This is a genomic window from Xanthomonas sp. DAR 34887, from assembly GCF_041245805.1.
Taxonomy (GTDB): domain Bacteria; phylum Pseudomonadota; class Gammaproteobacteria; order Xanthomonadales; family Xanthomonadaceae; genus Xanthomonas_A; species Xanthomonas_A tesorieronis.
Window position 1 is genome coordinate 3,689,377 of sequence record NZ_CP162490.1, and the last position, 115,343, is coordinate 3,804,719.

The window sequence follows — 115,343 nt, forward strand, 5'->3', positions numbered from 1 at the left end:
ATCTTGGCATCAGCATCCGGTACATCTTGCAATGCGATGAACTGGTCAACCGGCATCTGCTTGCCTAATGCAAGTAGCCGCCTACTTGCGTCGGTCATCGCACGTGTTTGGTCGGCAATCAGCGACGTCAGCTCGTGATGTTCCTTTTCGAGCTTTACTGACTCTGTGCCTAGGGCGAATTTCAAGAGGGATTGCCGTTGATCCGCTCGGACCTCCTGCCCCGAGAATACGTTATCCTCAACAAAAGTCGGATCGAATACAAAGATTTCGGGCGCTGTGCCCGACCATGCCCCGTCCTTGAGGACCACCGGCACATTGCCGCCCCCTACGTCGCAAAGCAGATTGACGTGTGGCGCATCGGGCGAGTCGATTGTCTTTCCGCCTACCACTGCTTGCACGTCGCCTTGCGCAACTGCGCGCAAGATATTGGCTAATGTTGATTTGCCGCGCCCGTTCTCGGCATATATCAAAGTAACAGCATCGAAGTTGGCCGGTGTGGTAGGCACACCGTCCCGTAGCAGACCGACATTGCTAATCTTGACGAACTTCCTAAGCATTGCGCGCCCCCTGCGCCTTCCATGAGGCATGATGTACCGCCGTAGCCGGGACGCCAAGGCTTGAAAGCAAAAAGGCCGCCCCTTTCGGAGCGGCCTTCTATTACAGCATGGTGCCGGAAATAGGAATCGAACCTACGACCTACGCATTACGAATGCGCCGCTCTACCAACTGAGCTATTCCGGCTGAACCGCCAATTCTAGGGGGGCGCCGGCCGCCGGTCAATTGACCAGGCGCAGGCGCAGTTCCTTGGGCAGGGCGAACACCATCGACTCCGGTTCGCCGGGCAGTTCGCCGACGCCGTCGGCGCCCAGTTCGCGCAGCCGCGCGATGACCCCGTCCACCAGCACCTGCGGCGCGGAGGCGCCGGCGGTCAGGCCGATGCGGCGCTTGCCGGCGACCCAGGCCGGGTCGATCTCGTCGGCGCCGTCGATCAGGTAGGACTCCACCCCGTCGCGCCGCGCCAGCTCGCTGAGCCGGTTGGAGTTGGAGCTGTTCGGCGAGCCGACCACCAGCACCAAGTCGCACTGTCTGGCCAGGTCGCGCACCGCGTCCTGGCGGTTCTGGGTGGCGTAGCAGATGTCGTCGTTCTTCGGCCCCTGCATCGCCGGGTAGCGCTCGCGCAGCGCGTCGATGATGCCGCGGGTGTCGTCCACCGACAGCGTGGTCTGGGTGGTGTAGGCCAGGTTCTGCGGCTGCTGGATCTCCAGCGTGGCGACCTGCTCGATGTCCTCGACCAGGTAGATGCGCCCGGCACCGCGTTCGCGGTTCCACTGGCCCATCGTGCCCTCCACTTCCGGGTGGCCGGCGTGGCCGATCAGCACCACGTCGCGGCCGGCGCGGCAGTGCCGAGCCACTTCGAAATGCACCTTGGTCACCAGCGGGCAGGTCGCGTCGAACACCTTCAGCCCGCGCCGCTCGGCCTCCTGGCGCACCGCCTGGGATACGCCGTGGGCGCTGAAGATGACCGTGTTGCCGTCGGGCACTTCGTCCAGTTCCTCGACGAAGATCGCGCCGCGCTGCTTCAGGTCGTCGACCACGAAGCGGTTGTGCACCACCTCGTGGCGCACGTAGATCGGCGCGCCCAGGGTCTCGATGGCGCGCTTGACGATCTCGATCGCACGGTCGACGCCGGCGCAGAAACCACGGGGATTGGCGAGCAGGACGTCCATGGCCCAATTATCCCGCTTTTCGCTTCGGCTTGCCGTCGAACACGCCGAACAGGGCGATGCCCACGGCGCCGGCGACGATCGCCGAGTCGGCGATGTTGAACGAGGGCCAGTAGTGGTCGCCCACGTACCACTGGATGAAATCGACCACGTGGCCGTGCATCAGCCGGTCGATCACGTTGCCGATCGCGCCGCCGATCACCAGGGCGTAGGGCATGGCGCTGCGCCAGTCGCCGCGCGGAGTGCGCGCCAGCCACCAGGCCAGCAGGCCGCTGATGCCCACCGCCAGCGCGGTGAACAGCCACAGCTGCCAACCGCCGGCCTGGCTCAGGAAGCTGAACGCGGCACCGGTGTTGTAGGTGCGGTACCAGTTCCAGAAGCCGTGGATCACCGGCACCGCGGTGAACTCGGGCAGGCTGGACAGCACCCAGGCCTTGCTCCACTGGTCCAGGCCGATCACCAGCGCCGACAGCAGCAGCCAGATCAGCGCGGAGGGTTTGGGTCGTACGGTCATGCGCGGGGTCCGCCTCGGGCGAAGGGTGGATGCAACGGAAATCTACGCGGGGACGCCGGCGGCGACGCCGAACGCGTCGCCGCCGCAGCCCGTGCCGCGCAGGGGCGGATCAGAACCAGTGGCGCTCCTCGCCCGGGCCATCGACGTTGCCGGCGCAGCGGCCGCACAGGTCCGGATGCGCCGGATTCACGCCCACGTCGGCGCGATGGTGCCAGCAGCGCACGCACTTCTGCTTGCTGGTGGCCTGCGCGCTGACGAAGATCTCGTCGGTGCTGGCCTCGCGCACCACCACGTCGCCGCTGATGAACAGGAAGCGCAGCTCCTCCTGCAGCGGCTGCAGCTTGGCGGCCGTGGCGGCGTCGGCGGCGACGGTGATCTCCGCCTCCAACGCCGCGCCGATCACGCCGTTGCCGCGCATCGGCTCCAGCACCTTGGCCACCTGCTCGCGCAGCGCCAGCAGCTGATCGAAATCGGCCGCGCTCAGCGGCGCATCCTCCGGCAGCGGCGCCAGGCCTTCGTACCAGGTCGCGAACAGCACGTTGCCGACGTGCGCGCCGGGCAGGTAACCCCACAGTTCGTCGGCGGTGAAGCTCAGGATCGGCGCGATCCAGCGCACGAACGCTTCGGCGACATGGAACATCGCGCTTTGCGCCGAACGCCGGCCATGCGAGTCCTCCGGCATCGTGTACAGCCGGTCCTTGGTCACGTCCAGGTACAGCGAGCCCAGGTCCACGCTGCAGAAGTTCAGCAGCGCCTGCACGATCGCGGCGAAGTCGTAGCGCGCGTAGGCGACCTTGATCTGCTCCTGCACCTCGTAGGCGCGGTGCACGATCCAACGGTCCAGCGCCACCAGTTCCGGCAGGGTGCGCAGATGCATGGCCGGATTGAAGCCGTGCAGGTTGCCGAGCAGGAAGCGCGCGGTGTTGCGCAGGCGCCGGTAGGCGTCGGAATTGCGCTTGAGGATCTCCTGCGACAGCGACATCTCGTTGCTGTAGTCGCTGGAGGCGATCCACAGGCGCAGGATGTCCGCGCCCAGGGTCTTCATGATGTCCTGCGGTTCGATGCCGTTGCCCAGCGACTTGGACATCTTGCGGCCGTGCTCGTCCACGGTGAAGCCGTGGGTCAGGCACTGCCGGTACGGCGCCGCCTGGTCCAGCGCCACGCCGGTCAGCAGCGAGGACTGGAACCAGCCGCGATGCTGGTCCGAACCTTCCAGGTACAGGTCGGCCGGCTTGGGAATGCCGCGCTCGGCCAGCACCGCCTCGTGGGTCACGCCCGAATCGAACCAAACGTCGAGGATGTCGGTGATCTTGTCGTAATCGCCCGCCTCGTCGCCGAGCAGGTCGGCGGCGTCGAGCGTGTACCACACGTCCACCCCGCCCTCCTCGACGCGGTCGGCCACCTGGCGCATCAGCTCGGTGCTGCGCGGATGCGGCTCGCCGGTCTCGCGATGCACGAACAGCGCGATCGGCACGCCCCAGGTGCGCTGCCGCGAGATGGTCCAGTCCGGACGCCCGGCGACCATGCCGGCGATGCGCGCCTGGCCCCAGGACGGATACCAGTGCACGCCCTCGATCGCCTTCAGCGCGTCGGCGCGCAGGTGGGCCTGCTCCATCGAGATGAACCACTGCGGCGTGGCGCGGAACGCGATCGGGGTCTTGTGCCGCCAGCAGTGCGGGTAGCTGTGGACCATGCTCGCGTGCGCCAGCAGCGCGCCGCGCGCGGCGAGCACCTCGGCGATGGTGTCGTTGGCCTTCCAGATGTGCAGCCCGGCCAGCGCCACGCCGTCGGCCGGCGGGGTCGAGGGCAGGTACACGCCGCGGCCGTCGATCGGGTTGATCTGCGCGGCGGTGTAGCGTTCGATCAGGCCGTACTGCCTGGCCGCCACATAGTCTTCCTGGCCGTGCCCGGGCGCGGTATGCACCGCACCGGTGCCGTCCTCGTCGGAGACGTGGTCGCCCAGGATCAGCGGGATGTCGCGCTCGTCGTAGAACGGATGCGCCAGCACCTGGTTCTCCAGGGCCGCGCCGGCGGCGCGGCCGTGCACCACCACCTCGGTCACGCCGTAGCGCTGCAGCGCGCGCTCGGCGAGCGCATCGGCCAGCACCAGCCAGCGCCGGCGGCCGGCGTGGTCCGGGCCTTCGACCAGGGCGTAGCGCAGGTCCGGCCCCAGCGACACCGCCAGCGACGCCGGCAGCGTCCACGGCGTGGTGGTCCAGATCGGCACCGCGACTTCGACACCGTCCGGCAGCGCGACGCCGAACGCGGCCGCCAGCGCCGCGCCGTCGCGCGCGGTGTAGGCCACGTCCACGGTCGGCGACTGCTTGTCGGCGTACTCGATCTCCGCCTCGGCCAGCGCCGAGCCGCAGTCGAAGCACCAGTGCACCGGCTTCACGCCGCGGGTCAGATGGCCGTTGTCGACGATCCGGGCCAGCGCGCGCATCTCGTTGGCCTCGAAATGGAAGTCCAGCGTGCGGTACGGGTTGTCCCAATCGCCGATCACGCCCAGGCGCTTGAAATCGCGGCGCTGGATGTCGATCTGCTCGTTGGCGTACTCGCGGCACTTCTGCCGGAACTGCGCCGCATCCAGCTTGACCCCGACCTTGCCGAACTTCTTCTCGATCGCGATCTCGATCGGCAGGCCATGGCAGTCCCAGCCCGGGATGTACGGCGCGTCGAAGCCGGCCAGGTACTTGGACTTGACGATGATGTCCTTGAGGATCTTGTTGACCGCGTGGCCGAGGTGGATCGCGCCGTTGGCGTACGGCGGGCCGTCGTGCAGCACGAACAGCGGCCGGCCCTGGGCGTTGTCGCGCAGGCGCGCGTACAGCCCCTCGCTCTCCCAGCGGGCCAGCGTGTCCGGCTCGCGCTTGGGCAGATCGCCGCGCATCGGGAAGTCCGTCGCCGGCAGATTGAGGGTGGCTTTGTAGTCCTGGGTCACGGGGATTTACCGGTCGGTGGTCTTCATGGGGGTGTCCGCGCGCGAAGGCGCGGGCGGGTGCGCGCGGTGCGCGCCATCGTCGTCAGCGCGCGACGTCGCAGGCGCCTGCGCGGAGGCGAGCAGGCGGCGCGCCAGGGCGGCGTCGCGGTGCATCTGTTCGGTCAGCGCCGTCAGATCGGAGAACTTTTCTTCGTCGCGCAACTTGGCGACGAATTCCACGGCGATGTGGCGCCCGTACAGGTCGCCGTGGAAATCGAACAGGTGCGCTTCCAGCAGCGGCTCCACGCCCTGCACCGTCGGCCGCGTGCCGAAGCTGGACACCGACGGCCACGGCCGCTCGGTCACCCCGTGCACCCAGGTCGCGTAGATGCCCGACAGCGCCGGCGTGCGCGGGAAGCGCAGGTTCGCGGTGGGATAGCCGAGGGTGCGTCCGAGCTGCTTGCCGCGCACCACGCGGCCGTCGATCGCGTACGGGCGGCCGAGCAGTTCGGCGGCGTGGGCGAATTCGCCGGCCACCAGCAGTTCGCGGATCCGGGTGCTGGAGATGCGCTCGTCGCGCAGGTGCACCGGCTCGATCTCGCCGGCGGAAAAGCCCAGTTGCGCGCCCATCTCGCGCAGCAGCGCGATGTCGCCGCCGCGCTTGTGGCCGAAGCGGAACGCCGGGCCGATCCACACCTCGCGCGCCTGCAGCCGATCCACCAGGGTGCGCTGCACGAAGTCCTGCGCGCTCATCGACGACAGGCGCCGGTCGAAGCGCAGCAGGCCCACGCTGTCCACGCCGAGCTGCTGCAGGCCTTCGACCTTGGCCCGCGCCAGGGTCAGCCGCGGCGGCGGCGCGGCGGGTGCGAAGAACTCGCGCGGCAGCGGCTCGAAGCTCAACGCCACCGCCGGCACGCCCAACGCGCGGGCACGCGCCAGCGCATGGCGCACCAGCGCACGGTGGCCCAGGTGCAGGCCATCGAAGGCGCCGATGCAGACCACGCTTCCCTGCGGGAACAGAGTCCCGCCCTCGACGTCTCTAAACAGCCTGCTCATTCCTCGGTCCGAAGCGCCGGCGCTGGAGTGCGCCGGCCGATGATGCGTAACCGTCGAGTATAACGGGGTGGCGCAAGACTCGGGACCCGGCGCCAAAGCCTGTAGGAGCGGCTTCAGCCGCGACGGCCTTACCGGTAACGCCCGTCGCGGCTGAAGCCGCTCCTATAAAAGCCAGGAAACCCGGGCGAAAAATCCGGCTCCAGGGTCCCCGACCTACTGCTCGCGCAAATCCCGCGGCCGGAACCCCAACGCCAGCAGCGCCAGCAGGTACACCACCCCGCCGCCACCGACCAGCGCCAACAGGCTGCCGATGCGGTGCCACTTGTCCATCGTGGTGAAGCCGGGCAGCCAGTGCAGGCCCAGCCCCAGCACCGCCACCATCGCCGCACAGGCCACGCCCAGCCGCAGCAGGTAGCCGGCCCAGCCCGGCCGCGGCCGGTAGACCTCGGCACGGCGCAGCCAGCGCCACAGCAGCGACAGGTTGATGTAGCTGGCCACCGCGCTGGCCAGACCCAGCGCCAGGTGCAGGCCCGGCACCGCTGCCAGCGCCGCGCGCACGCCCTGCGCGCGCAGCTCGGCCGGCACCCACAGCTGGTACAGGATCGCCAGGAACACCAGGTTCAGCGCCATGTTCGCGACCAGCGCGACCACGCCGGCGCGCACCGGGGTACGGGTGTCCTGGCGCGAATAGAACGCCGGCAGCAGCACCTTCAGCAGCGCGAACGCAGGCAGGCCGAAACTCAGCCCGAACACCGACATCGCCGCCATGCGCGTATCGAACGCGGTGAACTTGCCGTACTGGAACAGCGTGGCCACCAGCGGCTGGCTCAGCAGCATCAGCCCCAGCATCGCCGGCACCGCGATCAGCAGCGTGGTGCGCAGGCCCCAGTCCAGCGCGTTGGAAAAACCGGCATGGTCGGTCTTGACGTGGTGCCGCGACAGCGCCGGCAGGATCACCGTGCCCAGCGCCACGCCGAACACGCCCAGCGGCAGCTCCAGGAAGCGGTCGGCCTGCGACAGCCAGCTCTGCGAGCCGGCGTACAGGAACGAGGCGATCACCGTGTCCAGCAGCAGGTTGATCTGCGCGATCGAGGAGCCGAACAGGGTCGGCACCATCAGCGTCAGCACCCGGCGCACGTCCGGGTGGCTCCAGCCCCAGCGCGGCAGGGTCAGCAGGTCGATGCCGCGCAGCGCCGGCAGCTGGAACAGCAGCTGCAGCGCGCCGGCGACCAGCACCGCCCAGCCCAGCGCCAGGATCGGCACGTCCAGCTTGGGCGCCAGCCACAGCGCGCCGGCGATCATGCACAGGTTGAGGATCACCGGGGTCAGCGCCGGCAGGCCGAAGCGGTGGAAACTGTTCAAGGCGCCGCCGGCCAGCGCGGTCAGCGACACGAACAGCAGGAACGGGAAGGTCAGCCGCAGCAGGTCCACGATCAGCCCGAACTTGGCCGGGTCGTCGCTGGAGCCGGGATTGAACAGCAGCGCCACCTGCGGGGTGAAGATCAGCCCCAGCGCGGTGACCAGCAGCAGGATGCCGCCCAGCGTGCCGGACACCCGCGACATCAGCGCGCGCAGGTCGGCGTGCGGCCGGGTCTCCTTGACCTCGGTGAACACCGGCACGAAGGCGGTGGCGAACGAGCCTTCCGCGAACAGCCGGCGCAGGAAGTTGGGAATGCGGAACGCGACCCAGAATGCGTCGGTGGTCGCGTTGGCGCCGAACGAAATGGTGATAGCCTGATCGCGTACCAGCCCCAGCACGCGCGAGACCATGGTCATGCTGCTGAACGAGAGCAGCCCGCGGAGCATGCGCGGCGCGCTCATGCGGCGACCCTCTTGACAATTGGCTTGACGCAGTTGTTTAGAACCTTCATACTCTCCCGCTTGTTTTTATCCACCACACAGCTTTCCAGGAAACCACCACCGTGGCCAATATCAAGTCCGCCAAGAAGCGCGCCAAGCAGACCGTCGTGCGCAATGCGCGCAACACGGCTCAGCGTTCGATGCTGCGCACCGCCGTCAAGAAGGTCATCAAGGCCCTGGACGCCAACGACGCCGCCGGCGCCGAAGCCGCTTTCGCCGTTGCCCAGCCGATCCTCGACCGTTTCAGCTCGCGCGGTCTGATCCACAAGAACAAGGCTGCCCGCCACAAGAGCCGCCTGACCGCCCGCATCAAGGCGATCAAGAACGCCGCCTAATCGGCCGCGGTTGTTGCCGGAAGCGCCAGCGCTTCCGGCACTACGAAAAAGCCCGGCCTCGGCCGGGTTTTTCGTGTGCGTGCGATCCATCGGCGACAACCGCGACAATCGCGCGCCAGGCCGGCCGCCGCGCTCAGAGCGCATCGGCGGCAGGCGCATTGGCGGCCGCTTCCAGCGCATCCTCGCGCTGGCGGTCGAAGAACGCCATCACGTCCTTCATGATCGGCCAGGTGCCCTCGCGGCCCAGCGCCGAGACCAGATACCACGGCTGGGTCCAGCCGAGTTCGGCGACGACCTGTTCGGCCAGGGTGCGCGCCTCGTCCTCGAACAGCAGGTCGGCCTTGTTCAGCACCAGCCAGCGCGGCTTGGCCAGCAGCTCGGCGTCATGCTTTTCCAGCTCGCGCTCGATCGCACGCACCTGCTCGACCGGCGACACGCCGTCCACGCCACCTTCCATCGGCGCCAGGTCCACCAGGTGCAGCAGCAGACGCGTGCGCTGCAGATGGCGCAGGAACTGCGCGCCCAGGCCGGCACCGTCGGCCGCGCCCTCGATCAGGCCCGGAATGTCGGCGATCACGAAGCTGCGGTAGGCCTCGACGCTGACCACGCCCAGGTTCGGATACAGCGTGGTGAACGGATAGTCGGCGACCTTCGGCGTGGCCGCGGACACCGCACGGATGAAGGTGCTCTTGCCGGCATTCGGGAAGCCGAGCAGGCCGACGTCGGCGAGCAGCTTCAGCTCCAGCTTCAGCGTGCGCTCCTCGCCCTCTTCGCCCGGCGTCGCCTTGCGCGGCGCGCGCGTCACCGAACTCTTGAAATGCATGTTGCCCAGGCCGCCCTTGCCGCCCTGCGCGACCAGCAGCCTGTCCCCGTGCGCGACCAGGTCGCCGATGGTCTCGTCGGTATCGACGTTGATGACCACGGTGCCGACCGGCACGGTGATGACCAGGTCTTCGCCGGCCTTGCCGTACATTTGCCGGCCCATGCCGTTCTCGCCGCGCTGCGCGCGGAACGCGCGCTGGTGGCGGAAATCGACCAGGGTATTGAGGTTCTCGTCGGCGACCAGCCACACGCTGCCGCCGTTGCCGCCATCGCCACCGTCCGGCCCGCCCAGCGGAATGAACTTCTCGCGGCGGAAGCCGATGCAGCCGTTGCCGCCCTTGCCGGCACTGACCTGAATTTCTGCTTCGTCTACCAACTTCATGGGATTTGGGATTCGCGATTCGGGATTGGAAAAACCACCGGATGCCGCAGTTTAGCGGCCCCGGCAAAGAACGGAGGCAACGAATCGGGAACCCAGCGGAATCCGCCGTTGCGAATCCCCAATCCCCAATCCCGACATCCCGGCCACCAAACGAAAAACCCCGCCGAAGCGGGGCTTTCGTCAGCAAGCCCGCGCCGTGGCGCAGGCCCTGGAGGCGAAACGCTTACGCCTCGGCGGTAGCCGCTTCGGCCACCACGCTCACGGTGCGACGCTTCTTGGCGCCCTTCACCGAGAACTCGACCTTGCCGTCGACCAGCGCGAACAAGGTGTGATCGCGACCCAGGCCGACGCCCGAACCCGGGTGGAACTGGGTGCCGCGCTGACGCACGATGATGTTGCCGGCCTCGATGGCCTGGCCGCCGAAGATCTTCACGCCCAGGTATTTCGGGTTGGAGTCGCGGCCGTTGCGCGAGGAACCTACGCCCTTTTTATGTGCCATGACTGCTGCTCCTTACTTCTTGTCGCCACCGGCAATGCCGGTGATCTCGATTTCGGTGTAATGCTGCCGGTGACCCTGACGCTTCATGTGGTGCTTGCGGCGGCGGAACTTGATGATGCGCACCTTGTCGGCACGGCCATGGGCCACGACCTTCGCGGTGACGGTGGCGCCCTTCAGCGCATCACCGAGCTTGATGCCATCGCTGTCGCCCAGCATCAGGATGTTGTCGAACTTGATCTCGTTGCCGGCTTCGACTTCGAGCTTTTCCACGCGGAGCGTTTCGCCCTGCGCGACGCGGTATTGCTTACCGCCGGTTACCAGTACTGCGTACATGACCAGACTTCCTCTGTAGTTATTGTGGTCGCCCCTGCCGTGCCTCGTCGGGCAGACAGGAGCGGAATTGTAGTGGCTTCAGCGGGTTAGGGTCAAGCCCCGGCCCCGGCTCAAATGCAACCCCGGTAACGCGTCACGATTGGCTGAACCGGCAAGCCACGGCAGGCCCCGGATCCTGGCAAATCCGGCAATTGCCCCCACCTGACAAGCTGGGTACGCTGATCGATTGCCGTCCCCTCCCCGCCCCCACGCTGGCCCTGGCTGACGCCCGGCCGGCACAACACGGACTCCTCATGGCGATGGATTTCATCCGCATCCGCGGCGCGCGGACGCACAACCTCAAGAACCTCGACCTCGACCTGCCGCGCGACAAGCTGATCGTGATCACCGGCCTGTCCGGGTCCGGCAAGTCCTCACTGGCGTTCGACACCATCTACGCCGAAGGCCAGCGCCGCTACGTGGAGTCGCTGTCGGCGTATGCGCGGCAGTTCCTCAGCGTGATGGAAAAGCCCGACATCGACCACATCGAAGGCCTGTCGCCGGCGATCGCGATCGAGCAGAAGTCGACCTCGCACAACCCGCGCTCCACGGTCGGCACCATCACCGAAATCTACGACTACCTGCGCCTGCTGTACGCGCGCGTCGGCCAGCCGCGCTGCCCCGACCACGGCTATCCGCTGGAGGCGCAGACAGTCAGCCAGATGGTGGACCACATCCTGAGCCTGGATCCGGAACAGCGCTACATGCTGCTGGCGCCGGTGATCCGCGACCGCAAGGGCGAGCACGCGCAGGTGTTCGAGCAACTGCGCGCGCAGGGCTTCGTGCGCGTGCGGGTGGACGGCGAGCTGTACGAGATCGACGCAGTGCCGGCGCTGGCGCTGCGCCAGAAGCACACCATCGAGGCGGTGATCGACCGCTTCCGCCCGCGCGAGGACATCAAGCAGCGCCTGGCCGAGAGCTTCGAGACCGCGCTGAAGCTGGCCGACGGCATGGTCTCGGTGCAGTCGCTGGACGACACCGCGGCCGCGCCGCACCTGTTTTCCTCCAAGTACAGCTGCCCGGTCTGCGACTACTCGCTGCCGGAGCTGGAACCGCGGCTGTTCTCGTTCAACGCGCCGATGGGCGCCTGCCCGAGCTGCGACGGCCTGGGCGTGGCCGAGTTCTTCGATCCCGAGCGCGTAGTGGTGCATCCGGAGCTGTCGCTGTCGGCCGGCGCGGTGCGCGGCTGGGACCGGCGCAACGCCTATTACTTCCAGCTGATCGCCTCGCTGGCCAGGCACTACAAGTTCGACGTGGACGCGCCGTGGCAGTCGCTGCCGGCGAGCGTGCGCCAGGCGGTGCTGTACGGCAGCGGCGACGAGACCATCAACTTCACCTACTTCACCGATGCCGGCGGCCGCACCCAGCGCAAGCATCGCTTCGAAGGCATCATCCCCAACCTGGAACGCCGCTACCGCGAGACCGAATCGCCGGCGGTGCGCGAGGAACTGGCCAAGTACATCAGCCAGCGGCCGTGCCCGGACTGCAAGGGCGCGCGCCTGAACAAGGCCGCGCGCAACGTGTTCGTCGCCGACCGCCCGCTGCCGGACCTGGTGGTGCTGCCGATCGACGACGCGCTGACGTTCTTCCGCCAGCTCGACCTGCCCGGCTGGCGCGGCGAGATCGCCAGCAAGATCGTCAAGGAGATCGCCGAACGGCTGGGCTTCCTGGTCGACGTCGGCCTGGATTACCTCACCCTCGAGCGCAAGGCCGACACGCTGTCCGGTGGCGAGGCGCAGCGCATCCGCCTGGCCAGCCAGATCGGCGCCGGCCTGGTGGGCGTGATGTACGTGCTCGACGAGCCGTCGATCGGCCTGCACCAACGCGACAACGAGCGCCTGCTCGGCACGCTGACGCGGCTGCGCGACCTGGGCAACACGGTGATCGTGGTCGAACACGACGAGGACGCGATCCGCCTGGCCGACTACGTGCTGGACATCGGCCCGGGCGCCGGCGTGCACGGCGGCGAGATCGTCGGCCAGGGCACGGTGGCGGACCTGCTGAAGGCGCCGCGCTCGCTGACCGGCCAGTACCTGTCCGGCAAGCGCCGCATCGAGATCCCGGCCAAGCGGCACAAGGCCAACCCGAAGATGACCCTGCACCTGCGCGGGGCCACCGGCAACAACCTCAAGAACGTGAACCTGGACATCCCGGCCGGGCTGCTGACCTGCGTCACCGGCGTGTCCGGCTCGGGCAAGTCGACGCTGATCAACGACACCTTGTTCACCCTGGCCGCCAACGAGATCAACGGCGCCTCGCATGCGGTGGCGCCGTACCGCGAGATCGAACATCTGGACCTGTTCGACAAGGTGGTGGATATCGACCAGTCGCCGATCGGCCGCACCCCGCGCTCCAACCCGGCCACCTACACCGGCCTGTTCACGCCGCTGCGCGAACTGTTCGCGCAGGTGCCCGAGGCGCGCGCGCGCGGCTATTCGCCCGGCCGTTTCAGCTTCAACGTGCGCGGCGGCCGCTGCGAGGCGTGCCAGGGCGACGGCCTGATCAAGGTCGAGATGCACTTCCTGCCCGACGTGTACGTGCCCTGCGACGTGTGCCACGGCAAGCGCTACAACCGCGAGACGCTGGAGATTCTGTACAAGGGCTTCAACATCAACGACGTGCTGCAGATGACCGTGGAGGACGCGCTGCGGCTGTTCGAGCCGGTGCCGACCATCGCGCGCAAGCTGGAGACGCTGGTCGATGTCGGCCTGAGCTACATCAAGCTCGGGCAGAGCGCGACCACGCTGTCCGGCGGCGAAGCGCAGCGGGTGAAGCTGTCCAAGGAACTGTCGCGGCGCGATACCGGCCGCACCCTGTACATCCTCGACGAACCGACCACCGGCCTGCACTTCCACGACATCGAGGCGCTGCTCGGCGTGCTGCACAAGCTGCGCGACGAAGGCAACACCGTGGTCGTGATCGAGCACAACCTGGACGTGATCAAGACCGCCGACTGGGTGGTGGATCTTGGTCCGGAGGGCGGCCATCGCGGCGGCACCATCCTCGCCACCGGCACCCCGGAGGAGATCGCCGCGCACCCGGATTCCTACACCGGCCACTTCCTGGCCAAGCTGCTGCCCGCCGGCACGGTGGCCAAGCCGACCAAACCGGCGGCGATGGCCAACAAGCCCGACGCGCTGCCGCCGCGCAAGAGCAAACCCGAGAAGGTCGCCAAGAAGGCGGCCAAGAAGACCACGACCAAGAAGGCCGCACGATGAGCGCATCCCCCACCGAGTCCCCCTCCACCGCGCACAAGCCGCTGGCGCGCGTGCCGATCAGCGTGCGCTGGCGCGACATGGACAGCATGGGCCACGTCAACAACGCCAAGTACATCTCCTACCTGGAAGAGGCGCGCGTGCGCTGGCTGCTGCAGGTGGAAGGCTTCTCGATGCGCAACCGCATCGCTCCGGTGGTCGCCGCGACCAACGTCAACTACCGGCGCCCGATCGTGTGGCCGAACGACATCGTGGTGGAGCTGTTCGTCGAGCGCATGGGCAGCAGCAGCATCACCGTCGGCCACCGCATCGTCGACCAGAAGGACGACAGCGTGCTGCACTCGGACGGCAACGTGGTGGTGGTGTGGATCGACACCGAAACCGGCAAGAGCGCGCCGCTGCCGGACGAAATCCGCGCGGCGTGCAGTTGAGAGGCTGGGATTGGGGATTCGGGATTGGGGATTGGCAAAAGCGGGCCCTGCGCGGGATTGGGCTGGCTAATCCCCAATCCCGCCCCTTGTAGGAGCGGCTTCAGCCGCGACAGACACCGTCCGAAGGGCCAGGCATCGAAACCTGTCGCGGCTGAAATGGCGCCCACACGGATGGGCGTGCGCCGCGAAGCGCTGCAAAATGGGCTTCAGTTCAGGTGGTGCGGACTGTCGGACAGCGCCGGTCGCGGCTGAAGCCGCTCCTACAGAAAGCCGACGATGCAGCGCGCTCGCGACCTGGGGTCCGAGTTCTCTTATGGCTTGCTCGCGCTCACCTTCAATTCGCCCTGCACCTCGCGCCCATCCTCCAGCACGAAGGTGATCGGCAGACTCGCGCCCTCGCGCAGCGGCTGTGCCGGCTGCATCAGCATCAGGTGCAGGCCGCCGGGCTGCAGCACGGCATCGGCGCCGGCCGCCAGCGGCAGGCGCTCGATCTCGCGCATCTTGCTGACCCCGTCCACCTGCGTGGTCTGATGCAGGCTCACATCGGCGAACGCCGGGCTGCGCGCCGCCACCACCGCCAGCGCCTGCTTGCACGGGTTGTGCAGGCGGCCGAAACCGGCGGCCATCGGCATCGCCGCGTTCGGCGGCAGCCGGACCCAGCCCGCCTGCCACTGCGGCGAACAGTCGGCGGCCTTGCCCGCGGCCGGCGCCGCGAGCGCGGCCCCCGGCGCCAATCCGGCCAAACACGCCAGCCCGATGGCCAGCCCCCGTACGCATGCGGATGGTATGAGCTTCATGGCTCTATGATAGCCGTCCCGCACCGCGCCGCCTTCGGAAGCTTTCGCATGACCTCGCTGATCCAGGTTCTCGACCACGGCCCCATCCGCCAGCTGCGCCTGGCGCGCGCGCCGGTCAACGCGCTCGACACCGCCCTGTGCGCCGAGCTGGCCGCGGCGATCGCGCAGGCGCAGGCCGACGCGATGCACGCGCTGGTGCTGTCCGGCAACGAGCGCATCTTCTCCGCCGGCATGGACGTGCCGCACCTGCTCGGGCACGGCGACGACCGCGCCAAGCTGCTCGACAGCTGGCAGCAGTTCTTCGGCGCGGCGCGCGCGCTGGCCGACAGCGCGATCCCGGTGGTGGCGGCGCTGACCGGGCACGCGCCGGCTGGCGGCTGCGTGCTGGCGCTGTGCTGCGACTACCGGGTGATGGCGCGCAGTCCCGACCCGGCGCATCCGCTCACGATCGGGCTCAACGAGACCCAGGTCGGCCTGGTCGCGCCGGAAGGCATCCAGCGCCTGCTGCGGCGCGTGGTCGGCGCGCACCGCGCCGAGCGGCTGCTGGTCGGCGGCGAACTGGTCAGCGCCGAGCGTGCGCTGGACATCGGTCTGGTCGACGAACTGGTGGACGCCGAACTGGTCGTCGCACGTGCGGTGGCGTGGCTGCAGGAACTGCTGCAGCGGCCCCGGCAGCCGATGCTGCAGACCCGCGCGATCGCCCGCGCCGACCTGCGCGCCGCGCTGGCCGACGAGCACATCCAGCTCGAGCGCTTCGTCGACGGCTGGCAGGCGCCGGACACCCAGACCGCGCTGCACGCACTGGTGGCCAAGCTGGGCAAGCGCTGAGCGGTGCCGGCACGCAGGCCGGCGTGGGTGGCCCGGTATAATCGTGGGCACTCCTCGCCCAGGCCTCGCCTCTTGTCCGCCAAGCCGCCCGCCCCCGTCGTCTCCGAACTGATCGAACTGCTGTCGCTGGAACGGCTGGAGGACAACCTGTTCCGCGGCCAGAGCCGCGACATCGGCACCAAGTACGTGTTCGGCGGACAGGTGCTGGGACAGGCGCTGTCTGCGGCGCAGGCGACGGTGGAGAACGGCCGCCGCGCGCATTCGCTGCACGCCTATTTCCTGCGCGCCGGCGACATCGACCATCCCATCGTCTACGACGTGGACCGCACCCGCGACGGCGGCAGCTTCTCGGTGCGCCGGGTCACCGCGGTCCAGCACGGCAAGGTGATCTTCTTCTGCGCGGCCTCGTTCCAGGAGCGGGAAGACGGCGCCACCCACCAATTGAAGATGCCGGAAGTGCCGCAGCCTGAAGACATCGAGCCGACCCAGGCCGCGCGTCCGGACGTGCTGGCGACGCTGCCGATCAAGGTGCAGCGCTGGCTCTCGCGCGGCGGCCCGTTCGAGTTCCGCCACGTCTACCCGCGCGACGAACTCAACCCGCCCAAGCGCCCGCCGTTCCAGCAGATGTGGCTGCGCCTGAGCGAGCCGGTCGGCGACGCGCCGGAACTGCATCAGGCGCTGCTGGCCTACGCCTCGGATTTCCACCTGCTCGGCACCGCGACCTTCCCGCATGGCATCAGCTATTACACGCCGAACGTGCAGATGGCTTCGCTCGACCACGCGCTGTGGTTCCACCGCCCGTTCCGCGCCGACGACTGGCTGCTGTACTCGCTGGACAGCCCCAGCGCGCAGGGCTCGCGCGGCCTGGCGCGTGGCCAGTTCTTCACCCGCGACGGGGTGCTGGTCGCCAGCACCGCGCAGGAAGGCCTGATCCGCGTGGTGCCCGAGGACGGCGCCGCGGCGCAGGTTCCGGCCAAGGACTGAGGCGACGACGATGCGGCAGATCTTCAGCAGTCAACGCGTGGAAACCGCCGAAGGCGTGGCCAAGCTGTTGCGCGACCAGGGCATCGAGGTGCGGCTGAGCAATGGCCGTTCCTACCGCAGCCGTCGCAGCGGCCAGTTCAGCTACATCGATCCGGTGGCGACGCAGGCGCAGCCCACGGTGTGGGTGGTGCACGCCGATGACCAGCCGCGTGCGCGCGCCTTGCTGCGCGAGTCCGGCCTGATCGACAGCACCCGCCAGGACCCGGCGCAGACGCTGCCGTACCTGAGCGAATTCCGCTCGCAGGCCGCCCCGGACACCGGCAAGCGCTGGGCGTGGCGGATCCGCGTCGCGCTGCTGCTGGCGATCGGCGCGGTGGCGCTGGTGACGGTGCTGCGCCATCGCGGCAACCAGGCCGCCGCCCCCGCTCCGGCGGTGGCGCCGGCCGCCACTCCGGCCGCGCAGAAGCCGGCACAGGACAGCGACGAAGAAGTGCGCGTGCGGGTACAGCCGGCGCAACGCGGCAACTGAGCCGTCGTCGGCGGAGGTATCCCTGCTGTTTCTTGCACGGTTGGGATGACCGCTGACGATCGGCGGCCGCGACAGCCGACGAATTCGCACCGCACGTGTGGCGGTTCGCTGGCCGCACTGCTGTCTGGATGCACTGTAGGAGGGGCTTCAGCCCCGACAGGCCGCCAAAGATCGCCGCTTCGCCACAGGGCCTGTCGCGGTTTTGAAAGCGCTCCTACAGGAGCATGGCAACCAACCGTTGCGCCGCGGGAGCGCCGCGTGGACACATGAAAAGCGCCCCTGCGCATTCGCTGCGCAGGGGCGGTTGTCGATCGGCGCCTTGTTGCGTGTTGCGGGATGGAACGATCAGTTCGCGTCGGACGCGGCCGGCATCGGCTTCGCGCCCGGCTTCTGACCCGGCTTCGGGCCGGGCTTGTGCATCCACATCGACTGCGCCGCATCGAACTCGGCGCGGCTGAGCATGCCGTCCTTGTTGGTGTCGGCCTTGGCGAACCATTCGTCGCGATGCTGTTTGGCGCGCAGTTCGAAGTCGGCGCGATCGACGAAGCCGTCCTTGTTCACGTCCATCTGGTCGAAGCGCGCGGCGAACTTCGGATCGGCCTTGGCCTCTTCGCGGCTGATGCGGCCGTCCTTGTTGGTATCCAGCTTGGCCAGCATGGCGCCATGCTCGCCGCGTCCGCCGCGCTCGCCGTGACGGCCATGGCGCGGGAACTCGTCGGGGGTCAGCTTGCCGTCGTGGTTCTTGTCCAGCGCGTCGAAGTGCTCGGCCAGGCGCGGGTTGGCCGCGGCCTCGCTGCGGTCGATGACGCCGTCGCCGTTCTTGTCCAGCTTGGCGAAGCCGCCGGCATCGGCCGGCGCGGCCGGATCCGACGGCGGCGGGTTGGCGGCATAGGCGCCGCCGGACAGCACGGCGAGCACGGCCAGGGCGAGCAGCGGGTTGCGGTAATTCATGGAAAACTCCCTGTGGGAAAGAAGACACCTGCCGGCGCGGCAAGCGCATGCGGCAGTCACCAGCGCAGCGGCGACGGACCGCCAAGCGGGCCGGCGCAGCGGCGCCTTCACTGCAATCAACGCCCCGCGGCAGGCGCGGTTGACCCGCGCCGGGGCGCATTCATGCGGCGGACAGTCGCGGCCGCTGCGATCGCGAAGCGCTATGCTCGCTGCATGGCCATCCACACCGACGCCAGCGACGACCTGCGACTGTTCCAGACCGGCCAGCACGCGTGCGGCTATTGGCCCGAGCGGCAGGCGCGCGATCTGGTGCTGGACCCGCACGACCCGCGCCTGGGCGCGCTGTATCCGCTCGCTCTGAGTTGGGGGTTCCGCCGCTCCGGCGATCTGGTCTACCGGCCGCATTGCGACCACTGCCGCGCCTGTGTGGCGGTGCGCATCCCGGTCGCCGAGTTCGTGCCCGATCGCAGCCAGCGCCGCTGCCTGGCGCGCAATGCCGATATCGACACCCGCATCGTCGCAGCCGAACGCACCGAGGAACAGCTGGCGCTGTACCAGCGCTACCTGCGCATGCGCCACCCGGGCGGCGGCATGGACGAGCATGGCGCGCACGAGTTCGACCAGTTCCTGATCGGCCGCTGGTCGCACGGGCGCTTCCTGGAAATGCGCCAGAAGACTGCGGATGGACAGCGCGGGCCGCTGCTGGGGGTGGCGGTCACCGACATCGCCGAGCAGGCGCTGTCGGCGGTCTACACCTTCTACGATCCCGACGTCGCCGCGCGCGGGCTGGGCACGCTGGCGATCCTGCAACAGATCGCATGGGCCAGACGCGAAGGCCTGAGCCATCTGTACCTGGGCTACTGGATCCGCGGCCACCAGAAGATGGACTACAAGCGCCGCTTCCGGCCATTGCAGGCCTACGACGGGCGCACCTGGCGCGCGTTCGACGAAACCGCCGGCCGCCTCGGCGACTGAGCCTGCCGCTGATCGATCGCGTTGCGCGCGGCACGTGCGCCGCCCTCGCCGAGGCACTGCAGCATCAGCCGACCCGATGCCTTCCAAGGCCGCGAAAACCGCCGGTACCGCGCCCACCACAGCGCAATGCCGGCCGCACGCCGTCATGGCGCCACGGCGCCATCGTTCGGACATGCGCCGCATGCGAACATGCGCGCATGAACCCACGCGCCCTGTTGTTTGCCATGACTCTGCTGTGCGGCGCCTGCTCGCACACCGCCTCCGCCCCGACCGCGACCACACCCGCCGCGCCCGCCGCGGCCGCGTTGCGCCTGGCCACCTTCAACACCTCGCTGAATTCGGACGAGGAGGGCGGCCTGATCGCCGCGCTGCAGGGCGACAGCGCGCAGGCGCGCAAGATCGCTGCGGTGCTGCAGCAGGTGCGTCCGGACCTGGTGCTGCTCAACGAATTCGACTACGACGACGCGCACCGCGCCGCCGACCTGTTCCAGCAGCGCTACCTGGAAGTTCCCCAGCCTCTCGGCGGCGCCGCGCTGCACTACCCGTACCGCTACCTGGCGCCGGTCAACACCGGCGTGCCCAGCGGGCTGGACCTGGACAACGACGGCAGCGTCGGCGGCAACGGCCGCGCGCGCGGCAACGACGCCTGGGGCTACGGCCTGCATCCCGGCCAGTACGGCATGCTGCTGCTGTCAAAGTATCCGATCGATGCCGCGGCGGTGCGCAGCTTCCGCCTGTTCAAGTGGAGCGCGATGCCCGGCGCGTTGCGCCCGACCGTTCCGCCCGACGGGCGCGCGTTCTACAGCGATGCGGTGTGGGCGCAACTGCGGCTATCGTCGAAATCGCACTGGGACGTGCCGGTGCGCACGCCGCTGGGCCTGGTCCACGCCTTGGTCGCGCATCCCACGCCGCCGGTGTTCGATGGCGTCGAGAAGCGCAACGCCGCGCGCAACCACGACGAACTGCGCTTGTGGCGCGAGTATCTGGACAATCGCGCCAGCGCGACATGGCTGTGCGACGACGCCGGCCGTTGCGGCGGCCTGGCCGCCGATGCGCGCTTCGTGATCCTGGGCGATCTCAACAACGACGTCGTCGACGGCGAAGGCCGCCACGACGCGATCCGCGCGCTGGTCGAGCACCCGCGCGTGCTGCACTACCCGACCCCGCACAGCGCCGGCGGCGAAGAAGCCGCGCGCGCCTACGCCGCGCAGGGCATCGCCCACCGCGGCCCGCCGCAGCAGGTCACCGGCGATTTCGGGCCGAAGGCCGGGGCGATGCGACTGGACTACGTGCTGCCGTCCAACGGCTTCCGCTACCTGGACGGCGGCGTGTTCTGGCCGGCCTCCAGCGCCCCGGCCGCGGCGATCGCCGACGGCAGCGACCATCACCTGGTGTGGGTGGATGTGGCGGAGGAGCCGGGATTGGGGAGTCGGGATTAGGGATTGGTGGTGCTGGCGGACGCCGGCGCCTGAGGGATCTGCAGGGCCGCCCCGCCCGGCCTTGATCCAGATCAAGGGCAAGACCGCGCAAACGCTATCCAATGCATCCCGCACCCCGTCGGGATGCGTCACCGGATAGCGAGCATGCGAACGCAACAGCTGCAACAGGCGCTGGAGGGACTCAACGGCGCCACCGCCGACATCGAGGCCTCGGCGCTGATTTCCCTGGATGGACTGATGATCGCCTCGGCGATGCCGCAGGGCATGGACGAGGACCGCGTCGGCGCGATGTCCGCCGCGCTGCTGGCGCTGGGCGAGCGCAGCGCGCGCGAACTGGCGCGCGGCCCGCTGGAACGGGTGCTGATCCAGGGCGAACTCGGCTACGTGATCATGAGCGCGGCCGGGCGCGAGGCGGTGCTGACCGTGCTGGCCAAGCCCAGCGCCAAGCTCGGCCTGGTGTTCCTGGACATCAAGCGCGCCGCCCAGGCGCTGCAGCAGATCCTCTAGGAGCGCCGCCATGCCGCTGCCGCCGATGGATCCGCCGCACGAACCGCACCGCAGCGCCGAGCTGCGCTATCACGACGGCAACCGCCGCGTGGTGCACTGGAGCGACCGCGAAGTGGCCTACCCGGACGGGCGCCTGATCGTGTCGCGCACCGACCTGGACGGCATCATCACCCACGCCAACGATGCCTTCGTCGAACTCAGCGGCTGGCCGCGGGCGACATTGATCGGCGCGCCGCACTGCATCCTGCGCCACCCGGACATGCCCAGGCGCGCCTTCGCCGATCTGTGGAACACGGTGCTGGGCGGCGATAAGTGGCACGGCTACGTCAAGAACCTGCGCCGCGACGGCGCCTGCTACTGGGTCTACGCCACCGCGCTGCCGAACGTGCGCGACGGCCGGGTGGTCGGCTTCACCTCTGTGCGGCGCAAGCCGTCGCGGCGGCGCATCGACGCGCTGCAACCGCTGTACGCGCAATGGCTGCAGGACGAACGCGCGGAGAACCCGGCATGAGCCTCGATTTCCTGGTCGCGCCGGATTTCGCGCCGGAGAACTTCGGCGGCTGGTACCTGCTCAGCACCGTGCTGCAGCGCCGTGCCGGCATCGGCCTGCACCTGCTGATGCCGGCCGATGCCGCCGAACAGAAGCAGTTGCTCGACCGCAGCGTGGTCGATCTGGTGTACGCCAGTCCGTTCGATGCCAGCGCCTTGATCCGCACCCGCGGCTACCTGCCGGTCGCACGCCCGCGCGGGCATGCCGACGAAGTGGTGATCGCCGCCGCCGCGGACGCGCCGGCGCGCTGCGTCGAAGACCTGTCCTACGGCTGCCGCATCGCGCTGACCGACAACCACGACGTGCGCCTGATCGCGCTGCGCCTGCTGGAGCCGGCCGACCTCGATCCCGACCGCATCGCCTGGCGCCAGGCCAGCAGCTATGCCGCGGTGGCGCGACTGCTGCTGGAAGGCGAAGCCGATGCCGGCCTGTTCCTGGCCGACGCCTATCACCGCCTGTCGCGGCTGACCCGCGAGCGGTTGCGGCCGCTGGTGCAGAGCGCACTGTGCGACATCGGCCATGTGCTGCTGGCGCATCCGCGCATCGCCGCGCAATTGCCCGCGCTGCAGGCGCAACTGCTGGCGCTGGGCGACGCGGCGCACCGCGAGGACCAGGGCGTGCTCGACGCCCTCGGCCTGGAGCAGGGCTTCGAGGCGATGGCGATGGAAGACGCGGAATTCATGATCGACCTGATCGACACCTTGCTGGACTGAGCGCCATGGCCAACTGCCCCGTTCCAGACCCGGCCCGCCTGGTGATGCGCACCCATGCGCGCGCGCTGCTGCGCGATCCGCACGACGCCTGCGCGCACCTGGCGCGGCTGCATGCGGCGCTGCAACTGGCCGACGACGAACCGGTGCAAGGCGTGCTCGCCGACCTGTTCGTCGGCCTGCCGCGGCACGACACCGCGCTGCGCCACGCCGCGCTGCAGATGGCCGAGCAGCGCTTGCCGCCGCACGTCGCCGCGGCGTTCCTGCGCCACAGCCAGGGTCATGCGCTGCTGCCGATCACCGCGCTGGCCACGCGCTGGAGCGTGCTGGCGCGGCCATCGGCCGACGTGCCGGCGCGCATGCGCCGGGCCAATCCGGATCATTCGCGGCGGCTGGCCCGCGAAGTGGTGGAAGCGCTGTGCGAAGGCGAGCCGCTGGCCGCCGCGCGCAGCGAGCGCGAATTCCTAGACTACTGCGTCAGCTGCCAGGACAAGCTCGCCTTCATGCTCGCCAGCCGCGACCTGCGCCGCCACGCGCTGGCGCTGGACGACCGCTGGGACCGCGCCGCGCGCTGGTTGCAGCAACGCGACCTGCTCGGCGGCCGCAGCGTTTCCGCCGCACTCCCTCTTCCGACCGCAAGCCACTGGCCATGAACGATCACGATCCCACCTGGCTGATGCCGACGCCGCACGGCGTGCTGCACGCTTTCGCCAGTGCCGCGCCGGACCGCATGCAGCGCGCCTTGCAACTGCTGCTCAGCGCGCATGGCGCGCTGTCGCTGCAGGAATGGCGCATGCGCGTGGACGGCGACGTGCAGCGGCTGCTGCACGAGGCGCGCGAGCGGCAGTGGATCCAGCTATTGCGGCGCCCGGTGCCCGGCCCGGAAATCCGTCTGGACGATTTCGCCCAGCACGTGATCGCGCCGCTGTCGGCCGAACGCCGCGCGGTGCTCGCCTCCGACAGCGGCTTCCGCCTGGGCCATGCCGGGCTGAGCCAGGACGAGGCCGACACGCTGAGCGTAGCCGCGGCCGATTTCTCCGGCTTCGCGCAACGGCAGAGCGCACGCGGCTGGAACGGGGCGCAGGGCTATGTGTCGTTCTACAGCGAGCCGCAGCTGTTGCTGCCGGACTGGTCGTTCGTCCCGTTCTGGGTGGACGGCAGCGGCTACTGGCTGATCCTCGGCGGCGAAGCGCTGCTCAACAACCTGGCGATGGTGGAACTGGTGTGGAGCATCCGCCTGGCGGCGGCGCGGTTCGCGCCGCCGGTGTGAGGGGCCGGGATTGGGGAGTCGGAAAAGCGCTGCCTCAGGCCTTCAGTTCGATGGTCAATGCGGCGGCGGCGTCGCGGGCGGTCTGGCGCGCTTCGTCGATGCTGGCGCCGCGCGCCAGGGTCACGCCGACGCGGCGGTGGCCGTGCACGCTGGGCTTGCCGAACAGGCGCAGCGCGGTGTCCGGAGCCTGCAGCGCGGCGGCGACGTTGCCGAACATCGGCACGCCCTCGCCGTGCGCCAGCAGTGCGCACGAGGCCGACGGGCCGCTCTGGCGGATGACCGGGATCGGCAGGCCCAGGATCGCGCGCGCATGCAGCGCGAACTCGCTCAGTTCCTGCGAGACCAGGGTGACCAGGCCGGTGTCGTGCGGGCGCGGCGAGACTTCGCTGAACCAGACCTCGTCGCCCTTGACGAACAATTCCACGCCGAACAGGCCCCAGCCGCCGAGGTCGTCGGTGACCGCGCGCGCGATTTCCTGCGCCCGCTGCAGCGCCAGCGCCGACATTGGTTGCGGCTGCCAGCTCTCGCGGTAGTCGCCGTCCTTCTGCCAGTGCCCGATCGGATCGCAGAACGACGTGCCGGCGGCGTGGCGCACGGTCAGCAGGGTGATCTCGTAGTCGAAGTCGATGAAGCCCTCGACGATGCAGCGGCCGGCGCCGGCGCGGCCGCCGGTCTGCGCGTACTCCCAGGCCGCGTCGATTTCCGCTTCGCTGCGCAGCGTGCTCTGGCCCTTGCCCGAGGACGACATCACTGGCTTGACCACGCACGGCAGGCCGACCGCGGCGATCGCGGCGCGGTACTCCTCGGGCGTATCCACGAAGCGGTACGGCGAGGTCGGCAGGCCCAGCGTCTCGGCGGCCAGGCGGCGGATGCCCTCGCGGTCCATGGTCAGCCGCGCCGCGCGTGCGGTCGGGATCACCCGCTGGCCGTGCTCGCGCTCCAGCGCCACCAGCGTTTCGGTGTGGATCGCCTCGATCTCCGGCACGATCAGGTGCGGCTGTTCGCGCGCGATCAGTTCGCGCAGCGCCATCGCATCGAGCATGTCCAGCACGTGCGAGCGGTGCGCCACCTGCATCGCCGGCGCGTCGGCATAGCGATCGGCGGCAATCACCTCCACGCCGAAGCGCTGCAGCTCGATCGCCACTTCCTTGCCCAGTTCGCCCGAGCCCAGCAGCAGCACGCGGGTGGCGGAAGCGGACAGCGGGGTTCCCAGGGTGGTCATGGCGGCGGTGCCTGCGCGAAGGAGAGAGAACGCCATTCTACCGGCCGCGCGCCACCGCCGATGCCGCCGGCGCCCCGCTGGCAAGCGCATGACGGGACGCCATCGCTGATCTGCCGCGGCGCCACGGTCGCATCCAGCGCAAAGGTCGGCGAGAACTGCATGGTCGGCGCCGGGGCGATGGTCGGCGCGCACTGCGACATCGGCTACAACGCCTGGATCGGAACGGCGGCCGTGCTGGAGCACGGTGCGAAGATCGGCGCATCGGCATGGGTCGACGCCGGGGTGTTCGTCGGTGCGCAAGCCGTCATCGGCAGCCACGCGACGCTGGGACGGCGGGTGGATATCGCCGCAGGCGTGCGCGTCGGCAAGCGTTGCACCGTCGACGTCCCCGGTTGCTACCGCAGCGATATCGCCGTCGGCACCCATCATCTGGCCACGCTGCGCACGCCCGTGGTCATCGTCGGCGACTGAGTGGGCGCTTGCAGCGACGGGATTCGGGAATCGGGATTGGGGATTCGCAAAAGCGCCGAATCGTGCCGGGGTAGCAGTGCGCGCGGCTGATGCATGCACACCGGCCGACGCCGGCCAAGCCGGCATCCCGGCCGTGGCCGTAGCCGCCGCATGCCTCTCCAAGCCTCGCGACGTCGCCCCTCCGATCCTCGGCAGGTGCCGCGCGCAGCCGCAGGAATGGAGAGTGGCGATTCACCAGGCTCCCCCTGGACCAGCCGGCCCCATGGACCCGCTTCCACGATTCCCCATTCCCGATTCCCCATTCCCAGCCCCTTGCAAACCGATATCAAAGTGATATCTTTCCGCCACACACCTGGGGAGACCGCCATGAAAGAACGCACGCTTCGCTCGCTGCCCGGCATTCCGCTCCTGCTCGGCGTCCTGGCGCTGGCCGGACTGGCGCTGTGGCTGTTCGTGATGGGGATCATCAAGGACCCGGTCAACGGCGGGCCGAGCTCGCTGCCGCTGGTGCTGCTGTCGCTGCTGCTGGGCGCCATCGCGCTGTTCAGCCTGTGCGGCCTGTACACGGTGCAGCCGAACCAGGCCGCGGTGCTGAGCCTGTTCGGCAAGTACGTGGGCACGGTCAAGGACAACGGCCTGCGCTGGAACAACCCCTTCTATTCCAAGAAGAAGGTCAGCCAGCGCGTGCGCAACTTCGAGAGCGGCCGGCTCAAGGTCAACGAACTGGACGGCAGCCCGATCGAGATCGCCGCGGTGATCGTATGGCAGGTGATCGATGCGTCCGAGGCGGTGTACAACGTCGACGACTACGAGAGCTTCGTGCACATCCAATCCGAATCGGCGCTGCGCGCGATGGCCACCAGCTATCCCTACGACCAGCACGAGGACGGCCAGATCTCCCTGCGCAGCCACCCCGTGGAGATCAGCGAGCAGCTCAAGCGCCACCTCGACGAGCGCCTGACCCAGGCCGGCGTGGACGTGATCGAGGCGCGCATCAGCCACCTCGCCTACGCCCCGGAAATCGCCCAGGCGATGCTGCAGCGGCAGCAGGCCAACGCTGTCATCGCCGCACGCACGCGCATCGTCGCCGGTGCGGTGGGCATGGTCGAAATGGCGCTGGCCGAACTGGAGAAGAACGGCACCGTGCAGCTGGACGAGGAGCGCAAGGCGCACATGGTCAGCAACCTGCTGACTGTGCTGTGTTCGGACCGCGGCGCGCAACCCATCGTCAACGCCGGTTCGCTGTACTGATGCGCGAGCCCTGCCACTGCCGTGCGGCAGCCGCCGCACGGATGCAACCGAGCCGCCGCGCATGAGCGAGAAGAAGGCCTATCCGCTGCGCATCAACGCCGACGTGCTGGCGGCGGTGCAGCGCTGGGCCGACGACGAGCTGCGCAGCCTCAACGCGCAGATCGAATACGTGTTGCGCGACGCGCTGCGCAAGGCCGGCCGGCTGCCCAAGCCCGGCGACGACAAGGCACCCGAATCATGAGCAAACGCTGGGAATACCTCACCGTCGAAGCCAAGACCAATCTGATGCTGGGTCTGAAGCTGGAGGAACTGCAGGCCGATTTGAACAAGCACGGCAAGCTTGGCTGGGAACTGGTCAACGTGCTCACCCTGCCGGGCACCAAGCCGCTGCTGATGTTCAAGCGGGAGCTCTGACATGCGCCGGCGCCGCGTTCCCGCCTACGCCCTGGTGGCGCTGCTGGCCCCGCTCGCGGCATCGGCAGCGGCGCCGCAACAGACTGCCGGCGCGCTGTTGGATCGCCTGCAGGCCGGCGACCTCACCGCCGTCGAAGCCCGATTCACCCCGGCGATAGCGCAAGCGGTCCCGCCGGAAAAGCTTGCCGAGGCCTGGCGCAGGCTGTCCGCGCAACTGGGCGCGCTGCAGCAGCGCGGCCCGGCCAGCGAACGCCAGCAGCAAGGGCTCACCGTGATCGAGCAGCGCCTGCAGTTCGAGCGCGGCGCGTTGCTGGCGCATGTCTCGATCGACGCGGACGGCAAGATCGCCGGCCTGCTGTTCACCCCCGCGGCGCCACCGGCCGCGCCGCCGCCCGCGGCCGATGCCGGCTTCACCGAACAGGCGTTCGCGGTCGGTCCGTTGCCGGGCACGCTGGCGCTGCCCGCGGGCAAGGGACCATTCCCGGCGGTGGTGCTGGTGCACGGCTCCGGCCCGCAGGACCGCGACGAGACGATCGGCCCGAACCGGCCGTTCCTCGACGTCGCACGCGGACTCGCCGCGCAGGGCATCGCGGTCCTGCGCTGCGACAAGCGCACTTTCGCCATGCCGGAGCGCTTCGCCGGACGCATGGAGCAAGACTTCACCATGGACGACGAAACCACCGACGACGCGGTTGCCGCGATCGCGGCGCTGGCGCGCACGCCTGGCATCGATCCCAGGCGCATCTTCGTGATGGGCCACAGCCAGGGCGGCATGCTCGCCGCGCGCATCGCGCGCATGTCCGGCAAGACCGCCGGCATCGTTCTGTGGGCGGCGCCGGCGCGTTCGCTGCTGGATCTGTTGATCGACCAGAACCGCTACCTGCTGCAGCTGCAGGTCACGCCGTCGGCGCAGGACCAGGCGCGCCTGGCCGAGATCGAACGGCGCGTGGCCAAGGTCCGTGGCGACGGCGCGGTGGCGCGGACCGATTCGCCGCTGGACTTGCCGGCCGACTACTGGCGGGCGTTCGACAAGGTGGATCCGGTGGCCGACGTCCTGGCCCTGCGGCAGCCGGTGCTGTGGCTGCAGGGCGAACGCGACTTCCAGGTCACTGCGCCGGACTGGCAGCGTTGGCAGCAGGCGCTGGGCGGGGACGCGCGCGCGACCCTGCACCGCTATGCGCAGCTCAACCACCTCGGCATCGCCGGCAGCGGCGCGCCCGGGCCGGCCGAGTACGCGCAACCTGGCCACGTCGATCCGCAGCGGATCGCCGATACCGCGCAGTGGATCCGCGCACAACGATGACCGCCATGCCCAGCCGTTCCCGCGCCGCACCGACCTCCCGCGACTACCGCGTGGCCACGCCCGGACGCCTGCCGCTGCTGGGCCTGTGGCTGCCGCTGCTGCTCGCCGCCGGCCTCGTCGCCGCCGTGGGCCTGTCCAGTCCGGACCGCGGCCATCGCCTGCACTGGGCCACCCTGGCGCTGCTGCCGGCGACCGGCACGGCGCTGAGCCTGTTCTACCTGCGGCGCGGCATCCGCCTGGAGGGAAGCACGCTGCTGGTCCGCTCCAGCATGTTCGCCTCGCGCACCGATATCGCGCAGCTCGATCTGGCGCAGGCGCGCGTGATCGACCTGGCCGAGCGCGGCGAATTCGCGCCGAACCGCAAGACCATCGCCTACACGTTGCCCGGCTTCAAATCCGGCCATTTCCGCATGCGCAACGGCCAGCGCGCGTTCTGCCTGCTCACCGATGCCAGCCGCGTGCTGGTACTGCCGTTGCGCGACGGACGCTGGCTGCTGCTGAGCCCGGAGCAGCCGCGGCAGTTGCTGCAGGACCTGCAACGGCTGGCCGCGCACCGCGGTTAGCCCTACCCTGTGCGGATGCGCCCCGCTCCTGCCCTGCTGCTCAATACCGAATGCATCGAACTGCTGCCGGCCAGCTTGCTGCGCGCGCGCAGCAATGTCGATGCGCGCCTGCTCGCGCAGGCGACCTGGCTGTTGCGGCGCAAGCACGACGGCCGCTATCTGGCGGTCGCCTCCGCGCGCGGGCTGCATGCGCTGCTGCCGCGGCTGATGCACGAACCCGGCATCGACGCGGCGCTGGATCGCCTCGACGCGCTGCCCCTGCGCCGACACTCCGACGACGCCGGAGTGCTGCCGCTGAGCGCCTTGCACGAACGCCTGGCCGGCCTCGGCCTGGACGCCGAGGACTACGCGCGCAGCACCGGCCTGGCGCTGCAGGCCGAACCCGCTACCCTGCACGCCGCCGGCCGCGACCGCTACCGCCGCCCGCTGTGGCTGAGCGCCGGCGCCGCGCGCGCCTGGCCGGCGCTGCAGCGCGCCGCCGCGCGCGACGGCGTGGTGCTGGAGGCGATCTCCGGCTACCGCAGCCACGACTACCAACTGGGCATCTTCGCGCGCAAGTTCGCGCGCGGGCAGAGCCTGCAGCAGATCCTGCAGGTCAATGCCGCGCCCGGCTACAGCGAGCACCACAGCGGCGATGCGCTGGACATCGGTACGCCCGGCGAGCCGCCGGCCGAAGAGAGCTTCGAGCGCACCGCAGCCTTCGCCTGGCTGCGCGCGCACGCCGCCGACTTCGGCTACCGGATGAGCTATCCGCGCGACAATCCGCACGGCATCGTCTACGAACCCTGGCATTGGCGCTGGCATGCGGGAGCGTCGGCATGAAACCCGACATGAAGCATCGCGGTGAACGCAGGTTGCGCGGCAGCCTGGCGTGTTGCGCCCTGGGATTGCTGGCCCTGTCGTTCGCCGCCTCGGCGCAATGGCACGATCGCCAGGGCAAGCCGGTCGCCGACAGCGCCGAACGCGCGCACGACAAGAACTTCGCGGCCAGCATCCACGTCGCCGAGGAAGCCGAGTTCGCCCGCTTCGGGAAAGAGTGGAGCGAGAGCGGCAGCAGCCACGGCCCGCAGCTGCGCACGGCCGCACGCGTGCGCCGCGGCAAACCGCTGCGCGTGGTCATGCTGTATTCCGGCTGCGCGCCCAGTCCCAACAACGGCGGCGCCTGCGACGCGCGGATGAGCATGCGCATGCTCCGGCCGGATGGCCAGGTCGCGCTGCAGGAACCTGCGCGCCCGCTCACCACCGGCGGCAAACCGGCCGCGCCGGGCATGCTGGAACTGGCACCGCTGTCGCTGCAGCTGCGCTTCGAACCGGAAGATCCGCTCGGCACCTATACGCTGCACGCCACGCTCAACGATCCCAGCCAGGATGCCTGGGTGCGCGTGCAGACGCAGGTGGAACTGGTCGCCGACTGACGTACCCGCCCTGCCACTCCCATTGAGAACACCTTGCTTATGGACGAGCACATCGACAAGCAGCGCCGCGCGGCCACCGCCGCCCTGCTCGGTGCCGGCGCCGCCCTGGCCCTGCCCGGATGCGCGCGCGATACGGACGCCACCACGCAGGTCACCGACATCGCCGACATCGACCGCACCGCAGTCGCGCGCGTCGCACGGCCACGCACGACGGCCGACGTCGCCGCATTGTTGCGCGGCAGCAGCGGCGCGGTCTCGATCGGCGGCGCGCGCTACAGCATGGGCGGGCAGATCGCTGCCGCCGGCTCGCTGCACCTGGATCTGCGCGACCTGATCGGGCTGGTGCATCTGGATCCGGTCGCGCAGCGCATCCGCGTGCGCAGCGGCATGCGCTGGCGCGACGTGCAGGACCTGATCGATCCGCACGATCTGTCGGTCGCGGTGATGCAGAGCTACAGCAATTTCAGCGTCGGCGGCTCGGTCGCGGTCAACTGCCATGGCCGCTATCTGCATGCCGGGCCGATCGCGCATACGGTGCAGGCGTTGCAACTGGTGGATGCGCAGGGCGAGATTCATGAACTCGACCGCGTGCGCGACGCCGAGCTGTTTGCCGCGGCGATCGGCGGCTACGGCGGGCTCGGCGTGGTCACCGAAGTGGAATTGGCGCTGGCCCGCAACGACATGCTGGAGCGGCGCGTGCAGCGCGTGGCGCTGGCGGACTATCCGGCATTCTTCGCCGAACGCATCGCCGACCCGCGCGCGGTGATGCACAACGCCGACCTGATGCCGCCGCATTTCGATCGCCCGCTGGCGGTGACCTGGCTGCGCAGCGACGCGGCGCCCACCGACACGCGCCGGCTGGTGCCGCGCGGGCAGGACTACGCACGCGAACAGAACCTGATCTGGGCCGCCTCGGAGCTGCCGCTGGGCGAATCGTTGCGCGAGCGCTACCAGACCGAACCGCTGCTGCACACGCCGGCGGTGATGCGCCGCAACTGCCAGGCCAGCCTGGACGCGCGCTCGCTGGAACCGCGCACCCGGCGCATGTCCACCTACCTGCTGCAGGAATACTTCCTGCCGCTGCCGGCATTCGCCGCATTCGCGCGCGAGATGGGGACGATCCTGCGCAACCACGCGGTCAACGCGCTCAACGTTTCGATCCGCCACTCGCCCGCCGACACCGTGTCGTTGCTGCGCTGGGCGCCGCAGCCGGTGTTCTCCTTCGTGCTGTACTACAAGCAGCGCAGCGGCGCCGCGCCGGACCGGGCCGCGGCGGTGTGGACCCGGCAGCTGATCGACGCGGCGCTGGCGCACGGCGGCCGCTACTACCTGCCGTACCGGCTGCACGCCACACCGCAGCAGTTCGCCGCGGCCTATCCCGAAGCCGAGGCGTTCGCACGCATCAAGCGCCGCATCGATCCGCAGCACCGCTTCCGCAATCGGCTGTGGGACAAGTATTTGCCGGCATGAGGCCGGAGACGATGGCGCGCGCGGCGAGATCTGCGGCGGCCAGACGCCCAAGTCGCCGCGCACACGAACGGCGGCAACGCCCCTGTAGGAGCGGCTTCAGCCGCGACATTCGCCTTGCGGAGAGGAGCTGTCGCGGCTGAAGCCGCTCCTACAGAGGAGTATCGCAATGCCGCTGGACGCCCTGCTCCTGCGAATGCGGCGTGGGCAGCGTCACCGCGGCGCTGAAGTCGGCGATCCAAGTTTCCGCCGCGACGGCCGCTATCCACTCTCTAACAACTCGCTGCAAGGACGCCACGCCGATGCCGGACAATCCCTACGCCGCCCCACATGCGCAAACCCCCGCTCCCGCGCCGTCGATGGCCAAGGCGCCCGACACCATCGTGCGCAAGATCATGGCCGGCTGCATCGTTGCCGGCATTCTTGCGGCGATGGACCTAGTCGCTGCCGTACGCGGATTCGTCGCCGGCAACGCGACGAGCGGCATCACCAGCAGCATCGAAGCGGCGCTGGTCTTCGCGCTCGCCTACGGCCTCTACCGCAAGAGTCGGGTGGCCGCCATCCTGATTCTGGCGTACTACGTGCTGGTGCGCATAGCGTTCCTGGTCGCAGGCAGCCTCAACGGCCTGGGCATGGGCGTGCTGGTCGTCATGGTCTTTCTGAGCGCGGCGCGCGGCACCTTCCAGTACAACGGCTGGCTGCAGCAGGAACGGCGTTTCCCGTCCTCGCAGCGTCCGCGCCTGAGCGACGACCCGCTGTTCCGAACGCCAGCGCCCGCGCCAGCCGCCCAGCCCGCAGCGGAGCGCGCCGCGTCGCCTTCGCCCGCGCCCTGAACGGGTGCCGGCGTCCCCGGCAACATCGCGGCCAGGCGCCGCTCGACGCTACTCCTGCGAGCGCGGCGTGGACGTCGTCGCGGCATCGCTGAAATCGGCGATCTTCCACAGGTAGAACGCCACGTAGCTGCGATACGGGCTCCAGCGCTCGCCGCGGGCCAGCAACTCCGCCGGCGTCGGCGGTCGCTCCAGCCGGTCCACCCGCTGCACGCCCTTGCGCACGCCCAGGTCGTCCACCGGCAGCAGGTCGGGACGGCCCAGGCGGAACAGCAGCATCATTTCCACCGTCCAGCGGCCGATGCCGCGGACCGGCAGCAGCGCCTGCACGATCGCCTCGTCGTCCATGAAGGCGAGCTTGCGCAGCGACGGAATCTCGCCGGCCGCCTCGCGCCGCGCCAGATCGCGCAGCGCCAGCGCCTTGTTGCCGGACACCCCGCAGGCGCGCAGGCCGGGATCGTCGATCCGCGCCAGCGTGTCGGCATGCAGCCGGGTGCTGCCGATCGCCGCCTCGACGCGGCCGACGATGGTCGCCGCGGCCTTGCCGCTGAGCTGCTGGAACAGGATCGCGCGCGCCAGCGCATCGACCGGGTCGAACGGCCTGGACCAGCCCGGCTGCGGCGCGATCGGGCCGATCCGGCGCATCCACGCACCGAGCTTGCGGTCGCGCCGGCTCAAATGGTCGTAGGCGGCCTGGGTATCGAATCCACGCGCGTATCGGGGCATCTCAACGCCTCAGCGCATCCAGCGCGTACAGCGCCCAGCCCAGCATCAGCGTCGTGCCGCCGACCGGGGCCAGCCGCGTCGGCCACTGCGCCAGCGCATTGCCGGCCAGGCTGCCGCAAAACAGCAGCGTGCCGAGCAGCAGCAGCGCCAGGGCGATGCGCGCGAGCAGGCGTTCGCTGCTGCGGCCCAGCGCCGCCAGCGCCAGTCCGTGGCCGAAGGCATACAGCGCGGCGGTCTGCAGATGCGATTGCGCCAGCGGCTCGGCGACGCCGTGCGAGGCGTAGGCGGACAGGCCGATCGCGGCGGCCGCCAGCAGGGCGCCGGCACACACCAGCCAGGAGCGTTTGCGCGAACGCCGATCGAGATTCAGCATGACGATCTCCGTTGCGGCCGGTGTTCCGGCCCCACAAACGAAACGCGCCGCAAGAAGCGGCGCGTTTCGGGTCACTCATCCATCCAGGCGACGGCTTACTTGATCGCCCAGTAGATGTCGTACGTGCCTTCCGGCGTGAACGCCTTGTCCACGCCACCCTTCCAGGCTTCGTACGGACGGTCGGTCACGTCGTAGCCGCTGGTCGCGGCCCAGGCGCGGACCGCATTGCGCGCCGCATCCAGGCCCGCCATGTGGCCGGTGTAGCTGGCGAACGCGGAACGGTGCGCTTCGGTACGCAGGTAGGTGACCGGCGCGCCCTGCGGGATGGTCAGCTTCAGCGGATCGCCGCTGGCGGCGACCGGGGTCGCGTCGACCGGAGCCGCAGGAGCCGCCGCATCGTCCTTCTTGTCTTCCGGCTTGGCCGCCGCGTCCGGCTTCGGCGCGCCGCCGGCACGCTTGCGCACCGGCTGGGTGACGTCGAAGGCGTACTTGTCGGCACCGAAATCGGTGGTGACGATGCGCACCGGACCGGCCGCTTCCAGGCCGTTGGCGTCCATCACCCGCTTGATCCACTCCTGGTTGTCCTTGATGGACTTCTTGATGGTGTCGTTGTCGCGGTCGACGTTGCCGGCGTTGACCACCAGCAGATCCTCGGCCGGGACATCGACGACCTTCAGGTCGGTCAGCGGGGTTTCCTCGGCGCGGTAGTCGACGTTCGGCACGGTGGCCAGCACGTTGCTCAGCCGCGACAGGCCCAGCTTGATGTCGTCGCCGACATGGCGGCTCACGTACAGGCCGGCATAGCGACCGAACAGGTCCCAGCCGTACTTGACCGTGTAGTCCTGGGTGATCTTGACGTTGCGACCGCTCTTGCCGGTCGGCTCGAGCTTGAACGACGTGGTCTTGTCGCTGCCCTTGGTCTCGTCCTCGATGCCGATGACGACCTGCTTGTTCTTCTCGGTCGAGGTGATGGTCCAGCTGCCCTTGCCGATGTAGCCCTCGTTGGAGGCGTAATCGAGGCGGGCGCCGACGCCGGCTTCAGGACCGGAAAGCTTCAGCTGGATACGCGGGTCGCGCAGCACCAGAGGGTTCCAGTCCTTGAAACGACGCAGGCTGTTCACCGTGTCATAGACGATGGTCATGCGCCGATTGGTTTCGACGCTCTCGGACATGTGACGCTCCGAAGGCAGCACCAGGCCGACGATGACGAACAGGCCAGCCACGATCCCCAGTGCGATCAGGAATTCGATAATACGGGTCATTCAGGAGGTCTCCGGGGCCGATCCCACGGCCGGGTTAATGAAGCGAAGCGCCCATCCTAGCAGGCTTCGCGGCTCGTGGTCAGCAGATGGCGACGCGGAATTCGGCATAGTGGCGAAAACCCCGCGAAGGCGCCGTGCAAAGCGCCAGGGCGGCACCGTGCGGGCGACCAGACCATTGTCGCGCAGGCAGCAGTGGACAGGCCGGTGCCGGTGCCGGATCGCGGCGGGCGAGCCTGACGAGGCATGGCGTTCGCGCCTGGGCGCGGGCGATGGCGCCGGTCCAGGCGGCCAGACCAATGCAGGTGGCGGTCTTTAATGTCGGATCGTCGGCCGAGACCATCTCCGAGCCCGGCAGGCCGGCCGCTGCGTTCGTCGCGACTGAAGTCGCTCCCACAATGGGGCTGGCGCGGCGCCGGCACCCGCCAACGGCCGGCGCGCAGCGCCGGGCCGGGTCACACATCCTGTCCGTCAGACCAGCTGCAGTTCGAACGCCTTCAGCACCGCGCGGGTGCGGTCGCGCACGCCCAGCTTCGACAGGATGTTGGACACGTGGTTCTTGATCGTGCCCTCGGCCACGCCCAGCGAGTTGGCGATTTCCTTGTTGGAGAAGCCGCTGGCCATCAGCCGCAGGATCTCGGTCTCGCGGTCGGTCAGCGGGTCGGGCCGGTCCAGGCTGACGAAGTCGTTGCGCATGTGCTCCAGGCCCGACAGCAGGCGCTGGGTCACCGCCGGCTGCACCAGCGAGCCGCCGGCGGCCACCGCGCGGATCGCGCCGACCAGTTGCTCCAGCGACACATCCTTGAGCAGGTAGCCCTTGGCCCCGGCCTTGAGCCCGGCCAGTACCAGCTGGTCGTCGTCGAAGGTGGTCAGGATGATGGTCGGCGGCAGCGCGCCGTTGCGCGACAGCAGTTGCAGCGCCTCCAGCCCGGACATCGCCGGCATGCGCATGTCCATCAGCACCACGTCCGGCTTCACCTGCGGGATCAGCTCCACCGCCTGGCGGCCGTCGTTGGCCTCGGCGACCACCTCGATCCCGCCGTCCAACGCTAGCAGCGAGCGGATTCCCTGCCGCACCAGGGTTTGATCGTCGACCAGGCAGACACGGATCATCACAACACTCCTTGTGAAACGGCGGGCGGCAGCAGGGCGGCCGCGCTCGGGACCGAGGCGCGCAGGCGAAAGCCCGTGCCCTGCGGCGCATCGATTTCCAGGCTGCCACCATACTGGCTCAGCCGCTCGCGCATGCCGCGCAGGCCGTTGCCGGGCAGCAGGGCCTCGCAACCGCGGCCATCGTCGTGGGCGCGGATCACCACCTGCGGGCCTTCGCGGCGCACCTGGATCCACAGGTTGTCGGCCTGCGCGTGGCGCACCGTATTGGTGATGATTTCCTGGGTGCAGCGCAGCAAGACATGCGCACGCTCCGGATCCTCGACGGTCAACGGCTCGTCCACCTGCAGGTGGATGCGCAGCGACGGCACCCGCTCGACCAGCGGCCGCAGCGCCGCCGCCAGGTCGATCGCGCCGCTGTCGCGCAGATGGCTGACCGCCTCGCGCACGTCGGTCAGCAGCAGCTTGGCCAGGGTATGCGCCTGATGCACATGCTCCTGCGCGCGGCCCTCGGTGATATGGCCGGCCACTTCCAGGTTCAGGCTCAGCGCGGTCAGGTGGTGGCCGAGCAGGTCGTGCAGCTCGCGCGAGATGCGGGTGCGCTCGTTGACCCGTGCGCTTTCGGCCAGCAACGCGCGGGTGGCGCGCAGTTCGGCATTGAGCTGGCGCTGCTCCTCGCGGGCCTGGGCCTGCTGCCGCGCGACCAGGCTGGTGACGAAGATGAACATGGAGAAGCCGCCGTACAGCAGCGACTGCATCAGCGCGTCGAACAGCGGAAAGCCGACCAGCAGGTAGTAGACCGGCAGCACCGCCAACTGGCTCAGCACCAGCCACAGCACGCCGATCCGCACCGGCAGCAGCCACGGGATCACTCCCGCCGCCACCATCATCAGGATGCTGCCCAGCCCGCTTCCGGTCAGATAGCTGACCGCCAGCGCGCTGACGGTGAGCAGCAGCAGGATCAGGCGATCGTACCAATGCGCGTGGCCGCCGCTGCCCAGCCCGCGGGTCAGCCAGTAGTAGCTGCCGCCGAAGGCGATGAAGAAGCCGGACATCATCGCCGCCTCCCAGCCGCCACGCCGGTTCACCCCCTCCTCCGGGATCCAGTAGGTGTAGACCAGCGGCATGGCGATCATGGCCCAGGTGAACAGGCCGGCGAAGCGCAGGACGCGGGTATGGCTGAGGTTTCCCAACATGCACGCATCTTAGGATGAACGGCGCGCAATGCACTCCCACGGAAGTCATGCATGCGCGGCTCGCCGCCCCGGGCCACGCGTGCGATAATCCGGCCGGCGGTCCGCATCTGGCCGCGCGCGCATCAGCAACGGAGTCCCAATGTCGATCGTCATCCGCGACGTGCGCGAGCACGAGCTCGATTCGGTCCTGGCCCTGAACAACAACGCCGGACTGGCGATCCTGCCGCTGGATTCGGCCAAGCTGCACCGCTTCTACGAGACCGCAGAATACTTCCGCGTCGCCGAGCGCGACGGCAACCTGGCCGGCTTCCTGGTCGGGTTCGGCGGCGACAGCGATCACGACAGCAGCAATTTCGCCTGGTTTCGCGAGCGCTACCCCGCCTTCTTCTATATCGACCGCATCGTGGTGGCCAGCCGCCGCCGCGGCGGTGGCGTCGGCCGCGCGTTCTATGCCGACGTGCAGAGCTATGCCGAGCTGCGCTACCCGCAGCTGGCGTGTGAGGTTTTCCTGGACCACGGCGCGGACGCGGCGCTGCTGTTCCACGGCAGCTTCGGTTTCCGCGAAGTGGGCCAGAACACGATGAACGAAGTGGAGGTGCGTGCCAGCATGCTGTTGAAGGATCTGTGCAGTTACGCCTGGGTCCGCGAGACCTACGGCGAGCAGTTGCCCGACCTGCCCTGGGTCGGCCATGCCCGTCGCCTGCAACGGGCCCCGCGCCCGACCGGGACCTGAGCGTGTCGTCGGTGAATCTGGATTTCGAGCAGGCAGGCGAACTGAAGATCGGCCAGGTCGGCATCGCCAACCTGCGCATCCGCACCCTGGACGTGGCGCGCCTGACCCAGGAAATGCGCGAGCGCGTGCAGCGCGCGCCCAAGCTGTTCGGCCGCGCCGCGGTGATCATCGATTTCGGCGGCCTGGCGCAGACGCCCGACACCGCCACCGCGCGCGCGCTGCTGGAAGGCCTGCGCGAGGCCGGCGTGCTGCCGGTGGCGCTGGCCTACGGCACCCGCGAGATCGAACAGCTGTCCGAAGCGCTGGGCCTGCCGCTGCTGGCCAAGTTCCGCGCCCAGTACGAGCGCATCGACGGCGGCGCCCCTGCCGCCGCACCCGCCCCGGTCTCGCCGCCGCCCCCGCCGCCGCCCGCCCCTGCGGCGCGCCCGCAACCGGGCCGCATGCAGAAGACCGCGGTGCGCTCGGGCCAGCAGCTGTACGCGGAGAACTGCGACCTGACCGTGGTGGCCACGGTCGGCGCCGGTGCCGAAGTGATCTCCGACGGCAGCATCCATATCTACGGCAGCCTGCGCGGTCGCGCGCTGGCCGGCGCGCAAGGCAACACCGATGCGCGGATCTTCTGCCGAGACTTCCACGCCGAACTGGTCGCCATCGCCGGCCACTACAAGGTGCTGGACGATATCCCCAAGGAACTGCGTGGCAAGGCCGTCCAGGTCTGGCTGGAGCAGGACCAGATCAAGATCGCCGCGCAAGATTGACGCGGCCCTACAACCGAACGTATCAGGAGATAGTCCTTTGGCTGAAATTATCGTAGTCACCTCCGGCAAGGGCGGCGTCGGCAAGACCACCACCAGCGCGAGCCTGGCCTGCGGGCTGGCGCGACGCGGCAAGAAGGTCGCCGTGATCGACTTCGACGTGGGCCTGCGCAACCTCGACCTGATCATGGGCTGCGAGCGCCGGGTGGTGTACGACTTCGTCAACGTGGTGCACGGCGAGGCCACGCTCAAGCAATCGCTGATCAAGGACAAGCGCTTCGACAACCTGTACGTGCTGGCCGCCTCGCAGACCCGCGACAAGGACGCGCTGACCCAGGAAGGCGTGGAGAAGGTGCTCAAGGACCTGGTCGCCGACGGCTTCGAGTACATCGTCTGCGATTCGCCGGCCGGCATCGAGAAGGGCGCGTTCCTGGCGATGTATTTCGCCGACCGCGCGGTGGTCGTGGTCAATCCGGAAGTCTCCTCGGTACGCGACTCCGACCGCATCATCGGCCTGCTCGACTCCAAGACCCGCAAGGCCGAGGAAGGCAAGGCCGTGCCGGCGTTCCTGCTGCTGACCCGCTACAGCCCAGGCCGGGTGGAAGGCGGCGAGATGCTCAGCATCACCGACGTGGAGGAAGTGCTGGGGCTCAAGGCGATCGGCGTGATCCCCGAATCCGGCGATGTGCTCAACGCCTCCAACAAGGGCGAGCCGGTGATCCTGGACGGCGAGTCCCCGGCCGGCCAGGCGTACGACGACGCGGTGGCCCGGATCATGGGCGAAGAGCGCCCGATGCGCTTCATCTCCGTGGAGAAGAAGGGCTTCTTCACCAAGTTGTTCGGAGGGTGAGCATGGGACTATTCGACTTTCTCAAGGCCAAGAAGAACACCGCCGAGACGGCCAAGAACCGCCTGCAGATCATCATCGCGCAGGAGCGCAACCACCGCGGCGGCCCGGATTACCTGCCGCTGCTGCAGCGCGAACTGCTGGAAGTGATCAAGAAGTACGTCAACATCGACGCCGACGCGGTCAAGGTGGACCTGGTCAAGGACGGCGAACACGACGTGCTCGATATCTCGGTGGCGTTGCCGGAAGGGCCGACGCCCTAAGTAGTGGAGCGCGCCATGGTCGCCGACGGCGGCCGCGGCGCGCAGCATGTGCCGCATCGTCGGCGGTGTGTTTGGCATAACATCCTGGCGAGGCTGCACTGCGGTGTCTGCAATTCGCCATGGTTGCGTGCACAACGCCAGCTGCGCCCACCGAACGCATGATCTTTGGCGGCGCGGTGGTCGAATTATCCGCTTGCCCAACCGTGCGCCACCGCGTTGCCGATTGCGTCACGCGCCGCTTCTCCTTGCCGAGCTCCCGATGCAGACCGACGACTCCCGCTCCGCGCCCGCTGCCGAGGTCCTGACCGTCGGTGCCATCGGCCTGGACGCGCCGCGCGCGTTGCTGGCCCGGCATGGACTGATGCTGCATCGGGTCGCCGACGGCGCCAAGATTCCCGGCAGCTACTGGGGCGAACCGGAAGCCGGCGTGATCGCCAGCGACGTGTACGTGCGCGACGACACGCCGGTGCACTCGCTGCTGCACGAAGCCTGCCACCTGATCGTGCTGCCGCCGGAACGGCGCGCGCTGGTGCATACCGACGCCACCGACTCGGTCGAGGAAGAGGATGCCACCTGCTACCTGCAGATCGTGCTGGCCGACGCGCTGCCCGGCGTCGGCAGCGCGCGACTGATGGCCGACATGGATGCCTGGGGCTACACCTACCGGCTGGGCTCCACCCGCGCATGGTTCGAACAGGATGCCGAGGACGCGCGCGCCTGGCTGCTGCAGCGCGGCCTGTTGCCGCAGCCGGACTGAGACCCGCGTAAGCAAGCGCATCGGTCTTCGAGCTCTTGCAGCAACGCCCGCAAGCCACATTGCAGGAGCGGCTTCAGCCGCGGCCAGCGAAAAGCGCGGATGACAACCAGCGGCGCATGCAGTCGGGGCTGAAGCCCCTCCCACAGTGCACCCAGCAACCTGCCCTAAGCGACTGTAGGAGCGGCTTCAGCCGCGACGAACGAAGTGCAGATGCCAACCGGTCCGTACATGCAATCGGGGCTGAAACCCCTCCCACTGTGCACCTAGCAAACTTGCCCTAAGCAACTGTAGGAGCGGCTTCAGCCGCGACGAACGAAGCATGTATGCCGACCGGCGATGCATACAGTCGGGACTGAAATCCCTCCCACAATGCACACAGCCAATTTGCCGCTAGCCCATTGTGGGAGCGACTTCAGGGCACCTCTAATAACCCCCAAAGGCAGGTCGATGCACTTGCGAGACGCCGACACGCCGAGCCACAGGTTTCGGCATCGAGACGTTCGAGATGCCATGGAGTGGCAAAGGCGCATTGGCGGCAGACGGTGGCGTCGCGCCCGCGTTTCTCATGGACGCCTTGGCATCGCGGCCGCTTCGTTCTCCTGTCGCGGCTGAAGCCGCTCCTACACGTGCGCGCCGTGCTCTTGTAGGAGCAACTGTCTTCTCACCCGGTTGCCTCTTGCCATGGTGTGCGATCACGCGCCATGGCGTTGAGGCGGATCAGCAGCACGCGCATGCACGCGGTGATGGCCACCTTAGCGGGCTTGCCGCGTGCCCGTAGCTGGTGATAGCGCTCCTTGAAGGAGGCTTGGGTGCGCACGACGCTCCAACAGGCCATGTAGAGCACCCGTCGGATCGGGGCCCGCCCGCCGCGGATGCGGCGTTTGCCACGGTGCTTGCCGCTGTCCACGTTGTAGGGCGCCACGCCGACCAGAGCCGCGATCTGGCGGCGGTCCAGGGTGCCCAACTCAGGCAGGTAGGCGATCAGGCTGGCCGTGGTGACCTCGCCGATGCCAGGGACCGCGCTCAGCGAGCGCGCCAGTGCATCGTCGAGCTGGTGCTGCACCTGCTTGATCGCCTGGTTCATCCGCTGGAGACGGCGACGCAAGTCGCCGATCTGTTGGATCAGACACTCACGCACCACGGCCAGGGTCGCCTGATGCAACCGACGGCGCTCGTCGTCGCGCTGCTGGACCAGTTGTTCGCGGCGCTGGACCAGCATGCGCAGTTGCTCGCGCAAGGGATCGGGAAGCGGCGCGGGCGCTTGCACCAGCTGGGCCATGCGCGCGAGCAAGGCCGCATCCAGCGGATCGGTCTTGGCAATGGTGCCCAAGGCCGTGGCGAACGCGCGCGCGCGGCGCGGATTGATCCGGGTCACCGGCAGGCCTGCCGAGGCCAGGGCATTCATGACCGCTCGTTCGTAGCCGCCGGTGGCCTCCAGCAGCACGTTGCCGACACACTGCCCGGCAAGATGGTCACACAGGCGTTGGTGGCCCTGGGCGGTATTGGGAAAGGACAGCAACTGGTTCAGGGGAAGCACGTGAACGGCCAAGGTGTCCTTGGCCACATCCAGACCAATCCAAAGAGGCATAAGCGTTAGGTAGACTGAGGGGCAGGAGAGAGCTGCCTCGTGGCTGCCCACGCTTGTGAAGTTCGAGCGAGCGCTCGTTCAACTGTTCGGGCTAGGCAACGAGGTCGATGTGCGGCCGCCCTGGCTCCTACACGTGCTCGAACACTGCGGCCTGTCGGCGTGCCGCACATCGCTCTCCAATCAAACTGTAGACCAACTTCCAGACACAAGCGGCTTCAGCCGCGACAGAAAAAAGGAACACGCCATCGCCACGCGCAGCGTGCAGCGTGCAGCTTCCGGAATGGAGTTGTTAGAGGCGCCCTGAAGTCGCTAGCGCAAGGGACTCGTGGCGAGCCGGCTGGGTGCACTGTGGGAGGGACTTCAGTCCCGACTGCCACCGAGGCGGGATAGCGTCATGGCTTCGTTCGTCGCGGCTGAAGCCGCTCCTACAGGGTGTGCTCCTACAGGGTTCGCTATCCGGACCGCAAGGTGCGCTGCCTGGGCCGCGATGCCGACACCGAGCCGATACCGCTCCAGCGCAAGCGCGCATGCGCTACGCCGCCCCACCGTCCTTCAATGCCGGACTCAGATCCAATGTCGCCCGCGTGCCCTGCCCCGCGTCCGAATCCAGTTGCAGCGACCAGCCCAGGTGCTCGCACAGGCGCGCGATCAGGTCCAGGCCGATGCCGCTGCCCTCGCGGCCGCCGCCGCGGGCCATGCGCATGTAGATGGCGCTGATCTCTTCCGGCGCCATGCCGTGGCCGGGGTCGTCGATGCGCACCACGCCCGGCGCCGGCATCGCGATCTGGATGACGCCCTGGTCGCTGTTTTCGATGGCGTTGCGCAGCAGGTTGCCGATCGCCGCCTGCACGATCGCCAGCGGCGCCAGCACCTCGCACGGCGGCAGCGGCGCCAGCACCAGTTCCAGGCGCTTGTCGGCGCACAGGTGGCGATGGTCTTCGACGATGTCCGGCAGCAACTGGTCCAGGCGCACCAGGTCGCTGCCGCGCGCCAGCCGCGCCGGGTCCTTGGCCAGCACCAACAGCAACGAAATCAATTGGCCGACGCCGCTGGCGGTGCGGCGGATGCGCAGCAGCTGGTTGCGCGCGCTGGGCGGGACGTCGGGCTGTTCCAGCGCCAGTTCGGCGGCGCCGCCGATCACCGCCACGGGGGTGCGCAATTCATGGCTGGCGCTGTCGATGAAGGCGCGCTCGCGCTCGACGAACAGGTCGTTGCGCAGCAGGTAGTCGTTCAACGCATCGGCGATCACCACCTGTTCGGCGCTGGCGCGCGGATGCACTTCGATGCGCTGGCCCGGCCGGTCCGGACGCAGGCTGCCGATGCGTTGCGCCATGTCGGTGAGCGGCTGCACCACCCGGCCCAGGCCCCAGGCCACCAGCGCGCCGAGCAGCAGCACCGCGATCACGTTGGACAGCAGCATCCACAGCGCCAGGTTTTCCTCGTGCTTCTGCAATTCGGTGATGTCCAGCGACAGCGCCAGGCGGCGGCCGCGCACGTCCTGCACCAACACGACTTTCTCGCGCCCCTCCAGCGGCACGTCGTCGTGCAGACCCGGCGCCAGCGCCGCCACCGCCGGCGGCAGCGGTTCGCCACCTTCGTCGCCGTACAGGCTCACGGTGCGGGTATCGATCCAGCGGTAATCCGGATCAACCGCGCTGCGCGCCAGGAAGTGCTCCAGTTCGGAGCTGAGCAGCGAACGCCAGGTCAGCTGCTCGGCCTGGTCGTTGACGATGTAGCCGTGCACGAACACCGCCAGCGACAGCAGCGCCGCATAGCCGACCAGCCACAGGGTGATGCGCTGCCGCAGCCCGGTTCTACGCGGCATGCTCTTGCTCGTGCGGGTCCACCACCGCAAGCCGGTAACCGATGCGCGGCAGGGTGTGGATCAGCTTGGTCGCAAACGGGCCATCCACGCTGCGCCGCAGGTCGTAGATATGCGAGCGCAGCATGTCGCCATCCGGCGGCTCGTCGCCCCACAGCGCCTGCTCCAGGCGGTCGCGGGTGACCGCGGCCGGGCTGGCCTGCATCAGCACTTCCAGCAGCTTGCGGCAGGCCGGATACAGGTGCAGGGTGCGGCCGCCGCGGGTCGCCTCCAGCGTGCCCAGGTCCAGTTGCAGGTCGCCCACACGCAGCAGCTTGCTGCGGCCGCGGCCCTGCGCACGCACCAGCAACGCCTCCAGCCGCACTTCCAGTTCCGGCAGCGCGAACGGCTTGGTCAGGTAGTCGTCGGCGCCGGCGCGGAAACCGGCGATCTTGTCCGGCAGTTCGTCGCGCGCGGTGAGCATGATCACCGGCACTTCGGCATGGTGCTGCTCGCGCATCGCGCGCAGCACCTGCGGCCCGTCCAGGCGCGGCAGCATCCAGTCCAGGATCACCGCGTCGTAATGCTGGGTGGTGGCCAGGTGCAGGCCGGTGACGCCGTCCGGTGCCGCATCCAGAGTGTGGCCGCGCACCTCGAAGTAGTCGAACAGGTTCGCGACCAGGTTCCGGTTGTCCTCTATCACCAACAGCCGCATGGCACTCGCTCGCATTCCGGGACGACGGGGGGAAGCCGCCATGCTAGCGGATACGCGTCGGAGCGCGGTCGGAACGCTGCATCTTGATCGAATCTCGATGAATCCTGGACCGAACCCGAATACCGCCACGGCAACCTGGGCTGAAGCGCCGCACGTGTGGCGCCGCAATCCGACCGGTCTCCGACAAGGCCCGCAACACCATGACACTTGCCACCGTTCGCGCGCCCAGCCCGCCTGCACCCATGCACAGCCCCGCCCTGCCCTTGCCCGCCGTCTCCGCCCTGCCCGCGCCGTCGGCCTTCTACCGGCGGCATCTGTGGCTGCCGCTGGCCGCGGCCCTGCTGGCCAGCACCGTGCTGATGGGCCTGGGCGGGGATTTCTGGTTCGCCGACCTGCTGTACCGCTGGGAAGGCGGCCAGTGGGCGCTGAAGAACGCGGCGCTGACCCGCAACCTGATCCACCACGACGGCAAGCTGCTCAGCACCCTGGCCTGGGTGGCGACGGCCGGCCTGGCGGCGTTGGCCTGGCGCCGTCCCGACGGCCAGCGCTACCGGCTGCCGTTGCTGTACCTGGCGCTGGCGGTGGCGTTGAGCACCGGCGTGGTGTCGCTGCTGAAGTCGCTGACCCATATGGACTGTCCGTGGGACCTGAGCCGTTACGGCGGCCACCTGCCCTACATCGGCCTGTTCGAGGCGCGGCCGGCCGGCATGCCGCATGCGGCCTGCTTCCCGGCCGGACATTCCAGCGCCGGCTATGCCTGGGTGGCGCTGTACTTCTTCGCGCTGGCGCTGAAGCCGGCCTGGCGCTGGCCGGCGCTGGCGGTGGGGCTCGGCGCCGGACTGCTGTTCGGCCTCGGCCAGCAGCTGCGCGGGGCGCACTTCCTGTCTCACGATCTGTGGACGTTATCCCTGAGTTGGGGCGTGGCGTTGGGCCTGTACCGTGTTCTGCTGTGGCAACCACGGGTTTCGGCCCGATCCATGCATGGGGTCTTGCCAGTCGTGAAGGAACGCCGCGCATGAGCATCTCCCTGCCGCATCCCAGCAGCCAGCCCCGCGCCCGCTGGTGGAGCTACCGCCCGCTGCTCAGCAACGAAGCGCTGGCGCTGGCCGCCAGCGCGTTCTTCGCCCTGGTCTGCAACGGCATGTTCTGGCGCAGCGCGATGAGCGGCCACCCCGGCGACCTGAAGCTGGGCCTGTCGCTGTTCCTGCTGCTGCTGTCGGTGCACGGGTTGCTGCTGGGCCTGCTGCTGTGGCGCGGCGTGTCCAAGCCGCTGCTGAGCGTGCTGCTGCTCACCACCGCGTTCGCCGCGCACTACATGAACAGCTACAGCGTCTACCTGGACGCGGACATGCTGCGCAACGTGCTGGCCACCGACCACAAGGAATCGCGCGAACTGATGACCCCGGCGCTGATCGCGCCGCTGCTGTTCTACGCCGCGCTGCCGATCCTGGCGCTGTGGCGGCTGCGCCTGATCCGGCGTCCGCCCGGCAAGGCGTTGGCGATCCGCGCTGGCTTCCTGCTGGCGATGCTGGCGCTGGGCGGGATCGGCGCGATGCTGTCGTTCCAGGATCTGTCGGCGATGATGCGCAACCACCGCGAGATCCGCTACCTGGCCACGCCGATCAACTACCTGGTCGCGTTGCGGCAGAACCTCAAGTCCGACAGCCCCACCCGCAAGGCGCCGAAGCTGCCGCTGGAACACGATGCGATCGCCACGCCGCGCGCGCCGGGCAGCAAGCCGCGCCTGCTGGTGGTGGTGCTGGGCGAAACCGCGCGCGCGCAGAACTGGGGCTTGAACGGCTACGTCCGCCAGACCACGCCGCAGCTGGCGCAGATGGACGTGATCAACTTCCCCGACATGCATTCGTGCGGCACCAGCACCGAGGTCTCGGTGCCGTGCATGTTCTCCCCGTTCGGCCGCCACGACTACAACGAAAGCAATATCCGCAAGCACCAGTCGCTGCTGCACGTGATCGAGCATGCCGGCATCGCCACGCTGTGGCGCGACAACCAGTCAGGCTGCAAGGGCGTGTGCGACGGCCTGGCGATCCAGCGCCTGGACGACGCCAAGGACCCGCAGCTGTGCAAGGACGGCCGCTGCATGGACGAGATCCTGCTGCAGGACCTGGCCGCGCAGGTGCGCGCCAAGCCCGGCGACCGCGTGGTCGTGCTGCACCAGCTCGGTAGCCACGGCCCCAGCTATTTCGAACGCTATCCGGCCAGCTTCCGCCGTTTCACCCCGACCTGCGATACCGCCGACCTGGGCAACTGCAGCCGCGAGCAGATCGCCAGCGCCTACGACAACTCGCTGCTGTACACCGACCACCTGCTGGCGCGCACCGTGTCCACGCTGGAGGCGATGCCCGACTACGACAGCGCGATGATCTACCTGTCCGACCACGGCGAATCGCTGGGCGAGAAGGGCCTGTACCTGCACGGCGTGCCGTATGCGATCGCCCCGCAGGAGCAGACCCACGTGCCGATGGTGATGTGGTTCTCGCCCGGCTTCGCCAGCGACCGCGGCCTGGACCTGGCCTGCGTGCGGGCGCGTTCGCGCCAGTACGCCGATCAGGACAACCTGTTCCCGTCGGTGCTAGGCCTGATGCAGGTCAAGACCGGGGTCTACGAACGTTCGCGCGACCTGTTCGCGCAGTGCACGCCGGCGGGCGCAAGCGCGAGCGCGGCCGGCGCGGCGCGCCGGTAGCGAGCTGCGGGCGGCGGCCTGCCGGGCGCCGCGGCGTGGCGGCCCTTGCGGCGGACCGGGAGGACACACTAGCCTTCGTCGCACTCGTCACCGAAGGATTCGCCGTGAACCACCGCCCTCTGCTGCTTGCGCTGTGCATCGGCGCGAGCGTGCTTGCGCTGTCCGCGTGCCGCAAGGAAGCGACCACCGAGACCGGCACCGCGCCGGCGCCGTCCGCGCCCGGCGAGAGCGCCGACCAGTTCGTCGCCCGCATCAACGAGGAATACCGCGCGCTGCTGCCGGAGCTGACCTCGGCGCAGTGGCTGTCGATCACCTACATCAACGGCGATTCGGAGCGGCTGGTGGCCAAGGCCAACGAACGCTGGCTGACCACCCTCAACGGCTGGGTCGCGCAGGCCAAGCGCTACGAGGGCAAGCCGATGTCCGCCGACAGCGCACGCGCGCTGCAATTGCTGAAACTGATGACCGCGATGCCGGCGCCGCGCGATCCGGCCAAGCTGGCCGAACTGGCCGGCCTGGCCTCGAAGATGGAAGGCGCCTACGGTGCGGCCAGCTACTGCACCGGCGAAGGCGACGCGCGCCGCTGCCGGCAGCTGGGCGAACTGGAGGACGTGCTGCGCCGCAGCCGCGATTACGACCAGCAACTCGACGCCTGGCAGGGCTGGCACGGCACCGCACAGCCGATGCGCAAGGACTATCAGCGCTTCGTCGAACTGGTCAACGAAGGCGCCCGCGAGATGGGCTATGCCGATACCGGCGCAATGTGGCGCAGCGGCTACGACATGCCGCCGGCGCAGATCGCCGCCGAGACCGATCGGCTGTGGACCCAGGTCAAGCCGCTGTACGAACAACTGCATTGCTACACCCGCGGCAAGCTCGATGCCGAATACGGCAAGGACAAGGGTGAAGTCGCCGGCGGCCTGCTGCCTGCGCACCTGCTCGGCAACATGTGGCAGCAGGACTGGAGCAACCTGTGGGACCTGCTGCAGCCCTACCCCGGCGCCGGCAGCCTGGACATCACCGACACGCTGGAGAAGCAGTACCAGAGCAACCTCGGCGCGGCGCTGGCGCGGCGCAATGGCGATACCTCGCCGGAGGCGCGGTTCATGGCCCAGCGCGACGCGCAGCTGCAGAGCGCCAAGCAGATGACCGAACGCGCGCAGGATTTCTACACCTCGCTGGCGATGCCCAAGCTGCCCGACAGCTACTGGGCGCGCAGCCAGTTCATCAAGCCGCTGGACCGCAACGTCGTGTGCCACGCCAGCGCCTGGGACATGGACATGGCCGGCGACGTGCGCACCAAGATGTGCATCAAGCCGAACGAGGAAGACTTCACCACCATCTACCACGAGCTCGGCCACATCTATTACGACCTGGCCTACAACCCGTTGCCGCCGCTGTTCCAGGGCGGCGCCAACGACGGTTTCCACGAGGCGATCGGCGACACCATCGTGCTGGCGATGACCCCGCAGTACCTGCATTCGATCGGCCTGGTCGAAGCGCCGCAGCTCAGCCGCGAGGCGCTGATCAACGCACAGATGCGCATGGCGCTGAGTAAGGTCGCGTTCCTGCCGTTCGGACTGATGATCGACCGCTGGCGCTGGGGCGTGTTCGACGGCTCGATCGCGCCGGAACACTACAACCAGGCCTGGTGGGAGCTGAAGGCCAGGTACCAGGGCGTGGCCCCGCCGTCGGCGCGCGGCGAAGACTTCTTCGACCCCGGCGCCAAGTACCACGTGCCCGGCAACACCCCATACACCCGCTACTTCCTGTCGCACATCCTGCAGTTCCAGTTCTACAAGGGCCTGTGCGACGCGGCCGGCTACAAGGGCCCGCTGTACGAGTGCACCTTCTACGGCAACAAGGAAGCCGGACAGAAATTCTGGTCGATGCTGCAACGTGGCGGCAGCCAGCCGTGGCAGCTCACGCTGAAGGAACTGACCGGCAACGACAAGCTCGACGCCGCCCCGCTGCTGGAATACTTCGCACCGATGCAGGAGTGGCTCAAGCAGCAGAACCAGGGGCAGATGTGCGGATGGGACATGCCCAAGGCGGTGCAGGCCGCCGCGGAGCCGCCGGCGACGACTGCGCCGAAGCCGCAGTAATCGCCGCGGCGTGGCAGGCGACCCACCGACTCAATCGTCGGCCAACCGCGCCCAACGCTCATGGTCGCGCCACACCCCGCCGATGCGCAGGTAACGCGGCGAATAGCCTTCGTGGCGGAAACCGGCGCGCCGCACCAGCGCGATTGAACGCGTGTTGTCCGGCTGGATGTTGGCCTCCACGCGATGCAGGCCCAGTTCGGAAAACGCATAGGCCACGCACAGCCGCAATGCGTGGGTCATCAGTCCGCGGCCTTCGCAGCCGGCCATGGCGTGGTAGCCCAGATAGGCGCTCTGGAAGCAGCCGCCGACGATCTGGCTGAAGGTGAACAGGCCGGCGACCTCGCCGCTGTCGCGCGCGCGCGCCAGCAGCGCGACGTTGCTGCCGTCCAGGGTCTGCGCGTACCAGGCGTTGAAGCCGGGCACGTCGGTGAACGGATACGTCCACGGATGATGCAGGGCGATGCTGGCGCGGTGCGCCTGGATCAGCGCCAGGCCATCGCGGCGCCGCACCCGCGCCAGCGCGACGGCGGCGTCCGCGGCCTGGCTCGCGCTCTGGCCCATGCCTTCAGCCCGGCAACGCCGCGCCGGCGCCACGCTGCATGACCTGCGCGTGGCGGTCCTTGAACTCGTCGAAGCTCAGCCCCTGCGCCAGCGCATCGGCGTGCGCGGCATCCTTCAGCGCATCCGAATACACCAGCCGCACCGGGGTGCCGGCGCGCTCGTGCAGTTCCGCGGCCTGCATGATCAGCGACAGCACCTGCGCGGCGCTCTCGCTCTGCCCGGCGATGCGCCCGTCCATGCCCAGCACCCACTCGCCGTCGCGGCGCACGATGCCGGCCAGCAAGGTGCGCTGCTGGTCGCGCAGCTCGGCATGCGGCTCGATCGCGGTGGCCGCGGCGGCGGCGGCTTCGCTGCGGTGGCGCAGGCGTTCGGCAAGCTTCTTGCGCACGTCGCGGCGCTGCTTGGACTGGATGGACATGCGGTTTCCTCAACGATGACCCGGCGACGATAGCCCAACCGCGGCGCCGGCGTCACACCGGATCGGCCGGCTCCAGCTGCGGCACCTGGCTGCCGGGCCGCGGCAGGCGCTTGCCGCTGCGCCGCTCCCAGCGCCAGAAGCCCCAGCCGATCAGGAAGAACGCGCCCGAGCCCAGCGCCAGGTGCATCGGCCGGCCGCTGAGCAGCGGCGACAGCACCCCGGCCACCACGGTGTTGAGCATCAGCTGGGTGAAGGCCTGCAGCGACGAGGCCAGCCCGCGCTGGCGCGGGTACATGTCCAGCACCGCCAGCGCCAGGATCGGGAAGATCAACGCCATGCCGACACCAGCCACGAAGATCGGCAGCACCGCCCACGGCAGCGCGATCTGCGGCGCGATCACGGTGTAGGCGATGTTGCCGAGCACCGACACGCCGCAGCAGATGAAGCCGATGCGCACCTGCCGCATCGGCCCGATGCGCCCGGCCATGCGCCCGGACAGGAACGAGCCCAGGGTCATGCCGCCGATGGTGGGAATGAACAGCCAGGCGAAATCGCGCTCGGTCCGGTGCAGCAGGTCGATGATGAACACCGGCGCCGAGGCGATGTACAGGAACACGCCGGCGAAGTTGAACGCGCCGGCGGCGGCCAGGCGCTGGAAGCGCGCGTTGAACGCGATGGCGATGTAGTCGCGCAGCAGCGTGCGCGGCGCCAGCGGCGTGCGCGCCTGCGGCGGATGCGTCTCCGGCATCCAGCGCAGCGTGGCGACCAGCAACAGCAGCGAAAACCCGACCAGGAACCAGAAGATCGTCGGCCAGCCGGCGCCGGTGGCCAGGATCCAGCCGCCGATGATCGGCGCGATCGCCGGGGCGATGCCGAAGATCATCGACACCTGGCTCATCAGCCGCTGCGCGTCGTGGCCGTCGTACATGTCGCGGATCACCGCGCGGCCGACGATCATGCCGACGCCGGCGGAAACGCCCTGCAGCGCGCGGAACGTCAGCAAGGTGGGCAGGTCGCGCGACAGCGCGCAGCCAGCCGAGGCCAGCACGAACACCACCAGCCCGCCGACGATCACCCGCTTGCGGCCCCAGGCGTCGGACAGCGGCCCGTGCGCCAGGCCCATCAGCGCGTAGGCCAGCAGGTACACGCTCACGGTCTGCTGGATCGCCACCGGATCGGCGCGCAGGCGCTGCGCCAGCTGCGGGAACGCCGGGAAGATGGTGTCGATCGAGAACGGACCGAACATCGCCAGCCCGGCCAGCAGCAATGCCAGGCGGCGGGTCGAGATCGTCGGGAGCGTCATGCGCAGGATCCTGGAAAGCCGGCCGCACGCAGCCCGGGTGGGCGAACACGCGACGACACCGTCCAAGGGACGGAACGATGGGGAGAGGGAATGCCGCCATGATAGACCCTTGCCAGTGCCGCGTTAAGCGCCGCGGCCGCGGCCACGCCGCAACGGGGCGCAGGCCCGCATGTTCAGCGAGCCGCGGCAGGCCCGCCGGGCGGGCCGTGCGGAGGTCGCCGTGGGCGCCGCCGGCCACGCTATAATCGCCGGGCAGCATGGTGGGAGAAGCGGGGCGACCCGCTGCCGAAGGCGCAAACGCCCGTAATCGCTCAGGCCCGATACCACCCGCACCAAGACTCTGGAGAGACCGGTCCAACCCGGCGCCGAAGGGGCACGAAGCGCAGCGCAGCCCGCCGCCGCTTCCAAACTCTCAGGCAAAAGGACAGAGGGGCAGTGGGAAGACATGTGGCTTCCCGTCGGTCGTGTCCGCAGCTGCGGCCGACGGCGGCATCCGTGCGTCCTCCGCCCTTCGTGCCCTCCTCTGCCGGACCACCGCCATGTCTAACACTCCCTCGCTGCGCGACCTCGAACACCACTCGGCCTTCGTTGAACGCCATATCGGCCCGAACGACGCCGAGATCGCGCACATGCTGCGCACCGTCGGCCACGACTCGCTGGACGCGCTGACCGACGCCATCGTGCCGGGCAAGATCAAGTCGCCGGCTGCACTGGCGCTGCCCGACGCGATCACCGAAGAGGAAGCGCTGGCCAAGATCGGCGCCATCGCCGACAGGAACCAAGTGCTGCGCAGCTTCATCGGCCAGGGCTACTACGGCACCCATACGCCGAAGGTGATCCTGCGCAACATCCTCGAGAACCCGGCCTGGTACACCGCCTACACGCCGTACCAGGCGGAGATCTCGCAGGGCCGCATGGAAGCGCTGATCAACTTCCAGACCATGTGCGCGGACCTGACCGGCATGGAGATCGCCAACGCCTCGCTGCTGGACGAGGCCACCGCCGCGGCCGAGGCGATGACCCTGGCCAAGCGCTCGGCCAAGGCCAAGTCCGACACCTTCTTCGTGCACGACGCGGTGCATCCGCAGACCCTGGAACTGCTGCGCACCCGCGCCGAGCCGCTGGGCATCGTGCTGCGCGTAGGCACGCCGGAGGAAGCGCTGCAGGCCGAGTGCTTCGGCGTGCTGCTGCAGTATCCCGACAGCTTCGGCCACATCGGCGACCACAAGGCATTGGCCGAGGCCGTGCATGCGCGCGGCGGCCTGGTCGCGGTCGCCACCGACCTGCTCGCGCTGACCCTGATCGCCGCACCCGGCGAATGGGGCGCGGACATCGTGGTCGGCAACTCGCAGCGCTTCGGCGTGCCGTTCGGCTTCGGCGGCCCGCACGCGGCGTTCATGGCCTGCCGCGACGCCTACAAGCGTTCGATGCCGGGCCGCCTGATCGGCGTGTCGATCGACGCCGCCGGCAACCCGGCCTACCGCCTCACCCTGCAGACCCGCGAGCAGCACATCCGCCGCGAGAAGGCCACCTCCAACATCTGCACCGCACAGGTGCTGCTGGCGGTGATGGCCTCGATGTACGCGGTCTACCACGGCCCCGACGGCCTGACCCGCATCGCCCGCCGCACCCATCGCCTGGCCGCGATCCTGGCCGCGGCGCTGCGCGGCGCCGGCGTCGAGGTGGGCGAGCGCTTCTTCGACACCCTGCACGTCAAGGCGATCGACGCCGAGGCGATCCACGCCAAGGCGCGCGCGGCCGGCATCAACCTGCGCGCGATCGACAGCGAAGCGCTGGGCATCAGCCTGGACGAGACCACCACCCGTGCCGACGTGGTCGCGCTGGCGCAGCTGTTCGGCGCCCAGGCCGACATCGACGCGCTCGACGCCGCCACCGCCGATGCGCTGCCGCAAGGCCTGCTGCGCAGCAGCGCGTTCCTGCAGCACCCGGTGTTCAACACCCACCACAGCGAGCACGAACTGCTGCGCTACATGCGCGCGCTGGCCGACAAGGACCTGGCGATGGATCGCACCATGATCCCGCTGGGCAGCTGCACGATGAAGCTCAACGCCACCGCCGAGATGATCCCGGTGACCTGGCCGCAGTTCGGCGCGATCCATCCGCTGGCACCGGCGGAGCAGTCCGCCGGCTACAAGCAACTGATCGACGAATTGGAAGCGATGCTGGTCGAATGCACCGGCTACGACGCGGTCAGCCTGCAGCCCAACTCCGGCGCGCAGGGCGAATACGCCGGCCTGCTGGCGATCCGCGCCTACCACCGTTCGCGCGGCGAAGGCCATCGCGACATCTGCCTGATTCCCGAATCGGCGCACGGCACCAACCCGGCCTCGGCGCAGATGTGCGGCATGAAGGTCGTGGTCACCAAGTGCGACGCCAACGGCAACGTCGACGTCGACGACATCCGCGCCCAGGCCGAGAAGTACAGCGACCGCCTGGCCGCGCTGATGATCACCTACCCGTCCACCCACGGCGTGTTCGAGGAGGACGTGGTGGCGATCTGCGAGGCGGTGCATGCGCACGGCGGCCAGGTCTACACCGACGGCGCCAACATGAACGCACTGGTCGGCGTGGCCAAGCCCGGCAAGTGGGGCTCGGACGTGTCGCACCTGAACTTGCACAAGACCTTCTGCATCCCGCACGGCGGCGGCGGCCCGGGCGTGGGTCCGTGCGCGGTCAAGTCGCACCTGGCGCCGTTCCTGCCGCGGACGCTGGGCGGCGACGGCGACGTCGGCATGGTCAGCGCGGCCAGCTTCGGCAGCGCCTCGATCCTGCCGATCAGCTGGATGTACATCACCATGATGGGCAGCGCCGGCCTGCGCAAGGCGACCCAGGTCGCGCTGCTCAACGCCAACTACATCGCCAAGCGCCTGGCCCCGCACTACAGGACGCTGTACACCGGGCGCAACGGCCTGGTCGCGCACGAGTGCATCCTCGACGTGCGCCCGCTGGAAAAGACCAGCGGCATCGGCGCCGAGGACATCGCCAAGCGCCTGATCGACTTCGGCTTCCACGCGCCGACGCTGAGCTTCCCGGTCGCCGGCACGCTGATGGTGGAGCCCACCGAGAGCGAATCGCTGCACGAGCTGGACCGTTTCATCGACGCGATGATCCAAATCCGCGAAGAGATCCGCGCGATCGAGGACGGCCGCCTGGACCGCGAGGACAACCCGCTCAAGCACGCCCCGCACACCGCTGCGCAGGTCACCGCCGGCGAGTGGACGCACGCTTATCCGCGCGAGCTGGCCGCGTTCCCGCTGCCCACGCTCAAGCAGGCCAAGTACTGGCCGCCGGTGGCGCGGGTGGACAACGTCTACGGCGACAAGCACGTGATGTGCGCGTGCATCCCGGTGGACGCGTACAAGGACGACGTGGTGGCGTAACGCCCGCTCGCTGCGCCGTCGACGCCGAACCCGGCCGCACACGTCGCGGCCGGGTTTTTTGTTGCGCGACGCATCGAGTCCGGCATGTCGCTGGACGCCGCGCAAGCGCGAACGCGCCGAACGCTCACGCGCATCCACCGCGCGTGGCGCTTGCCGAACCTGGAGCGACTGCCCGCACGCCACTCCCATGCGGCGCATGCTGATGGACTTCAGCGCGGCGGGACGCGCCTGGCTTGGCGCTTGAGCACCATCGGGGGCGCCGCGCCCTGCGCCAACCGGCCCGCGGCGGCTGCCTTGAGCAGCCGCCGGAAGGTGGGGCATTGCGCATGATGCACGGCAGGACATGCCGCGGCATGGCGCAGTCCCCGGCTCATCAGGCGTAGACGCTTGATGGTCGCGTCGATGTCGTCGGCCTTCGCCGACAGCAGCGTTCTGTCCACCTGCAGCGCACCACCTACACCGAGCATGGCCTGGATGTCGTCAAGCGACAGTCCCCCAGCCTGCCCCAGCGCGATCAGCGCCAACTGCTCGAGCGCGTTCGGCGCGAAATGCCGCCGGCCACCGGCCGCGCGGCTTGCCGAGAGCAGCCCCTTCTTTTCATAGAACCTCAGCGTGGAGGCGGGCACGCCGGTGCGCCTGGCGACTTCGGCGATATCCATCGCACACCTCTTGACTTGAAGTTGACTTCAACTTCTACCATGCCACTGAAGCTCCACTGGATCAATCGGCACAGGAACAGGCATGGCGTGGATGGATGCGGCACGGGTAATGCTGGTCGGGATCGGCGCCACCGCCATCATGGATGCGTGGTCGCTGGCCCTCAGGCACGCGGGCGTGCCCACGCTCGACTACGCCTTGGTCGGGCGCTGGGCGGGACACCTGGGTCGCGGCAGGTTCACCCATGCCCACATCGGCGACGCTGCGGCGATACCCGGCGAGCGGCCATGGGGCTGGGCGATCCACTATGCCGTCGGCATCGCCTTCGCGGCGCTGATGGTGGCCGTGCAGGGCCTTGCCTGGTTGCGCGAACCCACCTTGTTGCCTGCCGTGGCCATTGGCATGGCGACCGTGGTGGTGCCTCTGTTGGTCATGCAGCGGGCCATGGGCGCGGGATTGGCGGCGTCGAAGACGCCCACGCCATTGCGGAACTGCCTGCGCAGCCTGGCGACACACGCAGTATTCGGGGTGGGATTGTTTCTTTCGGCCGCGTTGATCGAACTGTTGGGAGCCTGACATGAACACCGATCGGATCCATTTCCACGATGGGGCGGCCTATGAGCGGTACATGGGAAAGTGGAGCCAGCTTGCGGGGAGCGCGTTCCTCGACTGGCTTGCATCGGAGCCGGACCAGCGCTGGCTGGACGTCGGCTGTGGCAATGGCGCCTTCACCGAGATGCTGGTGGAGCGCTGTCGTCCGGCCTCGGTGCAGGGTGTGGACCCTTCCAAGGAGCAGCTTGCCTACGCGCGCATGCGACCCGGGCTTCGCACCGCGCAGTTTCGCCAGGGAGACGCGATGGCCCTGCCCTACCCCGACAGCACGTTCGATATCGCGATCATGCCCCTGGTGGTGTTCTTCGTTCCCGATCCGGCCAAAGGCATTGCCGAAATGGGACGTGTGGTGCGCCCCGGCGGGACCGTCGCAGCCTACGCCTGGGACATGCCGGGCGGTGGATTTCCCTATGAAGCGCTGCTGGCGGAAATCCGCCGGCTTGGCATTGCGGTTCCGGCGCCGCCGAGCCCCGATGCGTCACGGATGGAGGCCATGCGGGAGTTGTGGGCTGGCGCTGGTCTGATTGCGATCGACACGCGGGAGATCGACGTGCGCCGTACGTTCGCCGGGTTCGACGACTTCTGGGCGACGGCCCAGGGAGCGCCGAGCGTCGGACCGATCCTGGCGACGATGGCGAGCGAGAATCTGGCCATTCTCAAGGCACGCCTGCGGGCGCGTCTGCCCGTGGACGTGTCCGGCGGCCTTACCTGCTGCGCCCGCGCCAATGCGGTGACAGGGCGTGTTCCGCGCTAGCCCCGCTTCGGTGTGGAAGGACGGAGCGTTGGTGCCGGTGGCGCGGCACATGGACAACCGTCTGCGCGTTGTCGGTGTCATGCGCCGCCGGCGAGCGGGTCACGCCCAATCCGCGAGCTAGCCGCGTTCCGTCGAATGCGCATGAGGACGACGCACTGGCCTGAACCCTCCTGCCGCGCGCCGAAAACGCCCAGCGCCGCATGCAGCGCTGGCGTTCTTTGCGAAACGCACCGCGCTCAATCGCGCTCGACCCCGGGATCGAAGGCCAGGCCGTCGCCGACCTGCGCAAGGCAGCGCAGCGGCTGCTTCGGCAACTGATGCCATCGCGTGCGCAGCGCGTCGTCCTCGATGCTGCCGTCGCTGAGCTTGGCCTTGCCGGTCAGGTAGTTCACGCTGAGCTCGTGGACTTCGCCACTGCCGCGGTGCATGCCGTGCACGTCGTAGCCGATCAGCTGGAAGCAGCCCTGCCCATAGCGGAACCGGAACGTGGTCTCGGCCGTGCTCCAGCTGCCGGCGCTGGCGAACTGGTGCAGGTTCACCGAGAACGCGCCGCGCGCGATGGCGGGTTCGGCGCCGTCGAGGTAATCCTCCATGTTGGGCGAGTCCGGGCGCGGAATCAGCGTGTGATCCTGCAGCGCCAGCCGGTACCCGTCGCCCTCGGCGAAGGCCACCGCCAGCATGCGCGGATTGGTGTCGAAACGGTCCGGGCCGAACCCGCTGTTGTCCAGCACATTGCGCGGATCGGCCATCTTCAGCACCAGCAGCAGGTCTGCGCGGCCATCGCCATTCAGATCGCCGCGGCGCTCGAACTCCAGCGTCCAGCCGCCCGGCACGAACGCGGCGGCATCGCGGCCCTGCGCGGGCAATTGCGGATAGGCCACCGCAGGCGGATCCAGCGCTTGCGCGGCACCGGCGACGGCCAGCAACAAGGGAAACCAGGGCCAGGCGAACTTGGGCGGCATCGCAGGATCGACATGCAGGAGCGGAACCGCGATGGTGGCACGATTCGCCGGCGTTTCCACGCACCGGTTGCCGCACGCCCTCAGCCGGGCGCAGCGACGCCCTGCGGCTGCGCCGCCACATCCTGCGCATGCACGCAGCAATTGCGGCCATCGCGCTTGGCGCGGTACAGCGCGGCGTCGGCGTGGTGCAACAGCTCGATCGCCGCCTCGGCGGTGGCCGGGCAGGTGGCGATGCCGATGCTGACCGTGACCATGCCCAGCGGGCTGGCCGGGTGCGGAATCTGCCGCTGCTCGATCGTCGCCAGCAGCCGCCGCGCGATCGCGCAGGCGGCATCGGCTCCGGTATCCGGCAGCACCGCCGCGAATTCCTCGCCGCCGTAGCGCGCCACCGTGGCGGCGTGCGCGGGCAAGGCCTCGGCCAGTGCGGTGGCCACCTCCACCAGGCAGGCGTCGCCGACCACGTGGCCGTGGCTGTCGTTGAACTGCTTGAAGAAATCGATGTCGATCATCAGCAGCGAACAGTCCTGGCCGCCGTCCAGCTCGCGCAGCCGCGCCGCCAGGCCGACCCGGTTGGCGATGCCGGTCAGCGGATCGCGCGCCACCTGCTGCTGCAGGCGGCGAGTGCTCACCCGGCTCAGCCGCTGGATTTCCAGATGCTCGCTGTGCAGGAACGCCACGTGCGCCCCGTACACCATCACCGCCAGGGTCGCGGCGACCATGCCCCAGAAGAAACTCACCCGCGACACGCTGATCGCCAACAGCAGCACCGCCAGCGAGAACACGATCGGCGCGAACGCGGCGATCAGTTCCGCGCTGCGCACGCTCGGCCGCGCCTGGCGCAGCCAGCGCCCCCGCGGCAGCGACGCGACCAACACCAACGCCACGCTTGGCAGATCGATCAGCAGCCCGCCCCACCAGGGCAGCCCGTCCAGCTCGATGCGGTTGTACAGCGCCGCCACCGCGCCGTTGATCCACAGGTAGGCGCTGGCGCTGAAATAGAAATGGCGGCGGCTGCAGCCGCCGGCCCCGAGCAGGCGCAGCGTGGCCATCGACGCGAGCAGCAGATCGATCGCATCGGCATGATTGATGATCAGGCTGACGTCGGGTTCGGAGAAGCCGTTGCTGGACGACAGCGCCAGGTCGATCAGCACGAACAGCAGGCCGGCGCCGACCAGCGACAGCAGCGCGTCCAATGCGACGATCAGCCGCGGCTGCGACCGGTTGAACGAGCGCGCGATCAGGTACAGCGCCGGGATCATCGACGAGCCGGAAAACATCACGCCCAGTTTCTGCAGCGTGGGGCCGTGCAGCGGAAGCAGCAACGCCAGCAGATTGCAGCCGGTCCACAGCATCTGCGCGCCGACCATGTAGCCCAGCAACCGCCAGGGCATCCGGTCCACCGCCGGCGCGCGCCGCAGCCGGCGCAGCACGGCCAGCACTGCCATCGCCTGCACCGCCAGGCCGCACCATTGCGCGGCCGGCGTACCGGTGCCGCCGGCGTGCGCGACCAGCGCATGCGCCAACAACACGCCGATCACGACGATAGGCAAGAACACGTTCGGTCTCCGTCGCACGCCATGCCGCACCGCACCGGCCGCTGCCGCTGCGCCGTCCCCCGCGCCAGCAACTCTCTGGAGAGGGCGGCGCGCAACGGACTATCGGCCGCGCGGCAGCATCCTGTAGCGCTACGTGCGCGCAGGGTCGCACCAGCGTTCGGCGCCCGCGGCGCCTCGACGGCCAGCGCCAGAGGTCTGCCCGCGGTCTGCCGCGGGGGACGCGACGCGAGGTGAGCCATACCGGTGCAGGCAATAGACGCCACGCGCAGCAGCCACTCCGTGCCCTTTGCAGGGCGAAGGTTCGTTTGCGATGGGGCAACATCGTAGTTTCCGGCAGGGACAGCCCCGCCGTGGCGGTCCGGCGCAGCGGCGCCCTAATCAATCGTGGGATGGGCGCGGAAGCGGTCCAACACGGCCTTCCCTGCGCCGACGAATGGCGTCGTCGGCCGCTGGAATCGGAACCGATGCGGGCGCCGTAAGTCGCCCTGTCTAATTTTTCGCCATGTCTCTTGACAGTCTTGTGGCACCGGGCCGGAACAGGCTTATCCACACCCTTATGCAGAAGTCATCCACACCCCCTGTGGACAATGTCGCGATTGCCGGCGCAGCGTAAGTTATGGAGCAAGCGATTGAAAAATAAAAGAAATCCCCAGACGCCTATTGACAAATGCGGATCCATGCCCGGGCCGGCTGCTGTCCCGCAACAAATCCGAGACAAAACTTATCCCGAGGCCTGTCCGCTGCGAGTACGGTTCCGCTTTTCTGGCTGAATGCGCGTTGCCCTGCCTGGCGGCGGCCTGCGCAGATCGCCGAGCCGGCGCCGACATGAAACGGACATAGGCGTTGAGTGACGCGCTTGATGGCTGTCAGGTCATGCGCCTCGGCTGCCCCTTCTTTCTCGGGACCCATGGTCTCTTTTCAGGTGCTGCCGGAGCAGGCGGACCAGGGTACCGGCGAGGAGCCTCGTGCCCCCCCACACCTCGCGAGGCGCTTCGCGCCGTACCCTCACCCCAACCCCTCTCCCGGTGGGAGAGGGGCTCGGCTATCCCTTCTCCTATCAGGAGAAGGTGCCCCGAAGGGGCGGATGAGGGTACGGGCGCAGCCTCATGCACAGAACTCCGTGAGACGCTTTCGCGCCGTACCCTCCACCCCCAACCCCCTCTCCCGGTTGGAGGGGGGCTAGCCGGCTGTTCTTCTATCGCCGGGAGATCGCGCGGAACGCGACAAGACGGCAAACGCGTAGTTACGGCGTCAGGATCACCTTGCGGCAGTCCTGTTCCTTCTTGTCGAAGATCGCGTAGCCGTCGGCGGCCTGCGCCAGGCTCAGCCGATGGGTGATGATCTCGTTCGGCTTGAGCCGGCCTTCGCCGATATGCTCCAGCAGCTCCGGCAGGAACCGCTGCACGTGGGTCTGGCCCATCTTGAAGCTCAGGCCCTTGTCGAAGGCATCGCCGAACAGGAAGCCGTGGATGAAACCGGCATACACGCCGGGCACGCTGACCGTGCCGCCGCGGCGCGTGGCGGCGATGCACTGGCGCAACGCGGTACCGCTGCTGCCTTCCAGCTTCAGCGTCGCCATCACCGTCTCCACGGTGCTGCCCTTGGCCTCGAAGCCGACCGCATCGATGCTGGCATCCACGCCGCGGCCGTCGGTCTGGCCGACGATGATGTCCGCCGGATCGTCGATCTCCTCGAAATTGAGCGGAATCACGCCGTAGGTCTTCTGCGCGAAATCCAGCCGGTAGGGATAGCGATCGACCATGAAGATGCGCTCGGCGCCGAGCATGCGGCAGCACGCGGCGGTCATCAACCCGACCGGACCGGCGCCGAAGATCGCCACGGTGCTGCCCTGGCCGACGCCGGCGTTGAGCGCGGCCTGGTAGCCGGTGGGCAGGATGTCGGACAGGAACAGCACCTGTTCGTCGTGCAGCGCGTCCGGCACCACCAGCGGGCCGACGTTGGCCTTGGGCACGCGCACGTACTCGGCCTGGCCGCCGGCCACGCCCCCGTAGAGATGGCTGTAGCCGAACAGCGCCGCGGGCGGGCGGATGCCCTTCTGGTTGAGCGCCGCGCCCTTGCCGGTATTGGTGGTCTCGCAGGCGGCGTATTCGGTGAGCCGGCAGTGGAAACACTCGCCACAGGCGATCACGAACGGGATCACCACGCGGTCGCCCTTCCTCACCCGCGTCACCGCGGGGCCCACCTCTTCGACCACGCCCATGAACTCGTGGCCGAGCACATCGCCCGTATGCAGATCCGGAATCTTGCCGCGATACAGATGCAGGTCGGAACCGCAGATCGCGGTCGCGGTGACGCGCAGCACGATGTCGTCCGCATCGACCAGCACCGGATCGGGAACGGTTTCGACACGGACGTCTTTGGTGCCGTGGTAGGTGAGAGCTTGCATCGGACTATTCCTCATTGCGACAACGTGTGCCGCAGTGTGGCGGCAGGCAGCGTGCAACCCGGGTGACCATGCCGTGAGCTCAGCGTGGCGGCGCCGCGCAAATTTGTTCATTACCGGATTCAGCAAAGCGAATGCGCATGTCGCCCGCGCGCGTGGTACGCATCGCACAGCGTCCGGCGCGGCCGCAGGCAATCGTATGGACACATGGTCTGCGCGCGTGTAGCGGCGGTTGCGCGCGACGGAAAGAATGGCTTGCGCGAAGCGCTGCGCACCCAGCGACGCAGCGCGGACACTACGATGCGTGTCGGCTCCACGCACGCATGCGACGCGATGGCGACGGCAGGGCCATCTTAGGATTGCGTTCGCGCAGCGTCGCTGGACTCACGCGCCTGTCGGCAGCGCGTCCGGCATCCACTCAGATCCGTGTGGTCGCCAGGAAGCGCTCGCGGTCCTGCTGGGTGCGGCGGCGGATCTCGGCCAGGGCCTGGCTCTCGGTGGCTTCCAGCATCGACTCGAACAGGCGCTGGAAGTGATTGCGCATCGCGTTGCGCGAGGCGGCCGGATCGCGCGTCTTCAACGCTTCCAGGATCGCCGCATGTTCGTCGGTGCGGGTCGCGTCGTCCTGGTGGCAGACGTGCGCATACACCTGGCGCACCCGCGGCAGTTCGTTGCGCATGCGCCAGATCAGATGGATGCAATATTCCACTACCGGGTTGCCGGACAGGCGCGCGATCGCCAGGTGGAAACGGCGGTCGTACTCGCCGGCCATTTCCTCGGTGGTGGCCGGATCGGACATCGCCGTAACCAGGGCCTGCAGTTCCTCGATGTCGGCATCGGTCAGGCGCCCGGCGGCCAGCGCCGCGGCTTCGGCCTCGATCACCGTGCGCGCGGCGGTCAGGTCGAAGGCGGTGACGTCGGGCAGCGCGCCCTGCGCATCGATCGGACGCGGCCGCACGTACACGCCCGAGCCGGTCTTGATCGCGATCCAGCCCTGCGCTTCCAGCGCGATCTCGGCCTCGCGGATGGTCACCCGGCTCACCCCGAACCGCTCGGCCAGATCGCGCTCGCCCGGCAGTCGCGAGCCGGTCGGGAACTCCCCCGATTCGATCAGCGACAGGATCTTTGCGGCGATGGATTGGTAGAGGCGGCTTTCGGACATTCGCGCTAGGGACCGGTCGGTGAATTCCACAGCGGCGCCGGGACGACGCGCCAGCGCCTGCTGCGGCTCGAAAAACGGCGCGGCCCGGGAGCCGCGCCGCTGCGTTCAGAACTTGTATCGTACACCGAAATATGCGCGCCGCCCGTAGCTCACGTACTCGCGGAAGTTGCCGTAGACAGGCTGGGATGCGACGCGCGGTTCGTTGGTCAGGTTCATCAGTTCCAGCGACAGCGACAGCTGTTTGGTGACCCGGTAGCGCGCGCGGAAATCCACGCTGGTGTTGTCGTCGTAGTAGCGGTTCTGCTGCGCGGTGTTGCCGGTGAAGTCCTGGTAGTACTTGGAGCGGTACTTGCCGATCGCCTGCATGTCGAAGCGGCCCAGTTCCCAGTACAGCGAGCCGGACAGCACATGCCGCGAGAAGCCGCTGAGCCCGGCCGGGGCCACGATCGCCGGGATCACCGTGCCGGTGACCGCGTCCACCTGCTCGCCCAGGCGCGGATCCTGGGTTTCGTAATCGGTGTCGGCGTAGTTGTAGCTGAGCTTGAAGCCGAGCCCGTCCAGCGGCTTGGGCAGGTAGGAGAAGCGGTGCGCGGCGCTGAGCTCGAAGCCGGTCAGCGTGCTCTTCTTGTCGGTGGTCACCTGCCGCGGCACCGCCACGGTGACGCTTTGCCCATCGACCACGAAGGTCTCGTCGAACAGCGCGGTCTCGGTGCCGCCGTTGAACTGCTTCCAGTACACCGCGCCGGCCAGCATGCTGTCCTCGTTCGGATACCACTCCAGCGACACGTCGCCGTTCCACGCCATCAGCGGCTTGGCCTCCGGGTTGCCGGTGGCGGTGATGCCGGCCAGCGCTTCCTCCAGGCTTGTGAAGTTCTCGGTGCCGGTGAGGTTGACGTTGCGGCCCGAGCCCAGCGCGGCGATGTCCGGACGCGACATCGCACGGTAGCCGGCCAGGCGCAGCAGCAGGTTGTCGCGCAGTTCGAACGCGGCGTTGGCGCTGGGCAGCAGCTTGTCGTTGCCGGCCTTGGCGACCAGGGTCTGGTAGGTGCCGGTCGGCTGCAGGCGCAAGGTGCCGGCGCCGTTGTCGATCAGGTCCAACTCGGCGCGCACGCCCTGCGAACGCACGTCGGTCTTGACCCAGCGCAGGCCCATGTTGCCCGACACCGGCAGCCCGAACAGCGTGCTGCGGAAATCGGCCATCAGGAACAGCGCCTTGGTCTTCTCCACCACGTCGACGTTGTTCGGATCCATGTAGTCCGGATCCACGCCGGTGGCGCTGCTGCCGCGGAACGCCTCGTACAGGCAGCTGGGATCGAAGTAGGCCCAGCCGGAAATGGTGTTGCCGCTGGCTGCATCCAGGAAATCGTCCTGTGGGAACGGCGCGCGGCAGGCCTGGTTGGCGGCAATGATCTGCGCGCGGCCGGCGCCGCTGGAGGCGATGTCGGTGGTGATGGTGTTGTCGAAGTAGCGGTAGTCGGCCTGGCTGGCGCGCAGGCCGAAGCTGAGCTTGGTCAGCAGGCCGTCCTCGGGTAAGTAGCTGACGTCGAAGCGGCCGGCACGGATGCGGTGATCGTTCTTTTCCTCTTCGGAGGTGACCCGCGCCGCGCCGGTGTAGGCGTCCCAGTCGGTGACGTCGAACGCCGGGTCGAGCGCGATGCTCGGCACGTCGCCGCGCCTCTCCCAGTCGTAGTTGACGTAGCCGGTGGCGCCGCTGCTGATGCCCGGCACCACCGCGTTGTTCACGTCGCGGGCGTTGGCGCGCAGGCGGGTCATGCGCTGGGTGTCCTCGCGCACGGTATGCGAGTAGGACAGGTCGGTGGCGATTTCCCAGGCCACGCTCGGGCGCAGCACGATGTTGAGGCCGCCGCCGGTGTATTCCTCGTTGCGGTCGTACAGGGTCGAGGTGGAATCGATCGAGGTGTTGCCGGAATAGCGGCGCAGCACGCCGTTGTCGTCGACCTGCCGATCGACGATGCCGCGGCGGGTGTTGGACAGGCTCAGGTCGGAACGTTTCTCGTGCCAGTTGCGGTCGGTGTGTTCGTAGTCGACGTTGACCTCGAGCACCTCGTTGGGCTTCCACTGCACCGCGGCGAACTCGGACTGGCGGTCGTTGCGTTCCTGCTTGAGCCGGTAGATGCGGCTGCTCGGCACCAGGTAGTACGGCGCGCCGTTGGCGATGGCGTTGGCGCCGACTTCGGCGCAGTTGGCGTTGCGCACGTTCTGGGTGCCGTCGCAGGCGTACCAGGTGGAGCCGCTGGTCATGCTCTCTTCCGGATCGGTGCCGTCCAGCGCCTGCAGGCCGATCGATACGCCGAGCTTGCCGCCGTTGGAAAACTCGAACTGATCGATGTAGCTGGCGGTGCCGCGCCAGCCGATGCCGTCCTTGTCGCGGTACTTGCTGTCGTACTCGGCCCAGCTGCCGCGCCCGTCGAACTGGAGCGCGCGCTTGCCGTAGTCCAGCGGCTTGACCGTCTCCAGGCCGATGGTGCCGGCGACGCCGCCCTCGATCAGGTCGGCGCGCTGGGTCTTGTAGATGGCCACGGTGTTGATCAGTTCGGCCGGGAACATGTTGAAGTTGACCGAGCGGTCGCCGCTGCCGTTGGTGATTTCGCGACCGTTGAACTGGGTACTGCTGAGGAACGCGCCGAGGCCGCGGATGGAGATCTCCGAGGCGCCGGTCTTGTCGCGTGTGGAGGCGGCGCCGGTCAGGGTCTCGATCGCGTCGGCCAGCGACGGCGCCGGCAGATCGCCGATGTCCTCGGCCGAGAGCACGTCGGAGATCACCGTGTCGTCGCGCTTCTTGTTGATCGAAGACTGGATCGAGCCGCGGATGCCGGTGACCTGGACCTGGTCCAGCGTCGTCGCGCCGCTCGCCGGCGCCGTGGCGGGCTCGGCCGCGGCGGCTGGCGGTTCCTGCGCCCAGGCCGCGCCGCTGGTCAACGTGGCCGCGATGGCGCAGGCCAGGGCGCTGCGCAAGGCACGCGCGCCGGCGCGCTTGGCGGACGGGGCCGCATAGGGGTGCCGCATGGGTCTCTCCTCCCGAGTGAACGCCGTAAGGACTACGGCTTGGGTGCGGAGCCTTTACTCGTATCCGACCAATGTCAACAAATTGGTAGAAATATCCGTCCAGGCCAATTGGTACAGGCAATTGATCTCAATTTATGTGCGTTTGCAGCACGGATTTCGCGCCAAAATGCCTTGCCAGATTATCGATTTTTGGTATGTAAATCTGGTTGACGAGTGTCCGACCTCTGCTACCATCCGGCCCACGGCGGCGCCGCCACGGCACGCATCGACAGGAGGCAGACCATGGCATCGACCGCCGCGCGCAACCGCTTCGCCCTGCTGTTCCTCGCCCTGGCCGCCGGCCAGGCCGATGCCGCCGACATCCTGGTCGCCACCCCGGCCGAATACCGCGCCGCCACCGGCGCCCTGCAGCCCGGTGACCACGTGATCCTGGCCAACGGCGAATGGCGCGACTTCCAGATCGTCTTCACCGGCACCGGCACCGCCGCGCAGCCGATCCGCCTGAGCGCGCAGACCCCGGGCCAGGTCGTCATCACCGGCCAGTCCAATCTGCGCATGGCCGGCGCCTACCTGGAAGTCAGCGACCTGGTGTTTCGCGACGGCTACAGCCCGACCGAGGCGGTGCTGTCCTACCGCGTCTCCAGCAAGGAGCGTGCGCGCTACAGCCGCATCACCCGGGTCGTGGTCGACCGCTTCAACCAACCCGAACGCAGCCGCTCGGACAACTGGGTGGCGATGTACGACAGCCACAACCGCTTCGACCACAACCAGCTGGTCGGCAAGAACAACGCCGGCCCGACCATGGTCGTGGTCCGCGACGCGGTGCAAGGCCTGGACAACCGCCACCGCATCGACCACAACTGGTTCGGGCCGCGGCCGAACCTGGGCGCCAACGGCGGCGAGACCCTGCGCATCGGCACCAGCAACGACGCCAGCTCCGATTCCAACTCGCTGGTGGAGAACAACTGGTTCGAAGGCTGCGACGGCGAAGTGGAGATCGTCTCCAACAAGTCCGGCGGCAATACCTACCGCGGCAACGTGTTCAAGCGTTCGCGCGGCGCCTTGGTGCTGCGCCACGGCGACGGCAACCTGGTCGAGAACAACGTGTTCTTCGGCGACGGCAAGGACGACACCGGCGGCATCCGCGTCATCAACCGCAGGCAAACGGTGCGCAACAACTACTTCGAAGGCCTGGCCGGCGATGGCTACTCCTCGGCGCTGAGCATCATGTACGGCGTGCCGAATTCTCCGGCCAACCGCTACGTGCAGGTGCAGCAGGCCTTGATCGAGCACAACACCTTCGTCGCGGGCAAGCAGCTGTTCTTCGGCGCCGGCAAGGACGACGAACGCACCGCCGCGCCGATCGACAGCGATTTCGCCGACAACCTGATCGTCGCCGAGCACGACCCGGTGCGCGTGCTCGGCGACCTGTCCGGCATCGCCTTCGCCGGCAACCTGCAAAGCCCGTCCGCCTCGCCGCGCCTGCCCGGCGGGGTGAGCGGCCGTCCGCTGACGATGACGCGCGCTGCGACCGGCCTGCTGGTCGCGGCGGACGCCGGCGGCATCGGCGCCGACCCTGCATTGACCTATGTGCCGCGCGAGGACGTCGGCGTGGCCTGGTACGCGAAGGAAACCGTGCCGGTGGCGCTGGACAGCGGCCGCCGCCAGCGCGTGCGGCCGGGCAACGACACGCTCGCGCACGCGGTGGCGGTCGCCGGCGCCGGCGACCGGCTGCAACTGGACGCCGGCCGCTACCAGGTGGACCAGGTCCTGGCGCTGCGCCACCCGCTCAGCGTCGAAGGCCCGGCGCGCGGCCAGGCGCAGATCGCGTTCTCGCGCGGCACCCTGTTCCAGATCGAAGCGGGCGGCGCACTGAAGTTGGCGCACCTGCAGATCGATGGCAGCGCCGCGCCGGACGAGGTGGGCAATGCGGTGATCCGCACCGCGCCCGGCTCCAATGCCGCCAACTACGAGCTGATCGTCGAGGACAGCCGCATCCACGGCCTCACCGTCAACCGCGGCTTCGACGTGATCGCGTTGGGCAAGGGCACCCTGGCCGAGCGCATCGCGCTGCGCCGGGTTGTGGTGGAAGACGTCTCCGGCGCGGTGCTGTCGGCGCACGCGGAGACCGACGACCGCGGCACCTACAACGCGGCGTACGTGGGGATCGCCGATGCGCAGTTCCGCCGCATCGGCGGACCGGTGGTGGACCTGTACCGCGGCGGCCGCGACGAGAGCACCTTCGGCCCGGTGCTGATGATCGAGCGCTCGCACTTCGAACGCGTCGGCGGTGCCGCCGCGCCGTCGCTGCGCCTGCACGGCGTGCAGCGCACCTTTCTGCACGACAACCAGTTCATCGACAGCGCCGCGATCAGCAACGTGCGCACCACCGGCACGCCGCAACTGATCGCCACGCGCAACCAATTCCTCGGCACCCCGGCCCTGCCGGCGCATGCCGACGCGGAGCCTTTGCTATGACCCGACCCACTCGCCTGATGCTGCTGGTGCTGGCCGTCGCCGGCAGCGCGCCCGCCGCCTGGGCCGCGCCCGCGGCGACGCCCACCACCGCGGCCGCGAGCGGCAACGCCGCCACCGACGCCGCACCGGTGCTGGTCACCGCCGCGCAATGGCGGCAGATGGCCAGCGATGGCGCGCGCTATCCGCTGTTCGTGCGCGAACGGGCGCGTGCCGAAGCCAGCCTGCGCAAGGCGATGCAGGCCGGCATCGACGTGCCGTTGCCAACCGATCCCGGCGGCGGCGCCAGCCACGAGCAGCACAAGCGCAATTACCAGGCGATCCAGGCCGCCGGCGCGCTGTACCGGCTCACCGGCGAGCGCGCCTACGCCGACTACGCGCGCGATCTGCTGCTGGCCTACGCCAAGCTGTACCCGACCCTGGGCGCGCATCCGGCCGGGCGCGGCCAGGTGCCGGGGCGGCTGTTCTGGCAATCGCTCAACGACTCGGTGTGGCTGGTCTACGCCGCGCAGGGCTACGACGCGATCCGCGACAGCCTCAGCCCCGCCGAGCGCAGCACCATCGACACGCAGGTCTTCCGGCGCATGGCGCACTTCCTGTGCGACGAAAGCGCGGACAACTTCGACAAGATCCACAACCACGCCACCTGGGCGGTGGCCGCGGTCGGCATGACCGGCTACGTGCTGCGCGACCAGACCCTGGTGGACAAGGCGCTGCGCGGCAGCAGGCAGGACGGCAAGGCCGGCTTCCTCAAGCAGATCGACCTGTTGTTCTCGCCCGACGGCTACTACGCCGAAGGCCCCTACTACCAGCGCTACGCGTTGGCGCCGTTCGTGCTGTTCGCCAATGCGATCGAACGCAACCAGCCGCAGCAACAGATCTTCCAGCGCCGCGATGGGGTGCTGCTGAAGGCCGTCGACACACTGGTGCAGAGCAGCTACGCCGGCTACTTCTTCCCGCTCAACGACGCGATCCTGGACAAGGGCCTGGATACCGAGGAACTGGTCGCCGGCCTCGGCATCGCCTACGCGCAGAGCCACGACGCGCGCCTGCTGTCGATCGCGCAACGCCAGCAGCGCGTGCTGCTGACGCCCGAGGGCCTGGGCGTGGCCGCGGCGCTGGCGCAGGGCCAGGCCAAGCCGTTCGCGTTCCGCTCCGCGCTGCTGCGCGACGGCGCCGACGGCACGCACGGCGCGCTGGCGATCCTGCGCGCCGGCGGCGAGGACGGCCAGACCCTGGTGATGAAGAACACCTCGCAGGGCATGGGCCACGGCCACTTCGACAAGTTGAACTGGCTGTTCTACGACAACGGCCAGCGCGTGGTCACCGACTACGGCGCGGCGCGCTTCCTCAACGTGGAGGCCAAGTCCGGCGGCATCTACCTGCCCGAGAACACCAGCTGGGCCAAGACCACGGTGGCGCACAACACGCTGGTGGTGAACGAACGCAGCCACTTCGACGGCGACTGGCGGGTGGGCGAAGACTACGCTCCGACGCCGCTGCTGTTCGCCCGCGACCAGGACACCCAGATCGTGTCCGCGCGCATGGACCACGCCTACGATGGCGTCAGCTTCACCCGCACCCAGGCGCTGCTGACCCACCCGGAGTTGAGCCTGCCGATCGTGATCGACCTGCTGCGCGTGCACGGCGCCAAGCCGGCGCGCTACGACCTGCCGCTGCATTTCAACGGCCACATCATGCAGGTCGGCTTCGAGGCGCAGCGCGCGCTGGCCGAACGCCCGGTGCTGGGCAAGGCCAACGGCTACCAGCACCTGTGGGTGGACGCGCGCAGCGACGCCTCGCCCGCACCGCGCAGCCTGAGCTGGCTGCTGGACGGGCGCTTCTACAGCTACCGCTTCGGCAGCAGCGCGCCATCACGCGCGATCCTGGCCGAGAGCGGCGCCAACGATCCGGACTTCAACCTGCGCCGCGAACCGATGCTGCTGCAGCGCGTGGACGGCCAGGCCGAGGTCAGCTTCTTCGGCGTGCTGGAGCCGCACGGCGAATACAACGGCAGCGCCGAATACGTGCACGGCGCCGACAGCCGCATCCGCGACATCGCCCGCGTGCGCGGCGGCGACGCCGAGGTGATCGTGCTGACCCTGGCCTCGGGCAAGACCCTGGCGCTGGCGGTGGCCGACGACCCTGCCGCCGAGCGCGAACACAGCGTGCAGGCGCAGGGCCAGCGCTATGCCTGGCGCGGCGGCTATGCGCGCTTCGACCGCGCGGCGGGCGGCAAATGAGCACGTCCGTGTCCGGCAGCGGCGTGGCGGGGCCGAGCAAGAAACGCAGCGCGGTGCGCTGGATGATCGTGGGCCTGATCGCGGTGGCCACGGTCATCAACTACATCGACCGCAACGCGCTGGCGGTGATGTGGCCGGCGATCTCGCAGGACATCGGCGCGACCAAGGAAGACTACGCGCTGCTGGTGACGATCTTCATGTTGTTCTACGCCGCCGGCCAGTTCGTGTTCGGGCGCCTGTTCGACATCATCGGCACGCGCATGGGCTTCGCGCTGTCGATCGCGGTGTGGTCGATCTCGATCGCGCTGCATGCGGTGACCCATTCGATCGTCTCCTTCGGCCTCGTGCGCGCGATGCTCGGGATCAGCGAAGCCGGCGCCTGGCCGGGTGCGGTGAAGGCCAACGCCGAGTGGTTCCCGGCGCGCGAACGCGCGTTGGCGCAGGGCATCTTCAACGCCGGCGCCTCGATCGGCGCGATCGTCTCGGCGCCGCTGATCGCGCTGCTGTTCCTGTGGCTGGGCTGGAAAGGCACCTTCGTACTGGTCGGCGCGATCGGCTTCGTGTGGCTGCTGCCGTGGCTGGTGATCTACCGCGCCGGCCCGGACCGGCACCCGTGGGTGGATGCCGCCGAGCGCGCGCTGATCCTGGACGCGCCGGCCGACGGCAGCGTGGCGGACAAACCCGCTTACCTGCCGAGCCTGCGCCAGATCATGTCGCACCGGCAGAGTTGGGGCATCGTGCTGTCGCGTTTCTTCATCGACCCGATCTGGTGGCTGTTCGTGTCGTGGCTGCCGATCTACCTGGCCGAGACCTTCCATTTCGACATCAAGCAGATCGGTGCGTTCGCCTGGGTGCCGTTCGTCGGCGCGATGCTCGGCAGCCTGTCCGGCGGCTGGCTGTCGGGGCGGTTGATCGCCGCGGGCTGGAGCGTGGACCGTGCGCGCAAATGGACCATCACCCTGGGCGGCGCGATCATGGCCCCGGCGCTGCTCGGCGCGGTGCTCGCCGCCGATCCGACCATCGCGGTGCTGACCATCGCCGCGGTGTTGTTCGGTTTCCAGATCGCGATCGGCAACATCCAGACCCTGCCCGGCGACCTGTTCGACGGCAAGTCGGTCGGCTCGCTGGCCGGCATCGGCGGCATGGCCGCGGTCGCCGGCACGCTGATCACCACCTGGCTGGTGCCGGTGATGACCGCCCGCTCCTACGCGCCGATGTTCATTCTCGTCGCCGCCCTGGTGCCGGCGTCGCTGGCCGCGCTGTGGCTGGTGACCGGCCGCATCGAAAAACTCGACGATCCCGCCACCCGCGGCTGATCGCCTTCCCTTTCCCCACGACGTAAGGACTCATCGCGCATGCAATTCAAAGACAAGGTGGCCATCGTCACCGGTGGCGGCCGCGACATCGGCCGCGAAGTTTCGCTGAAGCTGGCCGCGGCCGGCGCCAAGGTGTGCATCAACTACGCCAACGACGCGGCCAGCGCCGAGGAAACCCTGCGCCAGATCCAGGCCGCCGGCGGCCAGGCCATCGTGCATCGCGCCGATGCGGCGAACGCGCAGGCCGTGGCCGGACTGGTGGCGGCGACACAGCAGGCGTTCGGCCAACGCATCGACGTGCTGGTCAACGTCGCCGGCGGCATGCTCGCGCGCAAGCCGCTGGCCGACATCGACGAAGCCTTCTTCCACCAGGTCATGGACCTCAACCTGAAGTCGGTGTACCTGACCACGCAGGCGGTGGCGCCGCACATGGCCGAAGGCGGCGCGATCGTCAATTTCGCCTCGCTGGCCGGGCGCGACGGCGGCGGTCCCGGCGCGGCGATCTACGCCACCGCCAAGGCCGCGGTGATGACCTTTTCGCGGGCGATGGCCAAGGAACTGGGCCCGCGCGGCATCCGCGTCAACGCGCTGTGCTGCGGCATGATCGCCACCCGCTTCCACGACGACTTCACCAAGCCGGAAGTGCGTGCCTTCGTCGCCAACGCCACCCCGCTGCGCCGCGAAGGCCGTGCCGCCGAAGCCGCCGATGCCGCGGTGTACCTGGCCTCGGACGCGGCCAGCTTCATCAACGGCGCCAACCTCGACGTCAACGGCGGCGTGTATTTCTCCTGATCGCCCGGGGCCTGGCAGCGCGACTGGCATGGAGTACTCCGTGCCGGCGCGCGCGCCGGGTGAAGCCACGATCCATCACCGATTTCGCCAAGCGAGCCAGCGATGAGCGCCACGCGCATGCCCAAGCATCGCGTGACCCGTCCACTCGTAGCAGACCCAGGAGCCACACCATGTTCTTGCGATTTCCACGCGTGCGGCAGTTGTTGTGGAGCGGCGCGGCCACCGCCGCGCTCGCGCTGTGCATGGCGGTACCGGCCGCAGCGGCACCCGCGGCCGAGCGCTGGCTGCCGGCCTGGATCGCCTCGCCCACTCCGGACCGGCTCGATGGTCCGGCCGGCACCTCGCTGCAGTTCGAACGGCAGAGCGTGCGCCAGGACATGCGCCTGGGCATCGCCGCGCAGGCGCTGCGCTTTCGCATCAGCAACGAACTGGGCACCGCGCCGCTGAAGATCGGCGCGGCGTCGGTGCGCCTGGTCGGCAGCGCACAGGCGGCGCAAGCGGTGCTGTTCGATGGCCGCCGCGAGATCGTGCTGCCGCCCGGCGGCGTGTTGCTCAGCGACCCGGTGGCACTGCGCGCGCCGGCACTGGCCGAGGTCGCGCTGACGCTGTATTTCCCCGAGGCCACGCGGCCCGCGGTGCGTCGCACGACGACGCGCGTGGCCGAGGGCGAAGTCGAGGTGAGCGATGCCACCGCGCTGAGCTACCGGCAGAACGTGGTGTCGGCGGTGTATGCGCAGACCACCGCCTCGCCGCGGGTGGTGGTGGCGCTGGGCGATTCGATCACCGAAGGCGCCACCGCCGCACGCGGCAGCAACGGCGACTGGCCGGCGCTGCTGGGCAAGCGCCTGGAGCAGGCCTGCCCCGGCCAGGTGGTGGTGCTCAACGCCGGCATCAGCGGCAACAAGCTGCTCGACGCCGGCCGCAGCCCCAGCGCGCTCGCGCGCCTGGACCGCGACGTGCTGGCGCTGCCCGGCGTCGACCAGGTGCTGCTGTTCGAAGGCATCAACGACATCCGCCATAGCGGGCCGCCAGCGTTCGCGCCAGGGCGCACGGCGGCGGACATGCAACTGGGCTATCGGCAGGTGGTCGAGCGCCTGCGCCAGCACGGCATCGCCACGATCGGCGCGACGCTGACCCCGTTCGGCGCATCGGAACGCTACGAACCCGTTTCCGCCGCCACGCGCCAGGCCTTGAACGCCTTCATCCGCGACGGCAAGACGTTCGACGCGGTGATCGACTTCGACGCGATCCTGCGCATGCCCGACAACCCCGAATCGCTGCCGGCCGCCATCACCCGCGACCACCTGCATCCCAACGATGCAGGCTACGCGCGCATGGCCGACGCCATCGACCTGTCGCTGTTCGGCTGCAAGGCGCACTGACGGGCGAGATCCGGGCGCCGCGACGGTGAGTGCACGAGGCTGCGCCCGTACCCTCATCTGCCCCTGCGGGGCACCTTCCCCGAAAGGGGGGCCATGGTCCCGATTGGAGAAGGAGCAGCCGCGAGCCCCTCTCCCCTCGGGAGAGGGGTTGGGGTGAGGGTCCGGCGCGAAAGCGACTCGCGGAGTTTGAGTGCACGAGGCTGCGCCCGGACCCTCATCCGCCCCTTCGGGGCACCTTCCCCCGAAAGGGGGGCCATGGTCCCGATGGGAGAAGGAACAGCCGACTAGCCCCTCTCCCACCGGGGAGAGGGGTTGGGGTGAGGGTACGGCGCGAAGCGTCTCGCAAAGTTTGAGGTGCCCTGCATGGCAAGGCCACCACACAGAGAACATCAGTCCCGATCGAGGACGCGCCGAGGCCGCCAATCCGATTGGGATAGGCTAGGAACATGCCGACGCACGCCCCACATCGTCCAATCCGCCGCCACGGCCCAGTGCTCCCGCCCACCCCGCGTCGTCGCGTCCACAACGAGCGCGAGGCGCGCCGCCGAGTAGCCGCGTCATGAGTGCCACGCACTTCGACGTGCTGGACCACGCCCCACACGCCTGGTTCCTGCTGCAATCCGGCACAGACCGCTTTCTGGACGTGAACTGCAACGCGTCCGCGTTCGGCTACTCGCTGTTGATCCGTCTCGACGCCGAGGAATGCACACAGGTGCAGCAGGGCGGGCACGCCGCCTGCGACGCCCTGGCCGCACGCATCCGCGACACCGCCTCGCCGCAGCACCCGCGCGACATGTCGCGCGATCACGGCCAAGCGGTTTCCGACGCCATCGCCCGTTGGCGCAAGGAAAGCCGCACCTGAGGACACCATTGCCGCATGCCGCCACGCGGATCCGGTGGTGCATTACCATGCGGCTTCCCGCCCGCGAACCCTGCCCATGCCCGACAGCCTCCACGACCTGCAAGCCGCCCAGCGCGCGTTCGCCGACGCACGCGATTGGGGCCAGTTCCACACCCCGCGCAACCTGGCCGCGGCGCTGTCGGTCGAGGCGTCGGAACTGCTCGAGCATTTCCAATGGCTCACCGACGAGCAGAGCCGACACTTGTCGGACGACAAGAAGGCACAGGTCGGCAGCGAAGTCGCCGACGTGCTGCTGTACCTGCTGCAGCTGTGCGACAAGCTGGGCATCGACCCGATCGAGGCCGCGCGGCAGAAGATGCAGGTCAATGCCGCCAAGTACCCGGTGGACCGCGCCAAGGGCCGCATCACCAAATACACCGAACTGTAGCGGTAGCCAACACCCGCCCCTGTAGGAGCGGCTTCAGCCGCGACAGGTTCTATCCGTAGTTTCTGTCGCGGCTGAAGCCGCTCCTCCAAAGGATTGAACAAGTTTCCGCAAGGCGCTTGCGCCCTATCGCGCAGCGGCCTTCTTCGCGGCACGCTTGCGCGGCGCACTCTTCTTCGCAGCCGTCTTCCTGGCGGTCGTCTTTTTCGCCGTACTCTTTTTCGCAGCCGAGGTACCGGACCCGGTCGTCTTCGCCCGCGTCCGCGCCGCCTTCTTCGCCGCGCTCTTGCGCACGCTGGCGCCCTTGGTCTGTGCGGCCTTCTTCGCCGCCGCCGAACGGCTGCTGGCGGTGCGCTTTTTGGCCGCCTTCTTGGTCTGCGTGGACAAGGCCTTCTTGCCCACCGTCTGCTTGGCGGTCTTGCCTTTGCTGGCGGTCTTCAACGCCTTCTTGGCGCCGCGCGAACGGGTCGGCGACGGCGAGCCGGCCTTGCCGCCCTTTGCTTCTTCCTGCGCGACCTTCTTCTTGGTGGACTTGGAGGCGGTCTTGGACGCACCGGTCTTGACCCCGGCGCGGCGCGCCTTCGACAGGCCGATGGCGATCGCCTGCTTGGTCGATTTCACCTCGGTCTTGCCCTCGCGCACCCGGTCGATCTCCTCGCGGACGAATTCGCCGGCCTGGGTACTGCCGGCCTTGCCTTCGCGCTTGGCGCGCTTGGCGCGGGCGGTGGTGGATTGCGTCGGCATGTCGTTCTCCTGCAACTGGCCGGAACTGGCCATCGCCGCAGGTGTAGCAAGCCCAAAGTAAAGAACCGGCATAAGCCGTGCGAAGCCGATGTGTGTGCGCTGCGCGCGCGATGATTGGAGTTCGTTGCGCCGCCACCGCCGCGCGCACCCCGCTCGTGCAGCGACCTATTGGCGACGCACGCGTCGGGGTGGCGCGTCGTCGGCGGCGCTCGCCGCGTCCGCTGGCGCTGGCGCCGGCTCCCAGCCGAACACGCTGCGCCCGCCGTAGCGATGCGACGCACGACGCTCCTCGGCGATCAGCGCCTCCACCGATGGCCCGCGCGCGTGCGGCTCGAGCAGGCGCGCTTGCGCATCCAACCGACGGATCGCCTCCAGCTTTTCCTCGCGGCCCAGCTTGGCCTGCGTCACGGCGGTCTTGAGCACACCGATGGTGTGGTCGTAGACGCGCGTCGGTACCGGGAATGGATGCCCATCCTTGCCGCCATGCGCCATCGAGAATCGTGCCGGATCGGTGAACCGGCACGGCGCGCCGTGCAGCACCTCGGCCACCAACGCCAGGGCGCGCACGGTGCGCGCGCCGACGCCCGGCACCTGCAGCAGTTCGGTGAAATCCTGCGGCCCGCATTCGGCCGCCGCGGCCAGGTTGCCGTGCAGGCGCCGGGTCACGATGTCGCTGCTGCGTACGTCGTGGTGGTCGGGCAGCGACAGGTGCGGGAGATCGGCCGGCATGCGCACCGGCATCGCCTCGGGCATGGCAGCGAACAGATCGCCACTCGGCGCGAACAGCGCATCGGCTGCCCGATTGCGCGCGTCACGCGCCGCATGCCCGGCAGCCGACGCGCCGTGCGCCGTCGTTGCGCCGGCGTCGAGGCGCGGTGCGGACGCCGGCGCGTTCGCCAAGGACGCTTGCAACGCGCCGTATTCCTGCGCGATCCGATCCGGCCCCAGCGCCTGCAGCAATTCCACCTGCGCCGTCCGCGAGGCGGCGGCGCGATGGTCGGCGAGATTGACGATGCGGCCCTGCCCCGGCCCGTCGATCGCCGCGTGCGGTGCATCGACGAAGCTGCTCAACCCTTCGGACAGCCAGTGATAGCGCCGTGCCTGCTTGCTGGCTCCGTTCATGCCCTGCTGCACCACCACCCACTGCCCGTCGTCGCTGACGATGAAGCCGTGCAGATACAGATCGAACCCGTCCTGCACCGCGGCACTGTCAACCTTCGCCACCAGCCGGCTGGCGCGCGCAAGGCCCGCACCGTCCAGCCCGGTGCGCTCGCCCACCGCGCACAATTCGTCGGGCGTGGCGCGCGAATACCGCCCGCGCCCGCCGCAGACATGGATGCCCAATTCGGCGGACAGCGGCGTCAGCCCGCGCTTCAGCGCGCCCAGCACGCTGGTGGTGATGCCCGAGGAATGCCAGTCCATGCCCATCACCGCGCCCAGCGACTGGAACCAGAACGGATGCGCCAGGCGCCGCAGCAATTCGTCGCGGCCATAGCTGTGCACGATGGCCTGGCACATCACCGCGCCGAGCCGGGTCATGCGCTCGCCCAGCCAGTGCGGCACGCGGCCGCCGTGCAGGGGCAGATCGGCGCTGCCGGAACGTCGGCTCATGCGTGGAACTCCGGAGAAAAACGGACCGCCAGCGTAGCCAGCCCGCGTCGCATCGCGCGATCCGGCGACCGCACCGGGGCTGAGCGATTCAGCGAAGCAGCGACGCGATCTCCACCATCCTGCAGTCGGGGCTGAAAGCCCCGCCACCTCGCATCCCGCCAGCCCACCGCGCGCTCCCCTGCAGGAGCGGCTTCAGCCGCGACCAACGAAGCAGCGCACGTCACGGCGTCGAACGGAGTCGGCGCCGACGCCCTCGCCTGAAGACAAATCCACAGCGCAGATCGCGACGATCCAACGCGCACCGACTCAGCCGCTGCCACGCTTCCGCTTCGCCGCCGCTGACACCGTCGCAACCACCGGCTTACCCGCCTCCTCACCTGCACGCACCGTCGCCAACGTCATCGCGATCAGCCCGCCGATCAGGCGCCGCAGGTCGGCCTCGTTGTCGGCCGAGGCCTTCAGGCTGGTGGTGGCCAGGCGCAGGATGTAGGCCAGGTCCGCCGCCGACATCGGCGCCTGCGCCTGCACTTCCGGCTGCAAGGTCGCCCGCAGCTGCGCCTCCAACTGCGCATACACCTCGGCCAGCGCCTGCGGCGCCCATTCGCCGCAGCGGGCCAGCAACTCGATGCCGTTCTCCGACCCGATCACCGACGCCGTCGGCTCCAGCACCCAGATGTCGAACAGGTGCCCCAGCCGCGTCGCCAGGTCCTGCCCCGGACGCAGCCGCGCACCGGATTCGGCCAGACACCGGTCGCGCTGGCGCAGCACCATCGCCGCAAAGATCGCCTCCTTGTTCGGAAACGACGCGTACAGCGACGGACGCGACATCTGCGCCGCCGCGGCGATGTCGCCGATGCCGACCTTGCGGTAACCGTGTCGCAGGAACAGCTGGAACGCGGCATCCATGATGCGCGTCTCCTTGCTCGACGAAACTGCCACGGGCCCTGCTGATTTTACACTTGACATAATTTGTAAAGTTGTCGACATTACATTTCCAACCAAATTGTAAAGCAACGGAGCCTCCATGAACGCCATCGCCCCGCCGGCCCAGCCCCGCCCGACCCGCGCCTACGCGGCCCTGGAAAAAGGCGGCGCGATGGTGCCGTGGCAGTTCGAGCGCCGCGCCGTGCGCGAAGGCGACGTGGCGGTGAAGGTGCTGTACGCCGGCGTCTGCCACTCCGACATCCACTCGGTGAACCACTGGGGCAACGACTTTCCGCTGGTGCCTGGCCACGAAATCGTCGGCGAAGTGGTGGAAGTGGGCGCGGCGGTGTCCGGGTTCGCGATCGGCCAGCGGGTGATGATCGGCACCATCGTCGATTCCTGCCGCGTGTGCGAGCCGTGCCGCGCGCAGATGGAGGTGTACTGCCGCGAATTTCCGACCACCACGTTCGATGGCATCGACCGCGTCGACGGCAGCCGCACCCGCGGCGGCTATGCCGAGTACTACGTGGCCGACGCGCACTTCGTCTATCCGCTGCCCGACGGCCTGGACCCGGCCGCGGCGGCGCCGCTGCTGTGCGCCGGTGTCACCACCTACTCGCCGCTGCGGCATTGGAAGGTCGGCCCGGGCACGACAGTGGGCATCGTCGGCATCGGCGGCCTGGGCCACCTGGCGGTGAAGTTCGCCCGCGCGCTCGGTGCGCACGTGGTGGCCTTCACCACCTCGCCGAAGAAGGCCGCCGAGGCGCAGCGCCTGGGCGCGCACGAGGTGGTGCTGTCCACCGATGCCGAGCAGATGCGGGCGCAGGCATACCGCTTCGACTTCATTCTCGACACGGTGTCCTCGACCTACCCGCTGGACCCGATGCTGCAGGCGCTCAAACTCGACGGCACGCTGTGCTCGCTGGGCCTGCCGGACACGCTGGACTTCACCCCGGTGCTGCTGGCGATGGGCCGGCGCCGCATCGCCAGTTCCGGCGCCGGCGGCACCGCCGACACCCACGCGATGCTGGCGTTCTGCCAGCAGCATGGCATCGTCGCCGACGTGGAGGTGATCGCAATGGAGCAGATCAACCAGGCCTTCGCGCGGCTGCAGAAAGGCGACGTGCACTACCGCTTCGTGATCGACATGGCGCGCTCGGCGCTGTAGCCGGGGTTCGGAAAATCCGGCGCGCTCCAATGGCTATTCCCTCCCGAGATGCGTTCCATTGGCCCCTGCATCGCTGCAGACGTTAAGCTGGCCGCGACCAGGCAAAGCGCGCAATGACCCGCGACCACAATGACGCACCGCTATTCCCGCTACACGCTATGCCTGGCGCTTTCGAGGACGCTCAACCGCGCAATCACGGAAGACGCCTGCATAAAAGCCCTGTCTGGATTGGCAAGCGGATATTTCCCCGTCCTGGATCAACAGTTGCGTCATTGCTGGTGGCACGACGCTCATAACGGCGAGCCCGATAGCATCTCGGCCGCAAGCGACACGGCCTTGTTCATGGCGGCGTGCGACCGCAATGGATTCCGCCGCGAACAGGCGTTGCGCGAGTTCGGGGCCAGGCCTGGCCGCCTGGCAGTCGCAGCGGCACTGCTGCGTTGCGACGACTGGGTTCCGCAGGTCCAGGCCCAGGCCATCGCGCTACTGCGATCCCTCATCGCGGAAAACAGCGCAAGCCTGTTCGATTTCATCGATCTGTTGTTGGTTCTGCGCGAACGCGAACGCTTTTCCGAACAAGCATGGAACACGCTGATCGTCCCGCTCATGCAGCGGCCATCCAACGTGGATCACTGCTGGACGGCTACCGTTAGCGGCAGTCCACGCGCACGCTTGTTTGCCTACCAGTTGCTCGTTGGCATGGTACCTGCCACGACCGAAGCGGCCAGCTTGCAAGCCGTAGGCGACCTGGCACCGTCGGTCGCCGCATGGGGTCTGTCCATGGCGGCTCATTTGCCATCCGCCGACAAGGTGCTGGCCGCCATCAAGCGCGCATCGCAGCATCCGCTTGCGTCCATCCGCGCCCAGGCGCTACGGCTGCATGTCGAACATGACGCCGCAGATGCCCATGCCGCGGTAGAAGCGGCGCTATTCTCGGCAACGCATTCGCTTCGCAACGCCGCGATCCATCTCTCCAGGACACGCTATGGCGAAGCGCCGCTTCTTCGCTACCGTATGGCGATCGACAGCCAACAGCCGTTCAACGCCGAGGTCGCAGTGATTGCGCTCGCCGACCTGGCGACGGCAGAGGACGCAAATCGACTGCGGAGCTGGATGCAGGCACGCAGGGCTGTGCTGCGGATATCGGCGCTCAACGGTTTGGCCAGGGCCAAGCCCGAGGATCTGCGGTCGCTGGTCAGTTCGGCATTGATGGACAGTTCGCCCAAGGTCGTCCGACAAGCCGTGGCCATTGCCCAACGCGACGTCGGTTTAAACAGGGAAATGCTGCACAACGCCTATTCGCAGGTCACCGCCTCCCCGATCAAACATACGCTGATACGCGCGACGCTCAAGCTGGACAAATGGAACGCGCTGGCGCTGTTGCTGCTATGGCATTACCAGGCCGACGAGGCAACGGCCGACGCCCTGGCGCTGGAGCTGAATCGATGGGTCCGCGACGAGACGAGGCGATTTACGCCACTGGGCGATGGCTTGCGAAATGAAATCCATCGGGCCTTGAAGCAGCGGCGCAGCGATGACACAGGAATTCGCTGGAGCCAGATCGAGTTCGCACTGAACTCGAGTTGATGGCGCGGCGTCGGCCAGGCACCGGTCGCGCTGGCGCAGCGCCATCGCCGCGAAGAGCGTCGGTTTGCGCGCGACAAGCGCGTCGCCGCAAACAGCCGTCGTAGCGCGCGCCACCATGCCCGGCCGCCCCGTGAGCCACTGCGCGGCGGCACGCGAACGCGGCGCGAATTCGCGCGACCGCGACCAGTGCAATCGCCGCCGACAGCGCATCTGCGTACACTTGCGCCGTGATGGAACAAACACCCTACCTGGCATTGCAAGCCACCTGGCCGCGGCAGGGCCGCCACATCCTGGCGCATTTCGATGCCGAGTCGATCGTCGTCTACCAGGCCTACCGCCCATCGATCGCGCAGTTCGCGGTTGCGCAGCAGCGCTTCGGCGGGGAATTCAGCTACGAGCGGATGAGCTGGATCAAGCCGAATTTCCTGTGGATGATGTACCGCTCGGGCTGGGCGCAAAAGGAAGGACAGGAACGGATCCTGGCGGTGCGGCTGCCGCGTGCGTTCTTCGACGCGTTGTTGCGTGCCGCGGTTCCTTCGACATTCGACCCGTCGCGCTTTTCCAGCCACGCCGAGTGGCAGGCCGCGATACGCCATTCCGACGTGCGCCTGCAATGGGATCCCGATCATGCGCCCGACGGCACCGCCCTGGAACGCCGCGCGTTGCAATTGGGCCTGCGCGGCGAGGCGCTGGGCCGCTACGGCGCGCAGCAGGCCATGGCCATCACCGACATCACCGACTTCGTGCACGCACAGGCCGCCAATTTGCGCCACGGCGAGGCGGCGCTGTGCATGCCGCACGAACAGGTCTACCTGCCCGAGGCGAGCGCCGCGCGCGCCATCGGCCTCGACCTCTGAGGCACCGCCGATAGCGGCAACGTACACCGTGCTGCGCGGAGACATGCAGGCGCGGCACTACGGCGATGCACGAGCACGGGCCGCGCCTGGCACCCGGTGCGCGGGCATACTGTCGGCCATCCCGACCGCCGCAGAATCCGATGTCCTACGCTGCACTTCGCCACCTGCTCTCCCCCTGGGGCGAACTGCGCCCGCAACCGGCATCCGACTGGCAGGGACCGATGCCGCTGCCGGTGGGGCTCGCCGATTTCTATGCACAGGTAGGGCCGTGGGGCGAGACCCGCCACGCGCAAGTGGGCCCGACCGGCGTGTCGCTCGACATCGGCGGCAACCCGGTCGACATTCCGCCGCTGCACAAGCTGTGGCAGCGGCAAGCCGGATACCGGTGGAACGCCATCAGCGGCGAACGCCTTGCGGACTGGAGCGAGCAGTGGCTGGTGGTTGCGGACCAGGGCGCGGATCCTGTCATTCTCGACGTCGCCAGCGGCGAGGTCTTGTTCGCGTTTCACGGTGCCGGCACGTGGGAACCGAGGCCACTGGCCGCCAGCCTGGAGAGTGCATTCGGTGGCCTGGCGACCATCGCCAACGTCATGGCGGAACTGGGCGACGCCGCATTCGACGACACCGACGAATTGCTGCCGGCGGCGCGAGCGGCGGTCGCCGCGGCGCTGGCGTCGTATCTGGGCAGCGCGGCGCAGGCCTCGCAATTTCTTGATGCGTTGGAGTGGTACCAAGTCTGAGCTTGCCCGACGCCGACTGCCGCGCGCCCAGCGCAAATGGCGGCCACGGCAGCGCGTCCTGGTGCAGCGAGCCACAGGTCGTCCCGGCGCTGACGAGCCAATCGCGCAGCAACTAGAGGGCCGGCGGATGCCGCTGCACATCGTGCACTGCATCACAGCTTTTCCTGGTCGATCCGTTAGCGTTGCGCCTGGGCCGATGGGGGACTCACGCATGACATGTCGCACCACGCGGCGCGGGCTATTGCTCGGCGCCGGTTCGTTCGCGCTGTTGTCGCAGATGCCGATGGGCTTCGCCTTGCAGCACGGCGCGGCGCCGGCGAAGACCCCGGCCTTCATCGATGCGCTGATCGCGCGCATGACCGTGGAAGAAAAGGCCGGGCAGCTGACCCTGTCCGGCTCGGCGCAGCAGACCGATGCCGCCGCCGCGGCCAACCCGGTCAACGTGCGGCCTACTGCCGAAGGCCAGCTGGCCGCGGCGCGCGCCGGACGCCTGACCGGCATCTTCAACGGCTCCAACGTGCGCTGGCACCAGCAGCTGCAGCAGGCCGCGCTGCAGAGCCGGCTGCAGATCCCGCTGCTGTTCGCCGCCGATGTGATCCACGGCTTCACCACCGTGTTCCCGGTACCGCTGGCCGAGGCCGCCAGCTTCGAGCCGGAACTGGCGCAGCGCACCGCACGCGCGGCGGCGCTGGAAGCCAGCGCGGTCGGCATCGACTGGACCTTCGCGCCGATGGTCGACATCGCCCGCGACGCACGCTGGGGCCGCGGCGTGGAAGGCAGCGGCGAAGACGTGCTGCTCGGCCGCCGCTTCGCGCAGGCGCGGGTGCGCGGCTTCCAAGGCGAGGGCCTCGGCCACGCCGACGCGCTGGCCGCCTGCCCCAAGCATTTCGCCGCCTACGGCGCGGCCGAGGCCGGGCTGGACTACAACACCGTCGACATCTCCGAGCGCACCCTGCGCGAGGTGTATTTCCCGCCGTTCCAGGCCGCGTTCGACGCCGGCGCGGTGACCACGATGGCCGCGTTCAACGAGATCGCCGGCATTCCGGCCACCGCCAACACCTGGCTATTGAGCGAGGTGTTGCGTGGCGAATGGGACTACCGCGGACTGGTGGTGTCCGACTACACCGGCGACCAGGAACTGATCGCGCACGGCTTCGCCAACGATGCGCGCGATGCGGCGCGGCTGGCGTTCCTGGCCGGCGTGGACATCAGCATGCAGAGCGGCCTGTACCTGCAGCACCTGCCCGGCCTCGTCGCCGATGGCGCAGTGACGATGGCGCAACTCGATGCCGCGGTGCGCCGCGTGCTGACGTTCAAGGCCGCACTCGGCCTGTTCGACGATCCGTTCCTGCGCATCGTGCCCGAGCGCGCGCAGGCGCGGCAGCGGCGCCCGGAGACGCTGGCGCTGGCGCGCGAGGCGGCGCGCAAGTCGGTGGTGCTGCTGAAGAACGACGGCGAGCTGCTGCCGCTCAAGCGCCGCGGCCAGCGCATCGCGCTGATCGGGCCGATGGCCGCCAACTGGGTGGACAGCGCCGGACCGTGGACGCTGTTCGGCGGCGACGACAGCGGCAACGATCTGGCCACCGCGCTGCGCGCGCAACTGGCCGACCGCAACGCGCTGCAGGTGGTGGAAGGCTGCGCATTCGAACACAGCCTGCCCGGCGGCGTGCAGGCCGCGGTCGCCGCCGCGGCCAGCGCCGACGTGGCGGTGCTGGCGATCGGCGAGCCGCTGCGCTATTCCGGCGAAGCGCAGTCGCGCACCGAGATCGTCATTCCCCCGGCGCAGCAATCGCTGTTGGCCGCGGTGGCGGCGACCGGCACGCCGGTGGTGGTGGTGCTCAGCAACGGCCGCGCGCTGGTGCTGGACGGCGCGGTGTTGGAAGCGCCGGCCATCCTGGTCAGCTGGTTCCTGGGCTCGGCCTCCGGCGCGGCGCTGGCCGACATCCTGTTCGGCACATACGGACCGTCCGGGCGGCTGCCGGTGAGCTTCCCGTACGCAGCCGGGCAAGTGCCGTACAGCTACGCGCACAAGCCCAGTGGCCGCCCCGACCCGCGCCCGGATGCACTGCAGCCGTTCAAGACCCACTACCGCACCGTGCCCAACGCCGCATTGTTCCCGTTCGGCCACGGGCTTACCTATGGCCGCATCGAATACGGCGAACTGGCGCTGAGCGATGCGCGGCTCGCCGCCGGCGGCACGCTGCGGATCAGCGCGCGCATCCATAACCGCGGTGCGCGCGATGCGGAAGAAGTGGTGCAACTGTACGTCCGCGACCGCAGCGCCAGCGTCACCCGCCCGGTGCGCGAATTGAAGGATTTCCGCAAGGTCGCAGTGGCCGCCGGCGCCAGCGTCGGCGTGGAATTCCTGCTGCGCCGCGAGGACCTGCTGTTCGTCGGGCAGGCGCTGAAGCCGACGGTGGAGCCGGGACTGTTCGACGTGTGGGTAGCGCCATCGGCAGAAGCTGCCGGCGTGTCCGCCAGCTTCGAATTGGTGGACTAAGGACCGGAAGCGCTTCGCAACAGCGAACCCTGTAGGAGCGGCTTCAGCCGCGACAGACAGCATCAGCAAACCGTCGCGGCTGAAGCCGCTCCTACAGGTGCAAAGTGCCAGTCCTGCAGCGGCCGCGATGGAAATGGCGCAGCGCAGCTGTCGACTTGCTGTCCGACCACTGTTGACTGTGCTTCTCTGCAGCCATTGCACAGGCGATGCGACGCGCCTGCGGGAGCCATCCGCAACATTCACATCATTTTGTAGGAGCGGCTTCAGCCGCGACAGGCACCATCAGCAAACCGTCGCGGCTGAAGCCGCTCCTGCAGGATGCAAGGTGCAAACCCTGCAGCAGCTGCGATGGAAATGGCGCAGTGCAGCTGTCGGCTTGCTGTCCAGCCACTGTGGGAGCGACTTCAGTCGCGACGGGCCTTACCGGGAGAGCCCGTCGCGACTGAAGTCGCTCCCACAAGGTTCACCGCCCGCAACAAATGACAGAGAAGGCGCGCTAGCCTTGCATCGCCTCGGCCAGAAATGGCGCAGTCCGGCTACCGGCATGCCGCGCTACCGCCTGCGGCACGCCGGCAACGACCACCTTGCCGCCTTCATCGCCGGCCCCCGGCCCCATATCGATGATCCAGTCGCTGGCCGCGGCCACGCGCATGTCGTGCTCGACCGCCACCACCGTATTGCCCGCTTCCACCAGTCCGTGCAGTTGGCGCAGCAGCGTGTCCACGTCGGCCGGGTGCAGGCCGGTGGTGGGCTCGTCGAGCACGTAGACGGTATCCCGGCGCTGCGCGCGTTGCAGCTCGGTGGCCAGCTTGATGCGCTGCGCCTCGCCGCCGGACAGCTCGGTGGCCGGCTGGCCCAGCCGCAGATACCCAAGCCCCACCTCGCCCAACACCTGCAGCGGCCGCGCGATCGCCGCATCGTCGGCAAAGAAGTCCGCCGCCTGCGCCACGGTCATGCGCAACACCTGCGCGATGTTGTGTCCGCGCAATTCGATCTCCAGCGTCTTGGCGTTGTAGCGCGCACCGTGGCAGGTGGGGCACGGCGCGTATACGCTGGGCATGAACAGCAGTTCCACGCACACCGCACCCTCGCCTTCGCAGGTTTCGCAGCGGCCCTTGGCGACGTTGAACGAAAAACGGCCGGCGTCGTACTTGCGCTTGCGCGCCGCGGGCGTGGCGGCGAAGCGCTTGCGCACATGGTCGAACAACCCGGTATAGGTGGCCAGGTTCGAGCGCGGCGTGCGGCCGATCGGTTTCTGGTCCACCTGCACCAGCCGCCGCACGTGCTGCAGGCCATCGGCGATGCGCCCGTCGGTCGCCACCTGCGCACCGCGCTCCAGCGGATCCACGCCTTCTTCCGGATCGACGCGCTCCTGACCAAGATGCGCGCCGAGCAATTCCACCAATGCCTGGCTGACCAGCGACGACTTGCCGGAGCCGGACACGCCGGTGACCGTGGTGAACACGCCCAGCGGGATGTCCACGTCCAGTGCAGCGACGTTGTTGCGGGTGATGCCGCGCAGCTGCAGCCACGCGCTCGGCGCGCGCGGTGCGTGCGCGATCGGCGCCTGCTCGGCGAACAGATAACGGCGCGTGGACGAATCGGCGACCTGCGCCAGCCCCGCCGGCGGCCCGCTGTACAACACCCGCCCGCCCTGCTCGCCCGCGCCGGGACCGACATCGACGATCCAGTCGGCGTGGCGGATCACGTCGATCTCGTGCTCGACCACGAACAACGAATTGCCCGCCGCCTTGAGCTGATCCAGCGCCGCCAGCAGCGCCTGCGCATCGGCCGGATGCAGGCCGGCGGACGGCTCGTCCATCACGTAGACCACACCGAACAGCTGCGAGCGGATCTGCGTAGCCAGGCGCAGCCGCTGCAGTTCGCCCGGCGACAGCGTCGGCGTGCTGCGTTCCAGGGTGAGATAGCCCAGGCCCAGCTCCTGCAGGATCTGGATGCGCGCCAACAGGTCCTGGGCGATGCGCTGCGCGGCGATGGCCTGTTCGGGATGACGCTTGGCATCGCGCATGCGGCCGTCCGCAGCCGGGCGCAGCAGTTCGGCCACCTGCGTGAGCGGACGCTGCGACAGCGCACCGATGTCGAGTCCGGCGAAAGTCACCGACAGCGCCTCGCGCCGCAGGCGCTTGCCGTCGCAGGTCGGGCATGGCGTGCTCAGCAAATACTGCGACACGCGCTTCTTGATCAGCGGGCTCTGCGTGCTGGCGAAGGTGTGCAGCACGTAGCGGCGCGCGCTGCTGAAGGTGCCCATGTAGGCTGGCTCCTGCTTGCGCCGCAGCGCGCGCTGGGTTTCGGCCAGGGTGAAGCCGGGATACACCGGTACGGTCGGCTGCTCGTCGGTGTACAGGATCCAGTCGCGGGTCTTCTTCGGCAGCTTCGCCCACGGCACATCGACGTCGTGGCCGAGCGTGGTGAGGATGTCGCGCAGGTTCTGCCCGTGCCAGGCCGGCGGCCACGCGGCCACTGCGCGCTCGCGGATGCTCAGCGAACGGTCCGGCACCATCGATGCCTCGGTGGCGTCGTAGATGCGGCCCAGGCCGTGGCAGGTGGGGCAGGCGCCGGCCGGCGTGTTCGGCGAGAAGCCGTCGGCATAGATGATGTCCTGGCCCGGCGGATAGTCGCCGGCGCGCGAATACAGCATGCGCAGCGAATTGGAGATGGTGGTGACGCTGCCGACCGAGGAGCGCGTGCTCGGCGCGCCGCGATGCTGCTGCAGCGCCACGGCAGGCGGCAGGCCTTCGATGGCATCCACATCCGGCACGCCGGCCTGATCGATCAGGCGCCGCGCATAGGGCGAGATCGAATCCAGGTAGCGCCGCTGCGCCTCGGCAAACAATGTGCCGAAGGCCAACGAGGACTTGCCGGAGCCGGACACGCCGGTGAACACCACCAGCGCATCGCGCGGCAGCGCCACATCCACATCCTTGAGATTGTGTTCGCGGGCGCCGCGGACGCGGACGAAACCGGAGGCGGAAGAAACGGGCGGCTTGGGCATGGCTGCAAAATTGGCGAGACCTTGCGCCAGCTTAGCGGGTCGGGTGGAGGTGGCCGTGTAGGCTGGCGCAATGGGTACGGCGTCACGTTCCACCATGCACATCTGCCAATGGCCCTGCACTCTTGCAGGAGCGCTTCGGCCCACCGCTCTTTGAAGCGATTAGGCCCGCCACTTCGCTGGTCGCGGCTGAAGCCGCTCCTACAGGAAAACTTGCGACAAGCCGGCTAGGTGCACTGTGGGAGGGACTTCAGTCCCGACGCGGTCCACAATCAGCACCCTCACCGCTTCGCTCGTCGCGACTGAAGTCGCTCCCACATGGAGCTTGCGACGAACCGGCCGGATGCACTGTAGGAGCGGCTTCAGCCGCGACAGGCAGTCTGGATTGTCGATACATCCCGGTCGGGGCTGAAGCCCCTTCTACAGAAAAAATTGCGGCAAGCCGGCTGGATGCGCTGTGGGAAGGACTTCAGTCCCCGACGCGGTCAGCAGCCACGCTCCTGCCGCTACACATAACGCGGAATCGGCCCCAGCTGCGGCGTCTGATCCGGCAGCTCCACTTCGGTCTCGTCCACATAGCACCAGCCCCAGCCTTCCGGCGGGTCGTAGCCCTCGATGATCGGGTGCGCGGTCTTGTGAAAATGCTTGGTGGCATGGCGATTGGGCGAATCGTCGCAACACCCGACATGGCCGCAGCTGCGGCACAGCCGCAAGTGCACCCAGGGGCTGCCGATCTTCAGGCACTCCTCGCAGCCGCGCGCGCTGGGCGTGACCTCGGCGATGGTGGACAGATGGGAACACTTGGCGGTCATGGGCTGGCCCTCTCGACAATGGCCGGCGCGGCACTGCGCCGCGCCAGGAACTGATGGATCTGCGCGACCACCGCCGCGCCCTCGCCGACCGCCGCCGCCACGCGCTTGACCGAACCGGCGCGCACGTCGCCGATCGCGAACACGCCCGGCCGGTCGGTCTCCAACGGCAGCGCCGGCACCTGCCCAAGTGCAGGCTCGGCACCGGTGACGACGAAGCCGGCATGGTCCAGCTGCACGCAACCGTCCACCCAGGCGCTGTTGGGATCGGCGCCGACGAACAGGAACAGGTGATGCAGGTTGCAGCGATGCGTCGCCCCACTGGCACGATCGCGAAATTCCGCGCTCGCCAGGCGCTGCGCATCGTCGCCCTGCAGCGATACCACTTCGGTGCCGGTATGCAGCTCCACGTTCGGCAACGCGGCGATGCGCTCGATCAGATAGCGCGACATCGACGCCTCCAGCCCGGCGCCGCGCACGATCAGGTGCAGCCGCTTCACCTTCGGCGCCAGGAACACCACCGCCTGCCCCGCGGAATTGCCGCCGCCGACCAAGGCCACTTCCTCGCCCTCGCACAGCCGCGCCTCCACCGGCGAGGCCCAGTACGACACGCCGTTGCCCTCGAACGCGGCCAGGTTGGCGATGTCCGGACGCCGATAGCGCGCGCCCGACGCGATCACCACCGTGCGCGCCTGCACGCGCAGGCCATCGCGCATCTGCAGCTGCAGCGGCGCCGCGCTGCAGTCCTCGGCGGTGGCCGCATCGCAATGCAATTGCGCCACTTCCAGCGGCAACGCCAGCTCGGCGCCGAACTTCAGCGCCTGGTTGTACGCGCGCCCGGCCAGCGCCTGCCCGGAGATGCCGGTGGGAAAGCCCAGATAGTTCTCGATCCGCGCCGACGCGCCGGCCTGGCCGCCGATCGCGCGCTGATCCAGCACCAGCACCGACAGCCCTTCGGACGCCGCATACACCGCGGTCGCCAGGCCGGCCGGGCCGGCGCCGACGATCGCCACGTCGTAGCGCTTGTCGGGGTCCAGCTCCGGCGTCATGCCCAGGCAATGCGCGGCCTCGGCATCGCTGGGGCGGCGCAGCACCTTGCCGCTGGGGCAGACCATCAGCGGCAGTTCGTCGTGATGAATGCCCAGACGCTCGACCAGCGCGCGGCCCTCGTCGTCGTTGGCCGCATCCAGGAAGGTGTTGGGATAGCCGTTGCGGGTCAGGAAGCCCTGCAAGCGCGTCAGCCGCGCCTCGCCCGGCTCGCCGATCAGCACCGAGCCGGCGGTGTCGCCTTCGATCAGCCCGACCCGGCGCAGGATCAACGCGCGCATCACGATCTCGCCGACATCCGCCGAACTGATCATCAGCGAGCGCAGATGCGCCGCATCGAACGGCACCGCCACGCAGCCCTCGGCCCCGGCGCGTCCGCCGGCCAGCGAGGCGCGGCCGGCCAACTGGCTGACCTCGCCGCTGAACTGCCCGGCGCCGTGCTCGGTGACCGGCTTCTCGTGGCCCAGCCCGTCGCGGCGCACCACCGCGATCGTGCCCTTCAGCACCAGCCACACCGGCGCCGGATGGTCGCCGACGGCGAACACTTCTTCGCCCGGCGCGAACGTGCGCGGCGCGCCGCTGGCGAAACGGCGCGCGGTCTCCACCTGCGCCGGCTCGAGCACCGGAAACATCTGATGGCGACGGGTATCGGCCAGGCTCATCGGCATCCTTGTAGGTAACGGGCGACAACCCGCACAGCATGCGATGCGTGCGCGCCGCGGGCAATCACCCATTCTGGGAGGGCCCTCCCCTTCTCCCACCAGGAGAGGGGCCGGGGTGAGGGTACGGGCGCAGCCTCGCGTTCTCAGTGAATGCGGCCGTCTTCGTCGCGGCAAAGCCGCCCTGCATCGCCGCCACGTACACGCAGGTATGGTCCGCACCACGCACCGCAGCCATCGTGCCGGCGCTCTTGTGTTCGACCGGCAACACCCCATCCAGTGGTTGCTGGCAATGCCGATGCCACCCGTCCCACTTCTTTCTCAGGGAACGCTCATGTCCGTCTCGATGTACCGCCTTACCGTCCCGGTGTTCCTGCGCGGCCTGGACGTGCTGCACCGCTATGTCGATCTCGCCGAGCGCCATGCGCAGGACAAGGGCCTGGATCCGCAAAGCCTGGTCGACGCACGCCTGGCCCCGGACATGTTCGCCTTCGCCGGCCAGATCCAGCGCGCCTCGGATACCGCGAAGAACACCATCGGCCGCCTCAGCGACATCGTGCCGCCGAAGATGGCGGACGACGAAACCACCCTGGCGCAGCTGCGCGAACGCATCGCCGCGACGCAGCGCTTCCTGCACAGCGTGGATGCTTCTGCCCTGGATGCTGCACAGGACCGCGCGGTCTCGCTGAGCGCCGGCAAATTGAAGGCCGACTTCACCGGCAGCGACTACCTGCTGACCTTCGCCCTGCCGAACTTCTTCTTCCATGTCGCCACCGCGCACGCGATCCTGCGCCAGCAAGGCGTGCCCGTGGGCAAGCTCGACTACCTGGGGTCGTTCGACACGGCAGAAACCGAGAACGCTTAAAGCCCCTCTCCCCTCGGGAGAGGGGTTGGGGTGAGGGCCGGCGCGAAGCGACTCGCTGATCAAAACACACGAAGCTGCGCCCGCACCCTCATCCGCCCCTGCGGGGCACCTTCTCCCACCGGGAAAAAGGGAACAGCCTAAGCCCCTCTCCCCTCGGGAGAGGGGTTGGGGTGAGGGTCGGGCGCGAAGCGACTCGCGGAGTTCGAGCGCACGAGGCTGCGCCCGTACCCTCATCCGCCCTGCGGGGCACCGTCTCCCACTGGGAGAAGGGAACAGCCGTAGCCCCTCTCCCCTCGGGAGAGGGGTTGGGGTGAGGGTACGGCGCGAAGCGACTCGCGGAGTTCGAGCGCACGAGGCTGCACCCGCACCCTCATCCGCCCTGCGGGGCACCTTCTCCCGATGGGAGAAGGGAACAGCCTAAGCCCCTCTCCCTCGGGAGAGGGGTTGGGGTGAGGGTCGGGCGCGAAGCGACTCGCGGAGTTCGGGTGCACGAGGCTGCGTCCGTACCCTCATCCGCCCCTGCGGGGCACCTTCTCCCACTGGGAGAAGGGAACAGCCGTAGCCCCTCTCCCACCGGGAGAGGGGTTGGGGTGAGGGTACGGCGCGAAAGCGACTCGCTGATCCAAACGCACGAGGCTGCGCCCGCACCCTCATCCGCCCCTGCGGGGCACCTTTTCCCACTGGGAGAGGGGTTGGGGTGAGGGTCCGGCGCGAAAGCGACCCGCAGACCCAACCTCACAAATCCGCACCTGTCAGCGTCGAAGACGGCACCTGTCGCCCCAGGCGACTACGCCAACAAAGGCACCGCAAGCCCACCCGCATCGTCCGCAGCAAACGCCTCACCCGCCAACGCATGCATCCGCGCCACCGCCGCCGCGAACGGCCGCAGCACCGCCACGCCGCGTTCGGCGAACACCGCGTGCAGCGCGGCGTAGTACCACAACGTCCCCTCGCGGCCGGCAGTGAAACGTTCGAACACCTCGATGCCCACCCGCGGATCTTCCAGATCCGCGACGATGCTGCGCGCGTTGTAAAGCTTGTCGCAGGCCGACACCAACAGCACCGCATCCGGCGCCTCGCGCAGATGCGCCAGATACGCCTGCTTGCGGGTGCGCCAGTGGCGGCGCCGGGCCGGCACGTCTTCGTGCGCCGCCTTGCGCTCGGCGCTGGCGTCGGTGCAGCCCATCACGATCGCCGCCACCGCATCGCCGAACTGCGCACGGATCACCGCCTCGTGGCCGGCGCCGCAGTCCTCGACCACGTCGTGCAGCAACGCCGCGATCGCCTGGTCTTCATTGCCGCCGGCCTCCAGCACCAGCGTCGAGACCCCCAGCACATGGCTGAAATACGGCACCGTGCCGCCCTTGCGGAACTGGCCGGCGTGGGCGATGCGCGCATAGTCCACGGCACGCGCATAGAGTTCGGTGAGAGCGGTCATGCGGTCTTCCTGACGGAGCAGACCCCATTATTGCGGAATCCACGCGCCGTCGCGGCAGCAACGGTTCAGCCCGACGGCGGCCGCACCCGGAATACCACGCTCATCCGCGGCGCCACCGGCCTGGCGGTCTTGGGAATGCCGTGCTCGTGGGTGAGCTGCGAGGCGTGGCTCATCGCCAGCAGACTGCCCGGCGCCAGTTCCACGCCGATGGTGCGCCGATCGCCGGCCTTGGCGCGGATGTTCATGCGCCGCGGCGCGCCCAGCGACACCAGCGCGATCGGATGCGGGGCAACCAACGTATGCAGCTTGTCGTTGTGCATCGCCACGCTGTCGCGGCCGTCGCGGTACAGGTTCAGGCCCACATCGGTGTACGGCGCCGGCACCCGCGCCTGCACCGCCGCGTGCAGTTCGCGCAGCGGCAGGTCATCGGGCAACGACTGCAGCCGGTACGAGGCCAGCAGCCGCGGCACGTCCACCACTTGGTCGTACATCGGCCGGCGCAGGCTCTGCCAGCGCGCGCCATCGCGCAGCGCCTCGAACCACGCCTGCGCCAGCGCCGGATCGAGCAGCTGCGGCCAATAGCGGATACCGCCCTCGGCATCGGGCACCAGGCAATGCGGGGCGGCGTCGGAGTGGGCGAACAGATCCATGGGCACAAGATGGGGACGCGGCAGAGAAGGCGCCATCCCAGCATCTGAACGGATCAGCGGCTGCGACGCGGCGAAATGTCGCAGCTCACGATGGGGAATTCTTACTTTTCGCCCGCGCTGCGTTAACGTTCCGCTTGGGAGCATGCAAAATGTCCCGACACCACACCACAGGCGATACGCACGCATGACAGCAGCGCGCAGGACGACGGAAAGCATGACCACAGCAGCCGCCACGCCCCTCCACAGCGCCCACGGCGCCGACGCCTCCGGCAACAACGGCGTCCAGGCGCCCGCCGAGGCGCTTCGCCCACGCCGCGCATCGACCAATCGCAGCGAGGTGTTCCAGTCGCCCCTGTCCGCAGGCGGTGCCGACAGCGACCTGCGCCGCCGCGAGCGCGCGCAATTGGCGACCAGGGTGGCCGCGGTCGGCACGATTGCCGCCGTGGCCGCGGTTGCCGCCCTGATCGCCTGGCGGCGCGCGCGGCGCTAGCCGATTGCGACGCCGGCGTTGCGGCTGCGTCGTAACCGCGGCAGGGCGTCGGATGTCGCCGTAATCGCCTGGCGGCGCAGCCGCCGCTAGATCGCAATGCGTGCGGCAAGGTCGTCGCGCGGTGCAAATCGACATTCTCGTAGTGCGGCGCGCAAGCTTGCCGTCGCGTAGCGTGCGCCTTTGCGCGGCTATCGCGCCATCGCGATCGCCCTTCACGCTCCCTGTCCATTTCGTTCACCCGACCGCATCCGCACGGTTTTCATACTGGGACATCGCTGGCCCTGCCGGGTGCGTCCACCCCGGCACCGCGCCTGTCTTTCCCCCATCGCAAGGAGACCTTGCATGTCCGATACCAAGAATCAGTACACGATGCAGAATCCGCTGACCCAGTTCCCGCAGCCGGAATTCCCCAACCAGACCCAATCCCCGCCCGGCACCGTGCACGCGCTGCAACCGGCCGCCGACCATGGCGAGCAGAGCTACCGCGGCTTCGGCCGCCTGGCAGGACGCAAGGCGTTGATCACCGGCGCCGACTCGGGCATCGGCCGCGCCACCGCCATCGCCTATGCGCGCGAAGGCGCCGACATCGTGCTCAACTACCTGCCCGAGGAGGAAGCGGACGCCGCCGAGGTCGTCGCGCTGATCGAGGCCGAAGGGCGCAAGGCGGTACGCCTGCCCGGCGACCTGCAGGACGAGGCGTTTTGCCGGCGACTGGTGGCCAAGAGCGTAGAAGCGCTCGGCGGGCTGGACATCCTGGTCAATGTGGCCGGCAAACAGACCGCGGTGAAGGACATCGCCGAGCTGAGCACCGAACAGTTCGAGGCCACCTTCCGTACCAACGTGTTCGCGATGTTCTGGCTGTGCAAGGCCGCCGTGCCGCACCTGCCGCCGGGCGCCACCATCATCAACACCACCTCGATCCAGGCCTACCAGCCCTCGCCGATGCTGATCGACTACGCGCCGACCAAGGCCGCCATCGCCAACTTCACCCAGGCGCTGGCGCAGCAGCTGGCCGACAAGGGCATCCGCGTCAACGCGGTGGCACCGGGCCCGGTGTGGACCCCACTGCAGCCCAGCGGTGGGCAGCCGCCGGAGAAGATCCCGGCATTCGGCTCGGAAACCCCGCTCAAGCGCGCCGGCCAGCCGGTGGAGATGGCGCCGCTATACGTGCTGCTGGCCTCCCAGGAATCGAGCTACATCACCGGCGAGATCATCGGCGCCACCGGCGGCCTGTTGCTGTCTTGAGCCAACCAGCCGTGCCCGCCCGCACGCCACGCCTGCAGCGCGATGCCGACGGCACCGCGCCGATCGAAAGTTATGCCGCACTGGGCGACGGCCGTTCGGTGGCGCTGGTCGCCGCCGACGGCAGCATCGACTGGTGGTGCGTACCGACGATGGACGCACCGCCGTTGTTCGATCGCCTGCTCGACGCACGCGACGGCGGCCGCTTCGCGGTCACGCCCGTCGGCGTCACCGAGGTGCAACGCCGCTACCGCGACGGCAGCAACGTACTGGAAACCGTGTTCCGTACCGCCAGCGGCAGCGCCCGCCTGACCGAGTCGCTCAACAGTGGCGAGGCCGGGCGCCTGCCGTGGTCGGAACTGGCGCGGCGGCTGGAAGGCCTGGACGGCGAAGTGGAATTCGAGATCCGCTTCCGGCCCGGCACCCGCGCCGGCAAATCCACGCCGTGGCTGAGCGACACGCCCAACGGCCGCGTCTTCCACGTCGGCCCGGTGATGGCGATGTTGCGCCACTCGCAGGCGCTTACGATTTCCGACTACGACGACCGTGGCGTGCAAGCCCGCCTGCGCCTGCATGCCGGGCAGCGCGAGGTGATCGCGGTGCTGGCCGCGCAGGACGAAGCGCTGCCGGTGCCGCCGCTGCAGGACATCGACGCGCGCATCGAGCGCAGCGACCAGGAATGGCGCGAGTGGACCGGCAACCTGCACTACGACGGCGGCTACCCCGACACCGTGATGCGCTCGGCGCTGGCGCTGAAGTTCCTGTGGTTCTCGCCCACCGGCGCCATCGCCGCCGCGGCCACCACCTCGCTGCCCGAAGGCATCGGCGGCAACGGCAACTGGGATTACCGCTACGCCTGGGTGCGCGACGCGGCCTACACCACCAAAGCGTTCCTGCGCGTGGGCGCACTGCCCGACGCCAAGGCCGCCTTCGCCTGGCTGCTGCGCACCATCGCCAGGCACCGGCCCTGGATCCGCCCGTGCTACACCTTGCAGGGCGACCTGGTGCCGGACGAACGCGAGATCGACCTGCCCGGCTACCGCCAGACCCGCCCGGTGCGCGTCGGCAACACCGCCAACGACCAGCTGCAGCTGTGCCTATATGGCGACGTGTTCGAAATGACCGCGCGCTTCCTCGACCACGGCCACATCCTCGACCCGCACACCGCGCAGCAACTGTTCGAACTCGGCAACGAATGCGCCGACGCCTGGATGCGCAAGGACGCCGGCTTCTGGGAACTGGAAGACGCCCAGCACTACACCATGTCCAAGATCGAGTGCTGGATGGCCCTGCGCCGCGCCAGCGAGCTGGCCGAAGCCGGGCACCTGTCCAGCGCCATGCTGCCGCGTTGGCAGCGCGAGCAGGCGCGCATCCTGGACTGGATCGACGCGCATTGCTGGTCGCAGGACAAACAGGCCTACACCCTGCACGCCGGCAGCGACGCGCTCGATGCCGGACTGATGCTGGCGTCGCGCTTCGGCCTTGGCGAGGTGCGCCGCGATCGCATGATCGCCACCCGCGAAGCGATCCGCCGCGAACTCGGCAACGGCGACGACGGCGCCCTGCTGCACCGCTACAGCGGCATGCAGGAGCGCGAAGGCGCGTTCATCGCCTGCAGCTTCTGGATGGTGGAAGCCTACGGCCTGCTCGGCGAACGCGACGAAGCCAAGCGCCTGTTCGAACGCCTGCTCGACACCGTCGGCAACGACGTCGGCCTGCTGCCCGAACTGGTCGACCCGCACAGCGGCGCCGCGCTGGGCAACATGCCGCAAGGCCTGAGCCACCTGGCGCTGATCCACGCCGCGCTGGCGGTGGGCGGCGAATGACCGGCTTGCCCCTCCACACGCACCGCCGCACGCACTATCCTGCGGCGGCGCACGCGGGCATCATGCGTGCCGGTTTCTTCAGAATCTCCGCATGACCGCTCCCGCCATCCCCTACGCCGTCGGCCAACTCTGGCGCTGCAAGGGCCGCACGCCCGACGAATCGCCCACCCTGCTGATCAACCAGATCGACCAGCATCCCCTGGGCGGCGAGATCTACCACGTGACCCTGCGCGACGTCCGCGTGCGCCAACCCGCCCTGCCGAGCGGCTGGATCGACTCCCTGCCGCATGCACCGGTGATCGCACAGACCTTCGAACGCAGCGACGCCACCTTGATCGGCACCGACACGCCCGACCCGGCCTACCGCGAAGGCTACGCCCAGTGGAAAGCCGCATTCGACGCCGGCAACGCCGGATCGTTCGGGGTCAGCGTGGCCACGATCCTGGAGATCGTCGAGCGACAGTTGAACGGGCAGCCGCTGCGCTGAGTGCTGCGGGGTTGCTGGCAGCGTCAGAGTCAGAGTCAGGGCCAATCCGAGTCTGCTGATCAGCGGGCGCGCGGCATGCGCAATGACGCGCGCCGCAGCCGCGTGTGACAGACAGCGCCCGCCTGTCGGCCTTGTCGAAATCGACAGGCACCGCCGGCCCAACTACAGTGAAGGCCCCGCCTCTCGCCACGCCAGCGGAGCGCGAGGCACTGGGCGCACACAAGGAGAAGCGCATGAAGCCACGGCTCGTCGCCACCCAGATCGCCGGCCTCTTGTTCCTCGCAAGCGCATGCGGCACGTCCGCCGCCGCAAAGAAGACCCCGATGGCCTCCGACGTGCTGGCCGTTCCTGCCGACGTGCCGACCCGTGTGCTGTTCACCTGTGCCCAGGACACCATCGCCCGGTTCTCCGACACCAGCAGTTCCTGGCCCAAGGTCACCCGCAACGACGCCGCTGCCGGCGTGCTGGAATCGGGCGATTTCCCCAAAAAGAACCGCAGCGGCTTCCGCATGCGCATCGAGCGCCCGCGAGGAGCCGTCCAGGCGAAGATCACCCTCAAGGGGGCCGGCGCCTACTTCGCCGACCTGGGCGTGGACCAGGCACTGGCGGACCTCAAGTCCGAGCTGGACACCTGCATCGCCAGCCAACCGCTGTAGTGTGGCTCACCAGGGAAGGAACACCCATGCGCGACTATGCGATCGAAGCACGCTTGCTCTGCATTGTCGGCATCGCCGGCCATGCCTACTGGGTGCTGCGCGACGCGCGCGGCAACGCCCTGGCCGAATTGCACGGCCTGGCCACCGACCGATACACCGGCACGCCGATCCCGATCGGCACCGACGCCCGCAGGCACGCCCTGCGCGCCTGGCACTACCCGCACGACACCGATTATGCCAACGCCATCGGCGCCCAGCCCGACCGCACCAGCTACCTGCGCGACGGCCAGCCATCGCGCACCGCCGCCAGCGGCGACAAGCACGAAATCCTGGCGCGCTGGCATGCGGCGCTACGCGCCATGCCCGAACTCAACGCCCAGGACCTGGACTACCCCAACTACGGCTTCAAGCTGCTCGGCGCCACCATCAACAGCAACTCCGCCTTCCGCACCTTCGGCGAACTGATGGGCGTGCCGGTGCCGGGTTTCTCCCGCAGGCTGCAACCGGGCATCGGCAACTGCATGATGCCGCGCGAGCGCATCGCGGCGCTGTGCTACCGCGAGCAATCGGTGCGAGACCGGCAGCGTGTCGAAGCGACCACATGCGACCTTCCAGTCAGAACCGAACGCCTGCTCGCGGACGGGCAATCGATCACTTGACGGATGGCGCGACGGCCGGGACGGCGGCTGTCTTTTTGACCGCTTCGACCCTGCTCCAACTCAGCACTTGGCTTGCAGGAATCAAGAAGCGCGGTTTGTGCTCATCGCTGATTCCACCAGGCGGAGACACGTAGAAATCCGCCCCCAATCGGGTCAAAACATCGACGGACGGCAGCACATATACGTTCGATCCGGGTTGCGCTGGGTTACAGCTCGCTTCCAGCCAGGTTGCCTTGACGATCTGGCAGCCCTGCTCTGTCAATTGCAGTTGCACGCCTGGTAGCATGCCGATGCCGAGCTTGCGCACTGTGATATCTACTGTGCCGAGCAATGAACCGCTATACAAAATTACCATAAACATCACAGACCCAAAGACCCTAAGGCGCTTAGAAAACTCAATGCGATGGGTAACGTAAATACCCCAATGGGAAATGACGACCATTAATGCCGCAAAGAAGAGATAGATCCAATCCAAGGGCCTAGTTGGAGGTGCCATATAGCTGACGGCAACTCCCGCAAGCGGCCAAAATAGCTGGTATATCATCAGAAATAGCAACAGCGAACCAAGGCGCTTTCGAAAGAATGGCCCGAGCCGACGGACCCAATCCACTTCCGAGAAAGCAAGAAGTAATGCTAAGGGAAGCGACCCGATGCACAATCCAACTCCAACCCCATAAGTTACCAAACTGCCGAATTTCCAATGTTCAAGCCCTAAAAAGATGGTGTAATACAAAGCACTGATCAACGCTGCTAAAGCGAATATCCAAAAGCTGCCAAATACACGCTTTCCTTGCTTTCCTAAGACAAGCTGAGTACGACTACGATTAGATTTCAATCCCTTGCGTGGCGCATCGCCTTGTCTTGGTCTGGGCGGCACTGGCAGCAGATGCTGATGAACCAGAAATCCAATACTCCAGGCAGGTAACGCAAGCACTGCCAGAAGGCTAAAAAGCGCAAGCCCACCCAATAGCGCCACGGCACTCAACACTACGCCAAGATCGCCGAGCGACAACGACGGCACGTAGCCGATGCGCAGGAAGTGGGCCAGCACCATGCCACCGCCCCAACAAGGTACCCACCACTTCAGATCCACCCCGAAGGTCTGGCGCAACATGCGCCACAGCGGCACGGCCGGCGCATTGCGCTTCTCCGGCCGCTCGCCAGCCTCGCCGCCGCTGGGTACATCCACCTTACTCTGCTGCATCATGGCTCCTTAGCGTCTGGCGCCTCGCTCCCGAGCCGGCAAGCATAATGGCGCCGCTGCACCGCGGTCACATTACGGGCGAAGCCACGGCGTCTCCCTACCGGCGCCATCCCCGTGCGCCCAACACTAATGCTGGCGTCGTGCCGGCCACGACACCTCGCGCAACACCATGTCCACTTGCTCCGCGAGCAGTTCCATGCATACCGCCAGCTCGCCCGCACGTACCTTCGGCGCGGCCTCGCGCTCTTCGTCCACAGTGCGTGGCTGCGCTAGTCGCGCTAGGAAACGCATATGATCGCGCAGCTGCTGCAGGCGGTACTGCGCTTCTTCTGGCAGGTAATAGCCAGGATCCGAATCGGGATGACGGGCGGCCTCGGTCATAGCATCTCTCGCCAAACGGCATGAAGATCCACCCGTTTTCGGAGGTGGTAGCCCGCTGTACGAGGAGTTCCTAGGCTCCGTGTAGCAATCCTGCTATCGCAGGCGCGACGCGTCAAGTCGTCTCATCAACTGGGTCTTGCATGCTGCAAGCGATGATTGGCATGCACCTGCTTTGTATACGAATTGCTCCAAAGCACCTTCGGTATTGCGAACCGATCGCGCGCGGCAATGTAAAGACTTGTCAGCCACTGCGCATCGGTTCAAAGTTCGAGCGAGCAACGGAAGGCATTCAGGGGGGAAAGCCGAGCGTGATCGTTTATCAGTCGACCCGCGCCGCGTTCCTGCAAGACTCGGAACAGCAGGCAATCGAGGACATCATCTCCACCGCCTTCCTCAAGAAGACGGGCCGATACGCACCGGAGAGCGAGTTCCGTGCCTGGCGCCACTCGCTCACCCAGATGGCCGACGTCCTCAGCGACGACAGCCTGCCCGCGGACATGGGCGTCGGCATCGAGTTCGGCATTCCGCAGACTGCCAAGCGCATCGATTTCATCCTGAGCGGACTCGGCGAGGCCGAAGAGCCGCGGGCGATCATCGTCGAACTCAAGCAATGGTCCACGTCTACCGTCACCGACAAGGACGGCATCGTGAAGGCGCAACGCGGCGGACCGACCGAGACCGAAGGCCCGCATCCGTCCTACCAGGCTTGGTCGTACGCGGCCCTGCTACAGGGCTTCAACGAGGCGGTGCACGAAGGCGGCGTCCAGCTACAGCCTTGCGCCTATCTGCACAACCACTTCCGCGACGGAAGCATTGACGATCCGCGCTACACCGCCTACACCGACAAGGCGCCGCTGTTCCTGCGCGGCGTGGAAGAGAAGCGCAAGCTGCGCGACTTCATCCGCCAGCACGTGCGCCAGGGCGACAACGGCGATTTGCTCTACAAGATCGAACACGGCCGCATCCGCCCTTCCAAGATGCTCGCCGACAGCGTGGTTGGCATGCTCAAGGGCAACCAGGAATTCGTGCTGATCGACGAACAGAAACTGGTCTACGAAACCTGCCTGGCGCGCGCCGCGCAGGCCAGCGCCAAACGCAAGCAGGTGGTGATCGTCAAAGGCGGTCCGGGCACCGGCAAGTCGGTGGTGGCGGTGAACCTACTGGTTGAGCTGACAAAGCGCGGCACCACCACCAAGTATGTCTCCAAGAACGCTGCGCCGCGTGCCGTGTACGCGCAGAAGCTGGCCGGCCACATTCGCAAAATCGAGATCGGCAACCTGTTCTCCGGCTCGGGCAACTTCCACCAGACCGAACCGAACGTATTCGGCACGCTGGTAGTGGATGAAGCTCACCGCCTCAACGAGAAAAGCGGCCTGTACGGCAACCTCGGCCAGAACCAGGTCATGGAGCTGATCCGCAGCGCGCACTGCACCATCTTCTTCGTCGACGACGACCAGATCGTCACCCTCTCCGACATCGGCCATACCGGCGAACTAAGGCGTTGGGCCGCACACCTTGGCGCCGACGTGACCGAGCTGGAACTCGCCTCGCAGTTCCGCTGCGCCGGCTCGGACGGCTACATCGCTTGGCTGGACAACTTCCTTGGCATCCGCGAAACCGCCAACACCGATTTCGACCGCGACGCCTTCGAATTCGGCATCGTCGACTCGCCAGTAGAACTGCACAACCTGATCCGCGAGAAGAACAAGCTCAACAACAAGTCGCGCGTGGTGGCCGGCTATTGCTGGGACTGGAAGAGCAAGAACAACCCGGATGCCTGGGACATCGAAATTCCGGAACACGACTATCGCGCGCAATGGAACCTTGGAAGCGATGGCAGCTTGTGGGCTGTCGCCGAGAACTCGGTCGAGCAAGTCGGATGCATCCACACCTGCCAGGGACTGGAACTGGACTACGTGGGTGTGATCATCGGGCCGGATATGGCTTGGCGCGAGGGTCAGGTGTTCACTGATCCAAGTCAGCGGTCTAAGCAGGATCGCTCTATCCGCGGATACAAGTCGCAGTCCAAGGGCAATCCCGTTGTCCACGACCGTGTGGGTCGGATCATCCGGAATACTTACAAGACATTGATGAGCCGAGGCATGAGGGGTTGTTATGTCTATATAAGCGATCTGGACTCTAAAGCTGCAATGAAATTCCTAAAGCCATCTGATACGGACGTCCAGCAAACCCTTGCCATAAATTAGCGCATGTTCGGAACACGGGGCAGCATGCATTCCATCAGGAGTTAGTGGGTGAGCATCGCGGGCATACGCTCCAACCGAGGTGACGGCTACCAAACAATGGTGGCGTTTGATTGGGCATTGACAGTTCTATCCGATCCGGGATGTCTTTGGCTTGAGATCGACTCGACAACGTATTCGGTTGACGATGTGGTAGTCGGCAAAGCCGACGGCACTCTGATTGCCTGTCAGTGCAAGAAAAATCAAATCCATTTCAAGGCTTGGTCAATAGTCGACCTTGCGGACGAGCTTGACAAAGCATCCTATTTACTGGGCAATAGCCAGAACTCCGAGGTGCGCTTCTATTCACGCAACAATTTTGGCGACCTCGCGAAATTGAGAGAACACAGCTCGACTCAGAATGATGAAGTCAGTTATCGAGCGAGTTTAGGCAAGGAGCATCAAGCAACAGATAAGGCTTTGGCGGCGCGGCTTGCCACATCCGCACCCGGCCTTTCCTCCTACGAATTCCTGCGCCGCACAAAATTTGTGACTAGTGATGAGATGGATCGAATGGTCGATCTGCTACGCGAACGCTTGCGCAACATGGCGAGCAACCCGGATGCAGCGTTCGATGCCTTTTGGACACACCTGGATCAGCTCGGCGCACGCATGGAGGGCACCAACACATCCGCCACTCGGCACCGATCAACCAAAGACGATCTTAAGGCCATTCTTCATAAAGCTGGAGCCATGCTGGCTCCTCCGATGGATATTTCAGAGGTGCGCTTGTCATTTGCCGATACCTCCGCTATTGGCAGATCATGGCGGAGAGATATTGCGGGGCAGCGGATTTCCATTCCAACCGTGAACGAGTTGCTTACCGCGATCCATGCAAAGAAGCGGGCTATCTTGCTCACTGGGCTCCCCGGCTCCGGAAAGACCTGTGTAATGCTCGCGTTGCAAGACGCTTTGGAGCAACGAGCGCAGACCTGTTCAGGCGTTGCGCCACTCTTCATTCAATCACGTGAATTCGTCGACTTGGCTACGGCGCAAGATCGGCAATCCCAAGGCTTGCCTGAGCAATGGATCGAAAAAGCCGCCCGTCTGGCTGAGAATGCGCATGTAATTGTGGTCATGGATTCGCTGGATGTGCTGTCCATCGCTCGCGAGCATCGGGTGCTGACCTACTTTTTGGCGCAGATAGACCGTTTACTATTGGTTCCAAATGTCACGGTGGTTACTGCCTGTCGCGACTTTGACAGGCACTACGACCGTCGAATTGCCGAAAGGAAATGGGATTGCGAATTGACGTGCCGGCCTTTGGACTGGGATGTTGAAATTGCGCCAATGCTCGACAATCTCGGGATAGCAACCGCCTCTATCGATGAGGTTACTCGCGAACTGATAAAGAATCCACGCGAACTGGCATTGTTCGTCGAGTTGGCACAACGCGAGGGCAGTTTCAATGTGGTGACCAGCCAAGCCTTGGCCCAGCGCTATCTCGACACTATCGTGCGTGCCAATGGCGCACTGGGGGATGCGGCAATACAAGCGATCGAAGCTATTGCCTCGGACATGCTTAATTTACGCAGCCTAGCTGTGCCATATCAACGTTTCGACGCATCGCAAGAAATCCTCCGGGAGCTTTGCAGCCTTAATGTGATGCAAGAAACTCAGGATGGGAAGTTAACGTTTGGGCATCAAACCTTACTTGACGTATTGGTCATCAGTGGAGCGGTTCGCAGTGGCGTCACACTTAATAAATTCATTCAAGGCCTGCCACCCGTTCCTTTCGTCCGTCCCAGCATCCGGAGTTTTGCGGCCCAGTTGGCGCTGGGCGAACGTCGCGAGTGCAGGAAGCAGCTACGCACTGTTTTGACGGGTGACGCAGCCTTTCATATCAGACGCTTGGTTGCGGAATCATTTGCAGAGCAGAAGCCCCATGACGATGACTGGCCCTTTATACGCGACTTGCGCGAAAAGCACCGCGACGTATTCCAGGTAATCTATGGAGCCAGTGCAACTGAATGGCACCATTTCTGGTTAAAGCATCTGGTTCCCGACTTGAAGAGCACACGGGATGCCGAGGGGATGACAAGGCATGTTTATCGAGTAGCGCAATGGGGAAACGCAGATGCCATCGGCGTGCTGGCGTTATGGACAGAAGCGCTATCACTGGATTGGCTGGACAGCAATAGTATTGCAGAGCAGCTTGGATTTCACCTCTCCGGGATTAAATCTGACAATATTGCACTGGTTGTTCCGCTACTTGAGCGGCTGCTCGATCTGCCGCGCTCCGAGCACAGTCCCCTTGGAAGAGTTATCGCACGTTGTGTAGCAGCAGGTGTGGCGGATGACTCGCTACTTTGGCGCTATATCGCAGATGAAATTCGCGACGATAACTTACTTGAGTTCAGGTTCGATAACAAATTACGTTGCAATTCTCACGAATTCGGCGACGGGGAGGAAAGCTTCATCCGTCAACGCATGGAACAGTCCACAACATTGCTGGATTTAGCCTTAGAATCGATTGAGCTGTGGAGCAATTTTCGGTCCTCGCGCCATGGAGAAACAAAAATCGGTTACCGGCATGGTTTTCTGGGCGAAACCTCATACGAGGATACGCACAGCCAGAGAGATATGCCGCATGCGGACAGCATGAATATCCTGTTTGATGCGCTTGAGGCGGCCATCATTCATCACGCAATAATAAATTCAGATTGGTGGCAAAGTAACCGCGAACGCCTATTTTCTAGTCAAGAAGGGGCACTACTGTACTTTGCAATCCTCGCATGCACTGCATCACCTGAAGCCAACGTCGATTTGACGGGCCGCATGTTGCGTGACAAGAATTTATTGGAATTTGAACTCTCCTACGAATTGGGAATATTGATTAAATCGACATTTGCCTTACTTGATACTCGAACGCAAGATGCTGTGACGGCGAATATCTTGACTTTATGGAGTGATGAGGCTTCAGATGGCGCCAGCCGCCCCTGGATATTGAAACAACGAGCTGAATTTATTGTCGCAATCCCTTGCCACCAGCGCTCGCCAGAAGCACAAGAAGTGTTGGAAGCATATGAGATGAGAGCCGGCGCACTGATTCAGCAGCCGAATATACGCTCGCGTGGCGGCTGGGTAAGAGCGCCGTTTTCATATGAGATATTTCTCAGTTCAAGTAATACCGGGGTATTGCGCCTGTTGTCACACTACACTGGTCATGAAAGTGGTTTCGATGACTTTCTGGCTGGTGGTGAACGCGAGGTTGGCGGGCAACTGCGAGAAGCTTCATCTCTTCATCCCGCGCGATTTTTGAATTTTCTGCATAACTATTGGGCAGATATTCCAAAGCGGTTCCGGGATGACATCATGGACGGCGCGGCTACTTATCTGGCTCATCGTTATGGCAATTTGCAACCCAGCGGAACATGGAAGCCTATTGAAGAACCCGATGCTTCCGTCTTGGCAAGCCTTATTCTTGATGGACTGGAAAGGCATCCGAAGCACTGGCTGCACCAGCGTTCCGCAGCTAAAGCGCTGGAAGCCTGTTCGAACGTCATATACGACGCAAAAAATTCCGAACGGTTGATTTTTCTTGCAATAGGCTTTGGAAGCCTTCATGAAGACGACCCCATAAAGGGAGACAACGTCGACATGATCTCCATAGGAATCAATATGATAAAGGGGGATGTTGCCGAAGGCCTGATGATCCTGGCGAATAATCTACATGAACACGGCAATGAATTTCCTGAACTACTGGTTCCTACCTTGCGCCGTTTCGCTAGTGACGAACACCCTGCGATTCGTGCGCTGATCCTGCGCCGCTTGCCGTACATGCAGAGTAAAGCTTTTGATCTTGGCTGGGATTTGTTTCACTTAGCTATGAAGGATGCGAAGGGACTTTGGAAAATCGCGGAGCCCTGTCTTTATTACGCCTACCATAGTCATTTTGAAGTAGTGATGCCTTTGCTTTCGCGCCTTCGTAGCGAGGGTAGCGGAAAAGATCTAAAAACATGGGGACGCATTTCAGCGTTGGCGGCCATGGCCCGGAAAATCGAGTTTGCCAAATTATTGGAAGATTTTGGAGTAATTAATAGAACGGAGGCCTGGCAGGGGGCGGCCACCGTTTGGACAAACATTGAAAACGCACGGCAGCACCGTGAGCAATGCCTTTCAGGTCTGGATGCAGGCTTTAATTCTGGCGCCACTCATGCAGAAGCAGTGGCGGAGCAGATGGGGCATCTTTTCTCCGACAAGTCAGCCTTGATTTCTGTTCCGATAGAGCTGATTCGACGTTGCTTTGATGTATTCAAAGAAGACAAGAACAAAGAGAGAAGACATCATCGCCTCTCCGGGCTTCACGAATGGCTCAATGCGACCTCGCAGCGCGATCCCGAACAAGCCCTAGCTGTAACTGAGATTTACCTAGCCTATGTCAGTCATTGCAAGCCATATCTATATGACCATGAGAATAGTCTTACGCAACTAGTGACCCGTCTATTTGCTGAAGCAGAAGAACGAGAAGAGTCCGACTACGGCGCGATGCTGCAACGTGTGGTGATCGTACAAGACACACTACTTTCGCTGGGAGTCAATGGTGTGGCCGATTGGTTGAAGGCCGCCGAGCGTCCATGACCACAAACAAGTTCATCAGTTCGCCTTTGCGGCGCTTGGTGTGATGTTGACCATCGGCTTTTCCATGTCTCCGGCGTCTCGGTTGCGGGACGCGCACTCAATGATAGCCGCCTCCACGCCAGGGCTTACCGCCAGACTCCGGGTTTAGCCCTTGCGCACCGCGTCCAACCGGGATTCCAGCGCCGCCAACACGTCCTTTGCCTCGACATACCCGCCCGATCGGCGGGCCTTGGCGCGGGACGCCAACGCACGCGCGACGAACGCTTCCTGGTGCTGACGCGGCGACATCTCGCCAAGCACGGACTGCTCGGCGAAGCCGGAGGCAGCTTCGCCTTCATGCGACACCGCCTCGGGCGCTCCGCAAACCGCGGGATCACGCTTGCATCGCAGTTGGGAAGGCGACGTCATCGTGCTCGCCAGCATCGGCAGACAGCGCTACGCACTTCGATCCCACCGAAACCAGCACTCTGGCGCATCAGCCCATCCCGCGTTGCTTGGCTCCCTGCTCTTGCGCCAGCGCTTGGTCCTGCGCCTGGCTCTGTGCCAGCGAGCGCGCATCGAGCGCTTGCAGTTGGGCCAATGACTGTTCCACTGGCGTATTGACCGCCACCTCGGTCGGCATGTCGGCACGCAGATGCGCCGGGTTGCTCGGCTCGCCCTGCACGACGAACACGGTTGCCCCCGCCGCGGCACGCGGCGTCTGCTCGCTCAGCAGCACATGGTCGATGCGCTCCAACCCGTGCTCCTTTGCCAGGTGCGCGAGGCTGGCGCTCATGCGCTCGCTGTGTTCGTCGCTGGCCCTGCCCAAGCGCGCATCCAACTGCCCGACCAGGGTGCTTGCCTGGGCGTGCAACGGGTGCGGCGCTGCCTGCTGTGCCGGCTCGATCTCCGCCCGGGGCTGCCCGCCGTACGGCGGCGCTGCGGGCCGGCCCTCGGGGCGATGGTGTTCCGGCGGCCCTCTCCCGTCCTGCTGGGCCGGTCCTGGCCTGGCGCCTTCCTGCTGGTGTCCATGGTCGCGCTGCTGTTCCCTCACCGGACCTGGCGTCGTGCTGGTCAGCACATATTGCCACCGCGTCTGCGCAGGATTGCCCTGAACGGCTTGCATGAACGTGTCGTAGTCGTCCGCATGTATCGTCTGGCAACCAGCCGAATCGGTGCTGCCGCGCGATCCGCGGTGGATCTTGAACGTGTCGTTGAGGTCTTGCACGCCGTTGACGTCGGCCCGATCGAACCAGCCATCGGCGTTGCTGTCGCGCTGCACCATGCCACGCCCTGCCGCGATGGCGGCTTGGCTCGGCCTAAGCGCGTCTTCCAGTGCCCCGCCCGCTATGGGATTGGGATGTTGCGCCATCTGCATCTCGACCGTGCCGTCACGCAGGCGTCCCAGGTCGCGAATGCCGTCTGCGTTTACATCGTCGCCCTCGATCTTCCTGGGCCGCGCAATGTCCTCGAAACCCGGGGATGGATCCAACCTGCGGGTTTCTCGCCCACCGTCGGCAAACGGACGGTTGCCGGTACTACCGGCGTGGTGATCGTACTGTGCGGTGGGCTCGGTGTTGGCCCGGTCGGATTCGACCACGTGCGGCGTGCCGTTGGCATCTTTCCACAATACGACCAGGCGGTCGTTGTAGATTCCGCCGCCACCACGCGACTCATCACGTGGCGTGGCTGGATTGTCTGCGCGCCGCTGCGCGGGATGAGCGGCATTCTGCATGGTGTCGAACGTCGAGTTTTCTTGCCGCAGGCCCAGGATGACTCTCTGCCCCGGCGTCGCCAGCGCCTGATCGGCTGCTGCATTTCCACGCGTCTGCGCGATGCTGGCATAGACGTCGTACTTTTGACCGTCGGAGAGCGTCGCAATCTCGGCATGCGCGGGGAAACGCGGCTCGCTCGTTCTGGCATTTTGCAGGCGCTGCAACACCTCTCCCGCATTGGGGCTAGGAGGCGCTGCACTATAGCCCGCAAGACTGCGCTCGGCACTGGTGCCGACATAGCGATCCAGGCTTTCCTGCACCACCTCCGGCTGCCCTTGCCGCTGCCGCTCCAGCAGTGCCAGCGCCTCAGCGGGACGATTGGCGTTGAACAGCGCAGCGACTTCGTCTGCGCGCTCCCTGATATTGAATTCTACTACCCGAGCCATCATTGCTCTCCATGCATCGACTAAGGGGTAACGAACCGATCGCCCATCTTGTCCAGTGAGCCGGAACATTCCGGCTCACCTTCAGGGACCGGACGACACGGCCAGTGCAAGCGGTCGACCTTGTCGGTCAACGCGAACCGTCGGCCTTTCCACACCAGGAAGCCGAAATGCACATAGGCCCAATCGTTGTAGTAACGGGGATCGTCGGCCAGCGGCGCATCAGGATCCAATTCGATCACCCAGCGCAGGACGGGAACCGTCCACAAGCGCGACGTATCTAGCAGCGGAATCGGTTCCGCATAGGGGTCGTAGCGGCGGATCTCTGCCTCGCTCAAGGTGGGCGCGGCAGGAAGAACCTGGTCGCTGACGTCAGCCAGCTTGCCATTTGCAGCGAAGCGGAATGCGCGCACTCCAGTGCCGCCCTGGCACTCCAGCGCATGCGCCGTGCACGCCACGCCCTGCACCAGATAGACGGTATCGCGCGGATCGGGCGCCTCGAACGAACGCACCCAGAACGTTTCGGTGGCCAACATGAAATCCGGACGTTTGCCCAAACCGGGCGAAGCAACATATGCCGCGTCGTCCAACGCCTTGAGCCGCTCCTCCTCGCTTTCGGCCAGGTCGGTTGGCGCGAGCGACAGCACGACCTTGGCCAACGGACGCGGCGCCGGCCCGAGGCACTCGTCGGCCGGCAAGAGGACGCTGCGACCAGAAGAGTTGCGTTGCGCCCGCGTCGAACACGTTGCGCCCATGGCCCGCTCCAGAACGAAACGCGTCCACGGCTGCGGCGAGGACGCCGGCACGGCCGGGTAACGGTCCTCGGCTGCAGCAGAGGCCGGCGGAGGCGGCACAGGCGCCGTTGTCGAACGCGCGCTCTCTTGGGTGCAGCCCATGGTGACCAGCAACAGCGTCCCTGCAAAAAATCCACTGGAGCCAACGCGACGCATGTACTTCCTCCGTGTGTACGCAGCACCGAAGCAAAACGACTGGGCTTGTGGCGAGCAAGACCACTGCCCTGGCACGTGGCCCTGTCACGCTGAACGGCGCGTACCTTGGCGCACTATGGGTCGGGAAAAGACCGCATTGCAAGAGCAGTTGTAGACGAAATGCGCATCGCGCACGGACTAGCGTGGTTTGCCTAGCAGCGCCCCTGCTTGGCCTTGCCCTGTATGGCAAGCAGGCCGGCATCGGCCAGCTTGGCGGGATCCTACTGCACCGCACAGGAGCCCCCGCCCGTGGCGGCGATCGGCTTACGCCCCCGACGCCATTTTGCGGCTGCCGTACAGCACGGCCAGCACGCATTGCTTCGTACGGGAGAGCAAGACACCGGCCAGACCCGATGACGGGCGATAGAGCACATGCGAGGGCTGGGCCTTGTAGTAACGGCGGTGACCTTGTTACCCAGAATGGGTTGGTCATTACCCAATTTGGGTATCAGCGCAGGCTTGCCTGGGCCAGGGAAAGGCTCCCTGGCGGCAGCCAGCCCCACTCAACCAGCAACTGCCAAGCCTCACCCCTTCCGCCCCACCAACCACGCCTTGATCTGCGGCACCCGCTGCGCACGCAGCTTCACCCGCGTGCGGATGTCGGCAATGGCCGCGTCCGCATCCCGGCGCGACGTCGCGGCGAGGTTGCGATCGGCATAGGCCTGGATCTTGTCGACCATCTTCAGGTCGACCGAGCCGGCGCCCAGGCGCGGGTAGTAGCGGGCGCGCGAGGTGGTGTCGATCAGGGTGTCCACGCGGGTGCGGTGGGCCACGGCGAAATCGAAGGCCAGGTCCGGGTGTTCGCCTGCGACCGCCGAGATCATGGAGGCGCTGTTGGTGGCGCCGGGCTCGTCGGTCAGCGCCATGTCCAGGGCGCGCTGCGCGAGTGCGTCGTCCTTGGCGGCAGCCAGCAGCAGGTAGTCCTGGTCGCGGATCATCGAGGACGTTTCCTTCTGCGCCATCCGGTGCAGCGCGTCCCAGGTGGCGGCGTCGGCATTGCGCGCGACGATGCCCAGCACGCTGTAGCGCAGTTCCGGCGACAAGGCCGTCGGGTCGGCCTGGAACGCGGCGAAACGGCGGCGCGCTTCGGCGATCACGGTGGCGTCGCCCATGCCGCCGAGCGTGTCGATCAGGTGCGCGCGCAGTTGCTGGATCTGGGCGGAGTCGCCTTCGCGGCCGTCCCAGCCCAGCGTGGCGAATTCCGGCGCCAGCCGCGACAGCGCGTAGCGGCGCCAGGCCGCCTGCGTCTTGGGATCGTCCTTGAACATGTCGTCGATGCCGGCGTAGACCCCGGACACGGTGACCCACAGGTCCGACGCCGCGCCCACCGGCACGGTGTCGGCCAGGCCGAGCAGGTCCGCTTGCGGCTGCAGGCCGACCGTGGCCAATGCGCTGGTATCCAGCAGCACGCCGAGTTGGTCCACCACCGGCAGCGTGGCGAAGCCGGCGGTCAGCGCCTTGAATTGCGCGGGCGCGTACAGCGTGCGGTAGTAGCCCTTCTGCCCGGCGTTGACCAGCACCGGCGCGGTGCAGCCAGGCAAGTGCAGCTGCGCGCTGCCGTCCACCAGCACGCGCACTTCTTTGTCGCCGCTGCGCACGGCCACCGGCACGTGCCAGTGCAGCGGTTGCTTGTCGGGACGATCGAGGGTGTATTCGCCCTGCTCCAGGCGCACGACGGTGGTGCCGGCGTTGCAGCTAGCGGTGACCTTGATCAGCGGCACGCCGGGCTGCAGGGTGAAGTCGTGCGCAACCTGCAGGAATTGCTTGCCGGGTGCGGCGGCGTCGATTTCCTGCCACAGGTCGCCGGTGACGGCGTTGCCGTAGGCGCGCTTCTTGATATAGCGGCGCACGCCGTCGCGCCATGCCTCGGCGCCGACGTAATCCTCCAGCATGCCGATCACCGCCGAGCCCTTTTCGTAGGTGATGCCGTCGAAGGCCTGGCTGGCCTGTTCGACGGTGGCCACGGTCTGCACCACCGGATGGGTGGTGGCGTAGGCGTCGCGGCCCATGGCGGCGCGGCTGACGTAGGCCGGGCCGGTCTTGTCGATGTCCCATTCCGGATGCAGCTTGGCGGTGGTGCGTCCTTCCAGCCAGGTGGCGAAGCCTTCGTTGAGCCACAGGTCGTCCCACCAGGCCATGGTCACCAGGTCGCCGAACCACTGGTGCGCGATCTCGTGCGCGGCGGTGGTGAACACGCTCTGCCGATCGGTCACGTCCGACACCGCCGGGTCCAGTAGCAGGGAATGTTCGAAGGTGAAGATGGCGCCCCAGTTTTCCATCGCGCTGAAGAACTGGCTGCCGCCCGGCGCGGCGATGTTGTCCAGCTTGGGCAGCGGATACGGCACGCCGAAGTAGTCGTTGTATTCGCGCAGCACGTCGCGGCCGGACTCCAGCGCGAAACGCGCCTGCTCGGCCTTGCCCTGCTGGGCGATCACGCCGATCTCGGTGCCGTTGTCGCCCTTGAGCGCGGTGCGTTCGAAATCGCCCACGCTCAGGAACAGCAGGTAGGTGGACATCTTCGGCGTGGTCTGGAACGCGACGCGCTTGAGGCCATGACCGAGGTCGGTGGTCGCGGCCACGGGCATGTTGCCGACCACCATCTGCGCGGCCGGTGCGTTCACCGTCAGGTCGAAGGTGGCCTTGAAGTCGGGTTCGTCCCAGGACGGCAGCAGGCGGCGCGCGTCGGAGTTCTCGAACTGCGTGAACAGCGCGCGGCGCTGGCCGTGCGGGGTGGCGTAGTCCAGCGCGAACAGGCCGTTGGCCTGGGTGTTGATGATGCCGCTGTAGTCGATGGACAGCATGTAGCTGCCCGGCGCCAGCGGCTTGGCGAACACGAAGCTGGCGGTCTGCGCGTCGGCATCGGTGACGACCTTGGCGACCAGCGCGACCTTGGCGTTGCCGCCGGTGAGGGTGCTTTGGCCGAAGCGAATGTCGGCCGCCTGCAGCACGATGCGGTCGGTGGCCTGCAACACGTCGAGTTCGATGCGGACCTTGCCGTCGAAGGTCATCTTGTCGGCGTGAGGCGTGATCTCCAGCGCGTAGTGGCGCGGCCTGGCGGTGCGCGGCAACTGCGTGGTGACCACGGCGGCCGGCGCGGCGGCGGCGCTGGGTGCAGGAGATGCCGGCTGGGCGAACGTGCACGGCGAAACGCTGGCCAAGGCCAGGGCGATGGCGGTCGTGAGGATCTGGCGCATGGGGGCTCTTCGAAGGGGCCGGCGCAGGATACAGACAGCGTGGCGCGTTCGATGCGGCCGCCTGGAACACAGACAGCGGGCAATCAGGTCGGGGCGCCAGGACCCCGCGGTACCGATCCGACGGCAGCGGCTAGGTCATGCCAGTTGCCGGAGTTGCGCCTCGCTGGGAAAGTCGCGCACGCGAAAGCGCGGCGGGCAGAAGTCCGGCTCCTGCTGCATCAGCCCGGCGACCACCGCGACCGCCTTGTCCCAGTCCGCGACCACCACGTCCGCGTCGCCGTCGTCCTTCGGCGCGACGAAGGCGATGCGATCGGCCTTCGGCAAGAAGGTGTCGACATCGCGGGTCCAGGTCGCCAGCGAGAACTGCCGGCCGCTGCCGTCGTTCTCCTCGAACACGCGGTAGGAGGCGACGAAGATGTCGGTCTGGTTCGCGGCGTGGATCTTTTCCAGAAGCTCCTTTTGCAGGGCGTAAGCCGGCGCCTCCATCATGCGCTGCAGATCGGCCTGACGGCAGCGGTGCTCGGGCTGCGGCAGCGCGAACGGGACCATCCGGCGCGCGTCGTCGTAAGTGAAGGCCGCCGCCGAGATGCAACGGCCGTTCTCGGCCGCTTCCAGGCTCAGCTCCAGCATGCCCGCCATCGCGGCTTCGTCGCGGTCGCCCACCACCAGCAGGCAGTCGCGGGTGGGCAGCATGAACACCGGCCGCCCCTTCACCGGCACGCGCTGCAGCACGTCGGGCAGCAACACGCGGCTGGTGTCGTAGGCATCCTGCCACGCGCCCCGGAAAATGCCGGCG

At 67.7% G+C, this 115,343-nt stretch carries 98 protein-coding genes, 1 tRNA gene, 1 pseudogene and 1 riboswitch (2 of these 101 only partly in view); of the genes and pseudogenes, 55 read left to right on the forward strand and 45 right to left on the reverse strand.

What is annotated here, in order from left to right; genetic code table 11:
* The 7 genes from AB3X08_RS15460 to murJ form a co-directional block, all read right to left on the reverse strand.
* A protein-coding gene (locus AB3X08_RS15460) for an AAA family ATPase (protein WP_369933675.1) crosses the window boundary here: on the reverse strand, window positions 1–557 show its 5' portion. It extends 625 nt beyond the left edge of the window; 557 of the gene's 1,182 nt are visible here — the first part of the coding sequence; its start codon is at window positions 555–557; its stop codon lies beyond the left edge, outside the window.
* Window positions 558–665: 108 nt separating this feature from the next.
* A tRNA-Thr gene (locus tag AB3X08_RS15465) sits at window positions 666–741 on the reverse strand.
* A 35-nt stretch (window positions 742–776) separates the two neighbouring features.
* The gene (gene ispH, locus AB3X08_RS15470) at window positions 777–1,727 is read right to left on the reverse strand and encodes a 4-hydroxy-3-methylbut-2-enyl diphosphate reductase (protein ID WP_369933677.1); all 951 of its coding nucleotides are present in this window, start codon (window positions 1,725–1,727) and stop codon (window positions 777–779) included.
* A 7-nt stretch (window positions 1,728–1,734) separates the two neighbouring features.
* Complete coding sequence (lspA, locus tag AB3X08_RS15475; RefSeq protein WP_369933679.1) at window positions 1,735–2,238, reverse strand: signal peptidase II; 504 nt, start codon at window positions 2,236–2,238, stop codon at window positions 1,735–1,737.
* A 109-nt stretch (window positions 2,239–2,347) separates the two neighbouring features.
* Window positions 2,348–5,179, reverse strand: coding sequence for an isoleucine--tRNA ligase (ileS, locus tag AB3X08_RS15480; protein ID WP_369933681.1), 2,832 nt, complete (start codon window positions 5,177–5,179; stop codon window positions 2,348–2,350).
* Window positions 5,180–5,185: 6 nt separating this feature from the next.
* On the reverse strand, window positions 5,186–6,214 hold the full coding sequence (locus AB3X08_RS15485) for a bifunctional riboflavin kinase/FAD synthetase (protein WP_369933683.1): 1,029 nt from the start codon (window positions 6,212–6,214) through the stop codon (window positions 5,186–5,188).
* Window positions 6,215–6,427: 213 nt separating this feature from the next.
* On the reverse strand, window positions 6,428–8,020 hold the full coding sequence (gene murJ / locus AB3X08_RS15490; RefSeq protein ID WP_369938548.1) for a murein biosynthesis integral membrane protein MurJ: 1,593 nt from the start codon (window positions 8,018–8,020) through the stop codon (window positions 6,428–6,430).
* Window positions 8,021–8,136: 116 nt separating this feature from the next.
* On the opposite strand from murJ, the gene rpsT reads away from it, so the two are divergent.
* Window positions 8,137–8,409: a 30S ribosomal protein S20 gene (gene rpsT, locus AB3X08_RS15495; RefSeq protein WP_369933685.1), complete on the forward strand. Its 273-nt coding sequence runs from the start codon at window positions 8,137–8,139 to the stop codon at window positions 8,407–8,409.
* Between the two features lie 133 nt (window positions 8,410–8,542).
* Here the strand turns inward: rpsT and cgtA are convergent, their stop codons facing one another.
* From cgtA to rplU, 3 genes are all read right to left on the reverse strand, one after another.
* Window positions 8,543–9,613 (reverse strand): Obg family GTPase CgtA, encoded by a 1,071-nt coding sequence (gene cgtA / locus AB3X08_RS15500; protein ID WP_369933687.1) that lies wholly within the window; start codon window positions 9,611–9,613, stop codon window positions 8,543–8,545.
* A gap of 223 nt (window positions 9,614–9,836) precedes the next feature.
* On the reverse strand, window positions 9,837–10,112 hold the full coding sequence (rpmA, locus tag AB3X08_RS15505) for a 50S ribosomal protein L27 (RefSeq protein ID WP_184411479.1): 276 nt from the start codon (window positions 10,110–10,112) through the stop codon (window positions 9,837–9,839).
* Window positions 10,113–10,124: 12 nt separating this feature from the next.
* Complete coding sequence (gene rplU, locus AB3X08_RS15510) at window positions 10,125–10,445, reverse strand: 50S ribosomal protein L21 (protein ID WP_145701260.1); 321 nt, start codon at window positions 10,443–10,445, stop codon at window positions 10,125–10,127.
* A 293-nt stretch (window positions 10,446–10,738) separates the two neighbouring features.
* On the opposite strand from rplU, the gene uvrA reads away from it, so the two are divergent.
* Window positions 10,739–13,702 (forward strand): excinuclease ABC subunit UvrA, encoded by a 2,964-nt coding sequence (gene uvrA / locus AB3X08_RS15515; RefSeq protein ID WP_369933690.1) that lies wholly within the window; start codon window positions 10,739–10,741, stop codon window positions 13,700–13,702.
* The gene (locus AB3X08_RS15520; protein ID WP_369933692.1) at window positions 13,699–14,130 is read left to right on the forward strand and encodes an acyl-CoA thioesterase; all 432 of its coding nucleotides are present in this window, start codon (window positions 13,699–13,701) and stop codon (window positions 14,128–14,130) included. Before uvrA ends, AB3X08_RS15520 begins: the two co-directional genes overlap by 4 nt.
* A 311-nt stretch (window positions 14,131–14,441) precedes the next feature.
* Here AB3X08_RS15520 and AB3X08_RS15525 read toward each other — a convergent pair whose 3' ends face one another.
* A complete protein-coding gene (locus AB3X08_RS15525) occupies window positions 14,442–14,927 on the reverse strand; it encodes a copper chaperone PCu(A)C (protein WP_369938550.1) in 486 nt (161 codons plus the stop codon).
* 48 nt (window positions 14,928–14,975) lie between these two features.
* On the opposite strand from AB3X08_RS15525, the gene AB3X08_RS15530 reads away from it, so the two are divergent.
* The 3 genes from AB3X08_RS15530 to AB3X08_RS15540 all read left to right on the forward strand — a co-directional run bounded on the left by AB3X08_RS15530 (window position 14,976) and on the right by AB3X08_RS15540 (window position 17,268).
* Complete coding sequence (locus AB3X08_RS15530; protein WP_369933694.1) at window positions 14,976–15,755, forward strand: enoyl-CoA hydratase/isomerase family protein; 780 nt, start codon at window positions 14,976–14,978, stop codon at window positions 15,753–15,755.
* Window positions 15,756–15,827: 72 nt separating this feature from the next.
* Entirely contained in the window at window positions 15,828–16,739 is a 912-nt protein-coding gene (tesB, locus tag AB3X08_RS15535; RefSeq protein ID WP_369933696.1) for an acyl-CoA thioesterase II, read from the forward strand.
* Window positions 16,740–16,749: 10 nt separating this feature from the next.
* Window positions 16,750–17,268 (forward strand): putative signal transducing protein, encoded by a 519-nt coding sequence (locus AB3X08_RS15540; protein WP_369933697.1) that lies wholly within the window; start codon window positions 16,750–16,752, stop codon window positions 17,266–17,268.
* Window positions 17,269–17,613: 345 nt separating this feature from the next.
* On the opposite strand, the gene AB3X08_RS15545 is transcribed toward AB3X08_RS15540, so the two are convergent.
* The gene (locus AB3X08_RS15545) at window positions 17,614–18,219 is read right to left on the reverse strand and encodes an EF-hand domain-containing protein (RefSeq protein WP_369933699.1); all 606 of its coding nucleotides are present in this window, start codon (window positions 18,217–18,219) and stop codon (window positions 17,614–17,616) included.
* A 213-nt stretch (window positions 18,220–18,432) separates the two neighbouring features.
* Between AB3X08_RS15545 and AB3X08_RS15550 the strand changes: the two genes are divergently transcribed.
* From AB3X08_RS15550 to AB3X08_RS15580, 7 genes are all read left to right on the forward strand, one after another.
* On the forward strand, window positions 18,433–19,194 hold the full coding sequence (locus AB3X08_RS15550; protein WP_369933701.1) for an arginyltransferase: 762 nt from the start codon (window positions 18,433–18,435) through the stop codon (window positions 19,192–19,194).
* Window positions 19,195–19,391: 197 nt separating this feature from the next.
* Window positions 19,392–20,633 (forward strand): endonuclease/exonuclease/phosphatase family protein, encoded by a 1,242-nt coding sequence (locus AB3X08_RS15555; RefSeq protein ID WP_369933703.1) that lies wholly within the window; start codon window positions 19,392–19,394, stop codon window positions 20,631–20,633.
* Window positions 20,634–20,756: 123 nt separating this feature from the next.
* On the forward strand, window positions 20,757–21,140 hold the full coding sequence (locus AB3X08_RS15560) for a roadblock/LC7 domain-containing protein (RefSeq protein ID WP_206229898.1): 384 nt from the start codon (window positions 20,757–20,759) through the stop codon (window positions 21,138–21,140).
* Window positions 21,141–21,150: 10 nt separating this feature from the next.
* Window positions 21,151–21,651 (forward strand): PAS domain-containing protein, encoded by a 501-nt coding sequence (locus AB3X08_RS15565; RefSeq protein ID WP_369933705.1) that lies wholly within the window; start codon window positions 21,151–21,153, stop codon window positions 21,649–21,651.
* The gene (locus AB3X08_RS15570) at window positions 21,648–22,403 is read left to right on the forward strand and encodes a PhnD/SsuA/transferrin family substrate-binding protein (protein ID WP_369933706.1); all 756 of its coding nucleotides are present in this window, start codon (window positions 21,648–21,650) and stop codon (window positions 22,401–22,403) included. The genes AB3X08_RS15565 and AB3X08_RS15570 overlap by 4 nt, the downstream gene beginning before the upstream one ends.
* A 5-nt stretch (window positions 22,404–22,408) precedes the next feature.
* Complete coding sequence (locus AB3X08_RS15575; protein ID WP_369933708.1) at window positions 22,409–23,053, forward strand: hypothetical protein; 645 nt, start codon at window positions 22,409–22,411, stop codon at window positions 23,051–23,053.
* Window positions 23,050–23,670 (forward strand): hypothetical protein, encoded by a 621-nt coding sequence (locus tag AB3X08_RS15580; protein WP_369933709.1) that lies wholly within the window; start codon window positions 23,050–23,052, stop codon window positions 23,668–23,670. The genes AB3X08_RS15575 and AB3X08_RS15580 overlap by 4 nt, the downstream gene beginning before the upstream one ends.
* A gap of 34 nt (window positions 23,671–23,704) precedes the next feature.
* Here AB3X08_RS15580 and purT read toward each other — a convergent pair whose 3' ends face one another.
* The gene (gene purT / locus AB3X08_RS15585; RefSeq protein WP_369933711.1) at window positions 23,705–24,892 is read right to left on the reverse strand and encodes a formate-dependent phosphoribosylglycinamide formyltransferase; all 1,188 of its coding nucleotides are present in this window, start codon (window positions 24,890–24,892) and stop codon (window positions 23,705–23,707) included.
* A gap of 60 nt (window positions 24,893–24,952) precedes the next feature.
* Here purT and AB3X08_RS15590 point away from each other — a divergent pair, with 60 nt between their 5' ends.
* The 10 genes from AB3X08_RS15590 (at window position 24,953) to AB3X08_RS15635 (ending at window position 32,609) form a co-directional block, all read left to right on the forward strand.
* Window positions 24,953–25,363, forward strand: coding sequence for a DapH/DapD/GlmU-related protein (locus tag AB3X08_RS15590; protein ID WP_369933713.1), 411 nt, complete (start codon window positions 24,953–24,955; stop codon window positions 25,361–25,363).
* 366 nt (window positions 25,364–25,729) lie between these two features.
* Window positions 25,730–26,614, forward strand: a complete 885-nt coding sequence (locus tag AB3X08_RS15595) for an SPFH domain-containing protein (protein WP_369933715.1) — start codon at window positions 25,730–25,732, stop codon at window positions 26,612–26,614.
* 61 nt (window positions 26,615–26,675) lie between these two features.
* Window positions 26,676–26,855, forward strand: coding sequence for an Arc family DNA binding domain-containing protein (locus AB3X08_RS15600; protein WP_263397615.1), 180 nt, complete (start codon window positions 26,676–26,678; stop codon window positions 26,853–26,855).
* Window positions 26,852–27,028, forward strand: a complete 177-nt coding sequence (locus tag AB3X08_RS15605) for a DUF4177 domain-containing protein (protein WP_369933717.1) — start codon at window positions 26,852–26,854, stop codon at window positions 27,026–27,028. The genes AB3X08_RS15600 and AB3X08_RS15605 overlap by 4 nt, the downstream gene beginning before the upstream one ends.
* 1 nt (window position 27,029) lies before the next feature.
* Window positions 27,030–28,331, forward strand: a complete 1,302-nt coding sequence (locus tag AB3X08_RS15610; protein ID WP_369933719.1) for an alpha/beta fold hydrolase — start codon at window positions 27,030–27,032, stop codon at window positions 28,329–28,331.
* A 5-nt stretch (window positions 28,332–28,336) separates the two neighbouring features.
* Window positions 28,337–28,894 (forward strand): PH domain-containing protein, encoded by a 558-nt coding sequence (locus tag AB3X08_RS15615; RefSeq protein WP_369933720.1) that lies wholly within the window; start codon window positions 28,337–28,339, stop codon window positions 28,892–28,894.
* Between the two features lie 15 nt (window positions 28,895–28,909).
* Window positions 28,910–29,716: a M15 family metallopeptidase gene (locus AB3X08_RS15620; RefSeq protein WP_369933722.1), complete on the forward strand. Its 807-nt coding sequence runs from the start codon at window positions 28,910–28,912 to the stop codon at window positions 29,714–29,716.
* Between the two features lie 8 nt (window positions 29,717–29,724).
* Window positions 29,725–30,309 (forward strand): hypothetical protein, encoded by a 585-nt coding sequence (locus AB3X08_RS15625; RefSeq protein ID WP_369933723.1) that lies wholly within the window; start codon window positions 29,725–29,727, stop codon window positions 30,307–30,309.
* Between the two features lie 39 nt (window positions 30,310–30,348).
* Window positions 30,349–31,779, forward strand: coding sequence for an FAD-binding oxidoreductase (locus AB3X08_RS15630; RefSeq protein ID WP_369933724.1), 1,431 nt, complete (start codon window positions 30,349–30,351; stop codon window positions 31,777–31,779).
* Window positions 31,780–31,979: 200 nt separating this feature from the next.
* A complete protein-coding gene (locus AB3X08_RS15635) occupies window positions 31,980–32,609 on the forward strand; it encodes a hypothetical protein (protein WP_369933725.1) in 630 nt (209 codons plus the stop codon).
* 48 nt (window positions 32,610–32,657) lie between these two features.
* Here the strand turns inward: AB3X08_RS15635 and AB3X08_RS15640 are convergent, their stop codons facing one another.
* The 5 genes from AB3X08_RS15640 to AB3X08_RS15660 all read right to left on the reverse strand — a co-directional run bounded on the left by AB3X08_RS15640 (window position 32,658) and on the right by AB3X08_RS15660 (window position 37,270).
* Window positions 32,658–33,332: a DNA-3-methyladenine glycosylase family protein gene (locus AB3X08_RS15640; protein WP_369933726.1), complete on the reverse strand. Its 675-nt coding sequence runs from the start codon at window positions 33,330–33,332 to the stop codon at window positions 32,658–32,660.
* Between the two features lies 1 nt (window position 33,333).
* Complete coding sequence (locus AB3X08_RS15645; protein ID WP_369933727.1) at window positions 33,334–33,705, reverse strand: DUF423 domain-containing protein; 372 nt, start codon at window positions 33,703–33,705, stop codon at window positions 33,334–33,336.
* A gap of 95 nt (window positions 33,706–33,800) precedes the next feature.
* Window positions 33,801–34,967, reverse strand: coding sequence for a polyketide cyclase (locus AB3X08_RS15650; protein WP_369933729.1), 1,167 nt, complete (start codon window positions 34,965–34,967; stop codon window positions 33,801–33,803).
* A 468-nt stretch (window positions 34,968–35,435) separates the two neighbouring features.
* Complete coding sequence (locus AB3X08_RS15655; protein ID WP_184411502.1) at window positions 35,436–36,077, reverse strand: response regulator; 642 nt, start codon at window positions 36,075–36,077, stop codon at window positions 35,436–35,438.
* A complete protein-coding gene (locus AB3X08_RS15660; RefSeq protein ID WP_369933731.1) occupies window positions 36,077–37,270 on the reverse strand; it encodes a sensor histidine kinase in 1,194 nt (397 codons plus the stop codon). The genes AB3X08_RS15655 and AB3X08_RS15660 overlap by 1 nt, the downstream gene beginning before the upstream one ends.
* A 139-nt stretch (window positions 37,271–37,409) precedes the next feature.
* On the opposite strand from AB3X08_RS15660, the gene AB3X08_RS15665 reads away from it, so the two are divergent.
* The 5 genes from AB3X08_RS15665 (at window position 37,410) to AB3X08_RS15685 (ending at window position 40,625) form a co-directional block, all read left to right on the forward strand.
* Window positions 37,410–38,003, forward strand: a complete 594-nt coding sequence (locus AB3X08_RS15665) for a GNAT family N-acetyltransferase (protein ID WP_369933732.1) — start codon at window positions 37,410–37,412, stop codon at window positions 38,001–38,003.
* 2 nt (window positions 38,004–38,005) lie between these two features.
* Entirely contained in the window at window positions 38,006–38,761 is a 756-nt protein-coding gene (gene minC / locus AB3X08_RS15670; protein ID WP_369933734.1) for a septum site-determining protein MinC, read from the forward strand.
* Window positions 38,762–38,798: 37 nt separating this feature from the next.
* Window positions 38,799–39,608, forward strand: coding sequence for a septum site-determining protein MinD (gene minD, locus AB3X08_RS15675; RefSeq protein WP_369933735.1), 810 nt, complete (start codon window positions 38,799–38,801; stop codon window positions 39,606–39,608).
* 2 nt (window positions 39,609–39,610) lie between these two features.
* Window positions 39,611–39,868, forward strand: a complete 258-nt coding sequence (gene minE, locus AB3X08_RS15680) for a cell division topological specificity factor MinE (protein ID WP_009608870.1) — start codon at window positions 39,611–39,613, stop codon at window positions 39,866–39,868.
* 259 nt (window positions 39,869–40,127) lie between these two features.
* Window positions 40,128–40,625 carry a hypothetical protein gene (locus AB3X08_RS15685; RefSeq protein ID WP_369933736.1) on the forward strand — a complete coding sequence of 166 codons (498 nt, stop codon included), beginning with the start codon at window positions 40,128–40,130 and terminating at the stop codon, window positions 40,623–40,625.
* Window positions 40,626–41,286: 661 nt separating this feature from the next.
* Here the strand turns inward: AB3X08_RS15685 and AB3X08_RS15690 are convergent.
* The 3 genes from AB3X08_RS15690 to AB3X08_RS15700 form a co-directional block, all read right to left on the reverse strand.
* Window positions 41,287–42,189 (reverse strand): IS110 family transposase, encoded by a 903-nt coding sequence (locus tag AB3X08_RS15690; RefSeq protein ID WP_369933738.1) that lies wholly within the window; start codon window positions 42,187–42,189, stop codon window positions 41,287–41,289.
* Between the two features lie 556 nt (window positions 42,190–42,745).
* Window positions 42,746–44,038: a sensor histidine kinase gene (locus tag AB3X08_RS15695; RefSeq protein ID WP_369933740.1), complete on the reverse strand. Its 1,293-nt coding sequence runs from the start codon at window positions 44,036–44,038 to the stop codon at window positions 42,746–42,748.
* Window positions 44,028–44,729, reverse strand: a complete 702-nt coding sequence (locus AB3X08_RS15700; protein ID WP_206231166.1) for a response regulator transcription factor — start codon at window positions 44,727–44,729, stop codon at window positions 44,028–44,030. The genes AB3X08_RS15695 and AB3X08_RS15700 overlap by 11 nt, the downstream gene beginning before the upstream one ends.
* Window positions 44,730–44,971: 242 nt before the next feature.
* Between AB3X08_RS15700 and AB3X08_RS15705 the strand changes: the two genes are divergently transcribed.
* From AB3X08_RS15705 to AB3X08_RS15715, 3 genes are all read left to right on the forward strand, one after another.
* The gene (locus AB3X08_RS15705; protein ID WP_369933741.1) at window positions 44,972–45,748 is read left to right on the forward strand and encodes a phosphatase PAP2 family protein; all 777 of its coding nucleotides are present in this window, start codon (window positions 44,972–44,974) and stop codon (window positions 45,746–45,748) included.
* Window positions 45,745–47,433: a phosphoethanolamine transferase gene (locus tag AB3X08_RS15710; RefSeq protein ID WP_369933742.1), complete on the forward strand. Its 1,689-nt coding sequence runs from the start codon at window positions 45,745–45,747 to the stop codon at window positions 47,431–47,433. The genes AB3X08_RS15705 and AB3X08_RS15710 overlap by 4 nt, the downstream gene beginning before the upstream one ends.
* 104 nt (window positions 47,434–47,537) lie before the next feature.
* Window positions 47,538–49,538: a M2 family metallopeptidase gene (locus AB3X08_RS15715; protein ID WP_369933744.1), complete on the forward strand. Its 2,001-nt coding sequence runs from the start codon at window positions 47,538–47,540 to the stop codon at window positions 49,536–49,538.
* 30 nt (window positions 49,539–49,568) lie between these two features.
* Here AB3X08_RS15715 and AB3X08_RS15720 read toward each other — a convergent pair whose 3' ends face one another.
* From AB3X08_RS15720 to AB3X08_RS15730, 3 genes are read right to left on the reverse strand one after another with little or no spacing between them, the layout of a single operon-like run.
* The gene (locus AB3X08_RS15720; protein ID WP_369933746.1) at window positions 49,569–50,099 is read right to left on the reverse strand and encodes a GNAT family N-acetyltransferase; all 531 of its coding nucleotides are present in this window, start codon (window positions 50,097–50,099) and stop codon (window positions 49,569–49,571) included.
* A 4-nt stretch (window positions 50,100–50,103) separates the two neighbouring features.
* Entirely contained in the window at window positions 50,104–50,517 is a 414-nt protein-coding gene (locus AB3X08_RS15725; RefSeq protein WP_369933748.1) for a hypothetical protein, read from the reverse strand.
* A gap of 52 nt (window positions 50,518–50,569) precedes the next feature.
* A complete protein-coding gene (locus AB3X08_RS15730; protein WP_369933750.1) occupies window positions 50,570–51,820 on the reverse strand; it encodes a multidrug effflux MFS transporter in 1,251 nt (416 codons plus the stop codon).
* Between the two features lie 330 nt (window positions 51,821–52,150).
* Window positions 52,151–52,258: riboswitch (glycine riboswitch) on the forward strand.
* A gap of 101 nt (window positions 52,259–52,359) precedes the next feature.
* Here AB3X08_RS15730 and gcvP point away from each other — a divergent pair.
* Window positions 52,360–55,221, forward strand: a complete 2,862-nt coding sequence (gcvP, locus tag AB3X08_RS15735; protein WP_369933752.1) for an aminomethyl-transferring glycine dehydrogenase — start codon at window positions 52,360–52,362, stop codon at window positions 55,219–55,221.
* 209 nt (window positions 55,222–55,430) lie between these two features.
* On the opposite strand, the gene AB3X08_RS15740 is transcribed toward gcvP, so the two are convergent.
* The gene (locus AB3X08_RS15740) at window positions 55,431–55,880 is read right to left on the reverse strand and encodes a helix-turn-helix domain-containing protein (protein WP_369933754.1); all 450 of its coding nucleotides are present in this window, start codon (window positions 55,878–55,880) and stop codon (window positions 55,431–55,433) included.
* Window positions 55,881–55,962: 82 nt separating this feature from the next.
* Between AB3X08_RS15740 and AB3X08_RS15745 the strand changes: the two genes are divergently transcribed.
* On the forward strand, window positions 55,963–56,454 hold the full coding sequence (locus AB3X08_RS15745; protein ID WP_369933756.1) for a DUF2938 domain-containing protein: 492 nt from the start codon (window positions 55,963–55,965) through the stop codon (window positions 56,452–56,454).
* A 1-nt stretch (window position 56,455) separates the two neighbouring features.
* On the forward strand, window positions 56,456–57,244 hold the full coding sequence (locus AB3X08_RS15750) for a class I SAM-dependent methyltransferase (protein ID WP_369933758.1): 789 nt from the start codon (window positions 56,456–56,458) through the stop codon (window positions 57,242–57,244).
* Window positions 57,245–57,480: 236 nt separating this feature from the next.
* On the opposite strand, the gene AB3X08_RS15755 is transcribed toward AB3X08_RS15750, so the two are convergent.
* The 5 genes from AB3X08_RS15755 to AB3X08_RS15775 all read right to left on the reverse strand — a co-directional run bounded on the left by AB3X08_RS15755 (window position 57,481) and on the right by AB3X08_RS15775 (window position 66,355).
* Window positions 57,481–58,206 carry a hypothetical protein gene (locus AB3X08_RS15755; protein ID WP_369933759.1) on the reverse strand — a complete coding sequence of 242 codons (726 nt, stop codon included), beginning with the start codon at window positions 58,204–58,206 and terminating at the stop codon, window positions 57,481–57,483.
* An 80-nt stretch (window positions 58,207–58,286) separates the two neighbouring features.
* Window positions 58,287–59,762, reverse strand: a complete 1,476-nt coding sequence (locus tag AB3X08_RS15760) for a sensor domain-containing diguanylate cyclase (RefSeq protein ID WP_369933761.1) — start codon at window positions 59,760–59,762, stop codon at window positions 58,287–58,289.
* A 1,243-nt stretch (window positions 59,763–61,005) separates the two neighbouring features.
* Entirely contained in the window at window positions 61,006–62,169 is a 1,164-nt protein-coding gene (locus AB3X08_RS15765; RefSeq protein ID WP_369933763.1) for a zinc-dependent alcohol dehydrogenase, read from the reverse strand.
* A gap of 415 nt (window positions 62,170–62,584) precedes the next feature.
* A complete protein-coding gene (locus AB3X08_RS15770) occupies window positions 62,585–63,328 on the reverse strand; it encodes a FadR/GntR family transcriptional regulator (RefSeq protein WP_369933764.1) in 744 nt (247 codons plus the stop codon).
* Window positions 63,329–63,433: 105 nt separating this feature from the next.
* Window positions 63,434–66,355: a TonB-dependent receptor gene (locus tag AB3X08_RS15775; protein ID WP_369933766.1), complete on the reverse strand. Its 2,922-nt coding sequence runs from the start codon at window positions 66,353–66,355 to the stop codon at window positions 63,434–63,436.
* Between the two features lie 282 nt (window positions 66,356–66,637).
* On the opposite strand from AB3X08_RS15775, the gene AB3X08_RS15780 reads away from it, so the two are divergent.
* From AB3X08_RS15780 to AB3X08_RS15810, 7 genes are all read left to right on the forward strand, one after another.
* Window positions 66,638–68,833, forward strand: a complete 2,196-nt coding sequence (locus AB3X08_RS15780; protein WP_369933768.1) for a polysaccharide lyase 6 family protein — start codon at window positions 66,638–66,640, stop codon at window positions 68,831–68,833.
* On the forward strand, window positions 68,830–71,073 hold the full coding sequence (locus AB3X08_RS15785; RefSeq protein WP_369933770.1) for an oligoalginate lyase: 2,244 nt from the start codon (window positions 68,830–68,832) through the stop codon (window positions 71,071–71,073). Before AB3X08_RS15780 ends, AB3X08_RS15785 begins: the two co-directional genes overlap by 4 nt.
* Window positions 71,070–72,389, forward strand: a complete 1,320-nt coding sequence (locus AB3X08_RS15790; protein ID WP_369933772.1) for an MFS transporter — start codon at window positions 71,070–71,072, stop codon at window positions 72,387–72,389. The genes AB3X08_RS15785 and AB3X08_RS15790 overlap by 4 nt, the downstream gene beginning before the upstream one ends.
* 39 nt (window positions 72,390–72,428) lie before the next feature.
* Window positions 72,429–73,181 carry an SDR family NAD(P)-dependent oxidoreductase gene (locus AB3X08_RS15795; protein WP_369933773.1) on the forward strand — a complete coding sequence of 251 codons (753 nt, stop codon included), beginning with the start codon at window positions 72,429–72,431 and terminating at the stop codon, window positions 73,179–73,181.
* Between the two features lie 170 nt (window positions 73,182–73,351).
* A complete protein-coding gene (locus tag AB3X08_RS15800; protein WP_369933775.1) occupies window positions 73,352–74,563 on the forward strand; it encodes an SGNH/GDSL hydrolase family protein in 1,212 nt (403 codons plus the stop codon).
* A 559-nt stretch (window positions 74,564–75,122) separates the two neighbouring features.
* A complete protein-coding gene (locus AB3X08_RS15805; RefSeq protein WP_369933777.1) occupies window positions 75,123–75,425 on the forward strand; it encodes a hypothetical protein in 303 nt (100 codons plus the stop codon).
* Between the two features lie 76 nt (window positions 75,426–75,501).
* The gene (locus tag AB3X08_RS15810) at window positions 75,502–75,852 is read left to right on the forward strand and encodes a nucleotide pyrophosphohydrolase (RefSeq protein WP_369933779.1); all 351 of its coding nucleotides are present in this window, start codon (window positions 75,502–75,504) and stop codon (window positions 75,850–75,852) included.
* A gap of 246 nt (window positions 75,853–76,098) precedes the next feature.
* Here the strand turns inward: AB3X08_RS15810 and AB3X08_RS15815 are convergent.
* The 3 genes and pseudogenes from AB3X08_RS15815 to AB3X08_RS15825 all read right to left on the reverse strand — a co-directional run.
* Window positions 76,099–76,593 (reverse strand): annotated as a pseudogene (locus tag AB3X08_RS15815) (DUF6496 domain-containing protein); the annotation flags it as partial.
* A gap of 165 nt (window positions 76,594–76,758) precedes the next feature.
* Window positions 76,759–78,204 carry a DUF763 domain-containing protein gene (locus tag AB3X08_RS15820; RefSeq protein WP_369933780.1) on the reverse strand — a complete coding sequence of 482 codons (1,446 nt, stop codon included), beginning with the start codon at window positions 78,202–78,204 and terminating at the stop codon, window positions 76,759–76,761.
* Between the two features lie 306 nt (window positions 78,205–78,510).
* Window positions 78,511–79,110 (reverse strand): TetR/AcrR family transcriptional regulator, encoded by a 600-nt coding sequence (locus AB3X08_RS15825; protein WP_369933781.1) that lies wholly within the window; start codon window positions 79,108–79,110, stop codon window positions 78,511–78,513.
* Window positions 79,111–79,228: 118 nt separating this feature from the next.
* On the opposite strand from AB3X08_RS15825, the gene AB3X08_RS15830 reads away from it, so the two are divergent.
* The 5 genes from AB3X08_RS15830 (at window position 79,229) to AB3X08_RS15850 (ending at window position 85,980) form a co-directional block, all read left to right on the forward strand.
* Window positions 79,229–80,296 carry an NAD(P)-dependent alcohol dehydrogenase gene (locus AB3X08_RS15830; RefSeq protein ID WP_369933782.1) on the forward strand — a complete coding sequence of 356 codons (1,068 nt, stop codon included), beginning with the start codon at window positions 79,229–79,231 and terminating at the stop codon, window positions 80,294–80,296.
* A 129-nt stretch (window positions 80,297–80,425) separates the two neighbouring features.
* Window positions 80,426–81,883 carry a hypothetical protein gene (locus AB3X08_RS15835; protein ID WP_369933783.1) on the forward strand — a complete coding sequence of 486 codons (1,458 nt, stop codon included), beginning with the start codon at window positions 80,426–80,428 and terminating at the stop codon, window positions 81,881–81,883.
* Between the two features lie 230 nt (window positions 81,884–82,113).
* A complete protein-coding gene (locus AB3X08_RS15840) occupies window positions 82,114–82,740 on the forward strand; it encodes a DUF4291 domain-containing protein (RefSeq protein ID WP_369933784.1) in 627 nt (208 codons plus the stop codon).
* A gap of 140 nt (window positions 82,741–82,880) precedes the next feature.
* Entirely contained in the window at window positions 82,881–83,480 is a 600-nt protein-coding gene (locus AB3X08_RS15845) for a hypothetical protein (RefSeq protein WP_369933785.1), read from the forward strand.
* Window positions 83,481–83,691: 211 nt separating this feature from the next.
* Window positions 83,692–85,980: a glycoside hydrolase family 3 N-terminal domain-containing protein gene (locus AB3X08_RS15850; RefSeq protein WP_369933786.1), complete on the forward strand. Its 2,289-nt coding sequence runs from the start codon at window positions 83,692–83,694 to the stop codon at window positions 85,978–85,980.
* A gap of 496 nt (window positions 85,981–86,476) precedes the next feature.
* Here AB3X08_RS15850 and AB3X08_RS15855 read toward each other — a convergent pair whose 3' ends face one another.
* The 3 genes from AB3X08_RS15855 to AB3X08_RS15865 all read right to left on the reverse strand — a co-directional run bounded on the left by AB3X08_RS15855 (window position 86,477) and on the right by AB3X08_RS15865 (window position 91,508).
* Complete coding sequence (locus AB3X08_RS15855; RefSeq protein WP_369933787.1) at window positions 86,477–88,993, reverse strand: excinuclease ABC subunit A; 2,517 nt, start codon at window positions 88,991–88,993, stop codon at window positions 86,477–86,479.
* A gap of 503 nt (window positions 88,994–89,496) precedes the next feature.
* Window positions 89,497–89,802, reverse strand: coding sequence for a UBP-type zinc finger domain-containing protein (locus tag AB3X08_RS15860; RefSeq protein ID WP_184411541.1), 306 nt, complete (start codon window positions 89,800–89,802; stop codon window positions 89,497–89,499).
* Window positions 89,799–91,508 (reverse strand): FAD-dependent oxidoreductase, encoded by a 1,710-nt coding sequence (locus AB3X08_RS15865; RefSeq protein WP_369933788.1) that lies wholly within the window; start codon window positions 91,506–91,508, stop codon window positions 89,799–89,801. The genes AB3X08_RS15860 and AB3X08_RS15865 overlap by 4 nt, the downstream gene beginning before the upstream one ends.
* Before the next feature lie 331 nt (window positions 91,509–91,839).
* On the opposite strand from AB3X08_RS15865, the gene AB3X08_RS15870 reads away from it, so the two are divergent.
* Complete coding sequence (locus tag AB3X08_RS15870; protein WP_369933789.1) at window positions 91,840–92,370, forward strand: DUF1993 domain-containing protein; 531 nt, start codon at window positions 91,840–91,842, stop codon at window positions 92,368–92,370.
* A gap of 787 nt (window positions 92,371–93,157) precedes the next feature.
* Here AB3X08_RS15870 and AB3X08_RS15875 read toward each other — a convergent pair.
* Window positions 93,158–93,808: an HD domain-containing protein gene (locus AB3X08_RS15875; RefSeq protein ID WP_369933790.1), complete on the reverse strand. Its 651-nt coding sequence runs from the start codon at window positions 93,806–93,808 to the stop codon at window positions 93,158–93,160.
* A gap of 65 nt (window positions 93,809–93,873) precedes the next feature.
* On the reverse strand, window positions 93,874–94,458 hold the full coding sequence (locus AB3X08_RS15880) for an alpha-ketoglutarate-dependent dioxygenase AlkB (protein ID WP_369933791.1): 585 nt from the start codon (window positions 94,456–94,458) through the stop codon (window positions 93,874–93,876).
* A 214-nt stretch (window positions 94,459–94,672) separates the two neighbouring features.
* On the opposite strand from AB3X08_RS15880, the gene AB3X08_RS15885 reads away from it, so the two are divergent.
* The 6 genes from AB3X08_RS15885 (at window position 94,673) to AB3X08_RS15910 (ending at window position 99,818) form a co-directional block, all read left to right on the forward strand.
* Window positions 94,673–94,948: a hypothetical protein gene (locus AB3X08_RS15885; protein WP_369933792.1), complete on the forward strand. Its 276-nt coding sequence runs from the start codon at window positions 94,673–94,675 to the stop codon at window positions 94,946–94,948.
* Between the two features lie 342 nt (window positions 94,949–95,290).
* Window positions 95,291–96,193: an SDR family oxidoreductase gene (locus AB3X08_RS15890; RefSeq protein ID WP_369933793.1), complete on the forward strand. Its 903-nt coding sequence runs from the start codon at window positions 95,291–95,293 to the stop codon at window positions 96,191–96,193.
* 11 nt (window positions 96,194–96,204) lie between these two features.
* A complete protein-coding gene (locus AB3X08_RS15895) occupies window positions 96,205–98,016 on the forward strand; it encodes a glycoside hydrolase family 15 protein (protein WP_369938551.1) in 1,812 nt (603 codons plus the stop codon).
* Between the two features lie 91 nt (window positions 98,017–98,107).
* The gene (locus AB3X08_RS15900; protein ID WP_369933794.1) at window positions 98,108–98,503 is read left to right on the forward strand and encodes a hypothetical protein; all 396 of its coding nucleotides are present in this window, start codon (window positions 98,108–98,110) and stop codon (window positions 98,501–98,503) included.
* A gap of 233 nt (window positions 98,504–98,736) precedes the next feature.
* Window positions 98,737–99,159: a hypothetical protein gene (locus tag AB3X08_RS15905; RefSeq protein ID WP_369933795.1), complete on the forward strand. Its 423-nt coding sequence runs from the start codon at window positions 98,737–98,739 to the stop codon at window positions 99,157–99,159.
* 26 nt (window positions 99,160–99,185) lie between these two features.
* Window positions 99,186–99,818 (forward strand): hypothetical protein, encoded by a 633-nt coding sequence (locus tag AB3X08_RS15910; RefSeq protein ID WP_369933796.1) that lies wholly within the window; start codon window positions 99,186–99,188, stop codon window positions 99,816–99,818.
* Here the strand turns inward: AB3X08_RS15910 and AB3X08_RS15915 are convergent.
* Window positions 99,811–101,022 (reverse strand): hypothetical protein, encoded by a 1,212-nt coding sequence (locus tag AB3X08_RS15915; protein ID WP_369933797.1) that lies wholly within the window; start codon window positions 101,020–101,022, stop codon window positions 99,811–99,813. The genes AB3X08_RS15910 and AB3X08_RS15915 overlap by 8 nt on opposite strands.
* A gap of 126 nt (window positions 101,023–101,148) precedes the next feature.
* Entirely contained in the window at window positions 101,149–101,403 is a 255-nt protein-coding gene (locus tag AB3X08_RS15920) for an XAC0095 family protein (RefSeq protein WP_369933798.1), read from the reverse strand.
* Between the two features lie 140 nt (window positions 101,404–101,543).
* On the opposite strand from AB3X08_RS15920, the gene AB3X08_RS15925 reads away from it, so the two are divergent.
* Both AB3X08_RS15925 and AB3X08_RS15930 read left to right on the forward strand, forming a co-directional pair.
* The gene (locus AB3X08_RS15925) at window positions 101,544–103,610 is read left to right on the forward strand and encodes a DNA/RNA helicase domain-containing protein (protein WP_369933799.1); all 2,067 of its coding nucleotides are present in this window, start codon (window positions 101,544–101,546) and stop codon (window positions 103,608–103,610) included.
* Between the two features lie 48 nt (window positions 103,611–103,658).
* Window positions 103,659–108,227, forward strand: coding sequence for an AAA family ATPase (locus AB3X08_RS15930; protein ID WP_369933800.1), 4,569 nt, complete (start codon window positions 103,659–103,661; stop codon window positions 108,225–108,227).
* 144 nt (window positions 108,228–108,371) lie between these two features.
* Here AB3X08_RS15930 and AB3X08_RS15935 read toward each other — a convergent pair whose 3' ends face one another.
* From AB3X08_RS15935 to AB3X08_RS15955, 5 genes are all read right to left on the reverse strand, one after another.
* Window positions 108,372–108,635 carry a hypothetical protein gene (locus AB3X08_RS15935; protein WP_369933801.1) on the reverse strand — a complete coding sequence of 88 codons (264 nt, stop codon included), beginning with the start codon at window positions 108,633–108,635 and terminating at the stop codon, window positions 108,372–108,374.
* Window positions 108,636–108,702: 67 nt separating this feature from the next.
* Entirely contained in the window at window positions 108,703–110,370 is a 1,668-nt protein-coding gene (locus tag AB3X08_RS15940) for an XVIPCD domain-containing protein (protein WP_369933802.1), read from the reverse strand.
* Between the two features lie 17 nt (window positions 110,371–110,387).
* On the reverse strand, window positions 110,388–111,314 hold the full coding sequence (locus tag AB3X08_RS15945; RefSeq protein WP_369933803.1) for a hypothetical protein: 927 nt from the start codon (window positions 111,312–111,314) through the stop codon (window positions 110,388–110,390).
* Between the two features lie 563 nt (window positions 111,315–111,877).
* Entirely contained in the window at window positions 111,878–114,547 is a 2,670-nt protein-coding gene (locus AB3X08_RS15950; protein ID WP_369933804.1) for a M1 family metallopeptidase, read from the reverse strand.
* A gap of 135 nt (window positions 114,548–114,682) precedes the next feature.
* Window positions 114,683–115,343, reverse strand: partial view of a hypothetical protein gene (locus AB3X08_RS15955; RefSeq protein ID WP_369938553.1) — the 3' portion only. The gene runs 569 nt beyond the window's last position; only the last 661 of its 1,230 coding nucleotides appear in the window; its start codon lies off the right edge, out of view; the stop codon is at window positions 114,683–114,685.

Coding starts and splice junctions, on each gene's coding strand:
- AB3X08_RS15770 (WP_369933764.1), bottom strand. CDS start 63,328: ATGTCCGAAAGCCGCCTCTACCAATCCATCGCCGCAAAGATCCTGTCG.
- rplU (WP_145701260.1), bottom strand. CDS start 10,445: ATGTACGCAGTACTGGTAACCGGCGGTAAGCAATACCGCGTCGCGCAG.
- AB3X08_RS15805 (WP_369933777.1), top strand. CDS start 75,123: ATGAGTGCCACGCACTTCGACGTGCTGGACCACGCCCCACACGCCTGG.
- AB3X08_RS15530 (WP_369933694.1), top strand. CDS start 14,976: ATGACCTCGCTGATCCAGGTTCTCGACCACGGCCCCATCCGCCAGCTG.
- AB3X08_RS15810 (WP_369933779.1), top strand. CDS start 75,502: ATGCCCGACAGCCTCCACGACCTGCAAGCCGCCCAGCGCGCGTTCGCC.
- AB3X08_RS15750 (WP_369933758.1), top strand. CDS start 56,456: ATGAACACCGATCGGATCCATTTCCACGATGGGGCGGCCTATGAGCGG.
- AB3X08_RS15560 (WP_206229898.1), top strand. CDS start 20,757: ATGCGTCACCGGATAGCGAGCATGCGAACGCAACAGCTGCAACAGGCG.
- AB3X08_RS15705 (WP_369933741.1), top strand. CDS start 44,972: ATGCACAGCCCCGCCCTGCCCTTGCCCGCCGTCTCCGCCCTGCCCGCG.
- AB3X08_RS15890 (WP_369933793.1), top strand. CDS start 95,291: ATGTCCGATACCAAGAATCAGTACACGATGCAGAATCCGCTGACCCAG.
- AB3X08_RS15755 (WP_369933759.1), bottom strand. CDS start 58,206: ATGCCGCCCAAGTTCGCCTGGCCCTGGTTTCCCTTGTTGCTGGCCGTC.
- AB3X08_RS15855 (WP_369933787.1), bottom strand. CDS start 88,993: ATGCCCAAGCCGCCCGTTTCTTCCGCCTCCGGTTTCGTCCGCGTCCGC.
- AB3X08_RS15730 (WP_369933750.1), bottom strand. CDS start 51,820: ATGACGCTCCCGACGATCTCGACCCGCCGCCTGGCATTGCTGCTGGCC.
- AB3X08_RS15710 (WP_369933742.1), top strand. CDS start 45,745: ATGAGCATCTCCCTGCCGCATCCCAGCAGCCAGCCCCGCGCCCGCTGG.
- AB3X08_RS15820 (WP_369933780.1), bottom strand. CDS start 78,204: ATGAGCCGACGTTCCGGCAGCGCCGATCTGCCCCTGCACGGCGGCCGC.
- AB3X08_RS15485 (WP_369933683.1), bottom strand. CDS start 6,214: ATGAGCAGGCTGTTTAGAGACGTCGAGGGCGGGACTCTGTTCCCGCAG.
- AB3X08_RS15915 (WP_369933797.1), bottom strand. CDS start 101,022: ATGCAGCAGAGTAAGGTGGATGTACCCAGCGGCGGCGAGGCTGGCGAG.
- cgtA (WP_369933687.1), bottom strand. CDS start 9,613: ATGAAGTTGGTAGACGAAGCAGAAATTCAGGTCAGTGCCGGCAAGGGC.
- AB3X08_RS15765 (WP_369933763.1), bottom strand. CDS start 62,169: ATGCAAGCTCTCACCTACCACGGCACCAAAGACGTCCGTGTCGAAACC.
- AB3X08_RS15580 (WP_369933709.1), top strand. CDS start 23,050: ATGAACGATCACGATCCCACCTGGCTGATGCCGACGCCGCACGGCGTG.
- AB3X08_RS15830 (WP_369933782.1), top strand. CDS start 79,229: ATGAACGCCATCGCCCCGCCGGCCCAGCCCCGCCCGACCCGCGCCTAC.
- minE (WP_009608870.1), top strand. CDS start 39,611: ATGGGACTATTCGACTTTCTCAAGGCCAAGAAGAACACCGCCGAGACG.
- AB3X08_RS15900 (WP_369933794.1), top strand. CDS start 98,108: ATGACCGCTCCCGCCATCCCCTACGCCGTCGGCCAACTCTGGCGCTGC.
- AB3X08_RS15575 (WP_369933708.1), top strand. CDS start 22,409: ATGGCCAACTGCCCCGTTCCAGACCCGGCCCGCCTGGTGATGCGCACC.
- AB3X08_RS15775 (WP_369933766.1), bottom strand. CDS start 66,355: ATGCGGCACCCCTATGCGGCCCCGTCCGCCAAGCGCGCCGGCGCGCGT.
- AB3X08_RS15590 (WP_369933713.1), top strand. CDS start 24,953: ATGCCGCCGGCGCCCCGCTGGCAAGCGCATGACGGGACGCCATCGCTG.
- AB3X08_RS15780 (WP_369933768.1), top strand. CDS start 66,638: ATGGCATCGACCGCCGCGCGCAACCGCTTCGCCCTGCTGTTCCTCGCC.
- rpmA (WP_184411479.1), bottom strand. CDS start 10,112: ATGGCACATAAAAAGGGCGTAGGTTCCTCGCGCAACGGCCGCGACTCC.
- AB3X08_RS15695 (WP_369933740.1), bottom strand. CDS start 44,038: ATGCCGCGTAGAACCGGGCTGCGGCAGCGCATCACCCTGTGGCTGGTC.
- AB3X08_RS15910 (WP_369933796.1), top strand. CDS start 99,186: ATGCGCGACTATGCGATCGAAGCACGCTTGCTCTGCATTGTCGGCATC.
- AB3X08_RS15525 (WP_369938550.1), bottom strand. CDS start 14,927: ATGAAGCTCATACCATCCGCATGCGTACGGGGGCTGGCCATCGGGCTG.
- AB3X08_RS15845 (WP_369933785.1), top strand. CDS start 82,881: ATGTCCTACGCTGCACTTCGCCACCTGCTCTCCCCCTGGGGCGAACTG.
- AB3X08_RS15745 (WP_369933756.1), top strand. CDS start 55,963: ATGGCGTGGATGGATGCGGCACGGGTAATGCTGGTCGGGATCGGCGCC.
- AB3X08_RS15610 (WP_369933719.1), top strand. CDS start 27,030: ATGCGCCGGCGCCGCGTTCCCGCCTACGCCCTGGTGGCGCTGCTGGCC.
- AB3X08_RS15870 (WP_369933789.1), top strand. CDS start 91,840: ATGTCCGTCTCGATGTACCGCCTTACCGTCCCGGTGTTCCTGCGCGGC.
- AB3X08_RS15790 (WP_369933772.1), top strand. CDS start 71,070: ATGAGCACGTCCGTGTCCGGCAGCGGCGTGGCGGGGCCGAGCAAGAAA.
- AB3X08_RS15700 (WP_206231166.1), bottom strand. CDS start 44,729: ATGCGGCTGTTGGTGATAGAGGACAACCGGAACCTGGTCGCGAACCTG.
- AB3X08_RS15880 (WP_369933791.1), bottom strand. CDS start 94,458: ATGGATCTGTTCGCCCACTCCGACGCCGCCCCGCATTGCCTGGTGCCC.
- AB3X08_RS15925 (WP_369933799.1), top strand. CDS start 101,544: ATGCTGCAAGCGATGATTGGCATGCACCTGCTTTGTATACGAATTGCT.
- AB3X08_RS15620 (WP_369933722.1), top strand. CDS start 28,910: ATGCGCCCCGCTCCTGCCCTGCTGCTCAATACCGAATGCATCGAACTG.
- AB3X08_RS15860 (WP_184411541.1), bottom strand. CDS start 89,802: ATGACCGCCAAGTGTTCCCATCTGTCCACCATCGCCGAGGTCACGCCC.
- AB3X08_RS15920 (WP_369933798.1), bottom strand. CDS start 101,403: ATGACCGAGGCCGCCCGTCATCCCGATTCGGATCCTGGCTATTACCTG.
- AB3X08_RS15720 (WP_369933746.1), bottom strand. CDS start 50,099: ATGGGCCAGAGCGCGAGCCAGGCCGCGGACGCCGCCGTCGCGCTGGCG.
- AB3X08_RS15835 (WP_369933783.1), top strand. CDS start 80,426: ATGACGCACCGCTATTCCCGCTACACGCTATGCCTGGCGCTTTCGAGG.
- AB3X08_RS15945 (WP_369933803.1), bottom strand. CDS start 111,314: ATGCGTCGCGTTGGCTCCAGTGGATTTTTTGCAGGGACGCTGTTGCTG.
- AB3X08_RS15605 (WP_369933717.1), top strand. CDS start 26,852: ATGAGCAAACGCTGGGAATACCTCACCGTCGAAGCCAAGACCAATCTG.
- AB3X08_RS15540 (WP_369933697.1), top strand. CDS start 16,750: ATGCGGCAGATCTTCAGCAGTCAACGCGTGGAAACCGCCGAAGGCGTG.
- AB3X08_RS15740 (WP_369933754.1), bottom strand. CDS start 55,880: ATGGATATCGCCGAAGTCGCCAGGCGCACCGGCGTGCCCGCCTCCACG.
- AB3X08_RS15885 (WP_369933792.1), top strand. CDS start 94,673: ATGACCACAGCAGCCGCCACGCCCCTCCACAGCGCCCACGGCGCCGAC.
- lspA (WP_369933679.1), bottom strand. CDS start 2,238: ATGACCGTACGACCCAAACCCTCCGCGCTGATCTGGCTGCTGCTGTCG.
- AB3X08_RS15665 (WP_369933732.1), top strand. CDS start 37,410: ATGTCGATCGTCATCCGCGACGTGCGCGAGCACGAGCTCGATTCGGTC.
- AB3X08_RS15640 (WP_369933726.1), bottom strand. CDS start 33,332: ATGCCCCGATACGCGCGTGGATTCGATACCCAGGCCGCCTACGACCAT.
- murJ (WP_369938548.1), bottom strand. CDS start 8,020: ATGCTCCGCGGGCTGCTCTCGTTCAGCAGCATGACCATGGTCTCGCGC.
- AB3X08_RS15595 (WP_369933715.1), top strand. CDS start 25,730: ATGAAAGAACGCACGCTTCGCTCGCTGCCCGGCATTCCGCTCCTGCTC.
- AB3X08_RS15875 (WP_369933790.1), bottom strand. CDS start 93,808: ATGACCGCTCTCACCGAACTCTATGCGCGTGCCGTGGACTATGCGCGC.
- AB3X08_RS15600 (WP_263397615.1), top strand. CDS start 26,676: ATGAGCGAGAAGAAGGCCTATCCGCTGCGCATCAACGCCGACGTGCTG.
- uvrA (WP_369933690.1), top strand. CDS start 10,739: ATGGCGATGGATTTCATCCGCATCCGCGGCGCGCGGACGCACAACCTC.
- AB3X08_RS15650 (WP_369933729.1), bottom strand. CDS start 34,967: ATGACCCGTATTATCGAATTCCTGATCGCACTGGGGATCGTGGCTGGC.
- AB3X08_RS15645 (WP_369933727.1), bottom strand. CDS start 33,705: ATGCTGAATCTCGATCGGCGTTCGCGCAAACGCTCCTGGCTGGTGTGT.
- AB3X08_RS15865 (WP_369933788.1), bottom strand. CDS start 91,508: ATGAGCCTGGCCGATACCCGTCGCCATCAGATGTTTCCGGTGCTCGAG.
- AB3X08_RS15565 (WP_369933705.1), top strand. CDS start 21,151: ATGCCGCTGCCGCCGATGGATCCGCCGCACGAACCGCACCGCAGCGCC.
- AB3X08_RS15655 (WP_184411502.1), bottom strand. CDS start 36,077: ATGATCCGTGTCTGCCTGGTCGACGATCAAACCCTGGTGCGGCAGGGA.
- AB3X08_RS15795 (WP_369933773.1), top strand. CDS start 72,429: ATGCAATTCAAAGACAAGGTGGCCATCGTCACCGGTGGCGGCCGCGAC.
- AB3X08_RS15800 (WP_369933775.1), top strand. CDS start 73,352: ATGTTCTTGCGATTTCCACGCGTGCGGCAGTTGTTGTGGAGCGGCGCG.
- AB3X08_RS15555 (WP_369933703.1), top strand. CDS start 19,392: ATGAACCCACGCGCCCTGTTGTTTGCCATGACTCTGCTGTGCGGCGCC.
- AB3X08_RS15950 (WP_369933804.1), bottom strand. CDS start 114,547: ATGCGCCAGATCCTCACGACCGCCATCGCCCTGGCCTTGGCCAGCGTT.
- gcvP (WP_369933752.1), top strand. CDS start 52,360: ATGTCTAACACTCCCTCGCTGCGCGACCTCGAACACCACTCGGCCTTC.
- AB3X08_RS15935 (WP_369933801.1), bottom strand. CDS start 108,635: ATGACGTCGCCTTCCCAACTGCGATGCAAGCGTGATCCCGCGGTTTGC.
- AB3X08_RS15685 (WP_369933736.1), top strand. CDS start 40,128: ATGCAGACCGACGACTCCCGCTCCGCGCCCGCTGCCGAGGTCCTGACC.
- AB3X08_RS15570 (WP_369933706.1), top strand. CDS start 21,648: ATGAGCCTCGATTTCCTGGTCGCGCCGGATTTCGCGCCGGAGAACTTC.
- AB3X08_RS15615 (WP_369933720.1), top strand. CDS start 28,337: ATGCCCAGCCGTTCCCGCGCCGCACCGACCTCCCGCGACTACCGCGTG.
- AB3X08_RS15905 (WP_369933795.1), top strand. CDS start 98,737: ATGAAGCCACGGCTCGTCGCCACCCAGATCGCCGGCCTCTTGTTCCTC.
- AB3X08_RS15850 (WP_369933786.1), top strand. CDS start 83,692: ATGACATGTCGCACCACGCGGCGCGGGCTATTGCTCGGCGCCGGTTCG.
- ispH (WP_369933677.1), bottom strand. CDS start 1,727: ATGGACGTCCTGCTCGCCAATCCCCGTGGTTTCTGCGCCGGCGTCGAC.
- AB3X08_RS15725 (WP_369933748.1), bottom strand. CDS start 50,517: ATGTCCATCCAGTCCAAGCAGCGCCGCGACGTGCGCAAGAAGCTTGCC.
- AB3X08_RS15630 (WP_369933724.1), top strand. CDS start 30,349: ATGGACGAGCACATCGACAAGCAGCGCCGCGCGGCCACCGCCGCCCTG.
- AB3X08_RS15840 (WP_369933784.1), top strand. CDS start 82,114: ATGGAACAAACACCCTACCTGGCATTGCAAGCCACCTGGCCGCGGCAG.
- AB3X08_RS15940 (WP_369933802.1), bottom strand. CDS start 110,370: ATGATGGCTCGGGTAGTAGAATTCAATATCAGGGAGCGCGCAGACGAA.
- purT (WP_369933711.1), bottom strand. CDS start 24,892: ATGACCACCCTGGGAACCCCGCTGTCCGCTTCCGCCACCCGCGTGCTG.
- AB3X08_RS15520 (WP_369933692.1), top strand. CDS start 13,699: ATGAGCGCATCCCCCACCGAGTCCCCCTCCACCGCGCACAAGCCGCTG.
- AB3X08_RS15825 (WP_369933781.1), bottom strand. CDS start 79,110: ATGGATGCCGCGTTCCAGCTGTTCCTGCGACACGGTTACCGCAAGGTC.
- AB3X08_RS15550 (WP_369933701.1), top strand. CDS start 18,433: ATGGCCATCCACACCGACGCCAGCGACGACCTGCGACTGTTCCAGACC.
- AB3X08_RS15625 (WP_369933723.1), top strand. CDS start 29,725: ATGAAGCATCGCGGTGAACGCAGGTTGCGCGGCAGCCTGGCGTGTTGC.
- AB3X08_RS15785 (WP_369933770.1), top strand. CDS start 68,830: ATGACCCGACCCACTCGCCTGATGCTGCTGGTGCTGGCCGTCGCCGGC.
- AB3X08_RS15545 (WP_369933699.1), bottom strand. CDS start 18,219: ATGAATTACCGCAACCCGCTGCTCGCCCTGGCCGTGCTCGCCGTGCTG.
- AB3X08_RS15660 (WP_369933731.1), bottom strand. CDS start 37,270: ATGTTGGGAAACCTCAGCCATACCCGCGTCCTGCGCTTCGCCGGCCTG.